At 24.7% G+C, this 115,343-nt stretch carries 107 protein-coding genes, 5 tRNA genes, 1 other RNA gene and 2 pseudogenes (2 of these 115 cut by a window edge); 70 read left to right on the plus strand and 45 right to left on the minus strand.

Annotation, left to right across the window (positions count from 1 at the left end):
• A protein-coding gene (locus H0H59_RS00230; protein ID WP_238785026.1) for a type 1 periplasmic-binding domain-containing protein crosses the window boundary here: on the plus strand, positions 1-689 show its 3' portion. 457 nt of this gene lie to the left of the window's left edge; only the last 689 of its 1,146 coding nucleotides appear in the window; the start codon falls outside the window, past its left edge; the stop codon is at positions 687-689.
• Here the strand turns inward: H0H59_RS00230 and H0H59_RS00235 are convergent.
• From H0H59_RS00235 to H0H59_RS00245, 3 genes are read right to left on the minus strand one after another with little or no spacing between them, the layout of a single operon-like run.
• On the minus strand, positions 684-1,244 hold the full coding sequence (locus tag H0H59_RS00235; RefSeq protein WP_185862173.1) for a hypothetical protein: 561 nt from the start codon (positions 1,242-1,244) through the stop codon (positions 684-686). The genes H0H59_RS00230 and H0H59_RS00235 overlap by 6 nt on opposite strands.
• A gap of 3 nt (positions 1,245-1,247) precedes the next feature.
• Positions 1,248-1,931 (minus strand): alpha/beta hydrolase, encoded by a 684-nt coding sequence (locus tag H0H59_RS00240; RefSeq protein ID WP_185862174.1) that lies wholly within the window; start codon positions 1,929-1,931, stop codon positions 1,248-1,250.
• A gap of 8 nt (positions 1,932-1,939) precedes the next feature.
• The gene (locus H0H59_RS00245) at positions 1,940-2,605 is read right to left on the minus strand and encodes an ABC transporter ATP-binding protein (RefSeq protein WP_185862175.1); all 666 of its coding nucleotides are present in this window, start codon (positions 2,603-2,605) and stop codon (positions 1,940-1,942) included.
• A 115-nt stretch (positions 2,606-2,720) separates the two neighbouring features.
• Here H0H59_RS00245 and sucC point away from each other — a divergent pair, with 115 nt between their 5' ends.
• The 4 genes from sucC (at position 2,721) to H0H59_RS00265 (ending at position 8,298) form a co-directional block, all read left to right on the plus strand.
• The gene (sucC, locus tag H0H59_RS00250; RefSeq protein ID WP_185862176.1) at positions 2,721-3,923 is read left to right on the plus strand and encodes an ADP-forming succinate--CoA ligase subunit beta; all 1,203 of its coding nucleotides are present in this window, start codon (positions 2,721-2,723) and stop codon (positions 3,921-3,923) included.
• A gap of 4 nt (positions 3,924-3,927) precedes the next feature.
• Entirely contained in the window at positions 3,928-5,439 is a 1,512-nt protein-coding gene (locus tag H0H59_RS00255) for an AAA family ATPase (RefSeq protein WP_238785027.1), read from the plus strand.
• Between the two features lie 85 nt (positions 5,440-5,524).
• A complete protein-coding gene (locus tag H0H59_RS00260) occupies positions 5,525-7,639 on the plus strand; it encodes an ATP-dependent Clp protease ATP-binding subunit (RefSeq protein WP_185862405.1) in 2,115 nt (704 codons plus the stop codon).
• Between the two features lie 11 nt (positions 7,640-7,650).
• Entirely contained in the window at positions 7,651-8,298 is a 648-nt protein-coding gene (locus H0H59_RS00265; protein WP_185862177.1) for an endonuclease III domain-containing protein, read from the plus strand.
• Here H0H59_RS00265 and H0H59_RS00270 read toward each other — a convergent pair.
• Genes H0H59_RS00270 through H0H59_RS00290 form a run of 5 tightly spaced genes read right to left on the minus strand, consistent with a single transcriptional unit; the run spans position 8,295 to position 12,670 of the window.
• Complete coding sequence (locus H0H59_RS00270) at positions 8,295-8,642, minus strand: DUF3127 domain-containing protein (protein WP_185862178.1); 348 nt, start codon at positions 8,640-8,642, stop codon at positions 8,295-8,297. The genes H0H59_RS00265 and H0H59_RS00270 overlap by 4 nt on opposite strands.
• A gap of 6 nt (positions 8,643-8,648) precedes the next feature.
• Positions 8,649-9,584 (minus strand): SPFH domain-containing protein, encoded by a 936-nt coding sequence (locus H0H59_RS00275; RefSeq protein WP_185862179.1) that lies wholly within the window; start codon positions 9,582-9,584, stop codon positions 8,649-8,651.
• Between the two features lie 11 nt (positions 9,585-9,595).
• Complete coding sequence (locus H0H59_RS00280) at positions 9,596-9,910, minus strand: iron-sulfur cluster assembly protein (protein ID WP_185862180.1); 315 nt, start codon at positions 9,908-9,910, stop codon at positions 9,596-9,598.
• A gap of 2 nt (positions 9,911-9,912) precedes the next feature.
• On the minus strand, positions 9,913-11,289 hold the full coding sequence (locus H0H59_RS00285) for a M16 family metallopeptidase (protein WP_238785028.1): 1,377 nt from the start codon (positions 11,287-11,289) through the stop codon (positions 9,913-9,915).
• A 52-nt stretch (positions 11,290-11,341) separates the two neighbouring features.
• Positions 11,342-12,670 carry a M16 family metallopeptidase gene (locus H0H59_RS00290; protein ID WP_185862182.1) on the minus strand — a complete coding sequence of 443 codons (1,329 nt, stop codon included), beginning with the start codon at positions 12,668-12,670 and terminating at the stop codon, positions 11,342-11,344.
• 120 nt (positions 12,671-12,790) lie between these two features.
• Here H0H59_RS00290 and H0H59_RS00295 point away from each other — a divergent pair, with 120 nt between their 5' ends.
• Genes H0H59_RS00295 through H0H59_RS00320 form a run of 6 tightly spaced genes read left to right on the plus strand, consistent with a single transcriptional unit; the run spans position 12,791 to position 20,850 of the window.
• Entirely contained in the window at positions 12,791-14,092 is a 1,302-nt protein-coding gene (locus tag H0H59_RS00295) for a c-type cytochrome (RefSeq protein WP_185862183.1), read from the plus strand.
• Between the two features lie 5 nt (positions 14,093-14,097).
• Positions 14,098-17,064, plus strand: a complete 2,967-nt coding sequence (locus H0H59_RS00300; RefSeq protein WP_238785029.1) for a 4Fe-4S dicluster domain-containing protein — start codon at positions 14,098-14,100, stop codon at positions 17,062-17,064.
• A gap of 18 nt (positions 17,065-17,082) precedes the next feature.
• Positions 17,083-18,450, plus strand: coding sequence for an NrfD/PsrC family molybdoenzyme membrane anchor subunit (gene nrfD / locus H0H59_RS00305; RefSeq protein ID WP_185862184.1), 1,368 nt, complete (start codon positions 17,083-17,085; stop codon positions 18,448-18,450).
• A complete protein-coding gene (locus H0H59_RS00310; RefSeq protein ID WP_185862185.1) occupies positions 18,450-18,977 on the plus strand; it encodes a DUF3341 domain-containing protein in 528 nt (175 codons plus the stop codon). The genes nrfD and H0H59_RS00310 overlap by 1 nt, the downstream gene beginning before the upstream one ends.
• Before the next feature lie 22 nt (positions 18,978-18,999).
• Positions 19,000-19,605, plus strand: coding sequence for a c-type cytochrome (locus H0H59_RS00315; protein WP_185862186.1), 606 nt, complete (start codon positions 19,000-19,002; stop codon positions 19,603-19,605).
• 42 nt (positions 19,606-19,647) lie between these two features.
• Positions 19,648-20,850, plus strand: coding sequence for a hypothetical protein (locus H0H59_RS00320; RefSeq protein ID WP_238785030.1), 1,203 nt, complete (start codon positions 19,648-19,650; stop codon positions 20,848-20,850).
• A gap of 120 nt (positions 20,851-20,970) precedes the next feature.
• On the opposite strand, the gene H0H59_RS00325 is transcribed toward H0H59_RS00320, so the two are convergent.
• The 3 genes from H0H59_RS00325 to tsaB all read right to left on the minus strand — a co-directional run bounded on the left by H0H59_RS00325 (position 20,971) and on the right by tsaB (position 24,475).
• The gene (locus H0H59_RS00325; RefSeq protein WP_185862188.1) at positions 20,971-21,663 is read right to left on the minus strand and encodes a potassium channel family protein; all 693 of its coding nucleotides are present in this window, start codon (positions 21,661-21,663) and stop codon (positions 20,971-20,973) included.
• 10 nt (positions 21,664-21,673) lie between these two features.
• Positions 21,674-23,422 carry a TrkH family potassium uptake protein gene (locus tag H0H59_RS00330; RefSeq protein WP_185862189.1) on the minus strand — a complete coding sequence of 583 codons (1,749 nt, stop codon included), beginning with the start codon at positions 23,420-23,422 and terminating at the stop codon, positions 21,674-21,676.
• Positions 23,423-23,836: 414 nt separating this feature from the next.
• Entirely contained in the window at positions 23,837-24,475 is a 639-nt protein-coding gene (tsaB, locus tag H0H59_RS00335) for a tRNA (adenosine(37)-N6)-threonylcarbamoyltransferase complex dimerization subunit type 1 TsaB (protein WP_185862190.1), read from the minus strand.
• A gap of 27 nt (positions 24,476-24,502) precedes the next feature.
• Between tsaB and nadE the strand changes: the two are divergent.
• From nadE to cysS, 3 genes and pseudogenes are all read left to right on the plus strand, one after another.
• Positions 24,503-25,296: pseudogene (nadE, locus tag H0H59_RS00340) on the plus strand (NAD(+) synthase).
• A 78-nt stretch (positions 25,297-25,374) separates the two neighbouring features.
• On the plus strand, positions 25,375-26,046 hold the full coding sequence (gene folE, locus H0H59_RS00345; protein WP_185862191.1) for a GTP cyclohydrolase I FolE: 672 nt from the start codon (positions 25,375-25,377) through the stop codon (positions 26,044-26,046).
• Positions 26,047-27,507: a cysteine--tRNA ligase gene (gene cysS, locus H0H59_RS00350; RefSeq protein ID WP_185862192.1), complete on the plus strand. Its 1,461-nt coding sequence runs from the start codon at positions 26,047-26,049 to the stop codon at positions 27,505-27,507.
• Here the strand turns inward: cysS and H0H59_RS00355 are convergent.
• Positions 27,499-28,644 carry a trans-sulfuration enzyme family protein gene (locus H0H59_RS00355; protein ID WP_185862193.1) on the minus strand — a complete coding sequence of 382 codons (1,146 nt, stop codon included), beginning with the start codon at positions 28,642-28,644 and terminating at the stop codon, positions 27,499-27,501. The genes cysS and H0H59_RS00355 overlap by 9 nt on opposite strands.
• Before the next feature lie 141 nt (positions 28,645-28,785).
• Here H0H59_RS00355 and atpB point away from each other — a divergent pair, with 141 nt between their 5' ends.
• The 15 genes from atpB to ilvA all read left to right on the plus strand — a co-directional run bounded on the left by atpB (position 28,786) and on the right by ilvA (position 44,216).
• Positions 28,786-29,838: a F0F1 ATP synthase subunit A gene (atpB, locus tag H0H59_RS00360; RefSeq protein ID WP_185862194.1), complete on the plus strand. Its 1,053-nt coding sequence runs from the start codon at positions 28,786-28,788 to the stop codon at positions 29,836-29,838.
• Between the two features lie 12 nt (positions 29,839-29,850).
• Positions 29,851-30,078 carry an ATP synthase F0 subunit C gene (atpE, locus tag H0H59_RS00365; RefSeq protein WP_185862195.1) on the plus strand — a complete coding sequence of 76 codons (228 nt, stop codon included), beginning with the start codon at positions 29,851-29,853 and terminating at the stop codon, positions 30,076-30,078.
• 12 nt (positions 30,079-30,090) lie between these two features.
• Positions 30,091-30,579 carry a F0F1 ATP synthase subunit B gene (gene atpF, locus H0H59_RS00370; protein WP_185862196.1) on the plus strand — a complete coding sequence of 163 codons (489 nt, stop codon included), beginning with the start codon at positions 30,091-30,093 and terminating at the stop codon, positions 30,577-30,579.
• Between the two features lie 12 nt (positions 30,580-30,591).
• Positions 30,592-31,140: an ATP synthase F1 subunit delta gene (gene atpH, locus H0H59_RS00375; protein WP_185862197.1), complete on the plus strand. Its 549-nt coding sequence runs from the start codon at positions 30,592-30,594 to the stop codon at positions 31,138-31,140.
• 13 nt (positions 31,141-31,153) lie between these two features.
• A complete protein-coding gene (gene atpA, locus H0H59_RS00380; RefSeq protein ID WP_185862198.1) occupies positions 31,154-32,734 on the plus strand; it encodes a F0F1 ATP synthase subunit alpha in 1,581 nt (526 codons plus the stop codon).
• Positions 32,735-32,744: 10 nt separating this feature from the next.
• Positions 32,745-33,620 carry an ATP synthase F1 subunit gamma gene (gene atpG, locus H0H59_RS00385; protein ID WP_185862199.1) on the plus strand — a complete coding sequence of 292 codons (876 nt, stop codon included), beginning with the start codon at positions 32,745-32,747 and terminating at the stop codon, positions 33,618-33,620.
• A gap of 20 nt (positions 33,621-33,640) precedes the next feature.
• Complete coding sequence (gene trpS / locus H0H59_RS00390; RefSeq protein WP_185862200.1) at positions 33,641-34,627, plus strand: tryptophan--tRNA ligase; 987 nt, start codon at positions 33,641-33,643, stop codon at positions 34,625-34,627.
• Positions 34,628-34,712: 85 nt separating this feature from the next.
• Positions 34,713-35,252, plus strand: coding sequence for a nucleotide exchange factor GrpE (locus H0H59_RS00395; protein ID WP_185862201.1), 540 nt, complete (start codon positions 34,713-34,715; stop codon positions 35,250-35,252).
• A 9-nt stretch (positions 35,253-35,261) separates the two neighbouring features.
• On the plus strand, positions 35,262-36,386 hold the full coding sequence (locus H0H59_RS00400; protein WP_185862202.1) for a DnaJ C-terminal domain-containing protein: 1,125 nt from the start codon (positions 35,262-35,264) through the stop codon (positions 36,384-36,386).
• 212 nt (positions 36,387-36,598) lie between these two features.
• Positions 36,599-37,789 (plus strand): tRNA 2-thiouridine(34) synthase MnmA, encoded by a 1,191-nt coding sequence (mnmA, locus tag H0H59_RS00405; protein ID WP_185862203.1) that lies wholly within the window; start codon positions 36,599-36,601, stop codon positions 37,787-37,789.
• A gap of 340 nt (positions 37,790-38,129) precedes the next feature.
• Complete coding sequence (gene ilvD / locus H0H59_RS00410; protein WP_185862204.1) at positions 38,130-39,815, plus strand: dihydroxy-acid dehydratase; 1,686 nt, start codon at positions 38,130-38,132, stop codon at positions 39,813-39,815.
• 7 nt (positions 39,816-39,822) lie between these two features.
• Positions 39,823-41,517 (plus strand): biosynthetic-type acetolactate synthase large subunit, encoded by a 1,695-nt coding sequence (gene ilvB, locus H0H59_RS00415; protein WP_185862205.1) that lies wholly within the window; start codon positions 39,823-39,825, stop codon positions 41,515-41,517.
• Positions 41,518-41,538: 21 nt separating this feature from the next.
• A complete protein-coding gene (locus tag H0H59_RS00420; RefSeq protein WP_185862206.1) occupies positions 41,539-41,850 on the plus strand; it encodes an acetolactate synthase in 312 nt (103 codons plus the stop codon).
• 14 nt (positions 41,851-41,864) lie between these two features.
• Positions 41,865-42,908: a ketol-acid reductoisomerase gene (gene ilvC / locus H0H59_RS00425; RefSeq protein WP_185862207.1), complete on the plus strand. Its 1,044-nt coding sequence runs from the start codon at positions 41,865-41,867 to the stop codon at positions 42,906-42,908.
• Between the two features lie 42 nt (positions 42,909-42,950).
• Entirely contained in the window at positions 42,951-44,216 is a 1,266-nt protein-coding gene (gene ilvA / locus H0H59_RS00430; RefSeq protein ID WP_185862208.1) for a threonine ammonia-lyase, read from the plus strand.
• A 12-nt stretch (positions 44,217-44,228) separates the two neighbouring features.
• Here ilvA and H0H59_RS00435 read toward each other — a convergent pair.
• A tRNA-Leu gene (locus H0H59_RS00435) sits at positions 44,229-44,313 on the minus strand.
• Between the two features lie 294 nt (positions 44,314-44,607).
• Here H0H59_RS00435 and dapB point away from each other — a divergent pair.
• Positions 44,608-45,312 carry a 4-hydroxy-tetrahydrodipicolinate reductase gene (dapB, locus tag H0H59_RS00440; RefSeq protein ID WP_185862209.1) on the plus strand — a complete coding sequence of 235 codons (705 nt, stop codon included), beginning with the start codon at positions 44,608-44,610 and terminating at the stop codon, positions 45,310-45,312.
• Between the two features lie 6 nt (positions 45,313-45,318).
• Positions 45,319-46,788 carry a signal peptidase I gene (gene lepB / locus H0H59_RS00445; protein WP_185862210.1) on the plus strand — a complete coding sequence of 490 codons (1,470 nt, stop codon included), beginning with the start codon at positions 45,319-45,321 and terminating at the stop codon, positions 46,786-46,788.
• Here lepB and H0H59_RS00450 read toward each other — a convergent pair.
• From H0H59_RS00450 to mutY, 6 genes are all read right to left on the minus strand, one after another.
• The gene (locus H0H59_RS00450; RefSeq protein ID WP_185862211.1) at positions 46,775-47,485 is read right to left on the minus strand and encodes a rhomboid family intramembrane serine protease; all 711 of its coding nucleotides are present in this window, start codon (positions 47,483-47,485) and stop codon (positions 46,775-46,777) included. The genes lepB and H0H59_RS00450 overlap by 14 nt on opposite strands.
• A gap of 4 nt (positions 47,486-47,489) precedes the next feature.
• Entirely contained in the window at positions 47,490-49,223 is a 1,734-nt protein-coding gene (gene mutL / locus H0H59_RS00455; RefSeq protein ID WP_185862212.1) for a DNA mismatch repair endonuclease MutL, read from the minus strand.
• A complete protein-coding gene (gene ribH, locus H0H59_RS00460; protein WP_185862213.1) occupies positions 49,220-49,702 on the minus strand; it encodes a 6,7-dimethyl-8-ribityllumazine synthase in 483 nt (160 codons plus the stop codon). Before ribH ends, mutL begins: the two co-directional genes overlap by 4 nt.
• Before the next feature lie 9 nt (positions 49,703-49,711).
• Positions 49,712-50,335, minus strand: a complete 624-nt coding sequence (locus tag H0H59_RS00465) for a hypothetical protein (protein ID WP_185862214.1) — start codon at positions 50,333-50,335, stop codon at positions 49,712-49,714.
• Positions 50,336-50,397: 62 nt separating this feature from the next.
• Entirely contained in the window at positions 50,398-51,726 is a 1,329-nt protein-coding gene (gene gldE / locus H0H59_RS00470; RefSeq protein ID WP_185862215.1) for a gliding motility-associated protein GldE, read from the minus strand.
• 66 nt (positions 51,727-51,792) lie between these two features.
• Positions 51,793-52,839 (minus strand): A/G-specific adenine glycosylase, encoded by a 1,047-nt coding sequence (mutY, locus tag H0H59_RS00475; RefSeq protein WP_185862216.1) that lies wholly within the window; start codon positions 52,837-52,839, stop codon positions 51,793-51,795.
• Positions 52,840-52,921: 82 nt separating this feature from the next.
• Between mutY and H0H59_RS00480 the strand changes: the two genes are divergently transcribed.
• The 3 genes from H0H59_RS00480 (at position 52,922) to H0H59_RS00490 (ending at position 54,998) form a co-directional block, all read left to right on the plus strand.
• Positions 52,922-53,215 (plus strand): HU family DNA-binding protein, encoded by a 294-nt coding sequence (locus H0H59_RS00480; protein ID WP_185862217.1) that lies wholly within the window; start codon positions 52,922-52,924, stop codon positions 53,213-53,215.
• A 184-nt stretch (positions 53,216-53,399) separates the two neighbouring features.
• Complete coding sequence (locus H0H59_RS00485) at positions 53,400-54,911, plus strand: Rne/Rng family ribonuclease (RefSeq protein ID WP_185862218.1); 1,512 nt, start codon at positions 53,400-53,402, stop codon at positions 54,909-54,911.
• Between the two features lie 4 nt (positions 54,912-54,915).
• A tRNA-Leu gene (locus H0H59_RS00490) sits at positions 54,916-54,998 on the plus strand.
• A gap of 51 nt (positions 54,999-55,049) precedes the next feature.
• Here the strand turns inward: H0H59_RS00490 and H0H59_RS00495 are convergent.
• Positions 55,050-55,970 (minus strand): GYDIA family GHMP kinase, encoded by a 921-nt coding sequence (locus H0H59_RS00495; protein ID WP_185862219.1) that lies wholly within the window; start codon positions 55,968-55,970, stop codon positions 55,050-55,052.
• A 12-nt stretch (positions 55,971-55,982) separates the two neighbouring features.
• Positions 55,983-56,852, minus strand: coding sequence for an ACP S-malonyltransferase (gene fabD / locus H0H59_RS00500; protein ID WP_185862220.1), 870 nt, complete (start codon positions 56,850-56,852; stop codon positions 55,983-55,985).
• A 34-nt stretch (positions 56,853-56,886) separates the two neighbouring features.
• Here fabD and H0H59_RS00505 point away from each other — a divergent pair, with 34 nt between their 5' ends.
• The gene (locus H0H59_RS00505; protein WP_185862221.1) at positions 56,887-57,666 is read left to right on the plus strand and encodes a TatD family hydrolase; all 780 of its coding nucleotides are present in this window, start codon (positions 56,887-56,889) and stop codon (positions 57,664-57,666) included.
• Here the strand turns inward: H0H59_RS00505 and fumC are convergent.
• Entirely contained in the window at positions 57,663-59,048 is a 1,386-nt protein-coding gene (gene fumC / locus H0H59_RS00510) for a class II fumarate hydratase (protein ID WP_185862222.1), read from the minus strand. The genes H0H59_RS00505 and fumC overlap by 4 nt on opposite strands.
• A 190-nt stretch (positions 59,049-59,238) precedes the next feature.
• Here fumC and H0H59_RS00515 point away from each other — a divergent pair, with 190 nt between their 5' ends.
• Positions 59,239-59,559: a septum formation initiator family protein gene (locus H0H59_RS00515; RefSeq protein ID WP_185862223.1), complete on the plus strand. Its 321-nt coding sequence runs from the start codon at positions 59,239-59,241 to the stop codon at positions 59,557-59,559.
• Here the strand turns inward: H0H59_RS00515 and mnmG are convergent.
• Positions 59,534-61,414, minus strand: a complete 1,881-nt coding sequence (gene mnmG / locus H0H59_RS00520; RefSeq protein ID WP_185862224.1) for a tRNA uridine-5-carboxymethylaminomethyl(34) synthesis enzyme MnmG — start codon at positions 61,412-61,414, stop codon at positions 59,534-59,536. The genes H0H59_RS00515 and mnmG overlap by 26 nt on opposite strands.
• 10 nt (positions 61,415-61,424) lie before the next feature.
• Complete coding sequence (gene ybeY, locus H0H59_RS00525; RefSeq protein WP_185862225.1) at positions 61,425-61,841, minus strand: rRNA maturation RNase YbeY; 417 nt, start codon at positions 61,839-61,841, stop codon at positions 61,425-61,427.
• A 44-nt stretch (positions 61,842-61,885) separates the two neighbouring features.
• On the opposite strand from ybeY, the gene H0H59_RS00530 reads away from it, so the two are divergent.
• Together H0H59_RS00530 and H0H59_RS00535 are read left to right on the plus strand one after the other, a co-directional pair.
• Complete coding sequence (locus H0H59_RS00530) at positions 61,886-62,608, plus strand: CDP-alcohol phosphatidyltransferase family protein (RefSeq protein WP_185862226.1); 723 nt, start codon at positions 61,886-61,888, stop codon at positions 62,606-62,608.
• A 3-nt stretch (positions 62,609-62,611) separates the two neighbouring features.
• The gene (locus tag H0H59_RS00535; protein WP_185862227.1) at positions 62,612-63,379 is read left to right on the plus strand and encodes a 3'-5' exonuclease; all 768 of its coding nucleotides are present in this window, start codon (positions 62,612-62,614) and stop codon (positions 63,377-63,379) included.
• Positions 63,380-63,383: 4 nt separating this feature from the next.
• Here the strand turns inward: H0H59_RS00535 and htpG are convergent, their stop codons facing one another.
• From htpG to rpmB, 5 genes are all read right to left on the minus strand, one after another.
• Positions 63,384-65,222 (minus strand): molecular chaperone HtpG, encoded by a 1,839-nt coding sequence (gene htpG / locus H0H59_RS00540; protein ID WP_185862228.1) that lies wholly within the window; start codon positions 65,220-65,222, stop codon positions 63,384-63,386.
• 75 nt (positions 65,223-65,297) lie between these two features.
• Positions 65,298-66,242 carry a signal recognition particle-docking protein FtsY gene (gene ftsY, locus H0H59_RS00545; RefSeq protein WP_185862229.1) on the minus strand — a complete coding sequence of 315 codons (945 nt, stop codon included), beginning with the start codon at positions 66,240-66,242 and terminating at the stop codon, positions 65,298-65,300.
• A gap of 7 nt (positions 66,243-66,249) precedes the next feature.
• Complete coding sequence (locus H0H59_RS00550; protein WP_185862230.1) at positions 66,250-66,405, minus strand: DUF4295 family protein; 156 nt, start codon at positions 66,403-66,405, stop codon at positions 66,250-66,252.
• A 2-nt stretch (positions 66,406-66,407) separates the two neighbouring features.
• Positions 66,408-66,590 carry a 50S ribosomal protein L33 gene (gene rpmG / locus H0H59_RS00555; protein WP_185862231.1) on the minus strand — a complete coding sequence of 61 codons (183 nt, stop codon included), beginning with the start codon at positions 66,588-66,590 and terminating at the stop codon, positions 66,408-66,410.
• The gene (gene rpmB, locus H0H59_RS00560; protein ID WP_185862232.1) at positions 66,583-66,819 is read right to left on the minus strand and encodes a 50S ribosomal protein L28; all 237 of its coding nucleotides are present in this window, start codon (positions 66,817-66,819) and stop codon (positions 66,583-66,585) included. Before rpmB ends, rpmG begins: the two co-directional genes overlap by 8 nt.
• 73 nt (positions 66,820-66,892) lie before the next feature.
• Between rpmB and H0H59_RS00565 the strand changes: the two genes are divergently transcribed.
• The 3 genes from H0H59_RS00565 (at position 66,893) to H0H59_RS00575 (ending at position 67,994) form a co-directional block, all read left to right on the plus strand.
• The gene (locus H0H59_RS00565; RefSeq protein WP_185862233.1) at positions 66,893-67,597 is read left to right on the plus strand and encodes a YebC/PmpR family DNA-binding transcriptional regulator; all 705 of its coding nucleotides are present in this window, start codon (positions 66,893-66,895) and stop codon (positions 67,595-67,597) included.
• Between the two features lie 12 nt (positions 67,598-67,609).
• An RNA gene (gene rnpB, locus H0H59_RS00570) (RNase P RNA component class A) lies at positions 67,610-67,902 on the plus strand.
• A gap of 8 nt (positions 67,903-67,910) precedes the next feature.
• A tRNA-Ser gene (locus tag H0H59_RS00575) sits at positions 67,911-67,994 on the plus strand.
• 3 nt (positions 67,995-67,997) lie between these two features.
• Here the strand turns inward: H0H59_RS00575 and H0H59_RS00580 are convergent.
• The 3 genes from H0H59_RS00580 to rho form a co-directional block, all read right to left on the minus strand.
• Complete coding sequence (locus tag H0H59_RS00580; protein ID WP_185862234.1) at positions 67,998-69,161, minus strand: DNA recombination protein RmuC; 1,164 nt, start codon at positions 69,159-69,161, stop codon at positions 67,998-68,000.
• 19 nt (positions 69,162-69,180) lie between these two features.
• Positions 69,181-69,253 (minus strand) — tRNA-Met (locus H0H59_RS00585).
• 65 nt (positions 69,254-69,318) lie between these two features.
• Entirely contained in the window at positions 69,319-70,851 is a 1,533-nt protein-coding gene (gene rho, locus H0H59_RS00590) for a transcription termination factor Rho (RefSeq protein WP_185862235.1), read from the minus strand.
• A 130-nt stretch (positions 70,852-70,981) separates the two neighbouring features.
• Between rho and H0H59_RS00595 the strand changes: the two genes are divergently transcribed.
• Positions 70,982-71,380 carry a DUF4293 family protein gene (locus H0H59_RS00595; RefSeq protein WP_185862236.1) on the plus strand — a complete coding sequence of 133 codons (399 nt, stop codon included), beginning with the start codon at positions 70,982-70,984 and terminating at the stop codon, positions 71,378-71,380.
• A gap of 63 nt (positions 71,381-71,443) precedes the next feature.
• Positions 71,444-72,541, plus strand: coding sequence for a peptide chain release factor 1 (gene prfA, locus H0H59_RS00600; protein WP_185862237.1), 1,098 nt, complete (start codon positions 71,444-71,446; stop codon positions 72,539-72,541).
• Here the strand turns inward: prfA and accC are convergent.
• The 3 genes from accC to rpmF are packed head-to-tail and all read right to left on the minus strand — an operon-like array spanning position 72,527 to position 74,550.
• Positions 72,527-73,885, minus strand: a complete 1,359-nt coding sequence (gene accC / locus H0H59_RS00605; RefSeq protein WP_185862238.1) for an acetyl-CoA carboxylase biotin carboxylase subunit — start codon at positions 73,883-73,885, stop codon at positions 72,527-72,529. The two genes, prfA and accC, sit on opposite strands and share 15 nt — an antisense overlap.
• Positions 73,886-73,899: 14 nt before the next feature.
• Complete coding sequence (gene accB / locus H0H59_RS00610; RefSeq protein ID WP_185862239.1) at positions 73,900-74,352, minus strand: acetyl-CoA carboxylase biotin carboxyl carrier protein; 453 nt, start codon at positions 74,350-74,352, stop codon at positions 73,900-73,902.
• A gap of 18 nt (positions 74,353-74,370) precedes the next feature.
• Entirely contained in the window at positions 74,371-74,550 is a 180-nt protein-coding gene (gene rpmF / locus H0H59_RS00615; protein WP_185862240.1) for a 50S ribosomal protein L32, read from the minus strand.
• 98 nt (positions 74,551-74,648) lie between these two features.
• Here rpmF and proS point away from each other — a divergent pair, with 98 nt between their 5' ends.
• The gene (gene proS / locus H0H59_RS00620; RefSeq protein ID WP_185862241.1) at positions 74,649-76,115 is read left to right on the plus strand and encodes a proline--tRNA ligase; all 1,467 of its coding nucleotides are present in this window, start codon (positions 74,649-74,651) and stop codon (positions 76,113-76,115) included.
• On the opposite strand, the gene H0H59_RS00625 is transcribed toward proS, so the two are convergent.
• Positions 76,109-77,056, minus strand: coding sequence for a dihydroorotate oxidase (locus H0H59_RS00625; protein WP_185862242.1), 948 nt, complete (start codon positions 77,054-77,056; stop codon positions 76,109-76,111). The genes proS and H0H59_RS00625 overlap by 7 nt on opposite strands.
• Positions 77,057-77,116: 60 nt before the next feature.
• Between H0H59_RS00625 and pyrF the strand changes: the two genes are divergently transcribed.
• Positions 77,117-78,499 carry an orotidine-5'-phosphate decarboxylase gene (pyrF, locus tag H0H59_RS00630; RefSeq protein WP_185862243.1) on the plus strand — a complete coding sequence of 461 codons (1,383 nt, stop codon included), beginning with the start codon at positions 77,117-77,119 and terminating at the stop codon, positions 78,497-78,499.
• Positions 78,500-78,635: 136 nt separating this feature from the next.
• Positions 78,636-79,211 (plus strand): MarC family protein, encoded by a 576-nt coding sequence (locus tag H0H59_RS00635; protein ID WP_185862244.1) that lies wholly within the window; start codon positions 78,636-78,638, stop codon positions 79,209-79,211.
• Here the strand turns inward: H0H59_RS00635 and H0H59_RS03125 are convergent.
• The 3 genes from H0H59_RS03125 to fbp are packed head-to-tail and all read right to left on the minus strand — an operon-like array spanning position 79,202 to position 80,559.
• Entirely contained in the window at positions 79,202-79,372 is a 171-nt protein-coding gene (locus H0H59_RS03125) for a hypothetical protein (protein ID WP_185862407.1), read from the minus strand. The two genes, H0H59_RS00635 and H0H59_RS03125, sit on opposite strands and share 10 nt — an antisense overlap.
• 22 nt (positions 79,373-79,394) lie before the next feature.
• On the minus strand, positions 79,395-79,550 hold the full coding sequence (locus tag H0H59_RS00645; RefSeq protein ID WP_185862245.1) for a hypothetical protein: 156 nt from the start codon (positions 79,548-79,550) through the stop codon (positions 79,395-79,397).
• Between the two features lie 7 nt (positions 79,551-79,557).
• A complete protein-coding gene (gene fbp / locus H0H59_RS00650) occupies positions 79,558-80,559 on the minus strand; it encodes a class 1 fructose-bisphosphatase (RefSeq protein ID WP_185862246.1) in 1,002 nt (333 codons plus the stop codon).
• 109 nt (positions 80,560-80,668) lie between these two features.
• Here fbp and H0H59_RS00655 point away from each other — a divergent pair, with 109 nt between their 5' ends.
• Together H0H59_RS00655 and H0H59_RS00660 are read left to right on the plus strand one after the other, a co-directional pair.
• A complete protein-coding gene (locus H0H59_RS00655; protein WP_185862247.1) occupies positions 80,669-81,430 on the plus strand; it encodes a lysophospholipid acyltransferase family protein in 762 nt (253 codons plus the stop codon).
• A gap of 25 nt (positions 81,431-81,455) precedes the next feature.
• Positions 81,456-81,940 (plus strand): annotated as a pseudogene (locus tag H0H59_RS00660) (RNase H family protein).
• Here the strand turns inward: H0H59_RS00660 and H0H59_RS00665 are convergent.
• On the minus strand, positions 81,933-82,889 hold the full coding sequence (locus tag H0H59_RS00665) for a TrmH family RNA methyltransferase (RefSeq protein WP_317167916.1): 957 nt from the start codon (positions 82,887-82,889) through the stop codon (positions 81,933-81,935). The pseudogene H0H59_RS00660 and the gene H0H59_RS00665 sit on opposite strands and share 8 nt — an antisense overlap.
• On the opposite strand from H0H59_RS00665, the gene H0H59_RS00670 reads away from it, so the two are divergent.
• Positions 82,846-83,151: a deaminase gene (locus tag H0H59_RS00670; protein WP_317167922.1), complete on the plus strand. Its 306-nt coding sequence runs from the start codon at positions 82,846-82,848 to the stop codon at positions 83,149-83,151. The genes H0H59_RS00665 and H0H59_RS00670 overlap by 44 nt on opposite strands.
• Before the next feature lie 3 nt (positions 83,152-83,154).
• Positions 83,155-83,238, plus strand: a tRNA-Leu gene (locus tag H0H59_RS00675).
• Between the two features lie 5 nt (positions 83,239-83,243).
• Here the strand turns inward: H0H59_RS00675 and ureC are convergent.
• Both ureC and H0H59_RS00685 read right to left on the minus strand, forming a co-directional pair.
• Positions 83,244-84,956, minus strand: coding sequence for an urease subunit alpha (gene ureC / locus H0H59_RS00680; protein ID WP_185862250.1), 1,713 nt, complete (start codon positions 84,954-84,956; stop codon positions 83,244-83,246).
• Positions 84,953-85,582, minus strand: coding sequence for an urease subunit gamma (locus H0H59_RS00685; protein WP_185862251.1), 630 nt, complete (start codon positions 85,580-85,582; stop codon positions 84,953-84,955). Before H0H59_RS00685 ends, ureC begins: the two co-directional genes overlap by 4 nt.
• A gap of 182 nt (positions 85,583-85,764) precedes the next feature.
• On the opposite strand from H0H59_RS00685, the gene thrA reads away from it, so the two are divergent.
• The 3 genes from thrA to thrC are packed head-to-tail and all read left to right on the plus strand — an operon-like array spanning position 85,765 to position 90,502.
• On the plus strand, positions 85,765-88,212 hold the full coding sequence (gene thrA, locus H0H59_RS00690; protein WP_185862252.1) for a bifunctional aspartate kinase/homoserine dehydrogenase I: 2,448 nt from the start codon (positions 85,765-85,767) through the stop codon (positions 88,210-88,212).
• Between the two features lie 5 nt (positions 88,213-88,217).
• The gene (locus H0H59_RS00695; protein WP_185862253.1) at positions 88,218-89,165 is read left to right on the plus strand and encodes a homoserine kinase; all 948 of its coding nucleotides are present in this window, start codon (positions 88,218-88,220) and stop codon (positions 89,163-89,165) included.
• Between the two features lie 20 nt (positions 89,166-89,185).
• Complete coding sequence (thrC, locus tag H0H59_RS00700; RefSeq protein WP_185862254.1) at positions 89,186-90,502, plus strand: threonine synthase; 1,317 nt, start codon at positions 89,186-89,188, stop codon at positions 90,500-90,502.
• A 2-nt stretch (positions 90,503-90,504) separates the two neighbouring features.
• Here the strand turns inward: thrC and H0H59_RS00705 are convergent, their stop codons facing one another.
• A complete protein-coding gene (locus tag H0H59_RS00705) occupies positions 90,505-91,299 on the minus strand; it encodes a thymidylate synthase (protein WP_185862255.1) in 795 nt (264 codons plus the stop codon).
• A gap of 61 nt (positions 91,300-91,360) precedes the next feature.
• Between H0H59_RS00705 and H0H59_RS00710 the strand changes: the two genes are divergently transcribed.
• The 3 genes from H0H59_RS00710 to H0H59_RS00720 are packed head-to-tail and all read left to right on the plus strand — an operon-like array spanning position 91,361 to position 93,347.
• Positions 91,361-92,296, plus strand: a complete 936-nt coding sequence (locus tag H0H59_RS00710; RefSeq protein WP_185862256.1) for a ribose-phosphate pyrophosphokinase — start codon at positions 91,361-91,363, stop codon at positions 92,294-92,296.
• Positions 92,293-92,898 carry a 50S ribosomal protein L25 gene (locus H0H59_RS00715; protein ID WP_185862257.1) on the plus strand — a complete coding sequence of 202 codons (606 nt, stop codon included), beginning with the start codon at positions 92,293-92,295 and terminating at the stop codon, positions 92,896-92,898. Before H0H59_RS00710 ends, H0H59_RS00715 begins: the two co-directional genes overlap by 4 nt.
• Positions 92,898-93,347: a nucleoside deaminase gene (locus H0H59_RS00720; RefSeq protein ID WP_185862258.1), complete on the plus strand. Its 450-nt coding sequence runs from the start codon at positions 92,898-92,900 to the stop codon at positions 93,345-93,347. The genes H0H59_RS00715 and H0H59_RS00720 overlap by 1 nt, the downstream gene beginning before the upstream one ends.
• Here H0H59_RS00720 and H0H59_RS00725 read toward each other — a convergent pair.
• A complete protein-coding gene (locus H0H59_RS00725; protein WP_185862408.1) occupies positions 93,339-93,986 on the minus strand; it encodes a DedA family protein in 648 nt (215 codons plus the stop codon). The genes H0H59_RS00720 and H0H59_RS00725 overlap by 9 nt on opposite strands.
• Before the next feature lie 269 nt (positions 93,987-94,255).
• Here H0H59_RS00725 and aroB point away from each other — a divergent pair, with 269 nt between their 5' ends.
• Positions 94,256-95,350: a 3-dehydroquinate synthase gene (aroB, locus tag H0H59_RS00730; RefSeq protein ID WP_185862259.1), complete on the plus strand. Its 1,095-nt coding sequence runs from the start codon at positions 94,256-94,258 to the stop codon at positions 95,348-95,350.
• Between the two features lie 47 nt (positions 95,351-95,397).
• Positions 95,398-97,851: a DNA gyrase subunit A gene (gene gyrA, locus H0H59_RS00735; RefSeq protein ID WP_185862260.1), complete on the plus strand. Its 2,454-nt coding sequence runs from the start codon at positions 95,398-95,400 to the stop codon at positions 97,849-97,851.
• On the opposite strand, the gene H0H59_RS00740 is transcribed toward gyrA, so the two are convergent.
• On the minus strand, positions 97,846-99,957 hold the full coding sequence (locus H0H59_RS00740) for a carboxy terminal-processing peptidase (RefSeq protein ID WP_394798652.1): 2,112 nt from the start codon (positions 99,955-99,957) through the stop codon (positions 97,846-97,848). The two genes, gyrA and H0H59_RS00740, sit on opposite strands and share 6 nt — an antisense overlap.
• A 73-nt stretch (positions 99,958-100,030) precedes the next feature.
• Between H0H59_RS00740 and surE the strand changes: the two genes are divergently transcribed.
• From surE to purD, 12 genes are all read left to right on the plus strand, one after another.
• Entirely contained in the window at positions 100,031-100,843 is an 813-nt protein-coding gene (gene surE, locus H0H59_RS00745) for a 5'/3'-nucleotidase SurE (RefSeq protein WP_185862262.1), read from the plus strand.
• A gap of 10 nt (positions 100,844-100,853) precedes the next feature.
• Positions 100,854-101,816 carry a Holliday junction branch migration DNA helicase RuvB gene (ruvB, locus tag H0H59_RS00750; RefSeq protein WP_185862409.1) on the plus strand — a complete coding sequence of 321 codons (963 nt, stop codon included), beginning with the start codon at positions 100,854-100,856 and terminating at the stop codon, positions 101,814-101,816.
• A 69-nt stretch (positions 101,817-101,885) separates the two neighbouring features.
• Positions 101,886-103,187 carry an adenylosuccinate synthase gene (locus H0H59_RS00755; RefSeq protein ID WP_185862410.1) on the plus strand — a complete coding sequence of 434 codons (1,302 nt, stop codon included), beginning with the start codon at positions 101,886-101,888 and terminating at the stop codon, positions 103,185-103,187.
• 12 nt (positions 103,188-103,199) lie between these two features.
• A complete protein-coding gene (purB, locus tag H0H59_RS00760; protein WP_185862263.1) occupies positions 103,200-104,636 on the plus strand; it encodes an adenylosuccinate lyase in 1,437 nt (478 codons plus the stop codon).
• A 20-nt stretch (positions 104,637-104,656) separates the two neighbouring features.
• A complete protein-coding gene (locus tag H0H59_RS00765) occupies positions 104,657-108,337 on the plus strand; it encodes a phosphoribosylformylglycinamidine synthase (RefSeq protein ID WP_185862264.1) in 3,681 nt (1,226 codons plus the stop codon).
• A gap of 26 nt (positions 108,338-108,363) precedes the next feature.
• Positions 108,364-108,855 carry a 5-(carboxyamino)imidazole ribonucleotide mutase gene (gene purE / locus H0H59_RS00770; RefSeq protein ID WP_185862265.1) on the plus strand — a complete coding sequence of 164 codons (492 nt, stop codon included), beginning with the start codon at positions 108,364-108,366 and terminating at the stop codon, positions 108,853-108,855.
• A complete protein-coding gene (gene purC / locus H0H59_RS00775) occupies positions 108,852-109,583 on the plus strand; it encodes a phosphoribosylaminoimidazolesuccinocarboxamide synthase (RefSeq protein WP_185862266.1) in 732 nt (243 codons plus the stop codon). Before purE ends, purC begins: the two co-directional genes overlap by 4 nt.
• A 17-nt stretch (positions 109,584-109,600) precedes the next feature.
• A complete protein-coding gene (gene purF, locus H0H59_RS00780; RefSeq protein WP_394798650.1) occupies positions 109,601-111,064 on the plus strand; it encodes an amidophosphoribosyltransferase in 1,464 nt (487 codons plus the stop codon).
• Between the two features lie 25 nt (positions 111,065-111,089).
• On the plus strand, positions 111,090-112,073 hold the full coding sequence (gene purM, locus H0H59_RS00785; protein ID WP_185862267.1) for a phosphoribosylformylglycinamidine cyclo-ligase: 984 nt from the start codon (positions 111,090-111,092) through the stop codon (positions 112,071-112,073).
• A 41-nt stretch (positions 112,074-112,114) separates the two neighbouring features.
• Complete coding sequence (locus H0H59_RS00790) at positions 112,115-112,681, plus strand: formyltransferase family protein (RefSeq protein WP_185862268.1); 567 nt, start codon at positions 112,115-112,117, stop codon at positions 112,679-112,681.
• Positions 112,682-112,726: 45 nt separating this feature from the next.
• The gene (gene purH, locus H0H59_RS00795) at positions 112,727-114,253 is read left to right on the plus strand and encodes a bifunctional phosphoribosylaminoimidazolecarboxamide formyltransferase/IMP cyclohydrolase (protein ID WP_185862269.1); all 1,527 of its coding nucleotides are present in this window, start codon (positions 112,727-112,729) and stop codon (positions 114,251-114,253) included.
• A 5-nt stretch (positions 114,254-114,258) separates the two neighbouring features.
• Positions 114,259-115,343 carry the 5' portion of a phosphoribosylamine--glycine ligase gene (gene purD / locus H0H59_RS00800; protein WP_185862270.1) on the plus strand. It continues 166 nt past the right edge of the window, so 1,085 of the gene's 1,251 nt are visible here — the first part of the coding sequence; it begins with the start codon at positions 114,259-114,261; its stop codon lies beyond the right edge, outside the window.

A 115,343-nucleotide genomic window follows, 5' to 3' on the forward strand; every position in this document is an offset into this window, starting at 1 on the left:
CATTTACAGATTCTGACTCTTTAAATTTTTATCCTAATGTAATTCAATCTGAAACAAAAGATATTTATCTTGTAGAACCTATTTTAGAAAAAATAAAAATTATTCATAATAATCAAAAAGAAAAAATAAAAACTTTATATATTTTTGGAGAAGATCCATCCAAAAAAATTACAAATTTTATAAAGAAAAAATTTCTTCAATGGAATCTTAATTTTCAAATTTTACATTTTGTAAAAAATTTTTCTAATACTATAAAAAATATTTCTTTTTTTGCAATTTTTTTAGGAGGAAATACTTTTATAGAAAAGGAATTTATAGACCTTCTTAAAAAAAAGAAAAAAATAATTCCTTTTGGAATAGGTTATCATGATATTTTTTATAAAAATATTTCCTTATTTAAGGAATATCAATTTTTATTTACAACAAAATATTTTTTTAATAAAAATGATGAAAAAAAAATAAAATTTTTTTATTTTTTTAAAAAAAAATTAGGGAATAACTTAAATAAATATCCATTTTATGGATTTGATTTAACTTATGATATATTATATAGACTTTTTGAAAATAAAAATTTATTTCAAACAATAGATCAAAAATCTTTTTCAGGATTAGTAAGCAAATATAAATATCATAAAATTTTTGATAAAGGAGGATACGTTAATAAAGGATTCTGGATAATACGTTTATAATTTTTTTCTAATGTAAGGGTTCTGCCTATTTCTATTTCCAATATTCATTTTTTTTATTTGTATTTTTATTATTTGAATTTGATCGTGTAATAAACCAGAAATATCAGTTTTTTTTGCTTCTGATAACAAAAATTCAGCTTTTTTTTTATCTCCTTTTGATAAGGATGCTATTGCTAAGTTTAATTTCGCAATAGCGATGTTTTGTTTAAATTTTAATCCAAAATCTAAAGCTTTTTGCATATAATTTTCCGATTGAAATATATTTTTTTCTGAATATAAAATTCCATTCAAAAAATAATAATAAGCTATTTGATTTTTAGTAAGTTGTAATTCAGGGTTTTTTACATATCCTAAATATTTTTGTAATCCTTTCATATCCTGTTTTTTTATTTTAAAAAAAGCTAATAATAAAAATTCATTCTTAAAAATTAAAAAAATTGGAATACTACTTAATAAAATTAGAATGCATCCACATAAATAATTTTTTTTAAAAAAGAAAAAAAAAGATCCAAAAATAATAAATAAAAATAATGCGAATTTTGAATATTTACTCATAATTCAAATTTTTTTTTCATCAGTATGTTTTTTTTTTATCCAATTAACAAGATCTTGTAAATTTAAGTTGTTTAAAGTATGTCCAGATTCATATTCTTTATATGAATAAAATATTTTATTCTTTTTAAGAAATTTTAATCCTTGTTTTGCTTTAGTTATAGGAATTATCGTATCATATTTTCCATGAGAAATAAAAAATTCTAAATCAGTGTAAATACTTGAATTTATTTCTTTTGGTAAAAGATTATTTTCCAAATATCCACTTAAAGCTATTACTTTTTTTATTTTTTTAGGTTTTTTAAAGGCTATAGCATAGCTAAGAATAGCACCTTGACTAAATCCACATAACCATACTTTATTTTTTTTTAATTGATAATTTTTAATTGCTTCATCGATGAAAAAAGATATTTTTTGAATAGTATTTTTAGCTTGCAAAATATTAATAAATTTTTTTTCATCAGAAAAATCAATATCATACCAAGAATATTTTTTTTCTCCAATCGTATAAAGTCCTTGAATACTAATTATAAAAAAATTGTTTGGAATATTTTTTTGTAAAAAAAATAGATCGTTTTCATTACTTCCATATCCATGGATCATTAGAAAAAGATCGGGTTCATTTTCATTAATGGAACTAATGGGTTTTTTTATAATGTGTTTAATAGAAAGTTTATTTGTTGAAAACATAAAATATTTTATTTTTTTTTATATATTTTTCCATTTTTTATTTCGAATTTTTCATCCGCTATATCTGCTAATTGTAGATTATGAGTTACAATTAAAAAAGTTTGTTTAAATTTCTTTCTAAGGAAAGAAAAAAAATTATGTAATTTTTCTGCATTTTTAATATCCAAATTTCCAGAAGGCTCATCTGCAAAAATAACTTTAGGTTTATTAATTAAAGCCCTTGCTATAGCTAATCTTTGTTTTTGACCTCCAGATAATTCTTCTGGTTTTGAATTTTCATATTTAGAAAGATTCAATTGTTTTAATAAACTTTTAGCCTTTTTTTTTACATTTTTTTTATTTATAAAACCCGGTAAACAAATATTTTCTAATGCTGTAAATTCAGGAAGTAATTGAGGAGTTTGAAAAATAAAACCTATTACTTGATTTCTTATCAAAGAAAGCTTTTCATCTGAAAGAAATAATACCTCTTCTTTATTTATTTTTAAAATAGTTTTTATATTTTTTTTTATAGTGGGTTTTTCTAATGTTCCTAATATATGCAATAAAGTACTTTTACCTGTTCCAGATTCTCCCAAAATACAAACCATCTTACCTTTTTTTACAAAAATGTTTATTCCCTTTAAAATTTCATTTTTTCCAAAAGATTTGTAAATATTTTTAGCATAAATCATTTTTTTAAAATTTTGAATTCTTCTTATAAAGAAATAAAATCATCCTAAAAAAAACGTTTTAAAAATAAACGAATTTTAGTTTAAATTTACTAGTAAATAAAACTATTTTAGTTCAATGAATTTACATGAATATCAAGGTAGAGAAATATTGAATTCTTTTTCTATTCCAATTCCTTATGGCATGCTAGCAACTTCTACAGAAGAAGCTGTGAAAATAGCAAAAATTATTTTTAATAAAACTAAAAAAAAATCTTTAGTAATTAAAGCACAAATACATGCAGGGGGACGAGGGAAAGCTGGTGGGATTCAAATAGCAAAAACTATCAATGAAGTTTATGAAAAATCAAAAAAACTTTTAGGAAAATTCCTTGTAACTACACAAACTTCTAAAAAAGGAAAATTAGTTAGAAAAATTTTATTATCTGAAGATGTTTATTTTTCCGAAAAAATACTTCCTTCAGAATATTATTTATCCATATTACTCAATCGTGATATAGAAAAAAATATAATAATCTATTCCAAAGAAGGAGGTGTGAATATAGAAAAACTATCGATAAATAGTCCGTATAAAATATATACAGAAGAAATAGATCCAATATTGGGATTGCAATTATTTCAAACTAGAAAAATAGGTTTTAATCTAGGTATGGATGATAAAGAATCCTTAAAAAATTTTAGTTATTTTTTAATTACTCTTTATAAAGCTTATAAAATTTGTGATGCTTTATTATTAGAAATAAATCCTTTAATAAAAACATTTAATAATAGAATTCTACCGGTAGATATAAAAATTGTATTAGATGATAATGCTTTATTTCGTCATAAAAAATATGCTATGATGCATGATCAAGATGATATCGATTTTATTGAAAAAAAAGCTTTTGAAGCTAAATTAAATTTTTTAAAATTAGAAGGAAATGTAGGATGTATGGTAAATGGAGCTGGGTTAGCTATGGCTACTATGGATATGATTAAATCTTGTGGGGGGGAGCCGGCTAATTTTCTAGATATAGGAGGGTCTGCGGATAAAAAACGTGTAGAAGAAGCTTTTTATATTATATTAAAAGACCAATCTGTGAAAGCAATATTGATAAATATATTTGGAGGGATCGTACGTTGTGATACGGTAGCAGAAGGAATAATTAATTCATATTCTAAAATAGATCATGATATTGATATTCCAGTTGTTGTTCGTTTACAAGGAACAAACGAAAAAATAGCAAAAAAAATGCTTAAAAATAGTTTATTGCCTATTTATTCTACTGATACATTGAAAGAAGCAGCTGATAAAATTAAAGAAATTTTTAGTCTAAGATAGATGTATGTTGATTTTGAATCAAAGTTTTTTTAAAAACTTAATTGATAAATATAGACCCATAAAATGGAATGAAGTGGTAGGTCAAACAGATATTACTATCACTTTAAAAAAAGCAATACAAGAAAATAGATTATCTCAATTTTTATTTTTTTTTGGACCAAAAGGAGTAGGAAAAAATACATGTGCTCGTATTTTAGCAAATGAATTAAACTCATTTTCAAAATTTGAAATTATTCAAAATATATTTGAAATTAATGGAAATTTTAATAATTCATTAGAATATATTTATAATATTACTAATAAATCTATTTTTTTATCTAAAAAAGGGAAATATAATATTCTTATTATTAGGGAAATACATATGTTTTCTAAAAATTTTTTCAATTTTTTTTTAAAATTTATAGAAGAGAAACATCCGCATATTTTATTTATTTTTTGTGAAACAGAAGAAAAAAAAATTCCAGAATTGATTTTATTGCGTTGTAAAGTTTATGAATTTAAAAGAATTTCTATAAAAGAAATTTTTTTTCATTTAAAAATGATCGCTGAAAAAGAAAATATAGAAATAGAAAATGAGGCCTTATTTGTTCTTTCTAAATATGCGGAAGGATCTATTGGAAAGGCTATTTATATATTTGATAAATTAAATAATTATGATATAAATGGTAAAAAAATATCTAAGGAGTTTATCATGAAAAAATTGGGGATAATTGATGTTAAATATTATTTTAAAATAATAGATCATCTTTTAAATGAAAAAATGCATAAAATATTCATTTTATTGGATAAAATATACCAATATGAAATTGATTCTTATAATTTTATAATTGGGTTAATAAAACATTTCAAAAATTTATTTTTATCTAAAAATACAGAAACAATTTCTATCTTAAAATTTGAAAAAAAAATAATAGAATCTTATATTGAACAATCAAAAAAAATATCTTATTTACTTTTAATAAACGCTTTGAATATTTGTATTTCTTTGGAAAAAGAATACAAATTGAATTCAAATTCAAAATTAACAATAGAAATATATTTAATTCAATTAGTACATTTTTTTTATTTTAAAAAAAATCATTATAATAAATTAAAATTGGTAGAAAATAATCAAGAATTTCTTTTTTATGCAAAAAATGAAAAAATTCATTTTTTGCATAAAAATTGGATAAATTTTATACAAAAATTTTCAGATAAAATAAATACTATTTATTTAGATTTTTTAAAAAACGAAATACAATTTAAAATCATAAAAAATAAAATATTTTTTATGATACCCTACAGATTAGTAAATAGCGATTTTTTATTAATTCAAACACATTTTATAAAATACTTCAAAAAAAAATTAAATAATCCATATTTAGAATTTAAAATTATAAAAATTAAATCAAAGGGAACTCCAATAGAACAATATAATTTTTTATATAAAAAAAATAAATTAGTAGAAACATTAATAGAACGATTAAATTTAAAAATATCTTATTCTGCAAGACAAGAAGAAAAAAAATCATTATAATTACAAAATAATGACAAAGGTCATTTGTAGAAATGAATGATATATTTTATCTTTTTATTTAACATTTTTAATGATTTTAAATTATATGATTCATCATTATTCGTCAAATAGTATAAAAAAAATTTTTTTCTCTTCTGCTTATTCAGATTCAGATGAAGATATTGAAAATGATAGTTCTACTTCTTCTTCTTATGGATCTGAAGGAAAGAGTTCTGGTTATTATGGAGGAGCTTCAATAAAAAGCAATACCCCTGTATTAGATAATTTTGGAAGAGATTTAAATGCTATAGCTATGGAAGGAAAATTAGATCCTGTAGTAGGGAGAGATCAGGAAGTAGAACGTGTATCTCAAATATTGAGTAGAAGAAAAAAAAATAATCCTTTACTTATAGGCGAACCTGGAGTTGGTAAATCAGCTATTGCTGAAGGATTAGCATTACGTATTGTACAAAAAAAAGTTTCTAGAGTATTATATAATAAAAGAGTCGTCATATTAGATTTAGCTAGTTTAGTTGCAGGAACTAAATATAGAGGTCAATTTGAAGAAAGAATGAAAGCTATTATAAATGAATCAGAAAAAAATACAGAATTAATACTTTTTATAGATGAAATTCATACCATGATTGGAGCAGGTGGAACTACAGGTTCATTAGATGCTTCCAATATGTTTAAACCTGCTTTAGCAAGAGGATATATTCAATGTATTGGTGCAACTACATTAAATGAATATAGACAATACATAGAAAAAGATGGTGCTTTAGAACGAAGATTTCAAAAAATTATAGTACAACCTTCTTCTGAAGAAGAAACTATAGAAATTTTAAAAAAAATAAAGGGAAAATATGAAACTCATCATAATGTTCTTTATACAGAAAAAGCTATTAAAGCTTGTGTAAATCTTACGGGACGATATATTATTGATCGTTATTTGCCAGATAAAGCTATTGATGCCTTAGATGAATCAGGAGCTCGCGTACATATAAAAAATATTAAAGTTCCACAAGAAATAGTTTTTCTAGAAAAAGAATTAGAAAGTCTTCGTAAAGAAAAATCTAAAGTAGTTAAAAGTCAAAAATATGAAGAAGCAGCGCGTTTACGTGATACAGAAAAACGTATAGAAAAAAAATTAATAAAAGCACAAAAAGAGTGGGAAGAATCTTCTAAAGAAAATAAAGAAATTGTATCCGAAGAAAATGTTGAAGAAGTGGTATCCATGATGAGTGGAGTTCCAGTTAACAGAATAGCTCAAGCTGAAATGAAAAAATTGAATAATATGATCAATCTTTTAAAAGATAAAATAGTAGGACAAGATGAAGCCGTAGAAAAAATAGTAAAAGCTGTTCAAAGAAATAGAACTGGATTAAAAGATCCTAATTCTATTATAGGATCTTTTATTTTTTTAGGTCAAACAGGAGTTGGAAAAACCTATTTAGCAAAAATTTTTGCGAAAGAATTATTTGATTCAGAAGAATCATTAATACGAATAGATATGAGTGAATATATGGAAAAATTTTCTGTTACTAGATTAATAGGAGCTCCTCCTGGTTATGTAGGATATGAAGAAGGAGGACAATTAACAGAAATTATACGTCGTAGACCTTATTCTGTTATATTGTTGGATGAAATAGAAAAAGCTCATTATGAAGTATTCAATATTTTGTTACAAATATTGGATTATGGATGTGTTACAGATAGTATTGGAAAAAAAATAAATTTTAAAAATACCGTAATTATTTTTACTTCAAATACAGGAACACAGCAATTAAAAGAATTTGGTCAGGGTATAGGATTTTATACTAAAGCAAGACAATCAAATAATTATATTAAAAATATTCTAGAACAAGCGTTAAAAAAAACTTTTTCTCCTGAATTTTTAAATAGAATAGACGATATTATCGTTTTTAATTCTTTAACTAAAAAAGATATATCTAAAATAACTAACATAGAATTGGAAAAAATAATTTTACATGTATCTAATTTAGGTTATAAATTAACTTTACTTCAGGAAGTAAAAGATTTTATTAAAAAAAAAGGATTTGACAATGAATATGGGGCTCGTCCTTTAAAAAGAGTAATAGAAAAATTCATAAAAAATCCTATATCAGAATGTATAATTAGTGAAAAATTAAAAAAAGGAGATCAAATTTTATTAAAAATAAATAATAAAAATAACGATATAGAAGTTATTATTAATAATTAATTTTTAAAAAAATGAATTATTTATCTAAAAAAGTAAAAATTATTGAAAAAATATTAAATTTTTTATATCCTAATCCAATTAATTCTTTATATTATATTAATGAATATACTTTACTTATAGCTATAATACTTACTTCTAAAAGTAAAGAAAAAAAAGTAAATGAAATAACAAAACATTTGTTTCAAAAAATTAAAACTCCTAAAGATGCGGCTAAAATTTCTATAAAAAATATAAAAAATATTATAAAAAGTATAGGCCTTTATAATAAAAAATCGAAAAATATTTATGAACTATCTATTATTTTAATAAAAAAATACAATGAAATTGTTCCTAAAAATATTTTAAAACTAAAATCTTTACCTGGAGTAGGACATAAAACAGCATCTGTTTTTCTATCTAATGTCTCAAATTATCCTGTATTTCCTGTAGATACTCATATTCATAGAATGATGTATCGTTGGGAATTAAGCAATGGAAAAAATGTGAAAAAAACAGAAGAAGATGCTAAACGTATTTTTAGAAAAAGTAATTGGAAAAAATTGCATCTTCAAATTATTTTTTACGCTAAAAAATATTCTCCTTCCAAAAAATGGGATTGTAAAAAAGATATAATTTATCAAGAATTTTTAAAAAATAATTTATTTAAAAGATTAGATTAGAAAGGTAAATCATCAAAATCATCAGAAGACAAAGATGGAGAGATCGCAGAAGTTTTTTTTGAAGTTTCTGTATATGTATCCTCTATTTTCCATCCTTGTATAGAATTAAAATATTTAGTTATCCCTTCGGGATTTGTCCATTCTCTTCCCCTAATGTTAATAAAAACTTTTATTTTATCTTTTGTTTTTACATTTTCCAATAAATCCACTTTATCTTGAATAAATTCAATTAATATATTTTGAGAATATGGTTCTTCAGTCGTTAAAACTATTTCTCTTTTTCTAAATCCACTGCCAAATTTTTGAATTTCAAATAGTTTTTTAATTCTTCCTATAATTTCCATGAAATTTTATGATTTATTTTTATTGTTCTTTTTTTTAATAGTTTCTCCAATTTGATTAGAAATATTAAATGAAGCAATCATATTATTTAACATTTCACTAGCTGCACCTGGTGAATTAGGTAATAAAATTAAATTGGTATTACTGTTTTCTCCCATAGATTGAAGAGTATCATAATGTTGTGTTACTACAATCAAAGCAGAAGCTTCTTGTGAATTAATTCCTACATTATTTAACACTTCAACAGATTCTAAAATACCTCTAGCTATCTCTCTACGTTGATCTGCTGTCCCTTTTCCTTGTAATTTTTTACTTTCAGCTTCTGCTTTAGCTTTGGCTATAATTTTAATTTTTTCAGCTTCCGCTTTATATTCAGCTGCTACTTTTTCTCTTTCAGCAGTATTAATACGATTCATAGCTAGTTTAACTTGTTCATCTGGTTCAAGATCTGTAACTAATGCTTTAATTATGGAATATCCATAATCCAACATAGCTTCTTCTAATTCCCCTTTTACTGCAATAGCAATGTTATCTTTTCTCTCAAAAACATCATCTAAACGCATTTTTGGAACTTCCGCTCTGACAACATCAAATATATAAGAAGTTATTTGAGTATGAGAATTGTCCAATTTATAAAAAGCTTCATATACTTTATCTTTAATTACTTGAAATTGAACTGATATTTTTACTTTTACAAAAACATTATCTTTAGTTTTTGTATCTATTAAAATATCCAATTGTTGAATTTTCAATGAAAGTTTTCCTATTATATTATCTATAATAGGAATTTTAAAATTTAATCCAGCATAACGAATACTATGAAATTTTCCCATTCTTTCAACGATAGCTGCTGTTTTTTGATTAATTATAAATATAAAACTAGAAAATAAAGACAATATTAAAATAATTAATATTCCATAAAATAGTAAACTAAAAATACTCATATTTAAAAAATTTATAACAATCCTAATTCTAAACGAGCTTCTTCGCTCATTAATTCTTTCCCCCAAGGAGGATCAAATGTTAAAATTACATCAACCTTGTTTATTTCTTTTATAGATTTTACTTTTTTTCTTACTTCCATAGGTAAACTTTCTGCTACTGGACAATTCGGCGTTGTTAATGTCATCACTATTTTAACCTCTTTTTTACTAGAAATTTGAATATCATAAATAAGACCAAGTTCATAAATATCTACTGAAATCTCTGGATCATATATACTTTTTAATATAAAAATAATACGATCTTCCAAAGAACAATCTCTACTCATTTTTATTTTTTATTTATTAAAGATCCAAACTGATCAAAATAACGAATAGGATAACCCAATTTTTTTATATTAGGCAATATTTCACTCGCTTTTCCAATAATTAAAATTCTTCCATTTTTAATGGAAAAAAATTTTTTACATGATTTATGTATATCATCAATAGTAACTGATTGTATTTTTTTTAAATAATTTTTATAAAATCCACTTGGTAGATTATTTTTTAATTCACAAATAAAAAGATCACTAATTCTATTTGGATCTTCTAGATCAAGAATAAATTGACCACTTATTTCTTTTTTTTTAATTTTTAATTCTTCCAAAGAAATTTTATTTTTTGAAATATTCACAATTTCTTTCAATATATCTTTTATTGCCATTTCTGTTACTTCATTTCTAACTTGAGTAAAAACTGAAAAATAACCGATATTTCTATCTGATTTTAATACAGAATAAGCTCCATATGTATAAGCTTTTTTTTCTCTAAGATTTAAAAATAAACGACTTTGAGGTCCCCCACCTAAAATTCCATTTGCTAATATAGAAGAAAAGTATGTAGGATCAACTTTTTTGAAACAAACAGGTCCCCCGAAACAAATAGTAGATTGTGTAAGAGAAGGAAGATCTACTATATCTATTTCTATTTTAGATGGAATAACATATTCTTCTATAACAGGTTCATCAACAAATGATTTTTTTTTCCATTTAGAAAAATAAAGATAACATAATTTTTCTGCTTCTTTTTTAGAAATATCTCCTACAAAAGAGAGATAAAAAATATTTGGAATACAATATTTTTCATATAAATTTTTCAAATCTTTAAGAGTAATATTTTTAATAGTATGATGAGTTTCATATTCTCCATACGGATGATTTTTTCCAAAATATAAAACATTTCGAACACGTTGCAAAATAGCGTTAGGATCTTTTTCTGAAAGATTTATATCTATAATTCTTTGTTTAATAATTTTTTCCAATTCTTTGTTATTGTCAAATTTACTATTCATCAAAATATCACTTATGATAGAAACAGATTTATTCAAATGTTTTTTTAACGTTGAAATAGATATTTCAGAAAAAGAAGTATACAAATTAGCTCCTATATAATCAATAATATCATCTAATTCTTCTTTAGAGTGAGTTTTTGTTCCAGAACGAAGCATTTGACCAAAAATTTTTCTTATTCCAGCTTTATCTTTTTCCAAAAAAGGCTTACAATCTAATTCTAACCCAACTCTAACTAAAGGTAGTTTATGATTTTCTACTATTAAAACCTTTAATCCATTTTTCATTTTGAAAAATTTAGGTTTTTCAATATTTATAGAAATTTTTCGTTTTATAGGTTTAGGGGGAATACTACGATTAACTGTATGAGCAAACATAATTATTGTATAAAAAAAAATTGTTATAATGAAAATAATTTTTTTAAAAAATTTAAATTTTTGTATGTTCTGGAACATTGTATAAACGAACTCTATTGTTTTTATTCAAATATTTATTAGCAACCCTTTTAATATCTTCTACAGTTATTTTTCTATATTTTTCTATATCGGTATTTATCAAATTAGCATTGTGATAATATAAATAATAATAAGATAATTTTGCAGAAATTCCACCCATAGAATAATTATCATAAATAAATTTTTTTTCAAAAAAATTTATTTGTTTTTCTAATTCATATTGAGTAATCCCCCTTTCTTTCAAAAGATCAATTTCTTCATCTATTATTTTTATTAATTGATCTAAGGATACTCCAGGATTGATTAATCCATATATAATAAAAATTCCATAATCTTCCATTGTATCTAAAAAAGAACCTGCATAAGAAGCCATTTGTTTTGTATTTACAACATTTTTCATAATACGAGAACTTTCCCCAGAAGAAAGAACGTGATCTATTATTTTTAATATATAAGAATCTCTATCTGTAATCTTTGTAACTCTATATGATAAAAAAACTCCAGGAACCTTCGTATTTTTATCTACATATGTAGAACATATTTCTTTTTTTATAGGTTCTTCTTCTATTTTTTTCATTCTAAAATCCATTTTTCCTTTAGGAATGGAAGAAAAATATTTTTTAATTAATTTTCTAGCTTCATTCATTTCAAAATCCCCTGCTAGAACTAAAACAGCATTATTTGGAACATAATAAGTTTTATAAAATTTCTTATAATCATTTTCTGTAGCAAGATCTAAATCTTTATCAAATCCAATAACAGGATATTTATATGGATGTTTTTTAAATAACAAAGAAGGGATTTTTTCTGAAATAGCTGTAACATATGGTTGATTTTCAATACGCATTTTTTTTTCTTCTTTTACTACTTTTCTTTGTATATTAATACTTTCTTCATCCACTTTAGCATGAAGCATTCTTTCTGATTCCAACCATAAAGCTAATGGTAGACGATCAGAAGGCAATACTTCGTAATAACAAGTTTCATCATGATTTGTATAAGCATTATTTTGACCACCATTAGATGCTATATATTTGAAATATTCACCTTTTTTAATATTTTTAGACCCTTCAAACATAAGATGTTCAAAAAAATGAGCAAATCCTGATCTTCCAGGTGTTTCATTTTTACTTCCTACATGATATGAAACTGAAATTGTGACCAAAGGATTGGTATTATCTTGATGTAAAATAACATGCAATCCATTCAACAATTTTTCTTCAAAAAATTTTATTTTGTATAACTCTTTAGAGTTTGAATGACTAAACATCATAGCTGTTAACAAAAAAAAAATCCTATTCATAAGTATGAAAGTTAAAAATTAACAAAAGAAATTTACGAATTTTTTTTTCCAAAAAAGTAGATTTTTTTCTTTTATTCTATTTTTGTTAAATAAAACTATTATGAATTTGGTTATCTAGTTATGAAAAAAATTCTATTTTTTATTTTCTTTTTATTTTTTTATTCGGTAAAATCTTCAGATATAAAAAATATAAAAGGAGATGCAGAAAAAGGAGCAGTTCTTTTTAAAAAAAATTGCACAGCATGTCATTCTATGAATTTAGAAAAAAAAATGATAGGACCTGCTTTGTATGGTGTAACTGAAAGAAGAAATAGAGAATGGTTACATAAATGGATTATAAACAATAAATCTTTAAGAAAAAGTGGAGATAAAGACGCCATAGCTATTTACAAAGAATATGATAATGTAGAAATGAATATATTTCCTCAATTATCAGAAAAAGAAGTAGATGATATTTTATTTTTTATTCAAAATCCAATAAAAAAAAAAGAAGAAAATCATAAATATGAAGAAATAAATAATGAAAAAGAATTATCAGAAAAACAATTTTTAATTAAATTAATAGTTTTTTGTTTTAGTATTTTTTCTGTAATTCTAATTTGGATTTTATATAGAATTCAAATTTTAACCAAGTTATTAAATGAAAATAAAGATCCCATTTTTGATAAAAAAGATTTTTTAATTAGTATTTTATACAATAAAATTTTAGGTAAAAAAAAGAAAAAATGGTATTTATTATCTTGTTTTATTGGTTTTATTTTATTATTAGGAATATATGAAACTTGGAATTTTTTAATGAAAATAGATATAAATAGGGGATATAAACCTGAACAACCTATTTATTTTTCTCATAAAATTCATTCTGATATTAACGAAATTGATTGTCAATATTGTCATTCTTCCGCAAAATATGGAAAAGTATCCAGTATTCCTTCAGCCAATGTTTGTATGAATTGTCACATTACCATTAATGAATATAATGGTGATTATTTAGAAAAAGGAAAAAGTAGAAATGAATACAACAAAGAAATACAAAAAATATATCATGCTGTGGGATGGGATACAGAAACAAGAAAATATTCAAAAAAAATTCATCCTATTCAATGGATCCGTATACATAATATGCCCGATTTTGTTTACTTCGATCATTCTCAACATATCATAACTGGAGAAAAAACGATAAAAAAATTTAAAAAAGTAAATTTAGTTTGTAATGCTTGTCATGGAGAAGTTAAAAAAATGGATCAAGTAGAAATGGCTAATGATTTTTCCATGGAATGGTGCATTTCTTGCCATAAGAATGTTGAAATAAATACGAATAATCAATATTATAAAAAGTATTTTTCTAATAAAATAAAAAAAGAAAATAAAATAACCGTAGATATGGTTGGTGGTACAGAATGTGCAAAATGTCATTATTAATATAAATGGATAAGCCTAATAATATTATTTTATTTATGAAATCAAATAAAAAAGAAAAAATAATTACAACTTCTTATAAAAATACCATAAAAAATCTTTTAAAAGAAAAAACTTCTAGACGTGATTTTTTAAAATGGGTTGGATTTAGTACTGCTTCAGTAAGCTTAGCAGCTTGTAAAGGGCCAGTAATTAAGTCTATACCTTATGTGGTAAAACCAGATGTAATAACTCCTGGAATTCCTAATTATTATGCTTCTACTATGATTGATTCTTTTGATATAGGAAGTGTTTTAGTAAAAACAAGAGAAGGGAGACCTATTAAAATAGAACCAAATTCAACTTCAAAATATTTTAATACAACTTCAGCTAGAATACAATCTTCTTTATTGTCTCTTTACGATGAAGAAAGATTGAAAAATCCTTTTTTAAAAGGAAAAAAAAGTTCTTGGAAAAAAATAGATGATTATATCATTAAATATTTAGAACATATATATAAAACAAAAAAAAATATTATTTTTCTTTCTTCTTCATTCCCAAGTTTTTCAACAAAAAAATTGATTAAAGATTTTAAAAAAATATACCCTAATATAAAGTGGATTACTTATGATGCTATTTCATATTCTAAAGTATTGGATGCTTCAAAAGAAATATTTGGAATTCGTGCTTTTCCTATTTTTGATTTAAAAAAATCAAAATTAATAGTTTCATTTGATGCAGATTTTTTAGGAGATTGGAGTCCGGAAAATATGGGTAAATCTTATGTTGAAAATAGAACTCCTAATAAAGATATGATGCAACATATTCAAATAGAAAGCAATATGTCAATATCTGGAGCAAATGCAGATATTCGCATATCCAAAAAACCTTCTGAGATAAAAAAAATGTTATTTGAAATTTTTCAAAAAATTTTTTTTGGTAAAGAGCCTAAGGATTTATATGTAAAAAAAATAGCATTTTTAATTGAAAAAATAGGATCTAAAAGTGTTATTTTTGCAGATGGAGATCAAGAATCTTATGAACTTTCTTTTTTAATAAATAAAAAAATTAATAGTCAAGCATTACAAAAAAATAAATATTTCTTTTCAAAAGAAAGCAATGATGAAGAATTAAAAAAATTTATAAAAAATTTAGAATATAAAAATATTGGAGGTTTATTTATTCATAATGTGAATCCAATTTATAGTCTTCCATTAGATTTTTCCAATAAATTAAAAAAAATTATAAAAAAAATCCCATTAACTGTCTCTTTTTCTATGAAAAAAGATGAGACCAACGAAATAATGGACGTATTAGCGCCTATTCCTCATTGGCTTGAATGTTGGGGAGATACTCATCCTGTTACTAATGTTTATACGCTTATTCAACCTACTATTCAATGCATTTTTAATACAAGACAATTACAGGATTCTTTAATAATTTGGGGAAAAATTGAAGAAAAAAATTATTATGAATATTTAAAAAAAAATTGGGAAAAAAATATTATACATAAATCAAATGTTATTTCTTTTAATGAAGCATTATTTCATGGAGTTGTACAAAAAATAGATGATCCATTTCCTAAAAATTTTATGAATGAAAAAAAAATACAAAAATATAGAAAAAAATTAATAGTTAAATATTCAGAAAAAAAATATTTTGAACTTAGATTGTACACAAAAATAAGTATGGGAGATGGACATCAACACAACAATCCTTGGTTACAAGAATTACCAGATCCTATTACACGTACTACTTGGGATAATTATTTGACAATATCTTATTTTGATGCAAATAAAATAGGATTAAAAAATTGGAACAGTGGAGATGGATCTTTGAATGGAAATTGTGTAGACTTAATTAAAAATAAAAAAATAATTATCAGAGATATCCCGATTTTTATTCAACCTGGACAAGCTATAGGATCTCTTGGCTTAGCTTTTGGTTATGGGCAAAAAAAAGGAAAATTATCTAAATTATGTAACGGTATTAACGCTTATAAAATTTATGAAAATTTTAATATTGTACAATACAATATACAAATAAAAAAAGTAGATAAAATTCATAAATTTGCTTGTATTCAATTGGAAAACACTACAGTAGATAGAAAAAATATAGTTAAAGAAACTAATTTAAATACTTTTTTACGATTTCCTAAAGAAATTTGGAATGAAGAAGAAAAAATTGTTACTAACAAAGGAATGCTTTCTCCACAAGAAATTTCTATTTGGGATCAAAAAAAAATAGAAAAAAATGGACATCATTTTAATTTATCTATAGATTTAAATGCTTGTATTGGTTGTGGAGCCTGCATTATTGCATGTAATTCAGAAAATAATGTTCCTGTTGTTGGAAAAGAAGAAATAACAAAGTCTAGAGATATGCATTGGATTCGTGTAGATAGGTATTATTTTGCTAATAATAATGAAAAATCAATTCATAATAATCCAAAAGTATCTTTTCAACCTGTTATGTGCCAACATTGTGATTATGCTCCTTGTGAAACGGTATGTCCTGTTGGAGCAACTACTCATGGGGAACAAGGTCAAAATATGATGGTTTACAATCGTTGTGTAGGAACCCGTTATTGTGCCAATAACTGCCCTTATAAAGTAAGACGTTTTAATTGGTTTAATTATGCAAATAATAATAATTTTGATTATAATATGAATAATACTCTAGGAAAAATGGTTATTAATCCAGATGTTGTTGTTAGAACTAGAGGGGTTATGGAAAAATGCTCTTTATGCATACAAAGAACACAGTATACTATAAATATAGCAAAAAAAGAAAATAGAAAAATAAAAGACAAAGAATTCGAAACAGCTTGTAGTATTTCTTGTCCTACAAAAGCTATTACTTTTGGAGACATTAATGATAAAAATAGTATTATTTCAGAAAAAATAAAAAATACAAGATATTATAAACTTCTTGATTTTATAGGAGTACGACCTAATGTATCTTATCAATTGAAGATAAGAAATGATAAAAAATAAAAATGAAATAGAAAAATTATGTTAGACCACTATGAATCTTCTATAAGAGAACCATTAATATTAGGAAAAAAAACACTTAAAAATATTAGTGATGATATATTAAATCCTATAAAAAATAAAGCTGGTAATCTATGGTGGATAGCATTATCTCTTTCTATTTTAGCTTTTTTATGGGGGGTAGTATGCATATGTTACACTATAGGGACAGGTATTGGAGTTTGGGGATTAAATAGAACAATAAATTGGGCTTGGGATATTACTAATTTTGTTTGGTGGGTGGGGATAGGTCATGCTGGAACTTTAATTTCTGCTGTTTTATTGTTATTTCGTCAAAAATGGCGTTTATCTATCAATCGTTCAGCAGAAGCAATGACTATTTTTGCGGTTATTCAAGCTGGTTTATTTCCTATTATTCATATGGGAAGACCATGGAATGCTCATTGGGTATTACCCATTCCTAATCAATTTGGTACTTTATGGCCTAATTTTAATTCTCCTCTCTTATGGGATGTATTTGCTATTAGCACTTATTTTTCTGTTTCTGCCGTTTTTTGGTTTATGGGATTAATACCTGATTTTGCAATGATTCGAGACAGAATATCAGATCCTTTTCAAAAAAAAATTTATAGTATTCTTAGTTTTGGATGGGGAGGAACATCTAAAGATTGGCAAAGATTTGAAGAAATATCCTTAATTTTAGCTGGATTATGTACTCCATTGGTTTTTTCTGTACATACTATAGTTTCTTTTGATTTTTCTACTTCTGTAATTAAAGGTTGGCATAGCACTATATTTCCACCTTATTTTGTAGCAGGAGCTATATTTTCTGGTTTTGCTATGGTACAAACTTTATTAGGGGTTGCAAGAAAAGTTCTTTCTTTAGAAAGTTATATTACTAGAAATCATATTGAATATATGAATATAATTATTCTTTTAACAGGAGGTATAGTTTTATTAGCATATATTACAGAATTTATTCTTGCGTGGTATTCAGGAAATCCTTTTGAAAAATTTATTTATTTCTCTTCAGAAGCTGCTAAAGGACCATTTTGGTGGGCTTTTTGGGCATTAATTATTTGTAATATTATTATTCCACAATTTTTGTGGATTCAATCTATACGAAGAAGTTTTTTTTGTTCTTATGTTATAGCTATAATTATAAATATAGGTATGTGGTTTGAAAGATTCGATATTATCGTTTTAAATTTAAGTCATGATTATCTTCCTTCATCTTGGACTGGTTTTATTCCATCATTTGTGGATGTTGGAATATTTATAGGAACTATTGGATTATTTTTTGTTCTTTATTTATTATATATACGAGCTTTCCCTGTTATTTCACAATCAGAATTAAAAACAATATTGAAATCTGAAAATAAAAAATAATGAATAAGTATATACATGTTCATGCATTATATGATAATGACCATACACTAATAAATAGTATTCAAATTGTTCAAAATCATAATTTTAGTATATATGAAATATATTCTCCTTTTCCCATTCATAATTTGAACAATATACTTAAATTAAAAAAAACTAATTTGTCTTTTTTATCTTTTATATATGGATTATTAGGTTTTTGTATAGCTAGTATATTAACTTGGTATACTATGATTTTCGATTGGCCACAAAATATTGGAGGAAAGCCCTCTTTTTCTTGGATAAAAAATATTCCTTCTTTCATTCCTGTCATATTTGAATTATCCATTTTTTTTTCTGCACATTTTATGTGTATAACTTATTTAATTCAATGTAAATTATTTCCTGGATCATCCCCAAAAAATCCAGATCCAAGAACTACTGATAATATGTTTTTAATGGAAATTCATATAAAAAAAAATACTGATAAATTAGTTAATTTATTGAAAAAAAATGGAGCAATGGAAATTTTTATAAAAAATAGTAATTGAATTCACACAAAATTAATCAATTATGAATAAATACTTTTATGAAGGATTTATTATTTTAAATGTTTTTTTATTAGGTTCTTGTTGGTTTAATAAAAAAAAACCAAATTTTGTATATATGCCTGATATGTATTATTCCGATGCATATGAACCCTATTCAGATCCTTATTTTAGTTATAATAAAAAAATTAAAAAAATTGAAATTCCTTTTTTTTTGAAAGAAAAAACTTCTTCTTTTTTACCAGTAAAAGGTACTGTTTCTAGATCATATTTTTATAATCATATTTCTGATGATATTGCAAATAAAGGATTTTTTTTTTCTAAAAAAATAACCATGTATCCTTTTCATAAAAAGATGGAAGAAGAAGAAATTATACTTAAAAAAGGAGAAAAATTATATAAAATTAATTGCTCTATATGTCATGGTAATGATGGAGATGGACAAGGTAAATTGGTAAAAAATGAAAAAATTTTAGGAATTCCTAATTATAAAGATAGAGATCTCACTATTGGCAGTGTTTATTATGTTATTACATACGGTAAAAATAATATGAATTCTTACGCTTCTCAATTAAATGAAATAGACAGATGGAAAATAGCAAAATATGTTATGTTTTTAAAAAAAAAATAAATAAACATGTATAGATTTTCGAGTAAAAAAATTATCATTTTTATGATAATTATAGGTTTTGTTTTTATAACCTTGGATAAAATATTTTTCAATAAAAAAAAAAATTTTTTTCTTTTTACTGAAACAGTAGAAAAAATAAAAGAAGAAGAAAAAAATAATCAACCTTGGACTGGTTTATATATTTCCATTTTTTATTTTACCTCTATATCTTTAGGATCTTTATTTTTTTTGGGAATGCAAAATATTTCAAAATCAGGATGGTCTATCATTATTCATCCTATTATGGAGGATGTCGCTTCTTTTATTCCATATGGAGGTTTTATGATTCTTATTATTTTATTATTAAATGCGATGGATTTCATTCATCTATTTCATTGGATGGATTCTGATTTATATAACCCTGCTTCTTTAAAATATGATAAAATTATTGCAAGTAAAAAACTATTTTTAAATATTCCTTTTTTTTTAATAAGAAGCATTATTTATGTATTAGGATGTAGTTTTTTTTATTTAAAAATTAAAAAAATATCTCATATGCTAGATATAACGCGGTCTTTAACCTATTATAAAAAATTATATTTTATATCTATTATTTTTATTGTATTCTTTTCTTTTGTTTCTATATTCATGTCATGGGACTGGATAATGTCCTTAAATCCACATTGGTTTAGCACTTTATTTGGATGGTATGTATTTAGTAGTTATATAGTAACAGGAATAGCAACTATCACTATTCTATCTCTTTTTCTAAAAAAAAGAGGATATTTAACCTTTTTCAATAAAAATCATTTGCATGATTTAAGTAAATATTTATTTTCTAGTAGTTTATTATGGACTTATTTTTGGTTTTCACAATTTTTACTTTATTGGTACGGAAATATTCCAGAAGAAGTTTATTATTTCTTAAAAAGAGAAGAAATATATAATTATATTCATTTTTGGATGCTTATTCCAAATTTTATAATTCCTTTTTTCGGATTAATAAATAGTAAAAATAAAACTAATCCTAAAATAGTTTTTACAATATCTTTTATTTTACTTATTGGACATTATATAGAAATATATAATTTAATAGCACCTGATGTAGGAACTAAATTTGGTATATCGGAAATAGGTTCTTTATTATTAATAGGAGGAATTTTTAATTATATTTTATTTTTTAACATAAATAAAAGAAAACAAAATTCTTATACAGGAAATCCTTTTTTTCAAGAAAGTAAAAATTACAAATATCCTTATATGTAAAATTTTTTTTTCTAACTAAATACTAAAAAAAATAATTTCATGTTTATAATATTTAACATGATAATTTGTTTTTGATATGTTGAATATTTTTTTTATAAAAAAAAAGTAATAAAAATTTTTCTATTTATTTTTATCTTTCAAAAAATTCATTATAGATTTATTAGAACCAAAAAGAGTTAATATATCTCCTTTTTGTAAAACGGTATCTCCTGTAACTAAACCAATCACTTTTCTTGTAGAATTTCCTTTAGAAGACATAGAACTTTTTATATCTCGTATTACGGTAATTAAAGAAACAGAGTATTTTTGTGTTAATTTTATACTTCTAACAGATTTTCCACTAAAAGAAGATGGAGAAAAAACTTCTGCGATAGAATGTTTATTATCCACTCTAAAATAATCTAAGGCGTAATTAAAAGATATTTGTTTAGTTAATCTAAACGCGGCATCCTGTTCTGGATGGACTACATCATTAATTCCCATAGCTTCTAATATAGTATCATGTATTTTAGATAAAGATCTGCTTACTATTCTAAGATGCTTATATTTTTTCTTTAGTATAGCTGTAGTTACTATTGATGATCCTTCATTTTCTCCAATAGCTACAATTCCTAAATCTGCTTGTTGAATAGGCAATACTTTATAAGCGGCTTCATTATTAGCATCCATACATACTACATTTGCTATATGATCTTTTAATAAATCTACTTTTTCCATTTTATGATCTATACCAAAAACCTCATGTCCATTATCTGTTAAATGAAGTGCTAAAGATCTTCCAAAATTTCCTAAACCAATAATTATTATCTTCATGTTTATAAAGTTAGTTTATCAGAATATTTGCTTTAGGATATCTATAATAATAATGATAACCAATTTTATTTTTCCTTAATAATCCAATCATTACGTTGAAAACTCCTATTCTTCCTAATAACATTAAAAATATTAAAACCAATTTACTTCCATTCGATAAATTAGAAGTAATCCCTAAGGATAATCCAGTTGTTGAAAAAGCAGAAAATACTTCAAAAAAAATAGATAAAATATCCTCTTTAGGATCAAAAAAAACAATGATCAAAATACTTATATATATTACAATTAAAGATAACATAATAATTGAAAAAGCTAATTGAATAGATTCTGAAGATATTTCTTTTTTTTGTATTTCTAATCTATTTTTTCCTCTAGATAAAGAAATAATTTTCATAAAAGCTAACGCAAAAGTACTTGTTTTTATTCCTCCACCAGTAGAAGCTGGAGAAGCTCCTATCCACATTAAAAAAATAGTAAAAAAAATAGTTGTAGGAGATAAAAGACACATATTCAATACATGAAATCCTGCTGTTCTAGATGTTGCTGAGGAAAAAAATGAAGCACTCCATTTTCCATAAAAAGAAGAATGTTCTAAAAGAGAACAATTATATTCACTAATATAATAAAAAATAGTTCCAAAAAATAGTAAAAAAAAAGTTGTTAGTACAACAATTTTTGTATTTAAAGTTACTATGTGTACAGGATATCTAAAATTCTCTTCTTTAAAAATTCTATAAAAATATTTTTTAATAGTCACCCATATATATGTAAAAAAATTAAATAAAATATTAAATCCTATTCCTCCTAATATTAATAAACAAGCAATAATAAATTGTAATAAATAATTAAATCTTACGGATTCTGAATATAAACCTTGACTAAGAGTAGAAAATCCACTATTACAAAAAGCGGATACTGAATGAAAAATAGAAAAAAATAAAGGACTATCAGATTCTATTGTATTTTTATCTCTAATGGAAAAATAAATTAATAAAGTTCCTATCAATTCTACTGTTAAAGTAAACATAACAACTTTTACTGCTAAACTAAGAACATTACTTGTAGTTTTTGTATTTAAAAAATTGCTAACAAAAATAGCTTCTTTAAAAGAAAATCCATCTCTAAAAAAATAACTAAAAAAAGAAGTTATAGTTAAAATTCCTAAACCTCCTAGTTCTATTAAAATAAGTATCATTACTTTTCCTAAATAAGTAAAATCTTTAGCTGTGTCTAACACTACCAGTCCAGTAACACATACAGCGCTAGTAGAAGTAAATAAGGCATCTATAAATGATATTTGTTTTACTGTTGATGATGGAAGCATTAACAAAAGAGATCCAAAAAAAGATAAAAATACAAAACTAGTAATAAATATGAAAGCAGGATTATGTATTTTAACATATATTATTCGCATAAAATAAGTAACACGAATTAGTATATATAATATTAAACTAACAAGTAATGATATTTTTATATCCGTAGTTATTTTTTCTTGCTTAAAAAATAAAATTTTTACAAAAGTAAAAATAAGAGAAATTATTAATATAAAAAAAGATAAAAAAATCATAGATTTATAATCCTTTTTAATATTTTTATTCAGAAGAATAAATAAGTGTATTATACTTATAATGGAGACTATTCCTATAAGAATCTTTGCATTAAAAAAATGAAAATTTTTCCATCCTAAAGATATAATAATATAAAAAAATATGAATGGAGTTGCAATTTCTAAAATATTTCTAAATTTAATTGGAATCATGATTTGAAATATTTTTTTATTTTTTCTAATATTTCTTTTACTCCTTTTTTTAAAAATTTTTTAGTACATTTAAAACCATTATAATAAGTTTTTATTTTGGTTTTTTTTATCTTATGCATACCATATAAACTTAGAAAAATTCCAGTAAAATAAATAATTTTATTTTTAATATTTTCACTACGGTATGAGCAACTTATATAGGGGGGCTATAAACCCAATATTCACACATAAAATTAAGTAGACATACAATATTATATCAAACTTTATAAGTTTAACATTTAAAATTATCATTTTTAACCTTCTTTAGCAAGAAGAGCCACTTTAAATAAATTATTTATTTTATCATATTTTTAAAAAAAAACTAACGTTTCCCGTTTTATTTATTATTACAATTTTAATAATTATTGAATTTTTTTATAAATAAAATGGAATAAATTTTTCAATATTATTGAATTTTTTTTTACAAAATTTTTTATATGAAATTAAAGACATATCCATTGCAGATGGAAAAATTTTAGAAAAAAATCTATTTTTTTTTCTAAAAAAAAATAATTTTTTTTCTAAAAAATCAATATTACTAAAAAAAAATACTTCTTTATTTTTAATTTTGAAAAAATTATCATTAATTTTTTTTATAAAAATAGAACTCAATCTTTCTTTTGATTCATTAAATAATGAAGTATAAAATAAATCAGATTTAGCATGTATCATTGGAATTAAAAATCCATTTTTTATATTTATTTTTTGAACCATAACAGTTAAAGAATCTACCGACAATAAAGGAATATCTAAAGAATAACATAACCCTTTAGCAGCAGCTACTCCTATTCTTAAAGAAGTATACGATCCCGGACCTTTACTGACACAAATAGATTTTAAATCATGAAGACTAATTTTAGCTATTTTTGTAGCATATTGTATAAACATATGTAACTTTTCTGAATGAAAATATTGTTCAGAACATTCTTCTATAGAAGTTAAACATATTCCATTTTTAGCAATACTTATTGAACAATTTTTTGTAGAAGTTTCTAAATTTAAAATTAAAGACATATACAATTAATTTAATTAAAAATAAAAATGTATCATAAAACGATAAAAGCAGAAAAAATAATTCAACATATTGTTTTTTGGTTAAGAAAATATATTAAAAAATCTAAATCAAATGGTTTTATTATTGGAATATCTGGAGGAATTGATTCTTCTGTCACATCTTTTTTAACAGCTATGACAAAATTATCTACTATAATATTAGAAATGCCAATTTTAGAAAAAAAAAAAATTTTTTATCTGTTAAACATGCAAAATTTTTAACCAAAAAATTTTCTAATGTTCATTATTTAAAAAAAGATTTATCCACCTTATTTACTTCTTTTTGTAATGCAATGAATATTAATAAAAAAAATAAAAAAAAACCTTTAGCATTGGTGAATGTGAAATCTCGTCTTCGAATGTTAACTTTATATTATTACGCTAATATAAAAAATTATCTTGTTGTTGGAACTGGAAACAAAGTAGAAGATTTTGGAGTAGGTTTTTTTACAAAATATGGAGATGGAGGAGTTGATTTACATCCTATAGCAGATTTAACTAAAAGTGAAATTCGTTTTATAGCTAAAAAATTAAATATTATAAATGAAATACAAAAAGCAAAACCAACAGATGGTCTTTGGGAAGATCAAAGAACGGATGAAGATCAATTAGGAGCAACTTATGAAGAATTAGAATGGGCTATGAAAATTACAAAAATAAAAGATTTTAATTATAAAGAAAAAGAATATCAAATTTTAAAAAAATATCAAACATTACATAAAAAAAATAAGCACAAAATAATACAGATACCTGTCTGTAAAATTCCAAAAACTTTTAAATAATCATCCTATGATGTAATAGAACTAACCATATAAAATCGTTTCGTAACTTTACTTTTCATGGATTAAGATTATTTTATGATGGAAGAAAAACAAAAAAAAAAAATCCCTAATAAAAATTATATTTTGAATTACTCAATGAATCATAAAACTCCTTTACGAGAGGATGCTTTTTTTATGAGTGATGAAGAAAAAATTGAAAAAATAGAAAAACATTTTTTTCATATTATGAAAATATTAGGACTAGATATGAATGATGATAGTTTACGTAGAACCCCAAAACGTGTTGCAAAAATGTTTATACAAGAAATATTTAGTGGTCTTAATCCAAAAACAACTCCTAGACCTTCTATTTTTGAAAATAAATATAAGTATAATCAAATGTTAATAGAAAAAAATATAACAGTTTATTCTACTTGCGAACATCATTTTCTTCCTATTGTAGGAAAAGCTCATGTTGGTTATATTTCTAATGGAAAAGTTGTTGGTCTTTCTAAGATAAACAGAATTGTAAATTTTTATGCAAAAAGACCACAAGTTCAAGAACGTTTAACAATGCAAATTGTAGAATCTTTACAAAAGATGTTAGAGACACAAGACGTAGCTTGTGTCATAGAAGCAAAACATTTATGCGTAAATTCTCGTGGTATTAGAGATATAGATAGCAGTACTATTACAACTGAATTTATAGGATCTTTTAAAAAAAATTCAAAAATTAGAAGAGAATTTTTACATCATATTGGAATTGCATAAATGAATAAAAAAAATAATTTAAAAATATATAATTCTTTAACAGCAAAAAAAGAATTATTTCAACCTATTCACAAAAAATATGTAGGAATTTATGTTTGTGGACCTACAGTTTACAATCATTTGCATTTGGGAAATTGTCGTACTTTTATCTCATTTGATATTGTTTTTCGCTATTTAAAACATTTAGGTTATAAAGTTCGTTATGTTAGAAATATTACTGATGTGGGACATTTAGAAAATGAAGAAAAGGATGTAGAAGATAAAATATCAAAAAAATCTCGTATAGAAGGACTAGAACCTATGGAAATAGTTCAAAAATATACCCTATCTTTTCATAATTTATTAAATATGTTAAATGTTACACCTCCAAGTATAGAACCTACAGCTACGGGACATATTATAGAACAAATAGATATGATTCAAAAATTGATTAAAAAAAATTTAGCATATGAAATAAATGGTTCTGTTTATTTCAATTTAAAAAAATATAGTGAATTATATCCTTACGGAATTCTTAGTAAAAATAAAATTGATAAACTTTTCAATAAAAAATTAAATTTTTCAGTAGAAAAACGTTCTTTACAAGACTTTTCTCTTTGGAAAAAAGCTCATTCTAGTCATATTATGAGTTGGAATTCCCCATGGGGAAAAGGATTTCCTGGATGGCATATAGAATGTACTGTAATGAGTACAAAATATTTAGGAAAAAATTTTGATATACATGGAGGAGGAATAGATTTAAAATTTCCTCATCATGAATGTGAATTAGCACAAGCTACAGGTCTTTATAAAAAAAATGATCTTGCACATTATTGGATGCATACGAATATGCTAACTTTAAATGGGAAAAAAATGAGCAAATCAACAGGAAATTTTTTGGAATTAAAAGACATCATTTATAAAAAATTTAGTAAAAAAAACTTTTCTCCTAGTATTCTTAGATTTTTCATTTTACTATCTCATTATAGAAGTGTAATAAATTTTTCAAATAAAGGACTCATCAATGCAGAAAAAGGATATTTTCGTATTATGAAAGCTTTAAATATATTGAAAAATTTTAATGCAAAAACATTAAAAAACCATATAATTTTTGATGTAGATAATTGGATAAATAATTGTTATAAAGCGCTTAATGATGATTTTAACATACCTTTATTGATCGCACATTTATTTGACGCTTCCCATCTAATTAATGATTCTATTGAAAAAATGGACAAAAATCATGTCTATTTACTGAAAAAATATATGATTTATTTTGTTTTTGATATTATGGGTCTTCAAGAACAAAAAATAGAAAAAAATACTTTTAATGAAGATTCAAAAAAATTAGAAATACTTATTGAAAGATTAATAAAATTCCGTACAGAAGCAAGAAAACAAAAAAATTGGACATTATCGGATAGAATTCGTAAAGAACTATTCCATATAGGAATTTCATTTCATGATAAAAAATCATTTTAAAACTTTATCTATATCCTCTATCAAATCTTCTACATTTTCTATTCCCATAGATAAACGAATAAGAGAATCTTGTATTCCAGCATTCATTCTTATATTTAAAGGAGTAGATTTATGTGTCATAGTAGCAGGATGGCAAATCAAACTTTTTGTTCCTCCTAAACTTTCTGCTAACTTAAAAAACTTAGTTGATGTAACAATTTTTTTTGCAGATTCTATTGTATCATTTTTCATACTAAAAGAAACAATTCCTCCAAAATATCGTTGTTGTTTTACTGCTATCAAATGATTTTTATGATGTGATAATCCAGGATAATAAACCTGATCAACACAGTTATTTTTTTTCTTTTCTAAAAAAGAAGCAATTTGAAATGCATTTTTAGATTGTTTTTTAACACGTAAATATAAAGTTTGGCTTCCTCTTATAGTTAACCAACAATCAATAGGAGATAAAACCCCTCCAGTCGCATTTTGAATATATTTTAGTTTTTCATATAAATATGGACTTTTCACTGTAATTAATCCAGCTAATACATCTGAATGTCCTGCTAAATATTTTGTAGCACTATGTATCACTATGTCTGCTCCTAATATAAGAGGATTTTGAATAGCAGGAGAAGCAAAAGTATTATCTACTACAACTAAAATTTTTGAATTTTTACTTTTGGATTTTTTACTTATAGATTCTATATCAGATATTTTTAAAGTAGGATTGGTAGGAGTTTCTAACCAAACCAATTTAGTTTTATCAGAAATAACGGAAATGACTTCTTCCACATTAGTAGAATCTACAAACTTAGTACTAATACCTAATTTTTTATACAAATTCAATATACGAAACGTGCCTCCATAAATATCATCTACAGCTACTATTTTATCTCCACATTTTAATAGTTTTAAAATAGCATCTACAGATGCTAATCCTGAAGAAAACGCTAAACTAGCATATCCATATTCTAAACTAGTAATTAAATCTTCCAAAATTTTTCTTGTAGGATTATTTGTTCTCGTATAATCAAATCCTTTATGAACTCCAGGAGCTTCCTGTACATAAGTTGAAGTTTGATATATGGGTGTAGAAATCGCACCTGTTAGAGGATCTGATAAAATGTTTTGAATAAGTTTGGTTTCTTCCTTCATCGAAAATAAAATTTCATAACTGGATACAAATGTACTCTTCAAAAAATGAAAATGCAATTTTGAAAAAAAATTATTTTATAATAATGTTATTTTTTTTTGAAAAAAATATAAATTTGTTTCCTATTTTTCTATTTTTAATAAATGATTTTAAAAAATTTAAAAAAAATAATACATTTATTATTCTTTTTTTTATCCTTTTTTTTATGTGCAAATGAAACAGAAAAGAATAAAAAAATGAATGTAGCCAATACAATAATTGATCATATAAGTGATTCTCATGAATGGCATATTGCAGGTACTCATAAAAATGGAATTATTTTTTCATTGCCTATTTTTTTATGGAATGATGGTTTGGAAATTTTTTTTTCTTCTAAATTTTCATGTGGAAATGTGGTAAAAGGAAAACATGGTTTTTATAAAATGTTTCATGAAAAAATATATAAAACGAATTCTAATGGAATATTATATTTAGATTCGAAAGGATTTCCAAAAAATGAAAAACCTTGGGATTTTTCTATTACAAAAAATGTAATATCTCTTTGGATATCTTTTTTTTTATTGTGTTATTTATTGATACGTATGAAATATAGTTATAATAAAAATTATGAAACTAAATGGAATTTAGGAATTATTTTAGAATTTTTAATTTTATTTATACGTGATGAAATTGCTATTCCTAATATTGGAAATAAAAAATATAAAATTTTTCTTCCTTTTTTATTGACATCTTTTTTTTTTATATTAATTAATAATTTAATAGGTCTTATTCCAGGATTTCCAAATGTTACAGGAAATATAAATATAACGTTTGTATTGGCTTTAATTACATTTATTATCACCAACATAAATGCCAATAAAAGTTATTGGAAACATACTTTTTGTATGCCAGGAGTTCCAATAGGAATTAGATTTTTGTTAGCTCCTATAGAGTTTATTGGAATTTTTATTCGTCCATTAACTTTATGTATTCGATTATTTGCTAATATTACTGCTGGTCACATAATTATTTTAAGCTTTATTTGTCTCATTTTTATTTTCAAAAATTTTTTTATAGCTGTATTTTCCATTATTTTTGGTTTTTTAATTTCTATATTGGAAATTATGGTAGCTTTTTTACAAGCTTTTATTTTTACCACTTTATCTGCTTTGCTTATAGGAATGTCTGTCAAAAATTATGAAAGTGAAACGCATTAAAATTAAAATTATATGGATATAGATTTAACTTATTCAGGTTTAGCCGCTTTAGGAGCTGGTATTGCGGTTATAGGAGCTGGATTAGGAATTGGAAAAATTGGAAGTTCTGCAATGGATGCTATTGCTAGACAACCTGAAGCTTCAAGTAAAATACAGAATGCAATGATTATTGCATCTGCACTTATTGAAGGAGCCGCACTTTTTGGAATAGTAACTGCTTTGTTAGCTGTATTTAAATAACTTAAATAAATAATGGATTTAGTTACTCCTTCTATTGGATTGATTGTTTGGCATACTATCATATTTGTAATACTTATATTATTTCTTTCCAAATATGCTTGGAAACCAATAATAAATTTTATTGATCAAAGAGAAGAGAAAATTAGAATGTCTATTGAAAAAGCAGAAAAAATTAAAGAAGAATTGAAAAATGTAGAAAATAAAAAAAATAAAATTTTAAAAGAAACTAGAATAAAAAGAGATCTAATTTTGAAAGAAGCTATTCAAATTAGAGAAAAAATAAAATTTAAGGCGAAAGAAGAAAGTATAATAGAAAATAAAAAAATTATAGAAGAAACAAAAAGGGATATTCAAATTAAAAAAAAAGCAGCTATACACAAGTTAAAAAATCAAATAGGAGATATTTCTATTAAAATAGCTGAAAAAATATTAAAAAAAGAGTTAGATAAAACACATAAACAAGATAAATTTATCAAAGAATTAGTAGATAAATTATACTAATTTGAAAAAAAAATGTTTTCAAACAAAAAAATAGTTAGACATTACGCTAAAATTTTTTTTGAATATTCTAATGGAAATGATTTATTTTACGAAAAAGTAAAAAAAGTATCTTCTTTATTGTATAATAACGTATATATAAACAGAATTCTTTATACCTCATTGTTAAATTCTGAAAAAAAAATAAAAATTTTTAAAAAAATTTTTTATCCTTTCGATATTTTACTATATAAATTTATACAATTATTAATTATACGAAAAAGAGAATTTTTTTTTAAAGAAATTTTATTGGAATATAAAAAAATATATAAAAAAGAAAAAAAAGGACTTATAAAATGCATTGTTATTTCTGCTTTTCCTTTAAGTATGGATATGCAAAAATTAATTATACATCAAATTAAAATCATGACTAAATATGATAAAAAATTTAACATAATTAATAAAACGGATCCATCTATTATTGGAGGTTTTTTATTTCGTATAGAATATGAATATAAAGAATGGAATTTTAGCATTCGGGAACAATTATTTTGTATCAAAAAAATATTTAAAAATTCAATTTAAATAAATCTTTTTCATGTCAGATTTAAAATATTCTGAAATTTCATCTATTCTGAAAGAAGAATTATCTAATTTTAACTTTGAATCAAAGTTATCTGAATATGGTATTATTATTCAAATAGGAGATGGAATTGCGAGATCTGTAGGTCTAAATTCCGCTTTTTATGGAGAATTAGTAGAATTTCAATATGGAGTTAAAGGTATCGTTTTTAATCTTGAAGCAGATCATGTTAGTATTGTCCTATTACATTCATCAAAAAATATAAAAGAAGGAGATAAAGTTAAAAGAACAGGGAAAATTTTTTCTATTAAGGTAGGAGAAGGAATGCTAGGTCGTGTTGTAGATGTATTAGGAAATCCTATTGATGGTAAAGGTCCTATAGAAGGAAAATTATTTGAAATGCCTTTGGAAAGAAAGGCTCCAGGTGTTATTTTTAGAGAACCTGTCAAAGAACCTCTTCAAACTGGAATTAAATTTATAGATTCGATGATCCCCATAGGAAGAGGACAAAGAGAATTAATTATTGGTGATAGACAAACTGGAAAAACAACTATAGCTATTGATACAATTATCAATCAAAAAAGATTTTTTGAGGATAATAAACCTGTTTATTGCATTTACGTTGCGATAAGCCAAAAAGGATCTACAATAGCAAGAATTACTAAAATATTACAAGAAAAAGGAGCTTTACCTTATACAGTGATAGTATCTTCAAAATCTTCTGATCCGGCTTCTATGCAAGTTTTTTCTCCTTTTTCTGGTACTGCTATTGGAGAATATTTTAGAGATACAGGTCGTTCTTCTTTAGTTATATATGATGATCTTTCAAAACAAGCTGTTTCTTATAGAGAAATATCTTTGTTATTACGACGTCCTCCTGGAAGAGAGGCTTATCCAGGAGATGTTTTTTATTTACATTCACGTCTTCTAGAACGTTCAGCTAAAATTATAAAAGATCAAAAAATGGCTGAAAAAATGAATGATATTCCAGAATCTATTAGAAAGGATATAAAAGGAGGTGGTTCTTTAACTGCTATGCCAATTATTGAGACTCAATCTGGAGATATTTCTTCTTATATACCTACTAATGTTATTTCCATTACAGATGGGCAAATTTTTTTAGAAAAAGATTTATTCCATTCTGGAGTTCTTCCTGCAATTAATGAAAGTATATCTGTTTCTCGTGTCGGAGGATCTGCTCAAATTCCATCTATGAGAAAAATATCCGGTACTCTAAAAATAGATCAAGCTCAATTTAGAGAATTAGAATCGTTTTCTAAATTTGGTTCTGAGTTAGATCCGTCTACTATGGAAATTTTAAAAAAAGGAAAAATTAATATAGAAATATTAAAACAACCTGCTCATTCTCCATATGATATAGCAGATCAAATAGCCATTATTTATGCTGGAACTAAAAATCTTCTAAAAAATATTCCTATTAATAAAATTTCAGATTTTGAAAAAGAATATCTTTTTTATTTAAAAGAAAAACACGAAGATATTTTAAATTCTTTAAGAAATGGAATACTTGATGATAAAATATCGAAAATTTTAGAAAAAATAGTATTGGAATTAAGCAATCAATACATTTATTAAATTTTTTGTAATGTCCAATCCAAAAGAAATTAAAAGAAGAATATTATCGATAGAATCGGTTATCAAAACTACGGAAGCTATGAGAATGATCTCTATCGTTAAATTACAAAAATCCAAAGATTTTCTCATGCATGTAAAAACTTATTTTGATCATATAGAATTACTTTTTTTAAACGTTTTATCAACAGAAAAAAGAAATAATTTTTATCATAGTAAATATTTTTTAGAAAAAGGAAATAAAAAATTATTTATTGTCTTTACTTCTAATCGTGGATTATGTGGTTCTTTTAATTCCTTAATTTTTTCTAAAATTGATCATTTTATTCAAAAAAAAAGTTTATTGCATAATAAATACATTTTTTTTTCAATTGGAAAAAAAGGATTTGATTTCTTAAATAAGAAATACAACATATATATGTATAAAAAAAATAATAATTGGATAGATTATGATAATTTTACCAAAAAAATACAAATTTTTACAAAAAAATTAATTATAGATTTTTTTAATAAAAAATTTTCATCAATTTATTTGATGTATAATAATCTAAAAAAATCCTTATTTCAAGAAATAATTATAGAAAAATTTCTTCCAATCTCTGTTGATCTAAATAATTTAAATACAACAGGAGGTAACTATATTCTAGAACCTTCTCAAAAGGAAATTATAGATCATTTAATTCCAAAATTTTTAAATACAAAATTATTAAAAATTTTTTTAAAATCTATTACAGCAGAACATACAGCACGTATGATATCTATGCATCAAGCTACAGAAAATGCATCCAATATTAAAAATGATTTAATATTAAATTACAATAAAGAAAGACAAACTACAATTACCAAAGAAATACTTGAAATTATCAGTGGGTTAGAATCTTTGAATTAATTACATTACAAAAAAAAATTATGAAAAAGATATTAACAGGAATTAGAAGTACAGGTACTCCCCATTTAGGTAACATTTTAGGTGTTATAATTCCATCTGTATATATTGCTAATAAAAATACAAAAGATTATTCATTTATATTTATAGCAGATTTACATTCTATGATTCAAATAGATAATATAAAAACAATAAAAGACAACACTTATAAAATTGCAGCTGCATGGTTAGCTTTTGGATTAAATGCGGAAAATTGTCTATTTTATAGACAATCTGATATTTCAGCAGTAACTGAGTTAGCTTGGTATTTTAGTTGTTTTTTTCCTTATAAACGATTGACATTAACTCATTCCTTTAAAAAGGAAATGAAAAATAAAGGAAAAGTTAGTGTAGGGTTATTTACTTATCCTATTTTAATGGCTGCTGATATTTTGCTTTTTAATGCAAAAATTGTTCCTGTAGGAAAAGATCAATTACAACATATAGAAATTACTCGTCGCATTGCCAATTATTTAAATAAAAAAATAGGAAAAAAATTATTTGTATTACCTCATGCTTATTTACAAAAAGAAACTATGTATGTCCCTGGAACAGATGGGGAAAAAATGAGTAAATCCAAAAAAAATTGGATTAATATTTTTTCTTCAGATGATATTTTGAAAAAACAAATTATGAATATACGTACAGATAGCAAATCTTTAAAAGAAGAAAAAAATCCTGAAACAGATTATATAATGTATTTATACAGATTAATAGCTCCTTCAGATAAAATAGATAAAATGCAAAAAAAATATATAAAAGGAGGATATGGATATTCAGAAGCTAAAATAGCGTTATATGAACATATCATTAATAAATTTTCAGAAGAAAGGAAAAAATATTTTTATTTCATAAAAAACAAATCTTTATTAGATCATATTCTTTATTCAGGTGCTAAAAAAGCAAAAAATATAGCGAATGTAAGATTGAATTATATTAGAAAGTGTTTATATTTCAATCATATAAATTAATTTTAATTAATGACATTATGTCATTAAATAAAATTTTGGCAAATATTTTGCTCTTAGTCCATAGGATTATGTAGAAAATATTATTATGGATATAGACCAAAAAAAAACTGAAAAACAAGCATCATCATCTAATGATGTTTCTGATGCAGAATCTTCTTCTTGTATTAAAGAAATAAAAGAAATAGAGCTTCTTCAAGAAGAATTAGAAAAAGATAAAAATAAATTTTTGCGTCTTTTTGCAGAATTTGAAAATTATAAAAAACGTATTAAAAAGGAAAGATATGATATTTTTAGGGCTATTCATGAAAAAATTCTTATAGATTTAATTCCAATTTTAGATGATTTTGAACGAGGACTTAAAGAATTGAAAAAGTCTAAAGATGAATTTCTCGTTAGAGGAATAGCCTTAATACAGGAAAAATTTATTAAAATTTTAAAAGAAAAAGGATTAAACAAAATAAAAATAAAAAAAGGAGATGATTTTAATACAGATTTTCATGAGGCAATTACACAAATTCCAGCTATAACAGAAGACTTAAAAGGAAAGATTATTGAAATCATAGAAGCTGGATATATTTTACAGGAAAAAGTTATACGACATGCTAAAGTTATTACCGGAAAATAATTATTTTTAATGGTGAAAAAAGATTACTACGAAGTTTTAGGAGTTTCTAAAAACGCTTCTACAGAAGAAATTAAAAAAGCTTATCGAAAATTAGCAATAAAATATCATCCAGATAAAAATTTAGATAATAAAAAAAATGCAGAAGAAAAATTTAAAGAAGCAGCTGAAGCTTATGAAGTTTTAAGCAACTCAGAAAAAAGACAACGTTATGATAAATTTGGACATTCTGGAATAAAAGGGAGTAGTTCAGGTTCAGGAATGAATATGGAAGATATATTTGCAAATTTTGGAGATATTTTTGCTGATGCCTTTGGAGTTGGAGAAAGTTTTTCTAGTTTTGGATTTGGACGATCATCTAGACATAAAACTATTAAAGGAAGTGATTTAAGAATTAGAGTTAAACTTTCATTAGAAGAAATAGCTCATGGAATAGAAAAAAAAGTGAAAGTTAAGAGACTAAAAGTATCTAAGGGAATAAAATTTAAAAATTGTAGATCTTGTAATGGTACTGGTCAAATAATACGTATTACCAATACCATTTTAGGAAGAATGCAAACAACATCTCAATGTCATGTATGTTCTGGAACTGGAAAAAAAATAGATAATATTCCTTATGGAGCGAATAAATATGGATTGATTAAAGAAGAAGAATTAGTAAATATAAAAATACCTGCAGGACTTACAGAAGGAATTCAACTTAAAGTTTCTGAAAAAGGAAATGAAGCTCCATTTGGAGGAATTCCTGGAGATTTAATTGTATTAATTGAGGAAATTCCTCATTATCAATTAAAAAGAGAAGGTAATAATCTACATTATGATTTATATATATCGTTTCCAGATGCAATATTAGGCGCTTCTAAAGAAGTTCCTACCATTAATGGAAAAGCAAGAATAAAAATTGATCCAGGAACACAATCAGGAAAAACTCTTAGATTAAAAAATAAAGGGTTGCCTAATATAGAAGGATATGGGTATGGAAGTCTTTTAATTCATGTTAATGTTTGGACTCCAAAAAAAATTAATGAAGAACAAAGAAAATTTTTTGAAAAAATGAGAAAAAATGAAAATTTTCTTCCTCATCCCGGAAATTTAGAAAAATCATTTTTTGATCGTGTAAGAGAAATGTTTTCTTAAAATAAGTTTAATGCTATTATGTATTTTTTTTTATGCTTTTAAAGCATCTTTTTTTTTATAAATTTATTATTACGTTTTTTTTTATTCCTTTCTTTTTCATTTTAAGGAAAATATTTAACGAATATCGTATATACTTTTTTTTATACGAACGAGTATATCAAAAAAAAAAAATTCTAATTTTAGATATATAAAATCAATAATTTTACTATTCTATGCAAAAGGTAATAGTAGGACTTTCAGGAGGGGTAGATTCAAGTGTTTCTGCATTAATTCTTAAAAAAAAAGGTTATGAAGTTATTGGTTTATTTATGCATAATTGGGAAGATAAAGATACCGTTTTGAATCAATGTACTTGGAAAGAAGATTGTATTGATGCTATGTTAGTAGCTAAACAATTAAATATTCCTTTTCAAGTAATTGAAATGAAAAAAGAATATAAAAAATACGTAATTGATTACATGTTTAACGAGTATAGATCAGGAAAAACTCCTAATCCAGATATATTGTGTAATAAAGAAATTAAGTTTAATATTTTTTTGAAAATAGCTCTTAATTTGGGTGCAGATTTTATTGCAACAGGACATTATGTTAATAAAAAAAAAATTTTAAAAAATAAAAAAATAATTTATCGTCTTTTGATGGGAAAAGATTTGAATAAAGATCAATCATATTTTTTATGTCAATTAACGCAATATCAATTAGAAAAATCCTTATTTCCATTAGGGGTGTTAACTAAAAATCAAGTACGAAAAATAGCGGAAATAAATGGATTACGAAATGCTCATAAAAAAGAGTCTCAAGGATTATGTTTTGTTGGAAAAATTCAATTATATAAATTTCTTAAAAAAAGAATTCTTCCAAAAAAAGGAGAAGTGGTATATATCAATTCTAACGATTTAATATATCAAAAAAAACAAGAAAAAAAAATTTTTTTTTCTAAAGAAGAAGAGCTATTTTTTTTATCTAAAAAAAAAAAATATAAAAAATCAGATGGAAAGATAATTGGATTTCATAAAGGAGCTCATTATTTTACTAAAGGACAGCGGAAAGGAATAGCTTTAGGAGGTTGCCAAGAACCTCTTTTTGTTATTGATACCAATGTTAAAGAAAACATTGTTTATACAGGAATGGGGAAAAAACATCCAGGATTATATCGAAAATATTTATTTATTCAGGAAAAAAATATTCATTGGATTAGGGATGATTTAACTCTTTTTGAAGGAGAAAAAATGGATGTATTTTGTAGAATTCGTTATAGACAACCATTACAAAAATCAAAATTATACAAAATAAAAAAAGGAATGTTCATAGAATTTGAAACTTTACAATGTGCTATAACGGAAGGACAATTTGCCGTTTGGTATATTGGAAAAGAATTGATAGGATCAGGAGTTATTTATTAAATATTTTACATTTTATATTTTTTAAAAAAAAATTGAATTTTTATATAAAAATATAAAATTTATTAAAAATTAAGCTTTTTTTTTAATTTTTAATAAAAATGCGTTATTAAATAATTTATTTTTATAAATATTTTGAAATATTATCATTAATATATAGAAAAAATAATATTTATTTTAAAATAAAACCCTAAAAATATCTTTTATATAATCTATTTTTTTCATATTTTTGCATATTATATAATTTATAATTTTTGAATATTTTTTTTATCAAAAATCTATTAAAATTAAGTTTTATTTTTAATCCCTACTAATAAGTAGGGCTTTTGATTTATAATATCTTATGGAAAAAAGAATTAATAAATTTAGCAAAAAAATAACAAAAGAGCCTAATTTACCAGCAGCACATGCTATGTTATATGCTACAGGAATGAAAGAATTTGATTTTTGTAAAGCTCAAATTGGAATAGTAAGTAATTGGTATGAAGGTAATCCTTGTAACATGCATTTAGATAAATTGGCAAAAAAAATAAAATCATCGGTTATTGCTAAAAATTTAGTAGGATTTCAATTTACTACTATTGGAGTAAGTGATGGAATAACTATGGGAACATCAGGAATGAGATATTCTCTTCCTTCTAGAGAATTAATAGCGGATAGCATAGAAACGGTTGTAGATTCACATCATTATGATGGAGTAATAGCAATACCTGGATGCGACAAAAACATACCAGGGGTTATGATTGCTTTACTTAGATTAAATAGATCATCTATTATTGTATATGGAGGAAGCATTTCCTCTGGTTTCTATGATGGAAAAAAATTAGATATAATTTCTTCTTTTGAGGCTCTAGGAAAAAAAAACACCTCCAAAATAACTGAAAAAGAGTATAAAAATATTGTAAAAAATTCTTGTCCAGGACCTGGTGCTTGTGGAGGAATGTATACAGCAAATACCATGGCTTCTGCTTTAGAAGCTATGGGCATGATGTTACCTTATTCTTCTTCTTCTCCTTCAACAAGTGAAAATAAAAAAATAGAATGTGAAGAAGTTAGTACATATATTAAAAAACTTTTAGAAAGAGAAATAAAAACAAAAGACATAGTAACAAAAAATTCTATAGAAAATGGAGTAAAATTAGCTATGTGTTTAGGAGGTTCTACTAATTTAGTTTTACATTTTTTAGCTATTGCTAAATCAGCAAATATTGATTTTTCTTTAAAAGATTTTCAAAGAATTAGTAATAAAGTTCCTCTTATTGGAAATCTAAAACCAAGTGGAATTTTTTTAATGGAGGATATTCACATGTATATAGGGGGAATGCCTGTTATTATAAAATATCTATTAAATGAAGGGATCCTATTAGGAGATTGTTTAACCGTCACTGGAAAAACATTGTCTGAAAATATGAAAAATGTACCAAATATAACTTTTAATCAAAAAATTATTCATTCTTTAAATAATCCCATAAAAAAAAGCGGACATATAAGAATTTTATATGGCAATCTGGCTTTGGAAGGCTCTATAGCTAAAATTACTGGAAAAGAAGGAACTATATTTCGTGGACCAGCTAATGTTTTTAATTCAGAAGAAGAAGCAAATCAAGCTATATTGAACAATACAATTTTACCTGGGGTTGTCATTGTTATTAGATATGTAGGACCAATGGGAGGCCCTGGAATGCCAGAAATGTTAAAACCTACGTCTTATATAATGGGATCAGGATTAGGTAAAAAAGTAGCTCTTATTACGGATGGACGATTTTCAGGAGGATCACATGGTTTTGTAGTTGGACATATCACTCCAGAAGCACAATCTGGAGGATTGATAGCTTTGGTTAAAAATAAAGATTTTATAAAAATAGATGCAGAAAATAATACCATTACTCTTGAAATAGAAAATGAGGAAATACAAAGAAGAAAAAAATTATGGATTCCTCCTTCATTGAAGGTTAGAAAAGGATATTTATATAAGTATACAAAAGTAGTTTCCTCCGCTTCTGAAGGGTGTATTACAGATAAATTTTAATTATGGTATGGAAAAAAAATTATTTTCTGGTTCAGAAATAGTAATCAAAGCACTTTTACATGAAGAGGTAAAATACATATTTGGTTATCCAGGTGGAGCTATAATGCCTATATATGATTCTTTACTAGATTATTTAAATTTTATTTCGCATATTTTAATGCGTCACGAACAAGGATCTATTCATGCAGCACAAGGATATGCTAGAGCAACTGGTAAAATAGGTGTATGTTTTACTACTTCAGGACCAGGCGCTACTAATTTAATTACTGGATTAGCAGATGCTTTAATAGATAGTACTCCTATTGTTTGCATTACTGGACAAGTATCTTCTCATCTATTAGGAACTGATGCTTTTCAAGAAACAAATATTATAGATATTTCTATTCCTGTTACAAAATGGAACACTCAAGTATTAAAAGCTAAAGATATTTGTGAATCCATACAAAAAGGATTTTTTATAGCAAAAAAAGGAAGACCAGGACCTGTATTAATAGATATTACTAAAGACGCTCAATTTCAAAAATCTGTATTTTATTATAAACGTTGTCAATATATAAAAAATTTTAATCCATATCCTTCTATAGAGGAAAAAAGAATAATAGAAGCGGCAAATTTAATAAATGTGGCTAAAAAACCTATTATTCTTGTAGGACAAGGAGTCCTTTTAGCTGAAGCAGAAGATGAATTTAAAAAATTTGTTGAAAAAACAGGAATTCCAGTAGCTAGTACACTATTAGGATTGGGAGCTTTGTATACTCATCATCATTTATATGTAGGTATGTTAGGAATGCATGGTAATTATGCTCCAAATATTTTAACTAATCAATGTGATATTATCATTGCAGTAGGTATGCGTTTTGATGATCGTGTTACTGGAGATGTAAAAAAATATGCACAACAAGCTAAAATAATTCATTTAGATATTGATTCTTCAGAAATTAACAAAAATATATTATGTGATATTCCAATTTTAGGAGATTGTAAAACATCTTTAAAAAAATTAATTTTTTATGTTAATGAATCTACTCATAAACAATGGATAAAAAAATTTTTTGATCTAAAAGAAAAAGAACAAATAGCGGTGATACAAGACGATATAAATCCCATAAAAAAAGGGATGACGATGGGAGAAGTAATTAAGTGGATAAATCAATATAAACAAAAAAATGCCATACTTGTCACTGATGTTGGTCAACATCAAATGATCGCTTCACGATATTTCAATTTTACTTATAAAAAAAGTCAAATAACTTCTGGAGGATTGGGAACTATGGGATTTGCTTTACCTGCTTCTATAGGAGCTAAATTAGGAGCAAATGAAAGACAAGTTATTTGCATTGTTGGAGATGGAGGTATTCAAATGACAATCCAAGAGATGGGTACCATTTTACAAAACAATATTCCAGTAAAAATTATACTATTGAATAATAATTTTTTGGGCATGGTCCGTCAATGGCAACAGCTTTTTTTTGATAAACGTTATTCGTGTACAGAATTAGTTAATCCAGATTTTATAAAGTTAGCTAATGCTTATAATATAAAAGCGAAAAAAGTAAGCAAAAGAGAAGAATTAAAAGAATCTGTAAGAAAAGCATTGAATTATGAAAAAGCTTTTTTATTAGAAGTTATGATAGAAAAAGAAAATAATGTTTTTCCTATGATTCCTGCAGGAGCAGCTGTAGATGAAATTCGTTTAACATAATTAAATATTATATTATATACTATGAAGCATCAATTCAGGATAATAATTTTAGGCGAAAAAGAAACAAGATTATTAAGTAGAATACTTGTTATATTAAATAGAAGAAATTTGAAAACTTGTCATATCAATGTATCTAATAATAACAAAAATGAAACTATTGGTCATATTCAATATATTTTAGATTTAGAATGTAAAGAAGAACAATTAATTAAAGTTAAAAAATTAATTGAAAAACTAATTGGAATTATTCATGTTTACTATTCTAAAATAGGAGAAAAAAATTCTATAAAAAATTCATGGAAAAAAATAAATTTTCCACTAGCAACATCTTAAATTAAATAAAAATCATGAAAATTAAATTTGGATCTGTAGAAGAAACTATTATTACAAGAGAAGAATTTCCATTATCAAATGCTATAAAAATATTAAAAAAAGAAACTATTTCTGTATTAGGATATGGAGTTCAAGGTCCTGGACAATCTCTAAACTTAAAAGATAATGGATTTAAAGTGATAGTAGGACAAAGAAAAAATTCTTTTTCTTGGGAAAAAGCTTTAAAAGATGGATGGATAGAAGGAAAAAATCTTTTTTCTTTGGAAGAAGCTGCTGAAAAAGGAACTATTATCATGTATCTACTATCAGATGCCGGTCAAATATCTTTTTGGCCTATTCTTCGTAAATATCTCACTAAAGGGAAATCTTTATATTTTTCTCATGGATTTGGATTAACTTTTTGTAAAAAAACACAAATATACCCTTCTAAAGATATAGATATTTTTTTAGTAGCTCCTAAAGGATCAGGAATAAGTTTAAGAAGATTTTTTAAGAAAGGAAAAGGAATTAATTCTAGTTATGCTATTTATCAGGATTATAGTGGAAAAAGTTTAGAAAAAACTTTATCTATTGGAATAGGAATAGGATCTGGATATTTATTTAAAACAAGTTTCAAAAATGAAGTATACTCTGATTTAGTGGGGGAAAGAGGGACTTTAATGGGAGCTATACAAGGAATTTTTGCTGCACAATATCAAGTTTTAAGAGAAAAAGGGCATTCTCCTTCTGAATCTTTTAATGAAACAGTGGAAGAATTAACTCAAAGTCTAATGCCATTAGTATCAGAAAAAGGAATGGATTGGATGTATGCTAATTGTTCTACAACAGCACAAAGAGGTGCTTTAGATTGGTGGAAAAAATTTAGAGACGCTACATTTCCAATATTTAAAGAATTATATCATGAAGTTTACTCTGAAAAAGAAGCTCAAAGAATTATAGAAGCTAATAGTGATGTAAATTATAGAATAAAATTAAAAAAAGAATTGCAAAATCTTAAAAAAAGTGAATTGTGGGAGGTTGGATCTATTATTCGTGATCTTAGACCAGAAAAAAAATAAAAAAAAATAATTAATTATTCATAATAAAGTATTTTTAAAAGATTGAAAAATAAATTAAAAGGATATTTTCCTTCTTATAAAGAAATAATTAAAGCTAAAAATATACTAAAAGATATCATTTGTGAAACTCCGTTACAGAAAAATTATCTTTTGTCAGAAAAATATAAAGCTAATGTTTTTTTAAAAAGAGAAGACTTACAAATTATACGTTCATATAAAATTAGAGGAGCCTATAATAAAATAAAAAATTTATCCAAAATAGAATTAAAAAAGGGAATTATTTGTGCTAGTGCTGGAAATCATGCACAAGGAGTAGCTTATTCTTGTCATAGATTAAAAATATCAGGAAAAATTTATATGCCAAGTACTACTCCTAAACAAAAAGTAGAAAGAGTAAAAATGTTTGGAAAAGAATATATTGAAATTATTCTTATTGGAGATACTTTTGATTCGGTTAATTACGAAGCAATGAAGGATTGTAAAAAAAATAAAAAAATTTTTATTCATCCCTTTGACGACATTAAAATTATTGAAGGACAAGCTACTGTAGGATTAGAAATTTTACAACAATCTATTTCAGAGATCGATTATATTTTTATTCCTATTGGAGGTGGGGGGTTAGCTTCCGGTGTAGGAAGTCATTTTAAAGAATTTAGTAAAAAGACTAAAATTATAGGAGTAGAACCTCTAGGAGCCCCATCGATGAGTAATTCTTTAAAAAAAGGAAAAATTGTAGAGTTAGAAAAAATAGATAGATTTATAGATGGAGCTTCCGTAAAAAAAGTAGGAAAATTAAATTTTAATATATGTAATCAAATATTATATGATATTCAAACAGTTCCAGAAGGAAAAGTTTGCACTACTATTTTAGATTTATACAATTTAGAAGCTATTGTTGCAGAACCTGCTGGAGCTCTTTCTATAGCTGCTTTAGATTTTTATTCTGAAAAAATAAAAGGAAAAACTATTGTTTGTATTTTAAGTGGAGGAAATAACGATATTACTAGAACGGAAGAAATAAGAGAAAGATCTCTTTTGTATGAAGAAAAAAAACATTATTTTATCGTAAAATTTCCACAAAGAGCTGGAGCTTTAAAAGAATTTGTTAATAATATTTTAGGTCCAAAAGACGATATTGCTTATTTTGAATATTCTAAAAAAACTTCTAAAGAAAAGGGTCCAGCTGTAATAGGAATAGAATTAGCAGATAAAAATGAATTTTCTATTTTATTAGGAAGAATGAAAAAACATAAAGTTCATTTTCAATATTTGAATCAAAACCCTGATTTATTTCGTGTTCTTATATAAATAATTTTTTTGTACCCACGACTGGATTTGAACCAGCACATCCTCATCGGATACCACCCCCTCAAGGTGGCGTGTCTACCATTTTCACCACGTGGGCATTAACTGATCGATTAAAACATAAAACGTATAAATAACAGATTCTTTAAAAAAATAAATTTACTTATTAATCCATAAAATTATTTTTTAAAGACTCCCATTATTAAAATAATTTTTTTTTCTTATGTATATTTCTATATATAATATTTTATGCTATATTATATATATTCCTATTTTTTTTATATTCATTCATACATATACCAATCCTTTTACAGGATCATTACTTTTTTTTCCGTATTCAAATATATAATAAAAAAAAATATGACCTATCTTTGAATTTAAAAAAAATAAATATATGAATATAGCAATAATAGGTTATGGAAAAATGGGTAAAACCATAGAAAAAATGGCTAAAATTAGAAATCATAAAATATCATTATGTTATGATGATACCCCACCTCCATTTTTATTAAAAAATTCAGATGTAGCAATAGAATTTAGTCAACCTAATTCTGCTTTTAATAACATAAAAATTTGTTTAGAAAATAACATTCCCATAGTATGTGGAACTACAGGTTGGTTAACCCAATTCAATCTTGTAAAAAAAATATGTATAGAAAAAAATGGCTGTTTTTTGTATTCTTCAAATTTTAGTATTGGAATGAATATTTTTTTCGAAATTAATAAAAAATTATCAAAATTATTATTTCCATATTCTAAAAATTATGAAGTAAAAATAGAAGAAATTCATCACAAAGAAAAAAAAGATAAACCTAGTGGAACCGCTATTTCTTTAGCTGAACAAATCATAAATAACAAAATGAAAAAAACATGGATTTTAAATGAAAAAAAAACAAAGAATAAGGTCTTAATTGTCTCAAAAAGATTTGAAAATGTACCAGGAACACATATTGTTAGATATGAATCTAAAATAGAGGATATAAAAATACAACATAAAGCTCATAGTAGAGAAGGTCTTGCTTTTGGTGCGATTATTGCTTCAGAATGGATTCAAAATAAAAAAGGTATTTTTTCTATGAAAGAAGTATTAGGAATATAAAATTTTATGTACCAATATATTATTTATAGTATATTTTTTTTATTTTTTGAAAATATCATTCATGTTTTAGGAACATGGAAATTTTATCAAAAGTCTGAAATAGGATTATGGAAAATATTTATTCCTGTATACAATATTTTCATTCTTTTAAAAACTTATAATAGACCTATATGGTGGATTTTTTTCTTATTTATTCCATTAACAAGTATCATTCTACTTTTTATTTTGTGGATGGATTTAATGCGTTCTTTTGGAAAAAAAACAAAAAAGGATATGATTTTGTTTTTTTTATCTGCAGGTATATATATTTACTACATAAATTTTTTTGAAAAAATTAAATTTTCAAAAATAGAAAAAGAAAAAAAAAAAGAAGATAATATAGGAATATTATTGGCGATTATTTTTTCTTTTATTACACATACTTATATAATTCAACCTTTTGTTATTCCAACTTCTTCTATGGAAGGAACTTTATTAGTAGGAGATTTTATATTAGTAAGTAAAATTCATTATGGATTACGTATGCCTATATCTCCTATTTCTCTTCCTTTTACACATAACAATATTATTGGTTTTATTAAATCTTATATTTCTATTCTTAAATGGCCTTATTTTCGTTTTCCTTCCATGCAATCTATACAAAGAAATGATATAGTAGTTTTTAATTTTCCTAAAGATTCTAATCATAAAATTATAGATAGAAAAGATAATTATATTAAACGTTGCGTAGGGGTGCCAGGAGATTTAATTTATATTAAAAAAGGTGTTTTATTTGTTAACCATAAAAAAGAAAGTTTTTTTTTAAAAAAACAACAAGCTTATTTAATTAAAACAGAAAATATTCCTTTGAACATAGAATATATTAAAGATAAAATGGATATTGAAGATGTTCAATTTATAGGAGAAAAAAATGATGAATTCTTTTATCAAATTATGTTAACCGAAAAAAAAGCAATTCAAATAAAAAATTTATTCGATAATATCATTTTTATAAAAAAATATATTCTTCCAATTTCCTTTCAAGAAAATTATATATTTCCAAATAATTATGGTTGGAATAGGGATTTTTTTGGTCCATTACACATTCCTAAAAAAGGAGAATTAATTCGATTAAACTTAAAAAATATTCATATTTATAATGAAATTATTTCTTATGAAAAAGGGGTAAAAATTAATAATCCATTAAAAAAATATTATAAAATAAAAAATAATTATTATTTTATGATGGGAGATAATAGACACAATTCATATGATTCTCGTTATTGGGGTTTTGTTCCAGAAGATCATATAGTAGGAAAACCTATATTTATATGGATGAGTATAGATTGGAATAGAAAAAAACCTTTTAATTTTCTTAGTTGGAAATTACGTTGGAAACGAATCATGACAACAATAGATGGAAAACATTCTTATTTATATCTATTTTTTTTATTTTCATTTATATATTCTATATATTTTTTTTTTATAAAAAAGTGATTTTTTCATTTCGTTTTTTTAAAAAAAAACTTCCTATAAAATAACCAGATAAAATTCCTCCAATATGTGCAAAATGTGCTACTCCAGGTGCTAAATTTAAAATAGACGAAATAAAACTTCCCAAAATAAAAATAATAAGAGCTTTTCTTACAGCAATTGGAAAAGGAAAAGGAAGAATAAAAATTTTATGTTCTGGAAAAAATTTAGCAAAAGCTCCTACGATTCCACTTACGGCACCAGAGGCCCCCATCATAGGAGAATACATTGAACTATAAAGATTCATTCGTTGTTCTTCATTTAAATAATCTAATATTTTCTTAGTTTGTGAAAAATCTAAAGTTTGAAGAAAATAATACATGACACTTGTATTGAAAATTATTTGAAAAAATGCGGCTAAAATACCTGATAAAAAATATATTACCATAAATTTTTTTATTCCCAATCTAGTTTCTATTTGTCCTCCAAACATAAATAAAGCTAACATATTGAAAATAATATGTAAAAAAAGACGTTTAGAGTGTACAAACATATGAGTTATAATTTGATATAATTCAAATCTTTCATCTATAGGGTGATATAAAGAAAGTATACTTTCTATTTTATATTGTGAAAAAACAAAAGTAGCTGTATATACAAGTATATTAATACTAATTAAATGTTTGACAGCATCTGAGTTAAAATTCGTATAAAAATTCACTTTTTTAAAAAAAATTTTTGCTTAAAACAAAAAATATAGGATCTCCTGAATATGTATAATTTGGATTATGACAAGAAAATAAATCTCGAATTAAACATTCCATGTTATTAGAATCTAACTTAGATCCGTATTTTATGGATGCAGATGTAGATATGGATTGAATAAGTATTTTTTTGTTATTTTTTTCTCCTTTAATGAAATTATATTTTAGAATATTTTGAAAAACTTTAGGCAATATATTTTGATGTATATTTTCAGGAATTGAATGAAAATAAACTGATTCATTAAAAAAATATAAATGAAAACCAAAATGGATCAAATCATCTTTAATATTATTTAAAGAAATGAATTCTTTTTTTAAAAGTTTTACTTTTATGGGAAAAAGAAATTGTTGACTAACTAAATTTTTTTTTCTTAAAAAAAATTCAAACAATATATTTTTATGTGCTCTGTGTTGATCTACTAATATCATATACTCATGATTCAATTTTTTTAATATAAAAATTATATATTTTCTATTTATTTGAATAGTTTTTATTTTTTTTTCATTAGAAACATAACGAGATAATTCATTTTTTAAATAAAAAGCATTATTAAAAATAGAAGGATCTGATTGATTTATTTTTTTAGGAAAAAAATTATCTAATTGAACGATTTTTTCTTTAAGTTCATCTAAACAAAAAAAAGAATTTTTTTTAATTGAATGACAAGAAAACAAAATATCAAATTTTTTAAATTCTTTATTTTTAACTTTATATTGATAAAATAAAATATTTTTTATTTCCTGTAGAATCATACTACCGATAATTTCTTCTTTTTCTAATTTTACTTCTTTTTTTGCAGGGTGAATATTCCAATTTACTAAACTTGAATCTATATTAATAAAAATAAAATAAGAAACTGTTTTAAAATTTTTTAAAAACCCATCATAAGCATAAATAATTTTTTTATGTAGAAGGGAGTGTGTAACATTACGTTTATTAACCAATATGAATTGATTTCCTCTTTTTATAGAAGGATTTGGAACACTAACAAATCCTTCTATAAAAATTTTATTTTTTTTTATTAAAATAGGGGTAAAAATTTTATTATCATTTTTAAAAATTTCTTTTATTCTTTCTTTTAAAGAAGTTTTTTTTAAGAAAAAAATCACTTTATCATTATGATAAAAACGATATAGAATATTTCTATGTGCTAAAACTATTTTATAAAATTCATGAATAATATGTTGAAATTCTATTCTAGATGATTTTAAAAATTGTCTTCTAGCAGGCTGTTTATAAAAAATATTTTTTACAGAAATTCTTGTTCCTTTAAGCATATTGATAGGAATTTCTTCTTTTACTTTACCTTCTTCAACAAAAAGATGAATTCCTACTGCATCCTCTACATTTTTAGTTTGTATTTCAAGTTGAGAAATAAGAGCGATGGAAGCTAAAGCTTCCCCTCTAAATCCTTTTGTACTTATTTTAAAAATATCATCAGTTTTTTTTATTTTTGAAGTTGCATATCTTTGAATACTCATTTTAGCATCATTGATACTCATTCCATCTCCATCATCTATTAATTGAATTAAGCTTTTTCCTGAGTCTTTTATAAAAATATCAATCATTTTAGCGTTTGCATCTATTGCATTTTCCAAAAGTTCTCTTAAAACAGAAGAAGGTCGTTCTATTACTTCTCCTGCCGCTATTTGATTTACTACATTTGCAGGCAAAAATTGAATGATATCTTTCATTTTATATTTTTATTGAATAAAGACATATATATAGCAGTTTTAGCACATTCTATCCCCTTATTCCCATTTTTTCCACCTGATCTTTCAAAAGATTGTTGTTGGTTTTTATCAGTAAGGACACAAAATATAACAGGAATATCATATTTAATGTTTATATCCTTTATTCCTTGTGAAATTGATTGACATAAATATTCAAAATGATAAGTTTCTCCTTGTATTATAGATCCTATTGTTATAATGGAATCAAAATCGTAATTATGAGCTATTTTTTTGGAAGCATAAATTAATTCGTAACTTCCAGGAACTCTCCAAGTTTGTATTTTTTCTTTTAAAATTCCTGATTGTATTAAAGTTTCATAAGCCCCTTTATATAATCTATTAGTAATTTCTATATTCCATTGAGAAACGATAATTGCAAATTTTAAATTTGCATTTTTTATTTCTTTTTTATTTAATGAATAAACAGTATATGCTTCCATAAACATAATTTATAATTTATTTTCAATAAACATTAAATATTTTTCTACGTTTTCTATATACAAAAAAAAAGGATATTTATTTTTTATTTTTTTGAAAAAAAATTTAGAATCTTTATATCTTTTTATATAAAAATTTAATAATGCAGCTTTATAATAATAAAGAGGAGTTGTAATTTCATTATCTTTAATACTGGCCGCTATTATATAATTATTTAAGGCTTCTTTTTTATTTTTTATTTGTACATAAGCATCACCAATCATTCCGTATCTTATAACAGATAACATTTCATCGTTTGCAGAAAATTTTTTCATCATATTGATGGATTCTTTATAAAAACCTAATTTATAAAAACAAACTCCAGCATAAAATTTAGAAATATTTCCTGCTTTGGTAAAAGGATATTTAGAAGCTATTCCATAAAATCCCAAATAGTTTATTTTATTTTTTTTCCTATTTAAAGCTTTTTCAATAAAACCTTTATAAAGATATTGTTGAGCGTAATTTAACTCTTCTAAAGCTTTTTTTTCTGAAGGGTTAAAAAAAATTTTTTTTAAAAAAAAACATATACTTCCAACTATTATTAAAAATATGATAGAAAAAAAAATAGCATTTTTTTTTTGTTTTTTTATCATAATAGTGGATCTATATTTTTATATAAATATTTTATAAATTTAATTTATTTAATTATAATTAACTAATTAGTTTTTTTTCTTATTACTTCTATGGTTTTTATTCTTTTATTATCTATACTTCTTATAATAAAGGAATAGTTTAAAAAATTTATTTTCTGTTTCTTTTTTGGAAATTCTTTGTTTATTTCCATGATAAACCCACCTAAAGTATCTGCTTCTCCTTTTTTTTTTTCAAAAAAAATTTCCTCTTTTATTTCCATAATACGATAAAAATTAATTAAAGAAGTTTTTCCATCAAATAAATAATTATCTTGATTTAATTTAGAATAAGACATATCTTCTTCATCAAATTCATCAATAATATCTCCTACAATTTCCTCAATTACATCTTCAAGAGTAACTAATCCACAAGTTCCTCCATATTCATCTACTACAATAGCTAAATGAATCTTTCTTTTTTTAAAATCATTTAAAAGATCATCTATCTTTTTTTTTTCTGGAACAAAAAAAGGTGGATGAATTAATCTAGTCCAAATAAAATTTTTATTATAAATAAATGGAAGAAGATCTTTAGCAAAAAGAACTCCTTCTATATCATCAATACTATCTTTATAAATAGGAATTCTAGAATATCCTTGATGACTAACTAATTCTAAAATATCAGAAAAAATGATATTTCTATTTAAAGCAAACATATCTATTCTTGGAGTCATAATTTGATGAGTTTCTGTATTCCCAAAATCAACAATTCTTTGTAAGAATTGACATTCTTGAACATTTTTTTTATTGTAAGATGTCATTTTTAATGCTTTTGAAAGTTGTTCTACAGAAATGATATTCTTTTTTTTTTTTATTTTTTTTTCTATTAATTTTGAAATAAAAATTATTATACTACTAATAGGATTTAATATTTTACTAAGACATATCAAAGTATTTGACATAAAAATAGCAAAACGAAAATTATTTTTACTTGCATATATTTTAGGAATAATTTCTCCAAATACAAGCAAAATAAAAGTAAGAAGGCCTACTTCTAAAATAAAATTAATAGGTACATTAAACTGATTATAAATAATCAAATATTTTTTTTCTAAAAATTCTGTTATTAAATAGGAACTTAATATTACAATTCCAATATTAGAAAAATTATTAGATATTAATATTGTTGCTAAGAGTTTTTTTTTATCTTTCAGAATTTTTAACACAATATTTCCTTTATAAGAGTTTTTTTTTCTCTCTCTATCAATAGTTTTCTTTTCAATACAAAAAAAAGCAGTTTCTGATCCAGATATAAGTGCAGAAAATAATAGCAACATTACTATTAATGCAAGATAAAAAACTAAATATAAACTACTTTCTAAAAAAACATTCGTAGAAGATTCTTTTTCCAATAGATTAAATTTTGATGATAATTTTTAGAAAAAAAATAAAAATTGTATAATTCATTTTAAGATCCATCAAATCATTTTTTCATGTTTTAAAAATAATATAATAGGACGAGGAAAAGGAAATTCTCCTATTTTATTATGTTGTATAAGAAAAAAATTATCAAAAAATATCTTTTTTTTTAAATTTTGTAAAATTTCACAATTCAAAAATTGAATAAATAAAATTTGATGAGTTAGTTTATGTTTTATTTTAAAAATAATCATTATATTAGAAACAATTAATCTAAATTTTTTACAAATTTTTTCTATTATTTCATGAATAGTCAATTTATTTTTTGATTCAATCAAAGGAAAGTCATAAAGACCTTTCCATATATCTTTTTTTGATCTTTTATTTAAATAAATATTTTTATCACTATCACATATAAAAATATAATAAAAGAATCTATGTTTTATAGATTTTATTCTTCTTTTTATAGGTAACTTATCCACAGTTCCATTTTTTATAGAAAAACAAGAATCTTTCACTGGACATAATAAACATTTAGTTTTTTTTGGAGTGCATAAAATAGAACCTATATCCATAATAGCTTGATTAAAAAGACCTGGACTTTCAGAATTCATCATTTTTAAAATGATAATTCTAAACGTATTTTTTGTTTTAGTAGACGTTATATCATTGAAAATTCCTAAATATCTAGAAAAAACTCGTAAAGCATTTCCATCAATAGCAGGAATAACTTCATTAAAACATATAGATGCTATAGCCGCACCTGTGTACGGACCAATTCCTTTATATTTAATCAGTTCTTTATATTTTTTTGGAAAAATATTATTTTTTAATTTTTTAGAAAAAGAATGTAAATTTATTGCTCTGGAATAATAACCTAATCCTTCCCATTCTTTTAATACGTCTTTTTCCTTTGCTCTAGCTAATTTATTTATATTTGGAAATTTTTTTATAAAATTGGAATAATATTTTATACTTTGTGAAACTTTTGTTTGTTGCAACATAAATTCTGAAACAAGAATATAATATGGATTTTTAGTTTTTCTCCAAGGAAGTTTTCTATAATTTTTTTTGTACCAATTTATTATTTTTTTAGAAAAATCCATATCTATTTAATTTTAGAGCAATTTTATAAAAAATTGGTATATTTAAGAAACCTAATTTTGTGATTTGATATAATGATTAAACATGACAAAAGCAGATATAATAACAGAAATCATATCAGAAACTGGATATGAGAGAATTAATACGCAAAAGGTTATAGAAACATTTATGAAAAAAATAAAACAAAGCCTAACATCGGGAGAAAATGTTTATTTAAGAGGATTTGGATCATTTATTATTAAATACAGAGCTAAAAAACTTGGACGTCATATATCCAAAGATGAATCTATTGTAATTCCTGCGCACAATATACCAGCATTTAAACCTGCAAAATCTTTTACCGAATTAGTAAAAAAAAATGTTCCAATAAAAAAATGATTTCATACATAATTGGAAATAAAAACATAATAATAACGATTGATAATTAATTATGCCAAACGGAAAAAAAAGAAAAAGACGTAAAATCGCTACTCATAAAAGAAAAAAAAGAAATAGAAAAAATAGGCATAAAAAAAAATAATAATCTATTGTAGTTACTAAAACTTTTTCCTTGTTTTTGTGTATGATTAAAGAGTTAATTATAAATGCAGAAGAACAAAAAGTAAAAATAGCTCTTTTAGAAGAAGGAAAGTTGTTTGAGCTTCATCAAGAGATTTTTAATAAAAAATTCTCTGTAGGAGATGTATATTTAGGAATAGTAAAAAAAATTTTATATGGATTAAATGCTGCTATTATCGATATAGGTCATTATAAAGGAGCTTTTTTGCATTACAATGATCTTGGTCTTCAAATAAATAAAATGTTAAATTTTATTTCCAATAATCGCATAAAAAAAGAATTTTTTGATGAAAAAAAAATTTTTATAGATAAAATTTTGCATCCTGGACAAAAAATTTTGGTTCAGATTACTAAAGAACCTATTTCTAATAAAGGACCAAAACTTACTGCAAAAATATGTATTCCAGGAAGAAATTTAGTACTTATCCCTTTTTCAGAAAAAATATCTATTTCTCATAAAATAAAAAATACAAAAGAAAAAAATAGGTTACTTTCTTACATAAGAAAAATAACACCCAATGAATTTGGAATTATTATTCGTACAGTTGCTTCTAATAAAATAGAAAAAATTTTAAATGAAGAACTTATTTCTTTAATAAGAAAATGGGAAAAAACATTAGATAATTTAATAAAATTACCTCCAGTTAGAGTTTTTAGTGAAAGTAGAAAAATTTTTTGTTTATTAAGAGATACATTAAACGATGATTTGAAATTTATTTATTGTAATAATAGTCTTCTTTGTAAAGAAATTCATTCATATTTATCTTTAATTGCTCCTAAAAAAACTAGCATCATAAAATATTATAAAGGAAATATTCCCATTTTTAAGAAATATGGAATAGAAAAACAAATGCAAATTTTTTTAGGTAAAAATGTTCCTCTTGAAAATGGAGCTTATATTATTATAGAACATACTGAAGCATTACATGTTATAGATGTAAATAGTGGAATAAGTAATCATATAAAAAAAAATTGTACAGAATCAGAAAGAATTGATCATATATTTAAAGTTAATTTATTAGCAGCTACAGAAATTACAAGACAACTTAGACTAAGAGATATGGGAGGAATAATTGTAGTAGATTTTATAGATATGTCTGAACCAATTCATAGAAAAAAACTATATGAACATTTAAAAAAAAAAATGAAAAATGACAGAGCTAAACATCAAATTTTACCTCCAAATAAATTTGGTTTAGTTCAATTTACTCGTCATAGAGTAAGACCTGAATTAAAAATCAATCATAATAAATATCAATATGCTCCTGCATATTATATTCATTATATAGAATTTATTTTAGAAACTATTATAAAAAATAAAAAAAATAAAGGGATACAATTACATATACATTCTTTTGTTTCAGCTTTTTTAAAAAAAGGATTTCCTTCTATTCAACAAAAATGGTTGTTAAAATATAAAAAATGGATTAAAATCATTCCAAGAGATACTTTTGAATATACAGAATATAAAATAATAAATAAAAATCATGAAATAATATCATCTTTTTTTCATTAATATAGTGGGCGTGGTGGAATTGGTATACACGTCAGACTTAGGATCTGATGCCTATAAGGCATAAGGGTTCAAATCCCTTCGCCCGCACTAAATTAATCGTTTTTTTTATGTATATTATTTAAATAAAAAATATACTTTTTAAAAAATCATTTCATTAAATGAAATAAGAGTATGAAATCCTTTATTAGAAAAATAATTTTTCATTCCTTCTCTAGAAGTTATCAAAACAAAATCTCCCCCCCAAGCTCCTAAACTTTTAATCAGACCAAGATAATCTGGAAAATACATTTCTTTAATGGTAGGAATATCCAGCATTTCTGATATGATCATTTCATGTTTTAGCAATAATTCTTCAAATTCTTTTAATGTTTTGCAAAAAGGAATTTGTAAAGTTATAGAAGATATATATTCAATATTTTTTCTAGAAATATTTTTTTTAATATCTTTAAAAAATCGTATTTCATCACAAGTATTTTGTTTTTTATTGAGATGTAGAAAAAAAAGTTGATCTTTAAATGGAGGATTAAAATCAATAGGAATAATATGAGGTTTTTTTTTATACAATTTATAAATTATTGGTTTTGATCTAGAAACACAAGCTATATCATAACCACTTCCTGTAAAATCATTTCCTAATAGCATATAAGGATCTATATTCGCCCATTTTGCTATGTTATTAATTAAAGTAGAACTACTACCCAACCCCCAATTTATAGGAAATTCTAATTGTGTTTTTACATATATTCCTAATTCATTAGGAAGAAAATTTTTTTGAATTTTTTTAGATTTTAATAATAAATATCTTAATCTTAAAGCTGTTTTTTTTTCTGTTTCATAACAAATATCTAAAGAAGGAAGTTTAAAAATTACTTCAAACCAAGGTGTATTAATTTCATCATAACTCTTCCAATGTAAAACAGAAGACACATTTTTTTTTATAATTAATGATTGTCCTTTAATTGTAGGCAAAGCTAAACCATAAGCCCCACATAAAAGAAAATATTCTCCCGTTAATAACAGTTTTCCATGACTATAAAAAAAACGTTTATATTGATGCATTATTACATAGATTTATATTTTTTTTGTAAAATTTTTTGATATTTTTTTCATCAACCCTTGCAATATATTTCCTGGACCTATTTCCGTAAATGAAATCGCTCCATGATCAATCATATTTTTTATAGATTGTTTCCATTTTACTGGAGAAGTTAATTGTTCTACAATATTTTTTTTTATATCATTAGATTTTGTAAAGGATTGAGCAGTCACATTTTGATATATTGGACATTTAGAATCTTTAAAAAAAAATTTTTGTATAAATTTTTTTAGTTTTTTTTGAGCAGGCTCCATAATGGGAGAATGAAATGCTCCATGAACAGGAAGAATGAATATTCTTTTAGCACCTATTTTTTTTAAAGAAAAACAAACTCTTTTCAAAGCTGTATATTCTCCAGAAATAACTAACTGTTCAGGACTATTATAGTTAGATGGAACAATAATCCCCTTATCTTTTTTACAAATATCTTCTATAATGGAATCTTCCAATCCAAATATTACAGCCATTCCTCCATGAATAGATTCACAAATTTTTTGCATCATTGATGCTCTTTTATTCACTAATATTAACCCATCTTCAAAAGAAAAAACATCAATTGCTGCTAAAGCAGAAAATTCTCCAAGAGAATGTCCAGCAACCATATCAGGATTAAAATTTTTTGATATTTTTGCTTTTATAACTGAATATATGTAAATTGCTAGTTGTGTATTTTTTGTCTTTTTTAATATATTTATAGACCCTTCAAACATTATAGATGTTATTCCGAATCCTAAAACGTCATCAGCTAATCGAAATAATTTTTTTGCATCATCAGAATTTTTGTATAAATTTTTTCCCATTCCCATGAATTGAGATCCTTGTCCAGGAAATAGATAAGCTTTCATAAATAAAATATTTTCTTTAAAAATTAAAAATTACATGAAAATTACTGATACACACACACATTTGTATATGAAAGAATTTCGTGAAGATATTGATGATGTAATAAAAAAAGCATTTAATCAAAAAATTAACAGATTTTTACTTCCTTCTATAGATAGATCAACGATTCCTAGTATATTAAAATTAGAAAAAAAATATCCTAATGTATGTTTTTCTATGATAGGACTTCATCCTAGTAGAGTTTTTACAGATAGTTTAGAAAAAGAATTAAATTACATTGAAAAATGGTTATATAAACATTCTTTTATTTCTATAGGAGAAATAGGTATGGATTTTAATTTAGAAAAAAAATTTATTTCAGAACAAGAATATGCCTTTCAAACTCAAATAAAATGGGCAAAAAAAATAAAACTCCCCATAGTAATACACTGTAGAAAAGCTTTTGATCAAGTTTATAATATTTTATTAAAAGAAAAAAACTCTTATTTAAAAGGTGTTTTTCATTGTTTTTCTGGAACTTTAGAACAAGCTAAAAAAATTATTGATTTAGGAATAAAACTGGGAATAGGAGGAATGATTACTTTTAAAAAAAATCATATGATAGAATTTTTACATAAGATAAATTTGAATAATATCGTATTAGAAACCGATTCTCCCTTTCTTTCTCCACATCCTTTTAGAGGAAAAAGAAATGATCCTACAAATTTAAGAATAGTTTTAAAAAGACTATCTCAAATTTATTCCACATCAGAAGAAAAAATTGCCGATATTATTCATATGAATGTAGAAAATTTATTTTTTTCTAAAAAAATTTAAACCATTTTAGATGGATTGATTAATTTTTCAAATTTTTCAACAGTTAAATATCCTAATCTAATTGCTTCTTCTTTTAAAGTAGTATTATTTGCATAAGCATATTTTGCTATTTCTGCTGATTTATCGTATCCAATATGAGTATTAAGTGCTGTCACCAACATCAATGATTTATCTAAAAATTCTTTAATTCTTTGATAGTTTGGTTTGATTCCTTTTACACAAAAAGAAGAAAAAGAGGTACAAGCATCTGCAATAAGTTGAGAGGATTGTAAAAAATTATGTATTATTAATGGTTTAGTAACATTTAATTCATAATTTCCTGAAGATCCTGCTATAGAAATTGCCATATCGTTTCCTATAATTTGTATACAAACCATAATCATAGCTTCACATTGAGTAGGATTTATTTTTCCAGGCATAATAGAAGATCCAGGTTCATTTTCAGGAATAAAAATTTCTCCAATTCCTGAACGTGGTCCAGAAGCTAAAAAACGAATATCATTTGATATTTTTATTAAAGAAACAGCTATTTGTTTAATAGCTCCATGAGATTCCACTATTGCATCATGAGATGATAAAGCTTCAAATTTATTTTTTGCAATTTTAAAAGGAATACCAACATATTTACTGATGTAATCAGTAACTTTTATATCAAATCCTTTAGGAGCATTTAATCCTGTTCCAACAGCAGTTCCTCCTATAGCTAATTCAGAAAGATGATCTAAAGTTTTTTGAATAGAATTTAATCCATGATCTATTTGGGAAACATAACCAGAAAATTCTTGTCCTAAAGTAATGGGAGTAGCATCCATAAGATGAGTTCTTCCTATTTTAATAATATTATGAAATAATTTCGATTTTTTTTTCAAAATTTTTCTTAATTCTTTAATAGAAGGAATAGTTTTTTCTATTAATTTTTTATAAGAAGCAATATGCATTACGGTAGAAAAAGTATCATTAGATGATTGAGACATATTTACATCATCATTTGGATGTATACAAGATTTATTATAACCAAGTTTCCCCCCTGTCAAAACATGAGCTCTATTGGAAATAACTTCATTTACATTCATATTGGTATGGGTTCCAGATCCTGTTTGCCATACAACTAAAGGAAATTGATCATTTAGTTTTCCTTCTATAATTTCATCACAAACCAAGGATATAATATCTCTTTTTTTTTTAGATAAAATGCCAAATTCAAAATTTGCATGAGCTGCAGCTTTCTTTAAAAAGCCAAAAGAATGAATAATTTCTATAGGCATAGAAGCTTCTGAACCTATTCTAAAATTTTTTCTAGATCTTTCTGTTTGTGCCCCCCAATATTTATCTAAAGGAACTTTTACTACACCTAAAGTATCTTTCTCTGTTCTATAAATCATTTTATTATTTTTTTGCGAAATTATAGAAAAATTAAAACATTTATGATAATTAAATTTATAGGATTTTTATTTTTTCTATTTATAACTATCTCTGGATTTTGGTGTATAATTTTTTTATTTTTTTTTAGTTTTTATTGGATTATTAGTATATTATTTTACATATTAAGGAATTTTATAATACGTTTAAAACATGAAAAAAAAATATAGAATATTTAAAAATAAATACTTTTGGATAAGTTTTTTCTTTTTTATCTGGATGTCTTTTTTTGATTCAAATTCTTTAATTTTACACTATAAATTTAATAAAAGTATTCAAAATATGATCTACGATAGAGATTATTTAAAAAATAAAATTTTATTAGAAGGAAATTATTTAAATAAATTGACAAATAATTCTATATATCTTGAAAAATTAGCAAGAGAAAAATTTTTTATGAAAAAAGAAGATGAAGATTTATTTGTTTGTAAACAAAAAATAAAACCTATTAATATGAACGATTCATGTAAATGAGCAATACGCTTAAATCTGAAGGAGTAATTCCACTAATTCTTGATGCTTGTGCTAAGGATATTGGACGATAATAATCCAATTTTTCTCTAGCTTCTAAGGAAAGAGATTTAATTGTTTTGTAATTAAAATCATTTGGAATTTTCAATTTTTCTAATTTTAATAATTTTTTTGCATTTTCTTTTTCCCTATCTATGTATCCTTTATATTTTATTTGAATAGAAACTTGTTCTAATACTTCTTGATTAAAATCATTTTTTTTGATTTCTTCCATCACAAAGGGAATGGACGTAATATCTTTTATTTCTATATCAGAACGAGATAAAATTGTTTCTATTTTTTTATCATGATATATGATAGAAGATTTTTTGTCATATAAAATAGGATTTATAATTTTTGGATCTAAATTTTTATTTTTAAATAGATACATACATTTTTTTATTTTATATTTTTTACGATCTAAAATTTTCATTTTATCTTCTGATATTAACCCTATATGGTATCCCATAGGAGTAAGTCTTTCATCTGCATTATCTTGTCGTAATAACATTCTATATTCTGCTCTTGAAGTAAACATTCTATAAGGTTCTTCTGTTCCTTTTGTAATTAAATCATCTATCAAAACTCCAATATAAGCTTGATTTCTTTTAAGAATAAATGGTTTAATTTTCCGAATTTTTAAATGAGCATTAATTCCTGCAATTAATCCTTGTGCTGCAGCTTCTTCATATCCAGTTGTCCCATTTATTTGTCCTGCAAAAAAAAGATTTTCTATAATCTTGCTTTCCAAAGTAGGTTTTAATTGTTCTGGTGGAAAATAATCATATTCTATAGCGTATCCGGGTCTTAATACTTTTACTTTTTCAAAACCTGAAATTTTTTTTAAAGACTGATATTGTAAATTTTCCGGAAAAGAAGTTGAAAATCCATTCACATATACTTCCACCGTGTTCCAACCTTCTGGTTCTACAAAAATAGGATGAGATTCTTTATCCGAAAATCTAAAAATTTTTTCTTCTATAGAAGGACAATATCTAGGACTTTTTCCTTTAATAGATCCTGTAAAAATTGGAGAATAATTAAAATTTTTACGAATTAAATCATGTACTTTTTGATTTGTATAGGTTATATAACATTTTCTTTGTTTTTTTAATCTTTTTGTATTATAAGAAAAAGAAAATTTATTTGTAGGTATATCTCCATTTTGAGATTTCATTTTTTCGTAATTTAAAGAACGTCCATCTACTCTTGGAGATGTTCCTGTTTTCATTCTACCATATCGGAATCCAAAATGTTTAGTTAATTGTTCTGTTATTCCTCTAACTTCTTTTTCTGCTATTCTTCCTCCATGAATCCTTTTTTCCCCAATATGTATTTTTCCATTTAAAAAAGTTCCATTCGTTAGTATAACGGCCTTTCCTTTAATTTTTAAACCTAAATAAGTTTTAACCCCTTTAACTTTATTTTTTTTTATGATTAAAGAGGTTACGGTATCTTGATATAGATCTAATTGAGTATTTTTTTCTAAAAAAAATCTCCAATAATAGGAAAATAATTTTCTATCACATTGAGCCCTAGGACTCCACATTGCAGGTCCTTTGGATTTATTTAGCATTCTAAATTGAATCATACTACAATCTGCGATTATTCCAGAATAACCACCCAAAGCATCTATTTCTCTAATCATTTGTCCTTTAGCAATACCTCCTATAGCAGGATTACATGACATTTCACCTATTGTTTGTAAATTAGTAGTAATAAGTAAAGTTTTGGAACCCATATTAGAAGATGCAGAAGCGGCTTCTGCTCCAGCATGTCCTCCTCCAACTATAATAACATCATATATATCTAAAAACATGATTTTTTTTTCAAAATTGAAATAAATTTAAATAAAACTCCTCTTTTTTTTTCATTATTTTTTTATCCATTTTTTTTTTATCATCATATCCTAAAAAATGTAATATAGCATGGATCATAACACGTTTTAATTCTACCAGAAAAAATTGATTCCATTGTGTAGAATTATCTAAAACACGATCTACACTAATAAATATATCTCCAGATATACATTGTTTTATGGAATAATCAAATGCAAGTACATCTGTATAAAAATTTTTTTGTAAATATTTTTTATTCATGTCTAAAATAAAATCATCATTACAAAAAATGTAATTAATATCCCCAATATTCATTCCTTCATTATTTAATATAATACAGATTTCTTTAATAAATAAAGATTCGTTTTTTATGTAGAAATAAGAAATTTTATAAAATAATTTAATCATAAAATAATATTTATTATTTTAGAATAATTTTTATATACTTTATTTTGATAAAAATAAAAAACAAAAAAATAATTCCGAATATTTTTACTTTTTTAAATCTATTTTTTGGATGTATTTCTATCATTTTTTTACAATCTAAAAATTTTTATAATTCCGCTATTGCTACTTTATTTTCAATAATTTTTGATTTTTTAGATGGTTTTTTTTCTAGAATTATAAAAAGTGAAAATCAATTCGGAAAAGAATTAGATTCTCTTGCAGACATGGTTTCTTTCGGTATAGTTCCATCTATAATAGTTTTTCTTTTATTTAAAAAAAATACAATAAATCAAAAAATTCCATGTATTGAATGGTTTTCTTTTTTAATTTGCATTTTTTCCGCATGGCGTTTAGCTAAATTCAATACTACAAATCCAACTTATTACAGAGGGTTAACTACTCCTGTCAATACTTTATTTTTTTCTTCTTTATCTATTATTGTAATGAATAATACTACAACGCCCGTTTTCATAAAAAATATTATTAGACATCCCATTATAATACTTTTTATGATATTTTTTTCTTGTTATTTTTTAATTTCTAAAATATCCATGATCTCTTTTTCTTTCGAAGATTTTTCTTGGAAAAAGAATAAAATACGTTATATTTTTTTATTGATTAGTACATTTCTTTTATTAACTTTACATGTAGTTGCTTTGCCATGCATTATTATTATTTATATAATAACTTCAGTCTATTTTCATAGAAAAAATAAAAAAATTCATTAAAATATGAAATTAAAACTTAATCGTCCTATTTGTTTCTTTGATATAGAAGCAACAGGAATTAATATCGGAAAGGATAGAATTATCGAAATATCCATATTAAAAATATTCCCTAATGGGAATCAAGAAGACAAAACTTGGCTTATTTGTCCTGGAATTCCTATTCCTCCACAATCTACAGCAATTCATGGAATTAAAGATGAAGATGTAGCGGGAAAACTAAAATTTAAAGATGTAGCCATTTCTATTTTTAAAATGATTGAAAATACAGATTTAGCAGGATATAATTCTAATAGATTTGATATACCCATTTTAGCAGAAGAAATGCTTCGTGCAGGAATATCTTTCGATATAAAAAAATACAAAACTATAGATGTACAAGTGATATTTCATAAAATGGAACCTAGAACACTTTCTGCTGCTTATAAATATTATTGTAATAAAGATCTAATAAAAGCCCATAGTTCTAAAGCAGATACCTTTGCTACGTACGAAATATTACTAGCACAATTGGAAAAATATGAAAATTTAAAAAAAGATGTAAAAAGTTTAAATCAATTTTCTCATCAAAAAAATATAGTAGATCTTGCTGGATTTATAAAAATGGATGAAGAAGGAAACGAAATATTTAATTTTGGAAAATACAAAGGTAAAAAAGTTATTGAAATTTTTGAAAAAGATCCTAATTATTATGGATGGATACAAAATTCAGATTTTCCCTTATATACAAAAAAAATATTAACAGCAGTTAAATTAAGAAAATTTAATAAATAATTATTTATTTTTTAGTAAGATTTTCTAATTTTTCTGATATAAACAGAGTAAGATTTTTTCCATGTAACAAATTTTGAGATAAAAGAGTTAAGTTTAAAACTTCTTGAATCATTTTTTCTCTTTTTTTTTCACATGTTTCTTTTAATATTTTTTTCATAAAAATATGATTTGTATTTACTATTAATTGATAATATTTTTCTTTATCTTTTTCAAAAAATTCCTTTCCTATAGAATTCATTTCTTTTATTCTCCTTAAAAATTCTGGAACGATAATTAAAAATGGATAATCTTTTTTGGATAAATTTTCTAATTTAATGGAAAATTTATAATTTTCCATTAAATTAGAACTAATAATATTTTTTAAATTTTTCTTTTCTGTTTCCGAAAGTTCTGAATAACATTTATCCTCTTTTTTATGATTAATTAATTTATCAATATGATCTGAATCCACTCGAACAAAACAAATTTCTTTATAAGAAAATTCCAATTTTTGTATTAAATGAACCGATATAGGGCTATTTAAAATTAAAATTTCATAATTTCTATCTTTTGCTTCTTTAATATAACTATATTGTTTCTCTTTATCTGAAGAATAAAGAAAAACAATTTTACCTTCTTTATTTTTTTGGGTTTCTTTTATTTTTTCTTTAAACTCATCTAAAGTAAAGTAAACATTATTAACAGTGGAAAAAATAAAAAATTTTATAGCTTTAACAAAGAAGTTTTCTGTACTAATCATTCCATATTCTACTATAATCTTTATATTTTCCCATTTATTTTGAAAATCTTTTCTATGATTTCTAAACATAGAATCCAATTTATCTGCTACTTTTCTTGTTATATATTTTGATATATTTTTTACGGATGGATCTGATTGTAAATGAGAACGTGATACATTAAGTGGAATATCCGGAGAATCTATAACTCCTCTTAATAAACTAAGAAAATCTGCTACAATCCCTTCTAAATTATCCGTAATATAAACTTGATTTTGATATAAATGAATTCTTTCTTTTTGTATGTCAATTCTTTTTTCTATTTTCGGAAAAAATAAAATACCTGTCAAATTAAAAGGATGATCTATATTTAAATGTATCCAAAATAAAGGATCATCTAACTGATGAGAATATAATTCATGATAAAAATTTAAATAATTTTTATCACTTAACTGAAGTGGATTTATCTTCCAAGCAGGATTAATATTATTGATTATAGTTTCTTTTTCTTTATCCTCTATTGAGGATAAAGAAATTGTGATAGGCATAAATTTACAATACTTTTGTAATAATTTTAAAATACGATTATATTCCAAAAATTCCTTGCTTTCTTCATTAAGAAACAAAACAATTTTTGTTCCTCTGTTTTTTTTTTCTATTTCTTTTATAATAAAATTTGTAGATCCATCACAAGACCAAAATATAGATGATGCATTTTTTTTATAAGATTTAGTAAATATCTGTACTTGATTTGACACGATAAAAGAAGAATAAAAACCTAATCCAAAATGTCCAATAATATTAGATGTTTTATATTTTTTAATAAATTCCTCTGCTCCAGAAAAAGCTATTTGATTAATATATTTTTTTATTTCTTCTTTTGTCATACCAATCCCATTATCTATAATATGAATACTTTTATTTTTTTTATCTATGATAATTTTAATTTTAAAATCATCAATAAAATCATCAAAATTTCCTAGTTCTACTATCGTTTTTAATTTAAGAACAGCATCTGTTGCATTGGAAACAAGTTCACGCAAAAAAACTTCTTGATCAGAATAAAGAAATTTTTTAATAATAGGAAAAATATTATCTGAAGTAACACTAATTTTATTTTTTTCCATAAAATTATTTGTAATAAAAATTAAAAAACAAAAATTATACCATTTTAAAAAAGGACATAATGTCAGTATTAATGTTTATTTTTTTTCGAAAAAAGAATCAATAAATTTTTTCCCATCGAATTTTTTCAAATTTTGTATTTTTTCCCCTGTACCGATATACTGAATGGGAATTTTAAATTGATCCATAATACCAATCACTACTCCACCTTTAGCCGTACCTTCTATTTTTGTTAAAATAATAGAAGATACTCCAACAAAAGAAGTAAATTTTTTTACCTGTTCAAAAGCATTTTGACCCGTAGTTGCATCTAAAACAAGCATAATTTCATGAGGAGATTCAGGAATAATTTTTTTCATTACTCTACTAATTTTAGAAAGCTCTTCCATAAGACCAATACGATTTTGTAATCTACCGGCTGTATCAATTATTACCGCATCTTTTTTTTTAGATTTAGCAGATTGTAAAGTATCATATGCAACAGATGCTGGATCTGCATGCATATGTTGTTTTATTAAAGGAACTTTAGCTTTATTTGCCCATATTTCAAGCTGATCAATAGCTGCAGCTCTAAATGTATCAGAAGCTCCTATAATTGAACTAAAACCTTTTTTTTTTAAAAAAAAAGCTAATTTTCCAATTGTAGTTGTTTTTCCTACTCCATTAACTCCTACCATCATGATTACATATGGTTTTTTATGATATTTTATTTTATGTTCTAAACTTTCATTTTTAATATTTGTAAAAAGATTTTCTATTTCTTTCTTTAAAAGAATATATATATCTTGTGTATTTCTATATTTTTCTTTTTTAATACTTTTCTCTAAATTATTAATAATTTTTACAGTAGTAAAAATTCCTATATCTGCAGATAACAAAATCTCCTCTATATGATCAATAATATCTGTCTCTATTTTTGATTTTTTCAAAAAAAGATTTTTTATTTTAGAAAAAAAAGATACTCTAGTTTTTTCTAAATCATTATCGAATGTTTTTTTTGTTTCCTTTTTTTGAAAAAACATTTAATAATTACTTTTTTAAGAAAAAATTTTTTACTTCTTCATTCGTTAGTATTTTATTTTCAAAGGTATAAAAACCAGACTTTTTAGATTTCACTATTTTTATAGCCAAAGTCATTTTTTTTAAAACTTTTTTTTTATTATTTTCCACCATTTTTTTAGACATATTTATTTAATTTCTTTATGAATAGTATATTTTCTTAATACTGCATTATATTTTTTTAGTTCAATTCTATTCGGCGTATTTTTTCTATTTTTTGTTGTCACATATCTAGAAGAACCTGAAATACCACTTTTTATTTGTTCAGTACATTCTAATATAATTTGTATTCTATTCCCTTTTTTACCCATTATTTATTTTATATTTAAAACGTTTTAATACATTTTCAATTCCTATTTTATTGATAAGTTTTATTGTAGAAGTGCAAATTTTTAAAGTAATCCATTTTTTTTCTTTGATTAGAAAGAAACGTTTTTTGCATAAGTTTATATTAAAGCGACGTTTTTTTTTATTATTAGCATGAGAAACTTTGTTTCCTACCATTGCTTTTTTTCCTGTCAATTCACAAATTTTTGACATACATAGTTTTTTTTTGCTAAATTGCTGATATAACTTTTCAAGTTATAAATATAATTAAAAATAAAGACATTTTATGTCAGGACATAGCAAATGGTCAAATATACAGCATAGAAAATCTAATCAAGATTTTATAAAATCTAGAAAATTTTCAAAAATAATCAAAGAAATCACTATATCTGTTAAAGAATCAGGGTTAAATAATTTTCGTTTTAAAAATGCGGTAATGAATGCGAAGTCCATTAATATTCCTAAAAATACTATAGAAAAAGCCATAAAAAAAGCTTTACAAATCAAAACAAATGATTACAAAAATTTAAACTTAGAAGGAAAATTACACGGAATTAGTATGATAATAGAATGTATGACAAATAATAGTACTAGAACAATTTCTAATATCAGAACATTTTTTAATAAAAATGGAGGAAGATTATGTCATAATGGAGAATTAACTCATTTGTTTCATAGAATAGGAATTTTTTATATAAAAAAAAAAGACATCCATTATTCAATGGATGATTTTGAACTTATGACAATAGATTTTGGATCTAAGGATTTTGTAAAAGATCATAATATGGTTTATGTTTACACAGATTTTAAGTATTTTGGATATATGAAAAATAATTTAGAAAAATTAGAAATATTACATGAATACAAAGTCAAACGTACTCCAAAACAAATGAAAAATATTTTAGAAGAAAAGAAAAAAAAAGTATTGAATTTTATTGAAAATATTGAAAAAAATGAAGATATAGAAAATATTTATTCTAATTTAGTTTAGTCTAAAATATAAAAAGTAGAATATCCTATCGCATTTTTTTTAAATGAGGAAAGTCCGGACACTATAGAGCAACACAATGGGTAACTCCCATCCATCGTAAGATGAGGAATAGTGCAACAGAAAGAATGTACAGATTAAACTGCTGTAGTGAAATCATGTAAACTCTGTGTGGTGAAATGCCATGTATACCGGAAAATTGGCTCGGTTGATACCGGAGGGTAGGCAGATAGAGATCATGGGTAACCTAGATCCTAGATAAATGATAGGTTTTAATACAGAATCCGGCTTATAATTCTACTTTTTTTTTAGACTAGGAGAGATGGCCGAGAGGATTAAGGCGCACGTCTGGAAAGCGTGTTCACAAAAAGTGTCAAGGGTTCGAATCCCTTTCTCTCCGTTTTTAATAATTATTTTCTATATCCTTTAATTTTTTATCAATTACATTAGTCCTAACACCTAATAATTTATCAATATCTTTTGAAGCTCCTTGCAATTTGTTTTGTGCTTGGTGAAGTAATATCCCAAATTTTTTAAATTCTTGTTTTACTGTTTCTAAAATACTCCAAACTTCAGAACTTCTTTTTTGAATCGCTAAAGTTCGAAATCCTATCTGTAAACTATTTAAAACAGCTGCTAATGTAGATGGTCCTGTTATTACGGTTTTGTATTTTCTTAATAATTCTTCTAATAAACTAGAATTTCTTGCTATTTCAGCATAAATTCCTTCAAAAGGTAAAAAAATAATTGCAAAATCAGTGGTATGTGGAGGATCTATGTATTTTTCTCTAATATCTTTAGACATTTTTTTAAGTACAGATTCCATATTTTTTATAGCTATTTCTATATTTTTTTTTTCTCCTTCACGATAAGCTTTTTGTACTTTTTCATAAGTTTCTTTTGGAAATTTAACATCAATAGGTAACCATATTATATTTCCGTCTCCAAGTCCTGGTAGTTTAATTGCAAATTCTACCACAAAATTTGTATTAGATTTTGTTATTACATTAGAAGCATATTGTTCTGGAGATAAAATTTGTTCTAAAAGCATTGAAAGTTGCATTTCACTAAAACTTCCACATATTTTTACATGATTTAAGGTTCTTTTCAAAGAACTGACATCTTTAGCTAAAATTTTCATTTCACCCAATCCTTCTTGTAAAGAAAATAATTGATTACCAATAATTTCAAATGATTTTCCTAAATGCATATTTAAAGAAGTTTGAAGTTTATCATGAACATTTTCTTTTATTTCTTCAAGTTTTTTTTCAATAAGTTGAATCAACTTTTCTTGTTCTAGATGAATAGAATCTAACTTATTAGATTGGTGATCAATATAAAATTGAATTTTATGGTTTATATCATTTTGATAATATCTTATAGTTTGTATTAATTCATTTTTTAGTTCTATTAAAGAATCACCCAGTTCTTTTCTGTTATATTGAGATAATTTTTGTATCTCATTTTGTTGATCTTTAAATTCTTTTATAAAAAATAATTCCAATTTTTTTATAAAAAAGATGCAAAAAATAAAAAAACAAAGTAAAATAATATAGAAAAAAATCATTTTTTTTATAAGGAAAGAATAGCGGGAATAGGACTCGAACCTATGACCTTCGGGTTATGAGCCCGACGAGCTACCAACTGCTCCATCCCGCACTATAAAATATAATGTTTTTCATACAAAAAATCAAATTTTTAGAAAAAAAAAAAAATTATAAAATTTATCCATTCATCGATATTAAAAATTCTTCATTGTTTTGAGTTCTCGCTATTCTAGATCTTAAAAATTCCATAGCTTCTACTGGATTCATATCAGAAAGATGTTTTCGCAAAATCCACATTCTTTGTAATGTATTTGTATCCAATAAAAGATCATCTTTTCTTGTACTAGATGAAACAAGATCAATAGCTGGATATATTCGTTTATTAGCTATTCTTCTATCTAATTGAAGTTCTTTATTTCCTGTTCCTTTAAATTCTTCAAAAATAACCTCATCCATTTTAGATCCTGTATCAATCATAGCTGTAGCTATAATAGATAAAGAACCTCCATTTTCTATATTTCTAGCAGCTCCAAAAAATCTTTTTGGTCTATGTAATGCATTCGCATCCACACCTCCTGACAAAACTTTTCCAGATGCAGGAGAAACAGTATTATATGCACGTGCTAAACGTGTTATAGAATCCAACAATATAACTACATCATGAGAACATTCCACCATTCTTTTTGCTTTTTGTAAAACAATATTAGCTACTTTTACATGTCTATCTGCTGGTTCATCAAAAGTAGATGCTATAACTTCTCCTTTTACATTTCTTTGCATATCTGTAACTTCCTCTGGTCGTTCATCAATCAATAATATAATCAAATAAACTTCAGGGTGATTGGCAGCAATTGCATTTGCAATTTCTTTTAATAAAGTCGTTTTTCCGGTTTTAGGAGGGGCTACTATCATTCCTCTTTGTCCTTTTCCTATAGGAGTAAAAAGATCTACAATTCTAGTGGAAAGAGTAGCATTTTTTTCAGCTAATTTAAATTTCTCATTTGGAAATAATGGAGTTAAATGTTCAAAAGAATTTCTTTCTCTTACAAAAGCAGGAGGTCTTCCATTAATTTCAAGAATTTTAATTAATGGAAAATATTTTTCTCCATTTTTAGGTGGACGAACTTCTCCTCTTATTGTATCTCCTGTTTTCATACCAAAAAGTCTAATTTGAGATTGAGAAACGTAAATGTCATCAGGAGATGATAAATAATTAAAATCGGAAGATCTTAAAAATCCATAATTTTCTGGCATAATTTCCAATACTCCTTCACTGATTATAATTCCTTCAAATTCATATTCAGGAGTACGATATTTATTTTTTTGTGATATACCTTCTATTCCATGAGATGAAGTATGAGGGTGAGATTCCGATTTTTCATTTTTTTTCCAATTAGAAAAATTTTGATGTTTTTTTTGATATTTTATAGATTCTGATGAAAATTTTGAATTATATATTTTTAAATGTTCTTGAGATTTTTTTTTACCATTATTTATACTTTTACTTTCTGTAAATGAATTATTTTTAGATTCATTATTTTTTCGCATATTAAATCCTTTTTTTAAAGAATTTTTGTTATTAAAAATGGTAATAATTTTTTCTAGGAGTTCGTTTTTTCGTAAATGTGTACATTTTTTTATACCTGAAGAACGAGCAATCTCCTGTAATTCAAAAAGTTTTTTACTTTTTAATTCAGTAATATCAAACATAAAATGATTGGATTAGATTATTTCTTAGTAAATAATATACTTTTTTAGTATAAAAACTTAAAAAACGATAAATACAATTATACAAAAAAATTAATTTGAACTTATAAAATTAATAAATAATTTAATCTTTATGTTATATCGAATACAAACATTCTATTTATTTATTTCTATTTTAATTGATTCTTTTTTTTTATATTTTTTTTATCAAAAAAAATATTTTTTTACTTCTTTCTCTTTGAGAAAAATAATTTTTATTTTTATAATTATATGTTTAATTCTATCTATTTTAAGTTTTATTTTTTTCAAAAATGGAAAATTGCAAATATTTATTAATAAAATAAATATACTTATAAACTGCACTCATCCTATATTAATTTTATTATGCAATAGATCGAATAAATCCATTTTTTTAAAAAAAGAAATGTTCTTTGTCTTATTATGTTTTTTTCATATATGTATTTTGTACATGGCTAATAAAACTATAAAACGAGATTTAAAATTAATTCATTCTATGAATAGAATACGATGATTCGCACTTCTGTAGTATAGATCTATAGTATAAAAGCTTATAAAATAAAATTTAATAAAAAAAATGAAAAAAACTTCATTAATTCAAAAATTAGAAGTATTCAAAAAAGAATTTCATGATATTTCAAAATATATCATGGACCCGGATATTATATCCAATAAAAAAAAATACAAAATTTTACTAAAAAAATATTTTAAACTAAAGAAAATAGTTTTTATTTATGATAAATACAAAAAAAAATTAGCTTTGCTTCAAGAAGCAAACTTTATATTGGAAAACGATTCAGATACGGATCTGAAAGAATTAGCCTATATAGAAAAAACAAAAATTTTAGAAAAATTATCTACTATTGAAAAAAAATCCTATGATCTTATTTTATCCGAAGGAGAACCAACAGAAGATGATAGAAATGCTATTGTAGAACTACGTTCTGGAACAGGAGGGGATGAAGCATGTCTTTTTGTAGAAGATATATTAAGAATGTATACTATGTATTTTAAAAAATCAGGTTGGAAATATAAAATTATACATGCTCAAAAAGGAGGAATAAAAGGATATAAAGAAATTATTTTAGATGTTGTCCATAATAATGGAAAGGAAGGGGTTTATGGAAATTTAAAATTCGAATCAGGAGTACACAGAGTACAAAGAATTCCAAAAACAGAATCTAAAGGAAGAGTACATACATCTGCTATAACAGTTGCTGTATTTCCCCAAGTAAAAAATATAGAGGTAAATATTAATTTATCTGATATAAAAAAAGAAACTTTTAGATCTAGTGGATCTGGAGGACAACACGTAAATAAAACAGAATCTGCTGTACGATTAACTCATATACCAAGTAAAATAACAGTGGAATGCCAAGAAGAACGTTCTCAACACAAAAATTTTGAAAAAGCGATAAATGTTTTACAATCTCGTATTTATCAAATTGAAAAAGAAAAAAGATTAAAAAAAATATCTATAAAGAGAAAATCTTTAGTATCCACTGGGGATCGTTCTGTTAAAATTCGTACCTATAATTATCCAAAAAATAAAGTAATGGATCATAGAATACAAAAATCTATTTATGATCTTACAGGATTTATGAATGGTAATATTCAAGAAATGATTAATTTTTTGAAATTATATGAAAAAAAAATAATACTACAAATTCCCTAAAAAATCTAAATTTATTTTATCTACAAAATTTGTATTATAATTTCCTTTTATAAAATCATCATTTTGCATAAGTTTTCTATGAAAAGGAATAGTAGTGCGTATTCCTTCTATAACAAATTCTTCTAAAGAACGACGCATTTTTTCAATAGTTTCTTTTCTTGTTTTTGCCGTAGTAATAATTTTAGCAATCATAGAATCATAATAATGTGTAATAAAATATCCTGCATAAATATGTGTATCAACACGAACTCCTTTACCTCCTGGTAAATGCATTTGGGTAATTTTTCCGGAAAAAGGACGAAAGTTTTGATACGGTTCTTCTGCATTAATTCTGCATTCTATTGAATACATTTTTGGATAAGAATTTTTTTTTAGAGAAAGTTTTTTCCCATAAGCCAAAAATATTTGCTCTTGAATTAAATCTACCCCTGTTATTTCTTCTGTAATAGGATGCTCTACTTGAATTCTTGGATTCATTTCCATAAAATAAAAATTTTTATTTTTATCTACTAAAAATTCTATAGTTCCTACTCCTTCATAACGAATAAATTCAGCTGCTTTTACTGCTTTATCCCCCATTTTTTTTCTAAGAGATGTAGTTAAAAATGGAGATGGGGCTTCTTCGACTAATTTTTGATTTCTTCTTTGAATAGAACAATCTCTTTCTGATAAATGACATGCTTTTCCATACTGATCTCCTATTATTTGTATTTCTATATGTCTTGGATCTAAAATGAGCTTTTCTACATAAAAATCCTTTTTCCCAAAACAAACCCAAGCTTCTTGTTTAGCTTCTTCCCAAGAATTTTTTAAACTATTTTTATCTAAAACAGATCGTATCCCTTTACCTCCACCTCCAGAAACAGCTTTTATTATGATAGGATATCCTATTTTATCTGCAATTTTTTCTATTTCTTTATAAGATAATTCAGAAAAACAATCAGATCCTGGTAAACAAGAAATTCCAGCTTTTTTCATGGTTTTTTTAGCTGAAATTTTATTTCCCATTTGAATCATATGATTTGGGTTAGCTCCTATAAATTTTATTCCATGTTTAGTGCACATAGACGAAAAATATGCATTCTCAGATAAAAATCCATATCCAGGATGAATAGCATCAGCATTTGTAATTTCTGCTGCAGAAATTAAATTTGGAACGTTTAAATAGGATTTATATGGAGGAGGAGGACCAATACATACAGCTTCATCAGCAAAATAAACATGAAGACTATATTTATCTTCCGTAGAATAAACAGCCACAGTTTTTATTCCCATTTCTTTGGCTGTTCGTATGATTCTTAAAGCTATTTCTCCACGATTAGCTATTAATATTTTTTTAAACATAAAATAAAAGATTATTAGGTAGGATCAACCGTAAATAAAGGTTGATCATAATCAACTGGAGTAGCATCTTCTACAAGAACTTTAATTAGTTTTCCATTTACTTCAGACTCTATATCATTGAATAGTTTCATCGCTTCTATAACACAAACTTTTGTACCTATTTTTATTTTATCTCCTACTTTTACGAAAGGTTTTTGATCTGGATGAGGTTTTCGATAAAACGTTCCTATCATAGGAGATTTTATTGTTAAATATTTATTTCTATTTTCTTTTTCTATTTTTGAAAATCTATCATAGAAATCAGAAATAGGAGAAGATATTTTAGGGTAACTTGTATTCCATGAATCATTTTTCATAAATGTTTTATTTTTTATATGAATTTTAGTATTCCCTATTTTAATCCTTATTTCACTAATATTTGATTTTGAAATCAATTGAATTAATGATTTAATTTTTTTTAAATCCATATTATAAGGATTTTATCTTTATTTGCTATATACAATTTTTCCTCTATAATAGAGTTTATTTTCATGCCAATAAGCATGGTGATATAGATGTTTTTTATTTGTTAAAGGGCATTTAACTAATAAAGGTTCTTTTATTTTAAAATGATTTCTTCTTTTATTTCTTCTAGACTTAGACTGTCTTCTTTTAGGATGTGCCATAAAGCATATAAGTTTAATAAATCACTAATTTAGAATTAAAAATAATTTTTATATCTTTATTTATAAACTGATAATCTTGTTTTTTTTATTCTTTATGTATGAATCCATTAACTAAACGTAGTGAAAATTATTCAAAATGGTATAATGAAATAGTCATAAAATCTGGTTTAGCAGAATTTTCAGGAATACGTGGTTTTATGATCATAAAACCATATGGATACTCTCTGTGGGAAATTATGAAAAAAGAACTGGATAACATGCTAAAAAACACAGGACATCAAAATATTTATTTTCCTTTACTTATTCCTAAATCTTCTTTTTTAAAAGAAAAAAAACATACTGAAATTTGTTCAGAAGGATGTGCTATTGTCACACATTCTAGATTAAAAAAAAATTCAGATAGAGATGAATTGATCATAGATCCAAAATCTAAATTACAAGAAGAATTAATTATTAGACCTACTTCTGAAAGCATCATATGTACAACCTATAAACGCTGGATACAATCTTATAGAGATTTACCCATTCTATTAAATCAATGGGGAAATGCATTAAGATGGGAAATGAGAACCAAGTTATTTATTAGAACTACTGAATTTTTATGGCAAGAAGGACATACGGCACATTCTACGGAAAAAGAAGCTATAGAAGAAACTAAAAAAATATTAAATATTTATACAGATTTTTCTGAAAAATTTATGGCTATTCCTGTATTACAAGGAATAAAACCATATATGGATAAGTTTTTTGGATCAGAAAAAACATATTGTATAGAAGCTATCATGCAAGATGGAAAAGCTTTACAAATTGGGACTTCTCATTTTCTAGGACAGAATTTTTCTAAAGCTTTTGATGTTAAGTTTACTAATTTTTATGGGAAAAAAGAATATGTATGGACTACTTCTTGGGGAGTATCTACTAGATTAATAGGTGGATTAATTATGTCTCATTCGGATGATAAAGGTTTAATTCTTCCTCCAAAAATAGCTCCTATACAAATTATTATTATTCCTATATATAAAAATAAAAAAAATGTAATTGATGAAATGGCAAAAAAAATTATAAATATTTTAGAAAAAAAAAAAATACGAGTAAAGTATGACAATAGAATCATATGTACTCCTGGATCTAAATTTTATGAATATGAAATGAAAGGAATCCCTATACGAATTAATATAGGACCAAATGAAATAAAAAAGAAAAAAGTAGAACTTTTCAGAAGAGATACATATGAAAAAATATCTATTTCTTATAGGGATCTACAAAATTTAATTCCTAAGTTACTTGATGATATACAAAAAAATATTTATCAAAAAGCTTTCAATAGAACTAAAAAAATTATGATAAAATCAGATCATTATGATGATTTTAAAAAAAAAATAAATGATTCAGGTGGTTTTGTTTTCGCTCATTGGGATGGAACAAAAAATACAGGAAAAAAAATTCAAGAAGAAACAGAAGCTACTATACGTTGTATTCCTATATTTTCTGAAAAAGAAAAAGGAATATGTATTTATTCAGGGAATCCTTCTTCTCAAAGAGTTGTTTTTTCTAAATCCTATTGAAAACTTTTTAAGTTACCTTTAAAATTATTTATTGATGTATAATTTTTTTTTTGCAAAAAAATAGTAAATTCTTTTTCTAGTCTTTCAAATACTGAAATTCCTTCTTTCATCAATTGTGTCCCAATTTGAACGGCTGAAGCTCCACATAATATATGTTCAAAAATATCTTTTCCACAAGAAATTCCTCCACACCCTATTATAGAAATATCTTTACGAAGATAAGTATAAAATTTACGAATATTAGCTAATGCAAATGGTTTAATAATTGGCCCCCCTATTCCTCCAAATCCTTTTTTTGGTTTTATTACTGTAGATTCAGTTTTTGTATCAATAAAAATACCATTTGGTAAACTATTAATACAAGTAACAAAAAAAATAGGAAATTGATTTAAAATCAAAGCCATTTTTTTAATATGCTTATCCTTAAAATAAGGAGGAAGTTTAATACCTAAAGGTTTTTTATTGAATTTAAATATGTTTTTTAAAAAATCCGAAATTTTATAAAAATTGTAACCTAATTCTTCTTCATTATCAATGATATTCGGACAAGATAAATTTAATTCTACAGCCGTAATTTTTGAATAAAGATTAGCTTTTTTAATAAGAAAAAAATTTTCTTCTATAGATAATCCAGATATAGAAAGAAATATAGGTTTCTTCGTCTTTTTTTTTTCTAAAAAATTTAAATAAAAATCTATACCAAAATTAGGTAATCCCATAGAATTTATGCTCCCCATATTCCATTCAAAATATCTTGGTTTAAGATTTCCTTTTCTTGGTATACTTGTGCAACTTTTTGTTAAAACTGCACCAGTAGAACTATTCAATAAATTTGATAGTTCTTGATCAGTAGAACAAAGTACCCCTGAAGCATTCATAATACATGATGAAAGTTTTATTCTATTTATAGTAGAAGAAATATCTATTTTTTTCATGATCATATAAATTGTAATAATATCCCAAGTATAAAATTTTTAACTTTACCGAAACAGTTTTTTTTTATGGAAAAAAAAGAACAGTTCTTTTTAAAAATTTATAATTTAGGAATTATAAAATTTGGAAATTTTACTTTAAAAAGCGGAATGAATTCTCCTATATATATAGATTTTAGGCCAATAGCTTCAAGACCAGATTTATTAATAAAATTATCCGATTTACTTTTACATGAAGTTCCATCTACTAATTTTGAATTAATTTGTGGAGTTCCTTACGCTGCTTTGCCTATAGCAACTACTTTATCTTTAAGATCCAATATACCATTAATTATTAAAAGAAAAGAAAATAAAGGTTATGGAACAAAGCGAATGATTGAAGGTATTTACAAAAAAGGACAAAATTGTCTTCTTATAGAAGATGTCATAACAAGTGGAGATAGTTTGTTAAAAACCGTAATAGATCTTGAAAAAGAAGGATTAATTATAAAAGATATAATGTCTATACTTGATAGAGAACAAGGAGGAATAGAAAATATAAAAAAAAGAGGATATAATATTAGAACTTTATTTAGAATAGGGGAAGTTTTAAAAATGTTAGAAAAAAAACATTTTTTAAAAAAAAAAGAAAGACATATGATAAAATTTTTTTTCAAAAAAAAAAATATAAAAAATTTTAAAAAAAAACGTCTTTCTTATGAAGAAAAAAAAGAAAATATTTATCATCCTATAGGAAAAAAACTTCTTGATATTACATTGAAAAAAAAAACTAATTTGATAGTTTCTGCGGATTTAGTATGTTCTAAAAATATTTTAAAATTAGTAAATTTAATTGGAGATCTAATTTGTGGATTAAAACTTCATGTAGATATTATTAATGATTTTTCACTATCATTTATAAATCAACTTAAAAATATTTCTATAGAAAAAAATTTTTTATTATTTGAGGATAGAAAATTATGTGATGTTGGACCCACTAATTATCTTCAATTACATTATGGAATACATAAAATTTCTTCTTGGGCGGATATCATCACTGCGCACGTACTTGCGGGTAGTGATAGTATACAAAATTTGAAAATACCTTCCAGCATGGGTTTAGTTACAATATCGGAAATGTCTTCTTATGGAAGATTATCTGATGATAATTATATAAGAAAAGCATTAAATATTTCTTTAAAAAATACAAAAGTCATTGGGACTGTTGCACAAAGAAAAATAGATGATAAATTATTACTATTCACGCCTGGAATTAATTTTTCTAGTTTAAAAAAAAATCACTTTGGAAATACTTATATTCATCCATTACAAGCTTTTGAAAAAAATGGGAGTGATTTTATCATTGTAGGAAAAGCAATTTATGAATCAAATAATCCAAAAATAGAAGCAGAAAAATATAGAAATGCAGGATGGAAAGCTTATGAAAATGTACTTTTAATGGAGTATAAATAGTTTTTTTAAAAAAAAATATTAATGATACTGATTATATTTTTCTTTAATTTGTATACGCATTATGTAATTTTAAAATTATTGTAAATATTTTTTTGCAAAAAAAACTATAATTCAAAAAAAAATTATTTGAATAAATATGGAATGGATAAATTCTTTAATCAGTTGTTTTATGATACTTTTTAGTATTATAGACATATTGGGAAATGCTCCCATTATTATGGGATTCAAATCCAAAGGAAACATTATAGAGACTAAAAAAGTTATAATAACTTCTCTTGTTATCTTTTTATCATTTCTATTTTTAGGACAACCTCTACTAAAAATAATCGGGGTGGATGTTCATTCTTTTTCTGTAGCAGGATCTATAGTATTATTTTTCATTGGATTAGAAATGATACTAGGAATAGATATTCATAAAGTAACGGAAAATGCTCAAACTTCTATTGTCCCAATAGCATTTCCTCTTATAGCTGGTCCTGGATCTTTAACTACTTTAATTTCATTAAGAACAACTTATGACGTCAATATTATACTTCTATCTTTAATACTAAATATGATAGTTGTTTATTTTGTATTAGATAAATGTGATTTTATAGCTGAAAAAATAGGATCTAACGGTTTAGATATATTAAAAAAAATATTTGGTATTGTTTTATTAGCTTTTGCTGTTAAAATTTTTGGAGCTAATGCTTCTCAATTATTTCAGAATTGATTATTTTTTATATAATTGAATATTTTTTTAATTGATGTCTCTATATTTTTATATTTAGGTAAAAAATAAGCTTTATAAATAAAAATTATATAATAATTTTTATTTTTTTCATATAAAATGTATTTATTTAATGAAAAAGCAGCTCTTAATAATCGTTTTATCCTATTTCTATGAACCGATTTTTTAAAGTTTTTTTTTTACTAAAGTTCCAATTAAGTTTATGGAGGAATCTTTTTTATCATTTATTTTTTCTAATCTAACAGAAGAAATAGGATGTATAAATAAGTATTTTCCATTTTTTATTACTTCTTCAAATATTTTTTTTCCTTTTATTTTCATATAAAATTTATTCACAATTTTCCATAAACTCTTCTAACTTGGATACCATTCCTATAGGTCCACAAACAAATGGAATTCTTTGATGTAATTTTTTAGGGACTATATCTAAAATCCGATTTTTTCCATCAGAAGCTTTTCCTCCAGCTTGTTCTGCTAAAAAAGCCATAGGATTACATTCATAAAGTAATCTTAATTTTCCTTCTGGAGAAGAAGCTGTTTTAGGATAAATATATATTCCTCCTTGTATCATATTTCTATGAAAGTCTCCTACTAAAGATCCTATATATCTTGCCGTATAAGGACGATTTTCTTTTTTTTCTTGACAATATTTTATAAATTTTCTAATTCCTTCAGAAAATTTAGCATAATTACCTTCATTTATCGAATAAATTTTTTCAGTTTTAGGAAAACAAAGATTAGGATGAGATAAATAAAATGTTCCAAATGAAGGATCTAAAGTAAATCCATGCACTCCATTTCCAGTACTATATACTAATATAGTAGAAGATCCATAAATAATATATCCTGCAAGTATTTGTTTTTTTCCTTTTTGTAAAAAATCTTCTATTGTTAAATTCATTTTAATAGGAGATTTTCTCATATATACAGAAAATATTGTTCCTATTGATACATTCACATCTATATTAGAAGATCCGTCAAGTGGATCTATTAAAACAATATATTGATTTCGTATAGGGTTCTCTTTTTTTCCTTTTATAACTATAAAATCTTTACTCTCTTCAGAGGCTATACCACAAACTACATTTCTACTTTTAAAAGATTGTATAAAAGCTCTATGAGCGAAATCATCTAATTTTTGTTGATTTTCTCCTTGAATATTAGTTATTCCAGAACTACCCATAATTTTTTTTGTTAACCCAGCCTTATTGACTTCTTTATGAATAGCCTTCGAAGCTAATTTTATAGAACTAAATAATCGTAACAATTCTTCTATTGAATATGAAAAATGATCTATATTATTTATAACAAATTCTCCTAATGTATACATGTATAATAAAATACCACACTTTTTTTTTATATAAAGATCAGATTTTTTTTCAAAAGAATAATAATGTCTATATTATTTAAAATTATTTTAATTTTTTATATTTTTTTTAATGAAAATTATCCAAATATCATTGATATTATTATGGAGGATGTGGTTTTTTCTTATTAATATATTTTTAATTCCCTTATGGGCAGGAGCTTCTATTCCATTTCTTTTTAAAGATAAATATTATCCCATTGCGTATTGGTTTCACCAAATGTGGGCTAGAAGTAATCTTTTTCTCATGGGTTTTTGGTATATTTTAGAAAAAGATGAAGAAATTTTAGATAAAAATAAACAATACGTGATAATCAGTAATCATAGTTCTATCATGGATATTATGTTGATTTATTCTTTAATGAGAAACCATCCTCTAGTTTTTGTAGGAAAAGCAGAGTTAGCTAAACTTCCATTTTTTGGTTTTGTTTACAAAAACAGTAATATTCTTATTGAAAGAAAAAATTTATTTAGTTGTATACAAGTATTTAAAAAAATACAGGATAAAGTAGATTCTGGAAAAAGTGTTTGTATTTTTCCAGAAGGAGGAGTTCCTAACCCATCTGTTTTTTTGGATCATTTTAAAAGTGGAGCTTTTTTTATAGCTATTATAAAAAAAATCCCCATCATTCCCTTTACTATAGCTGATATAAAAACAAAATTTCCAAGTTATTCTATTTTAAAAGGAATTCCAGGTAAAATAAGAATTAAACAACATCATTCTATATCAACCAAAAACTTATCCTTAAAAGATAAGAATGATTTAAAAGATCAATGTTTTAATTTGATTAAATATCAATTAGAAAAATTTGAAAGTGAAAAAGTAAATAATTAAAAAATTAATAATAATTATTTTTGACGTGAATAAAAAAATTCATATTTATACTGACGGTTCATCAAAAGGTAATCCTGGTCCAGGAGGATATGGAGTTTTTATAGAAGAAATGCTTATTGGGCATTATTATAATAGAAAAATTCTTTATGAAGGATATCGTTATACAACTAATAATCGAATGGAACTATTAGCAGTTATAGTTGGATTAGAAGAAATAGAAAAAAAAAAGCAAAACATTGTTGTTTTTACAGATTCTAAATATATAGTCAGTACAATTCAAAATAACTGGATAAAAAAATGGGAAAAAAATAATTTTTATAAAAAAAAAAATATAGATTTATGGAAAAGATTTTTAGAAATATTCCATAAACATTTTATTATATTTCAATGGATAAAAAGCCATAATAATCATTATATTAATGATTATTGCGATCGATTATCTACAAAAGCTTCTAAAAAAAAAATCTTAAAATAGATTACGTGTATGAAAAAAAAAATAATTTCACATAAAATAATTTTTTTGTCTAATAATTTCATATATGATAACAGACATGGCATTGCTTACATTTAATGAATCTATGTTTCCAAACATAGGAATGTTTATAATTTTGTTCGCTTTTTCAAACCAAATATTGGATACTCCTTTATTTTCAGAACCGAAAACAATAGCTAACTTAGAAAAGTTCAATTTAGTTTGATATAAATTCATAGTATTTTCATGTTTATGAAATCCTGTTACTACAATTTTTATTTTATTTTCTTGCAACCAAGAGAGAATTGATTCTTTTTTTTCTATAAAAATGTTGTTTGTAAAAACACTTCCTAAACTACATCTTATGATGTTAGAATTATAAATATAAGTTTTCATATTACATAATATAATAATTTGAATACCAGCAGCATCCGCTGTTCTTAACATTGAACCAATATTTCCAGGTTTTTCTATACCATCTAATATTAGGATTAAAGAATGATTATTTATTTTAATATTTTTCAGTTTATTCATAGATTTTTCTATGAATAGAGCTAAAATTCCACCAGAATTATCTCTATATGCTAATTTTTTAAAAATTTTTATGCTAATAAAACAAGTAATAGAATGAAATAATTGAATCATATTATATTCATGAAATATTTTTTCACATATAAATATTTTTTTTGGAAAAAAATTTCCTTCTATAGCCATTTCAAATTCTTTTATTCCTTCAACAAGGAACATATTTATGTAATTTTTTTTTTTATAAATTTTTATTAAATTTTTAATTTCTGTATTTTGTAAACTATGTATTTTTTTCATATATGGATAATTAAAATACGATGGATATAACTTATATGAAGTTAGCTGTAGAACAGTCAAAATTATCTTTTTGTAAAAAAAAAAAGTAGGAGCTATTATAGTTAAAAATAATAAAATCATATCTAATGGATATAACCAAACTCCAAATGGATTTGATAACATATGTGAAGAAAAAAATGGAAAAACGAAATGGTATGTAATACATGCAGAAGAAAATGCTATATTAAAAATGACTTATTCTTCTTTATCTTGTGAAGGAGCTTCTATATACATTACACACTTTCCATGTAAAGAATGTTGTAAATTAATTTTTCAATCTAAGATTAAAAGAATTATATATTTATATAAAAAAAAAAAAAATAATGATTGCCTAATTTTTTTAAAAAAACTAAAAATAATAATAAATAAATTATATTATTTTTAATAAACCCAGGTGGCGAAATAGGTAGACGCGCTGGACTCAAAATCCAGTGATTATAATATCATGCGGGTTCGACCCCCGCCTTGGGTATTTTATTAGAATAAAAAATATCTTTGAGAAAGTGGCAACATATCAGAAGGATTAGAAATTATTTTTTCCCCATTTATATAAACATTATAAGTTTTTGGATCTATTTCTATATTTGGGGTCACTCCATTTAATATCATATCTTTTTTAGATAAAAAACGACATCCTTTTACTATTTTTATTTGTTTTTTTATTTCATTTTTTTCAAAAAAACCATAATTTACAGCATGTGTTGAAATAAAAATACTGCTTAATTTTGGTTCAAAAAAACCAAACATTTTACGATACATAAATGGTTGAGGGGTAGGAATGGTAGCGTTTGGATCTCCCATACTAGCATATACAATCATTCCACTTTTTATGACTGATTCTGGTTTTACTCCAAAAAAAGATGGTTTCCATAATACTAAATCGGCCATTTTTCCAACATGAATAGATCCAACATATTCTGATATACCATGAGTAATAGATGGGTTTATCGTATATTTAGAAATATATCTTTTAACTCTAAAATTATCATTATTTGTATTTTTTTCCTCTTCATTAATAGATCCTCTTTGTTTTTTCATTTTATCAGCTGTTTGCCATGTTCGTTTCACTATTTCTCCTATTCTCCCCATTGCTTGAGAATCAGAACTAATCATACTAATAGCTCCCATATCATGCAAAATTCCTTCTGCACTAATTGTTTCAGATCTTATACGTGATTTAGCAAAGGCTATATCTTCTGGTAGGTTAGAATCTAAATGGTGGCAAATCATTAACATATCTAAATGTTCATCTATGGTATTACAAGTATAAGGCATTGTAGGACTTGTAGATGAAGGTAAAATATTGGAAAAAGAAATAACTTTTAATAAATCAGGAGCATGACCTCCTCCTGCCCCTTCTGTATGATAAGTATGAATAGTGCGACCTTTGAATGTTTTTAAAGTATCTTCCACATAACCAGATTCATTTAGTGAATCTGTATGAATATTGACTTGTACATCTAATTTTTCAGAAACACTCAAACATTGGTCTATAACATAAGGTGTACTTCCCCAATCTTCATGTATTTTTAAACCACCTGCCCCAGCTCTTATTTGTTCAATTAAAGCTTCAGGATGAGAACTATTTCCACTTGCAAGAAAAATTAAATTTATAGGAACATGATCGGTACTTTTTAACATTCTTTGAATATTCCATACCCCTGAAGTGCAATTGGTAGCTATTGTTCCAGTAGCAGGGCCAGATCCCCCTCCAATAATAGTAGTAGTTCCATTTTCCAAGGCAACTTCAAATAATTGTGGGCATATGTAGTGAACATGGCTATCTACACTTCCAGCTGTAACAATTTTATTTTCTGAAGAAATAACTTCTGTTCCAGCTCCAATATACATATTTGGCATAACTCCATCCATAAAATATGGATTTCCTGCCTTTCCTATTCCAACAATAATTCCATTTTTTATTCCAATATCCGCTTTTATAATTCCCCAATGGTCAATAATAATTGCATTAGTTAACACTAAATCTAAAATACCTTCATTGCTTGTCGCAAATGGATGTTGCCCCATCCCATCTCTAATAACTTTTCCTCCTCCAAAAACACATTCATCTCCATAAATAGTATAATCTTTTTCAATTTCAATCCATAAAGATGTATCACCCAAACGAATTTTATCTCCTTTAGTAGGTCCATACATACTTGCATAAGATTCTCTATTTATTTTTTTCATATTGTTGTATTTTCTTTTCCTGAAAATCCATAAATTTTTTTGTTTCCTCCTATTTCTACTAAAATAATTTCCTTCGTTTCTCCTGGTTCAAAACGAACAGATCTTCCAGAAGGAATATCTAATCGGTATCCTTTAGTTCCTTCTCTATCAAAAAAAAGTGCAGAATTTGTTTCATAAAAATGAAAATGTGATCCAACTTGAATAGGACGAGTCCCAGTATTGGATACTATTCTTTCTATACGAGATCTACCAGATAATAAAACAATATCTTCTTCAAGAAGATCATATTGTCCTGGAATTATATTAGAATTTTCTTTTTTATTTTTTTTAATAGGATTATGTATTGTTACTAATTTTGTCCCATCGGGAAAAGTTGCTTCTATTTGAACATTATTCAGTAATTCATATACTCCATCCATGACTTGTTCATCGTTCAAAATATTACCAGCTTCATACATAAGTTCTTTTACGGTTTTTCCATCACGTGCTCCTTCCATTACATAATGAGTTATTAAAGCTACAGATTCAGGATAATTTAATTTTAATCCTCTTTTTAAACGTTTTTTAGCTAATTCTCCAGCCATGTGCAGAAGAATTTTTTCCTTTTCATAATAAGTTAAATGCATATTAAGTTATTTTGATTCATAAACATAATATTGTTGCAAACAAAAGTTCTATTTTTTAAAGTTATGAAATATTAGAATAATTTACTACAGTAAAAAAAACAGTCTCTATAAATTATCATTATTTTTGTTATCATCAAATAATGGAAAAATTATTTTAATGTTTAAAAAAAAATAATTAAAAAATGCAAGTTTTAAAATTTGGGGGAAGTTCCGTCGCACATTCTAATGCCATTAAACGTATTTGTTCTTTATTAAGAAATAAACCAAAAGAAAGATACGCTATTGTTGTCTCCGCATTAGGAAATATTACGGACCAGTTAATACAATGTGGTCAATTAGCTTCTGAAAGGAATAATATTTATAAAAATATATTAGAAGAAATAGAAATTCGTCATCTAAATATCATAAGAGAATTGTTCCCAATTAACTATCAAAGTCATTTAATTAGTTGGATTAAAAAAAATATAAACGATTTAGAAAGTTTATGTGATGGTATTTTTCAAGTAGAAGAACTTTCAAAACGTTCTTTAGATAAAATCATGAGTTTTGGAGAACTAAGTTCTTCTTTTCTCATTGCAGAAAAATTAAAACAATCTGGATTAGATGCAATTTGTAAAGATAGTAGAGATTTAATTATTACCGATTCTCAATTTGGATGTGCGCAAGTAGATTTTATTATAAGCAATCATCATATTGCTCAATTTTTTCGTGAAAAAACATATGAATATGTTATTTTACCAGGTTTTATAGGTTCTACTTTGGAAAAAGAGACTACTACTCTAGGAAGAGGAGGTTCTGATTATACTGCTGCTATTTTAGCTGCAGCTATATCTGCCAGTTTACTTGAAATATGGACAGATGTAAGTGGAATGATGACGGCTAATCCAAAAATTGTTAATCAAGCTTTTCCTATTAAAGAAATTTCTTATGAAGAGGCTATGGAATTATCGCATTTTGGAGCAAAAGTAATTTATCCACCTACAATACTACCTGCTATGAAAAAACATATTCCCATACAAATTAAAAATACTTTTTCTCCTTTAGATCCAGGAACTTTAATTTATATTAGTAAAAACACAAATATTAGTCAACCTGTTACAGGAATCTCTGGAATTCAAAATATGGCATTACTTACTCTTGAAGGAAGTGGAATGGTAGGAATTCCAGGATATTCTAAACGTTTATTCGAAGCTTTATCACGTGAAAAAATAAATGTAATATTTATAACTCAAAGTTCTTCAGAACATTCAATAACTACAGGAATTCATGAAATGGATATAATTAAAGCAAAAGTTGTAATAGATAGTGAATTTGCTCAAGAAATACATCAAAGACGTATTGATCCATTAAGAATAGAAAAAAATCTTTGCATTATTGCAGTAGTAGGAGATAATATGAAAAATCTACATGGAACTAGTGGAAAAATGTTTTCTTCTTTAGGAAGAAATAGTATTAATGTTAGAGCCATTGCGCAAGGTTCTACTGAAAAAAATATATCAGCTGTTATTAGAAAAGCAGATTTAAAAAAAGCATTAAATACCTTACATGAAGCTTTTTTTGAAAGTCCACCAAAACAAATTAATCTTTTCATTTGTGGAGTTGGAAAAGTAGGTAGTAAATTGCTAGAACAGATAGATCAACAACAAAATTATTTATTAGAAGAATTAAAGCTTCAAGTTAGAGTCATTGGATTAGCTAATAGCAAAAAAATGTATTTTAATGATCATGGAATAAATTTAGATCATTGGAAAAACCTTCTTAAACAAGAAGGACATAAAATGAACATATATTCTTTTATGGAAAAAGTATGGAAATTTAATTTTCGAAATAGTTTATTTGTTGATAATACAGCTAGTGAAGATATGGCGATGATTTATGATAAATTTTTGAAAAATGGAATTGGAGTCATTACCTGTAATAAAATAGCTTGTTCTTCTGATTATGATCATTATAAAAGATTAAAAACACTTTCTAGGCATTTCAAAGCTCCATTTTTATTTGAAACTAATGTAGGAGCTAGTCTTCCAGTGATTAGTACCCTAAATGATCTTATAAATAGTGGAGATAAAATAAATAAAATAGAAGCTGTATTATCAGGAAGTTTAAATTTTATATTTAATCATTTTATAGGAGAAAAATCCTTTTTAGAAGTAGTAAAAGAAGCTCAATTAAAAGGATATACAGAACCTGATCCTCGCATTGATTTAAGCGGATTAGATGTTATGCGAAAAATACTTATTTTAGCGAGAGAATGTGGATATGCGTTAGAACTTAGTGATATTCATCAGAAATCATTTCTTCCTGAAACTTGTTTAAATTCTACTTCTATAGATAATTTTTATCAAGAATTACATAAATATAGAGATTATTTTTTTAATATAAGAAATAAAGCAGAAAAAGATAAAAAACGTTTACGTTTTATTGCACGTTATGAAAATGGATTTCCTTCTGTTGGATTAGAATCTGTAAAACAAAGTCATCCATTTTTTCAATTAGAAGGAAAGGATAATATGGTTTTGTATAATACATATCGTTATGCAGAACAACCTCTTATTATAAAAGGAGCAGGTGCTGGAGCAGAAGTTACGGCATCTGGAGTTTTTTCAGATATTATTAAAGCTACTAAATAAAAATCATGAAGGGGATAAAAATATTTTCACCAGCTACCGTAGCTAATTTAGCTTGTGGGTTTGATGTTATTGGATTAGCTTTGGATTTTCCAAAAGATGAAATTTTTTTATATAAATCTAATAAACCAGGAATACGGATCAATAAAATACATGGAACATCATTACCTAATGATCCAAAAAAAAATGTAGCTTTTGTAGCCTTACAGTTTTTTTTAAAAAAATTTCAACAAAAGTTTGAAAATGAAAAAAAAATAGGATTTGAAATAGAATTAATTAAAAATATACATCCTGGAAGTGGAATAGGATCTAGTGCAGCTAGTGCAGCTGGAGTAGTTTATGGAGCAAATATTTTATTAGGAAATCCTTTTACTAACATACAGTTAATACGTTTTGCTATGGAAGGAGAACGCGTAGCAAGTGGAACAGCTCATGCGGATAATGTAGCTCCTGCTATTATGGGAGGGGTAACCTTAGTTAGAAGCTACAAACCTTTGGATATTACAAAATTACATACTCCAAATAAATTATGGGTGAGCATAATACATCCACAAATTGAAATAAAAACATCAGATGCTAGAGAAATATTAAAACAAAAAATATTAATGACTGATGCGATTATACAATGGGGAAATATAGGCGCATTAGTAGCAGGTTTATATCAAGAAGATTATGGGTTAATAAGCCGATCTCTAGAAGATGTTATTGTTGAACCTATACGATCAATGCTTATTCCAGCATTTTATGAATTAAAAATGAAATGTAAAGAAATAGGAGCTTTAGGTGGAGGTATATCTGGATCAGGTCCTTCGGTATTTATGTTAAGCAAAGGAACTCATATAGCAAAAAAAGTTACTGAAGTGATGAATCATGTTTATTCTCCATTAAAAGTAGATTATAAAACTTATACTTCTCCTATTAATCAACAAGGAGTTCAGTGGGCTAAAATTCTTTAAAGAATTAAAAATAATTTTTGATGTTGTATCATAGTTTAAAAAATCATAAAAATTTAGTTTCTTTTGAGTATGCTGTTTTAAAAGGGTTAGCACCAGATGGAGAATTATACATACCTGAACATATTCCTAAACTAAAACCTGAATTTTTTCAAAAACTTAAAAAAAGTGATATTTATACAATTGCATTGTCTATTATAAAACCTTATATAGGAAAATCCATTCCAGAAGAATTGATATATAATATCATTCATGAAACTTTGAATTTCCCTTTTCCATTACAAAAAATTCATGATAATATTCACGTATTAGAGCTATTTCATGGACCTACTTTAGCTTTTAAAGATGTAGGAGCTAAATTTATGGCAGGATGTTTAAGTTTTTTTTCCAAAAAAAAAGGAAATGATGTAACAGTTTTAGTAGCTACTTCAGGAGATACTGGAGGTGCTGTAGCTAAAGGATTTCATAAAAAACCTGGAATAGAAGTTATAATTTTATATCCTTATAATGGTATAAGTTCTTTACAAGAAAAACAAATTGCTTCCTTAGGAGATAATATATTCGCTTTAGAAATTCATGGAAGTTTTGATGATTGTCAAAATATGGTTAAAAACGCCTTTTTAGATAAAGAAATACAAAAAAAATATATATTAACTTCTGCTAATTCTATTAATATAGCTAGATGGCTACCTCAAATGTTTTATTATTTTTTAGCTTATAGACAAATAATAGAAGATTCTATAGAATTAATTTTTTCAGTTCCTAGTGGAAATTTTGGAAACATTTGTGCAGGAATGATGGCTGATAAAATGGGTTTACCCATAAAATTTTTTATTGCTTCCACAAATATTAATGACACCATTCCTAGATTTTTAAAATATGAAAAATATAATCCTATTTCAGTAAAAAAAACGATATCAAATGCTATGGATATATCTAATCCAAGTAATTTTTCTAGAATATGGGATTTTTTATATAAAAAAAATATACATCAATTAAGAAAAAAACTATATTCCTATAAATTTACGGATGAAGAAACATTAGCTATTATAGAAATGGTATGGAAAGAGCATAAATATATGCTAGATCCTCATGGAGCTATTGGTTATTTGGGACTAAGACAATACTTACATAAAAGTAAAAATACTTCAAATACAGCTATTTTTTTAGAAACGGCACACCCTATTAAATTTTTAGATCATATGCCGTATTTTTTACGAAAAAAAATTTTTTTTCCTAAAAAATTGAAAGTTTTTTTAAAAAAAAAGAAAAAAATAAAAAAAACATCCCTATCCAATGATTTTAATGTTTTTAAAAATTGGTTATTAAAAAGGAAGTAAAATTAAATAGCTACGTCTCCTTTAATATGAGGAAAAGGATTATAATTTTTTAATTTAAAATCTTCAAACCCAAATTCAAAAATGTTTTGGACATCAGAATTCAATATAATTTTTGGAAGGGGCTTTGGAGTTCTTTTCAATTGCATTTTTACTTGTTCTATATGATTATTATAAATATGAGCATCCCCTATAGTGTGTATAAATTCTTTCTCTTTTAAATTTAGAATTTTAGCAAGCATAGTAAGTAATAATGCGTAAGAAGCTATATTAAAAGGTAATCCAAGAAAAATATCTGCACTTCTCTGATATAAAAGTAATGATAATTTTTTTTTAAATACATATAATTGAAATAACAAATGACAGGGTGGTAATGCCATATTTTTAATCATTCCTACATTCCAAGAAGAAACAACTAAACGCCTAGAATTTGGATTAAATTTTATTTTTTTTATAAGATTAACTATTTGATCAATAAAATGTCCATCATAGGTTGGCCATTTTCTCCATTGTAATCCATAAATTGGACCCAATTCCCCTTGTTCATTAGCCCATTCATCCCAAATAGTTACTTTATTATTTTTTAAATATTGGATGTTAGTATCTCCTTTTAAAAACCATAATAATTCATAAATAATTGATCGTACATTTAATTTTTTAGTAGTTAAAAGAGGAAAGCCTTTTTCCAAATCAAATCTCATTTGAGATCCAAATATACTTATTGTACCTATACCAGTACGATCTTTTTTTTTAATTCCGTTTTTTAATACATTTTTTAATAGATTTAAGTATTGTTTCATAATGAGTAGTTTATTTTTTAATTTAATTTAAAGAGTATTTTTGCATAAAAAAAACAGAACTATGAATCAAAAGTTTCTCTTCTTTTCTACAAGAAGCGGGTTCAAATTATCTAATAATATAGCTTATTATTATGGGACTTTTCTTGGTAAAGTAAGATTTTTAGAATTCAGTGATGGGGAATATACTCCATGTTTTGAACAATCTGTTCGTGGATCTCAAGTATTTTTGATTGGTTCTACTTTTCCTCCAGTAGACAATTTAATGGAATTATTATTGATGTGCGATGCTGCACGTAGAGCTTCTGCTCATAATATAACACTTGTTATTCCATACTTTGGATGGGCTAGACAAGATCATAAAGATAAACCTAGAACTCCTATTGCTGCAAAACTTGTAGCAAATTTAATGGTCGCTTCAGGAGCGACTAGAGTCATGACTATGGATTTACATGCAGATCAAATTCAGGGATTTTTTGATATACCTGTAGATCATTTGTATGCATCTAGGATATTTATTGATTACATTAAAAAATTAAAGATTGATCAATTAACTATTGCTTCTCCAGATATGGGAGGAGCTAAAAGAGCTAGAAGTTATGCTGGTTATTTAGGTACAGATGTAGTTATTTGTTATAAAGAAAGAAAGAAAGCAAACGAAATAGAATTTATGAATCTTATAGGAGATGTTAAAGAAAAAAATATTATACTCATAGATGATATGGTAGATACCGCAGGTACTTTAACAGAAGCTGCAAACTTAATAAAAAAAAAAGGGGCTAAAAGTGTACGTGCCATAGCGACTCATCCAGTTTTATCAGGAAATTCATATGAAAAAATTAATCAATCGGTACTTGAAGAATTAGTGGTAACAGATACTATTCCTATAAAGAAAATAAATAATAATAAGATTAAAGTTTTATCTTGTGCTCCACTTTTTGCGGAAGTAATGCAATCAGTACATAACGATGAATCCATTAGTAATAAATTTATTATATGAAATATATAAATATATACGGTGAGAAAAGGAATGTTGGAAAAAAATCTGTTCGTTCCATTCGACTTTCTGGAAAAGTTCCATGTATTTTATATGGAAAAAATATAAATATACCATTTTCTACTTCATTAGAAAGTTTTAAAAAAATAGTATACACAACAAAAGTATATGGAGTAATTATTAAAATAGAGGGATATGATAAAAACATAAATGCGATACAAAAAGAAATACAATTTGATTCTATTAAAAACGAAATATTGCACGCTGATTTTTGCATAATTGATGAATTACAACCTATTATATTAGAAATTCCTATAAAATTTTTTGGAAGGCCTATTGGAGTAATTAAAGGTGGAGAATATTATTCTACTGTTAGAAAAATAAAAGTAAAAGCCTTTCCATCTAATATTCCAGAATATATAAAATTAGATATTAGTTCTTTAGATATAGGAGATAGAATAACAGTTGAAAATTTATATAATAATCAATATACTATATTACATCCTTCTCACTCACTTATAGCAAGAGTTAAAAATTCTCGTATAACTAAAGTGGATAAAGAAGAAGAAGAAAATAAAGAAGATCAAAAAAAAGAAAAAAAATAATGGTACAAGATCTTTATTTTATGAAAATAGCTTTAAAAGAAGCTTTTATTGCTTTTTATAAAAATGAAGTTCCTATAGGCGCAGCCATGATATATGAAAACACAGTTATAGCAAAAGCTCATAATTTAACTGAAACTTTAAGTAATACTACTGCACATGCTGAAATGTTGGTAATAAACTTAGCTTCTAATTTTCTTGGTAAAAAATACATCAGAGAATGTACTTTATATGTAACTCTAGAACCATGTATTATGTGTGCAGGGGCTTTATTTTGGTCTAAAATAGGTAGAGTAGTTTGTGGAGCTCCTAATCAAAGAGGATTTATGTATTATGGTATTAAATTACATCCAAAAACAAAATTTATATCTGGAATTATGAAAAATAAGTGCATAGCTCTGATACAAAAATTTTTTTTCTTGAAAAGAATTTATCCAAAAAACTTATATTAGTGTTTTTTTCTTTATTCTTAGTTTCAGAAAAATAGGGATAGTTGTAGTACATATAATCAATAAAATAATCCATTCTAGATGATTTTTTAATTCAGGAAAATTTTTATCTAGATAATGTCCAGCCAGCATTATAGAAAATGTCCAAGAAAGTGCTCCAATAATATTATATATCATAAATTTTTTAAAATCCATACGTATAGCTCCGGCTATAATAGGAGCAAAAGAACGAAACATGGGAAGAAAACGACTCATGATTAAGGCAGTTTTTTTATATTTATTATAAAATAATTTTGCTAAAATAAGATGTTTTTTTTTAAAAAAAAAGGAATCTTTTTTCTTATACAATAATTTTCCTGATTTATATCCTACCCAGTATCCTTGCATATTTCCAAGAGTCGCTACACCTGCTATAATTAAAATAATAACAAAAAAAGGAACATCATAAAAATTTTTACATAAATCTTCTCCAAAGATCCCTGCAGTAAATAACAAAGAATCTCCTGGCAAAAAAAATCCAATAAAAAACCCCGTTTCTGCAAAAACAATTGCTAAAATAATAAACAAAGCTGTATTTCCAAAATATAAAAATATCCATCTAGGATTGAACAGATGTTGAAAAACATCCCAAAAATATGACATTATACAAACATGATAATGAAATACAAAGTTAAATATTTCCATTTTTTAGAAAAATTCTTAAAAAAGATTTATTTTTAAATTTGAAAAAAAACATATTTTTATGCAGTGTTTATTCAAATTTATTAATATTTTTGGATGGATTCCTAATATATTTTTTTTACTAGTAGGTTTTATGTTTATAATTTTTTGGTTATATAAAATATTTCATTTTATGGATTAATAAAAAAATTGGTTATTTTTGTTTTTCAAAGCCAAGTTTATGCATAAAAATGAAAAATAATGGAGAATTTATGTATTTTTTTAATGAAAAAGCTTATAAAATATTAAAAAATTATCTACTAAATAAAGTAGAGGACATAAAAAATACATTTATTTTAGTAGATGATGTTACCTATAAATATTGTATTCCAATTTTATTTTCTCGCATAAATTTTTTAAAAGAATCTAATATCATTAAAATAAAATCAGGAGAAAAAGAAAAAAATATACATACATGTATTCATATATGCAAATATTTGGATAAATTTAAAGCTACTAGAAAAAGTTTAATTATCAATTTAGGAGGAGGAGTAATAACAGATATTGGAGGATTTGTTGCATCTATATTTAAACGAGGAATTTGTTTTATTAATATACCTACAACTTTGTTAGGAATGGTGGATGCTTCTATAGGATACAAAACTGGTGTAAATTTAGATTACATTAAAAATGAAATTGGATCTTTTTATATTCCAGAATTTTTAATTATCGATATTAATTTTTTAAAAACGCTTCCTAAAAAAGAAATTCTTTCTGGAATGGCGGAAATGTTAAAACATGGATTGATAGCAGATATAAATTTTTGGAATAAAATGAATAAAATTAAAAATGTCACAGAGATAGATATCAATCAATGGAATAATTTAATCCATCAATCTATATTCATTAAACAAAAAATTGTGGATCAAGATCCTAAAGAAAAAGGATTAAGAAAAATTTTGAATTTTGGACATACTATTGGACATGCATTAGAAAGTTATTTTATGGATAAAAAAAAAATATTACATGGAATAGCCGTTATTATGGGAATAATTTGTGAATCTTGGATTTCTTACAAAATTAATGGGTTATCCATGGATGATTATAAAGAAATTAAATCTACACTTTTTGCATTGTATCCAATGCAAAAAAAAATTTATAATTTTTCTGATTTAGAAGTAAACAAAATATTGATGATTATGGATCATGATAAAAAAAATGAAAAAAATAAAATTCAATTTTCTTTACTAAAAAAAATAGGAAAATGTTCCTATAACTGTGTTGTTCCATATTTTTTGATAAAAGAAAGTTTTTTTGAAATAAAACATTTTTTCTTAATTCATTAATATTCTTTATATTAAAATTTTTAAATAAAAAAAATATCATCACATAAATGAGTGAAGAAGAAAAATTGATATCCATAAATATTGAAGATGAAATGAAATCATCTTATATAGATTATTCTATGTCTGTTATTGTATCTAGGGCACTTCCTGATGCTAGAGATGGATTAAAACCTGTACATAGAAGAGTACTTTATGGAATGTTTCAATTAGGAATTTTTTCTAATAGTTCTTATAAAAAATCTGCTCGTATTGTTGGAGAAGTATTAGGAAAATATCATCCACATGGAGATATTTCTGTTTACGATACTATGGTTCGTATGGCTCAAAAATGGATACTTCGTTATCCATTAATAGATGGACAGGGAAATTTTGGATCATTAGATTACGATCCTCCTGCAGCTATGCGTTATACAGAAGTTAGAATGAAAAGAATATCTGAGGAAATGTTGTTAGATATAAAAAAAGAAACGGTAGATATGCAATTAAATTTTGATGATTCTTTAGAAGAACCTACCGTTTTACCAACACGAATTCCTAATCTTCTTATTAATGGATCTTCTGGAATTGCAGTAGGAATGGCTACGAATATTCCACCTCATAATTTAAGAGAAACAATAAACGCTATTTGTGCTTACATAGATAATAACAATGATTTATCTATTGAACAAATTATGAAATATATTAAAGCTCCAGATTTCCCTACAGGAGGAATTATTTACGGTTATGATGGAGTTAAAAATGCTTTTCATACTGGAAGAGGACGTATTGTTTTACGTGCAAAAGTTCATTTAGAAGAAATTCAGGGTAGACAATGTATTATTGTAGATGAAATACCTTATCAAGTAAATAAAGCGGATATGATAGCTAGAACTGTAGAATTAATGAAAGAAGGAAAAATGGAAGGAATTTATCAAATTAGAGATGAATCGGATAGAAATGGATTACGTATTGTCTATATTCTTAAACAAAAAACAAATTCTAATATACTATTGAATAAATTATTTCAATACACATCTTTACAAACTTATTTTAATGTCAATAATATAGCATTAGTAAACGGGAAGCCAGTTCAATTAAATATAAAGGATTTTATTCAACATTTTGTAAATCATAGACATCATGTTATTATTCGTAGAACAAAATATGAATTAAAAAAGTGTCAAGATCGTGTTCATATTTTGATGGGTTTTTTAAAAATATTAAATCATTTAGATATTATGATTCAATTAATCAAAAAATCTCATACCCATTATGAAGCTTCTAATAGATTGATAAAAAAATTTAATATATCAAAAAATCAATCTAAATCTATTTTAGATATGCGATTACAAAGTCTTACTTCTTTAGAGTTAGATAAGCTTAAAAAGGAACATGACGAATTAGTAAAAAAAATAGAATTTTTTCAAAATATTTTAGTACAATATTCTATAAGAACAAAAATTATCAAAGAAGAACTTTTAGATATCAAAAAAAAATATCAAGATCCACGTAGAACACAGATTGATTATTCAGGTAATAAAGTAAATATAGAAGATTTAATTGAAAACGAACAAGTAGTTCTTACTATTACTCATGCTGGTTATATTAAAAGAACATCCTTATCAGAGTATAAACGACAAGGACGAGGTGGAGTAGGAAATAGAGGAGCTACTGCTAGAGAATCAGACTATTTTAAACATTTGCTTATAGCGACCAATCATCAATATATGCTTTTTTTTACAGAAAAAGGAAAATGTTTTTGGTTAAGGGTATATGAAATTCCAGAAGGATCCAAAATTTCTAAAGGAAGGGCTATACAAAACATTATTCATCTTCAACAAAATGATAAAGTAAATGCTTACATATTAACTGGAGATCTTACTAATAAAAAATATGTTAAAGATTATTACGTGATGATGGTTACTAAAAAAGGTTTTATTAAAAAAACTTCTTTAGAAAACTACTCTCGTCCAAGAAAAGATGGAATTAATGCTATCGTGATTCGTAAAGGAGATTCTTTATTAGAAGCTATTTTAACTAAAGGAGATAGTCATGTTTTTATTGCTGTAAAAAGTGGAAGAATAATTCGTTTTTCAGAAAATAAAGTTCGTTCAACTGGAAGAACTTCTTCTGGAGTGATAGGAATTCATTTTACAATAAAGGAGGATATAGTGATTGGAATGATATGTGTAGAAGGAAAAGAAAAAGGACATATATTGGTAGTTTCTAAAAAAGGATTTGGAAAAAGATCTAATATAAAAGATTATCGTATCACTAATCGTGGGGGAAAAGGAATAAAAACAATAAACATTACTCAAAAAACAGGAAATTTAATATCTATAAAATATGTTACAAGTCAAGATGATTTGATGATTATTAAAAAATCAGGAATTATTATACGTATATCTGTATCAGATATACGAGTTATGGGGAGAACGACTCAAGGAGTTAGATTAATAAATTTAAAAAAAAACGATGCAATAGCTGATGTTGCCAAAGTTTATAAACCTATTATATTATGAGGCTTCATTAAAATCACGCAATATATTAACACATTCTGACACAGAATAATCTTTTTTTAAATTTTTTTTCCATTCTAATTGTTCTTTAAATTCCAATTTTTTTGTATTTAAAATAATTTTATAAGAAATAGGAAAAGCTCGTAATCCATATATATTCAAATAATTTATTAATTGATAAAAATTTTCGTTTCTTTTTTTTATTTTTAAATTATCATAATAAAATTCTTTCCAATTTAAAGAAAATTGTTTTCTATTCGAAAATTGTTTTTCTAATGATTGTATGGATTCTATGATTTTATAAATAGTCATTATATTTTTATTTTTTTTTATTCTTTTTATGCTTTTATACTTAATATTTTCTAAATTATTATTACAATAATGAAACGGAATAGGATCTACATAATCCCATTTCATAGAATTTTTTTGATTTTTTTCCATAAAATTTAATAATATATTACTTGTATAATTTGGAATAACAATATCTGAGTTAACTCCTTTTAATTGGGTAGAATTTCCATTTATACGATAAAATTTATTAACGGTAATTTTTAAAGCCCCTAATTCTTCATTGTAAAATAAAAATCTATTTAATGGATAAATAGTTTGTACTGTCCCCTTTCCATATGTTTGACTACTTCCAACAATAATTCCTCTTTTATAATCTGCTATAGCTGCAGCAAAAATTTCAGAAGCAGAAGCTGATAGTTCATTCACAATAACTACAATCGGACCTTTCCATAATATTTGATGATCATTATTTTTTAGTATCTTTTTTTTGTTATTATATCTTCCTATTTGTACTATAGGAACTTTTCCTAAAAAAAAACCAGCAATTTTTATTACAGTCTCCAAAGAGCCCCCTCCATTGTTTCTTAGATCTAGAATAATACCTTTTATTTTTTCTTTTTTTAATTCTTGAATAATATGTTTTATATCCTTAGCAGCATTTCTTCCATTCTTATTTTCAGGATTAAAATAAAATTCTGGTAAACAAATTAAACCATATTTATTTTTATTATCCAATATGATAACACTTTTTGCAAAAATTTCTTTTTTTTCTATGATATCTCTAGTAAGTATTACTTCTTCTATGGATCCATTTTTTTTCTGAATGGTTAATTTTACTTTGCTTCCTTTTTTACCTTTTATCAAACGAATATAATTTTCTAACAACATCCCTACAATATTTTTAGATTCTGAATTTAGATCTTTTGCTACTCGTATAATTTTATCTCCTATTTCTATTTTTTTGCTTTTCCATGCAGGACCACCAACAATAAGTTTTACTACTGTAGCTAATCCTTTATCATCTTGCAATTCAATCCCTATTCCTTCTGTTTCTCCCGATATGTTTAAATAAAAAATTTCTTTATCCTTAGGAGATAAATAACTAGTATGAGGATCATATTGTGAAATTATTGTATTCACATACATAGAAAACCAATGGGATTCTTTTTTTATTTTTAATTTTCTAAAATATTCCTTTATATATTCTTCCACTTTTTTTCTTGATTTTTTTTCTTCATGAAGGAATGCATTTTTCCAAATTTTTTGTTTTAAAATATTTAATTTTTTTTGTTTTATAAAATTTATTATTTCTAATAAAGTCAAATATTTTAAATGTTTTCTCCATTTTTCAATCCATTTTTTTTTATTTTTTGGATAAAATAATTCCTCTTTCCCAAGGACATATATTTCTTTTTTATTAAAATTAAAAGGTATTTTTAATATTTGAGAACATATGGATTCCACTTCTTTTATTCTTTTATAAAAACGTCTAATAATAATATTAAAAAAAGTAGGATCACCATTAATCCAAAAATCATCTATTTTTTCTTTATATAAACAAAAATCTTCTATATCTTTTTGCATAAAAAAACGTTTTTGATTATCTAATTTTTCAAAATATTTATTATATACTTTTTTTGAAAAATTATTATTAATAGGAATGGGTTTCGTATGTAAAAAATCAAGTGTTTTATATATTATTTTTAGTAGAATACGATGTTTTTCTTGTTCTTCTAATGGAGAACAAGAACTCAATAAAAAAATAAAAATGAAACCAATTATTATGTATTTAAGTTTTTTTATTTGTTGATTCACAATGAAGGAATGATATTTGAATTAATAATAGTAAAATTATATATAAATAATAAAAATAGCTTTTTTTTATAAAAAAATGAATAAAAAACCAATTATTTTAGTAACAAATGATGACGGTATTATAGCACCAGGAATTAGAGCGCTAGTTCATACGATGAATTCTTTAGGAGAGGTGTATGTTATAGCACCAAATAAACCTCAATCTGGAGTTGGACATGCAATAACTATGGATACCGTATTGTTTTGTGATTCTATAAAAATTGATAATGGAAATCAAAAAGAATGGGAATGTTCCGGAACACCGGTAGATTGTATAAAATTAGCTATTAATGAAATTCTTCCAAGAAAACCTGATATTTGTGTATCAGGAATTAATCATGGATCAAATTCTTCCATAAATGTCATGTATTCTGGAACAATATCAGCTGTAATAGAGGCTAGTATAGAAGGTATTCCATCTGTTGGATTTTCTCTTTTGGATTTTGATTGGGATGCTGATTTTGAACCTTCAAAAAAATATGTATGTAAAATTGTAAAAAAAATTATTAATAATCCTATTCCAGATAAAATAATTAGTCTAAATGTGAATATTCCAAAATTGAAAAAAGAAAAAATAAAAGGAGTTAAAATATGCAGACAGTCAGAATCTAAATGGAAAGAAAGTTTTTATAAACGATATAATCCAAAAGGAAGAACTTATTATTGGTTAGTAGGAGATTTTGTAAATTTTGATAAAAGGGTAGATACAGATGAATGGGCATTAAAAAATGGATATATATCTATTGTTCCTATTCAATTTGATTTAACTAATTATCCTATATTAAATATTTTAAAATCCTGGAATTTTTTATTATTTATATTTGGATATACATTATTTGAATTTAATTAAATATTATATCGTGTCATTTTTTTTAGAAGGATCTTTGAATCCAAAAAAAATTCAAGATTTTGTTGGTCAAAATGATCTATTGGAAAATTTAAAAATTTTTATTCAAGCTGCTAGAAAAAGAAAAGATGCCTTAGATCATATTTTGTTTCATGGACCTCCTGGGCTTGGAAAAACTACACTAGCTCATATTGTAGCTAATGAATTATGCGTTAATATAACAGTAACTTCCGGATCTGTTTTAGATAAACCAGGAGATTTAGCTGGATTACTTATTCATTTAAAATTAAATGATGTTATTTTTATTGATGAAATTCATCGTCTTTCTCCAATAGTTGAAGAATATTTGTATTCTGCTATGGAAAATTACAAAATAGACATTATTATAAATTCTGGATCTAACGCAAGATCAGTACAAATAGATTTATCTCCTTTTACTTTAATAGGAGCAACTACGAGATCTGGATTACTCACCGCACCTATGCGTTCTAGATTTGGAATCAATCTTCGTCTTAGTTATTATGAAAAAAAATTATTAAAAGATATCGTTCATCGAAGCGCAAAATTACTAAATATTCCAATAACGGAAGATGCTTCCTATGAAATTGCCAATAGAAGTCGTGGCACTCCACGTATAGCTAACGCTTTACTTCGAAGAATTCGTGATTTTGCGCAAATAAAAGGAAATGGAATTATTGATATAAACATATGTGATTTAGGGTTGCAAGCTCTAAATGTAGATCAATATGGATTAGATGAAATGGATCATAGAATACTTTTGTCTATTATAGATAACTTTAAAGGAGGCCCTGTAGGAATTAATACTATAGCAACAGCTATTAGTGAAAATTCAGATACAATAGAAGAAGTTTATGAACCTTTTCTTATACAAGAAGGATACCTAGTTAGAACGCCTAGAGGAAGAAAAGTTACTAATTTAGCTTATAAACATCTAAAACAAAATTTTAAAAAATAAATTAAAATATTTTTTATTATCTATTTATAACAATTAACTTTGTTGAAAGTATCAAAATATATAGATATTATGCCTTCAAATGTGATTGTTGGTCTCCAATGGGGTGACGAGGGAAAAGGGAAAATCACAGATTTGCTTTCTAAAAATTCAGATTATGTAATTCGTTATCAAGGAGGAAATAATTCTGGTCATTCTATTCATATTAATAATCGTTATTTTATTCTTCATTTAATTCCTTCTGGAGTTATTTATCCTTATGTAAAATGTATTGTTGGACCTGGAGTAGTTATTGATCCAAAGTGTTTTATTCAAGAAATAAAAAATTTAGAATCAATGAAAATTAATACTTCTAAAATTTTTTTAGCAAAAAGAGCACACCTTACTATGCCTTATCATCGTTTACTAGATCAATATAAAGAAGAATATTTAGGAAAAAGATCAATTGGTACTACCCATCGTGGAATAGGCCCAACTTATGAAGACAAAATAGCACGTATGGGAATACGTGCATTAGATTTATTGAATCTAAAAAATTTTTACAAAAAATTAAAATGGAATATATTTTTCAAAAATGAGATTATTACAAAAGTTTATAAAAAAAATCCTATTGATTTTGAATCTATATATGAAGAATATATAGAATATGCAAAAATTCTTTTTGATCGTATTATAGACGCAGTCTATGAAATTCATTATGCTTTTTATCATGAAAAAAAAATTTTATTTGAAGGAGCTCAAGCTACATTATTGGATATTAACTATGGAACATATCCATATGTGACAACTTCTTCTGCTTCTACAGGAGGTGTATGTATAGGATCTGGAATTCCTCCTAATTTTTTAAAAAATTTTATAGGAGTAGCAAAAGCATATTGTACACGTGTTGGTTTTGGACCTTTTCCTACAGAAATTAAAAATGGAATATGTGATATTATACGAAAAAAAGGAAATGAGTATGGCTCAACGACAAGACGTCCAAGAAGATGTGGATGGTTAGATTTGATTGCTCTTAAATATTCTTGTATGATTAATGGAATTAATTACTTAATTTTTACAAAATTGGATGTTTTAAGCGAATTAGAAGTTATTAAAGTGTGCATAAAATACGAATTTCGTGGAAAAATTATTAAAAAATTTCCAGCAAATATAGAAGAAAAAGATATTATAAAAGGGATTTATATAGATTTACCTGGTTGGGAACAAGACATATATAACATTAATGAATACGAAAATTTACCAAAAAATTGTAAAAAATATATTAGATTTATTGAAAATTATCTAAAATTAGAAATTTTATTAATTTCTGTAGGTTCTGAAAGGAATCAGAATATCATTAAAAATAAATTTTTATTTAATAATATTTTTTTTTAAAAATATTTTTTTGTGAAAGAATATAAGAATCCTTTAATAGAACGATATAGTAGTAAAGAAATGTTATATAATTTTTCTCCAAAGAAAAAGTTTACGACTTGGAGAAAATTATGGTTCTATTTAGCAGAAATACAAAAGGAATTAGGATTAAATATTAGCGAAGAACAAATTCATGATTTAAAATATCATTTATATGATATTGATTGGAATAGGGTTTCTTTTTATGAAAAAAAATTTCGTCATGATGTAATGGCTCATTTATATGCTTTTGGAGATAAGGCTACTATAGCTAAACCTATCATTCATTTAGGTGCTACAAGTGCTTTTTTAGGAGATAATACTGATATTATTTTGATTCGTGATGGATTAAAAATTTTGCTAAAAAAATTGATCAATGTCATTTTTCGAATTAGAAATTTTACTTTAGAATATCATAATATCCCTACTTTAGCCTTTACACATTATCAGCCTGCTCAATTAACTACTGTAGGAAAACGTTCTGCTTTGTGGATACATAGTTTACTTCTAGATTTAGAAGAACTAGAATTTAGATTAAAAAATATTCATTTTAGAGGAGTAAAAGGAACTGTAGGTTCAGCTGCTAGCTTCAAAGAATTATTTAATGGAGATTTACAAAAAATAAAATATTTAGAAAAAAAATTATCTAATAAATTTGGATTTAAAAATGTTTTTCCTATTACAGGACAAACTTACGATAGAAAAGTTGATTCTCAAATATTAAACTTATTATCCAATATTTCTCAGTCTTCTCATAAATTTAGTAATGATTTGCGTTTATTGCAAAATTTAAAAGAAATGGAAGAACCTTTTGAAGAAGAACAAATTGGATCTAGTGCTATGGCTTATAAACGTAATCCTATCCGTAGTGAACGAATGGCTTCTTTAGCAAAGTATGTCATTTCTTTGTCCAATAGTTCAGCAATGGTTGCAGCTACTCAATGGTTGGAACGTACTTTAGATGATTCTGCCAATAGAAGATTGGTTATAGGACAATCATTTTTATCTACGGATGCAATTTTAATGATTTGGAATAATATATTTGAAAATATAGTTATTTATCCTAAAATAATTGAAAATCATATTAAAGAAGAACTTCCATTTTTAATTACTGAATATCTAATTGTAGAATGTGTAAAAAATGGAGCTGATAGACAAGAAATTCATGAAAGAATACGAATTCATTCTATGAAAACAAATTCAAAGATAAAATTAGAAGGAAAAAAAAATGATTTTATTCAACGTATTTTACAAGATAAAAAAATACCAATTAATGAAAAAAAAATGAGTAAAATTCTCAATCCTAAAAAATTTATAGGTTTTTCTTCAGATCAAACTTTGGAATTTATTGATACAAAAGTTAATCCAATATTAAATAAATTTCATCATTTAATTGATTCTGACATATCTAATATGGATAGACAAGTTTAAATACACATATATAAAAAATAATGAATTTTAGAATTTGTATACAAAAAAAAATTCCTTTTGATATTGATTCTAGAAAATTATATCGTGAATTGAAAAATATGAATATTTCATTATCTGAAGTTATTATTTATTATGTATATGATATTTTTAATATCCAAAAAAAACTTTTTTTAGAAAGTTTATCAACAATTTTTGTTGATCCTGTAACAGATATTTTGCATAAAAAAATACATTTTTATAATCCATATTTTTATATTCCTGTTAAAAATGATGATCGTGCCAATGCTGCTATGCAATGCATTCAAATTTTAGATCCTAAATCTCCTCCTGTTTTTGTAAAAACAGGTATATTTATTGAATTAATTGGAATAAATAAAAAACAAGATTTTGATAAAATTAAAAAATATTATACAGCTTCTCATTTTCATATAAAAAAACGATATAATAGAAAAATAAATGATATTAAAATTGTAGATAATTTTATAAATTTATCTATAAATAAAATAGAAAAAATTCATAAAAAATGGAATTTATCCATAAATATTAATGATTTATTATTTATACAAAAATATTTTTATAAAGAAAAACGAAATCCAACAGAAGCAGAATTACGTATTTTAGATGTTTTTTGGTCCGATCATTGTCGTCATACTACATTTTATACAACACTAGTAAATATATCTTTTTATGGATTGTTAAAAAATACATATAAAAGTATTTTTAGAAAATATTTAAAAGATAGAGATTTCATAGGAAGATCAAAACATCCTATAAATTTTATGGATTTATCTAGTCTTCCATCTAAAATTTTTTATAAAAAGGGAAAATTGAAAAACTATGTTTTATCTAATGAACATAATGCATGTATCATAATGGTAGATGTAGACATGATCGATAATAAAAGAAAAGAGAAATGGTATTTGCTATTTAAGAATGAAACCCATAACCATCCTACGGAAATTGATCCTTTTAGTGGAGCTTTTACTTGTATAGGAGGAGCTATTCGCGATCCATTATCTGGAAGAGCTTTTGTTTATCAAGGAATACGGTTAAGTGGAGCTGCTGATCCTACAAATTTAAAAACTTTTAATGGAAAGTTACCACAACAGAAAATATGTTTTGAATCAGCTCATGGATATAGTTCCTATGGAAATCAAGTAGGATTAGCTACAACTCATGTCAATGAAATTTATCATGAAGGATATAGAGCCAAAAGAATGGAAGTAGGGATGGTAATAGGAGCTGTTCCCGTTGATTTTGTGAAATATAAAAAACCAAAAAAAGGAGATATAATTTTATTAATTGGAGGATTAACAGGAAGAGAAGGAATAGGAGGAGCTACGGATTCTTCTAAAGAAGATGATATAAACTTTCAAAAAAATATACAAAAAAGACAAAAAGGAAATCCAATAATAGAAAGAAAAATTCAAAGATTTTTTAGGAAAAAAGAAGTTATATCTTTAATAAAAAAATGTAATGATTTTGGTGCTGGAGGAGCTGCAGTGGCTATAGGAGAATTAAGCGATAGTTTAGTTCTTCATTTAGATAAAATACCCGTAAAAAATACGGATTTAGAAGCTATAGAAATTGCTATTTCTGAGTCTCAAGAACGTATGGCTGTAGTATTAGATCCAAAAAATGTAAAAAAATTTATTTACTTAGCTAAAAAAGAGAATCTTAGTCCTATTCCTATAGCGGAAGTTACTGATAATAAAAAAATTATTTTTTATTATAAAGGAAAAAAAATATTTAATATAAAAAGTTCTTTTCTTAATACAAGAGGATCTCATAAAAAAAAATCTGTTCGTGTGAATTCCCCTACTTCAGTTTCTCCTTTTAAAAAATCAAAACAATTTTTTTTTAGTAAAAAAACTTTTTTAGATACTCTTTCTCAATTAAATATAGCTTCTCAAAAAAGTTTAGTAGAAATGTTTGATAGTACCGTAGGGGGAACTACAGTATTAATGCCTTTTGGTGGAAAATATCAAATGACTCCATCTGAAGGAAGTGTGCAAAAAATTCCTGTTTTACAAGGAAGCACTAATACAGTAAGTTTAGCTACTTGGGGGTTTCATCCTGAAATTTCTATTTGGAGTCCTCTTCATGGAGGAGCTTATGCTATAGTGGAATGTATTTCTAAAATTGTTTCTATGGGAGGAAATTATAAAAATACTTATTTTAGTTTTCAAGAATATTATCAAAAATTAGGGAATGATCCAGAAAATTGGGGGAAACCCTTTGCGGCTTTGTTAGGGGCTTATCATGCTCAGATGTCCTTAGAATTAGTTTCTATCGGAGGCAAAGATTCTATGTCTGGAACATATAAAAATATGATGCATGTCCCCCCTACATTCATTGCATTTGGAGTAGCAACAGGATCATGTTCAAATATTATTTCTCCTGAATTTAAAAAAATAGGAAATAAGATCTATTTATATGATCATCATCCATTAAAAAATGAAATGCCAGATTTTGATTCTATAAAAAATGCTTATGATCAGGTTTATGAGGGTATTTATTCCGGAAAAATTGTTTCTGCAAAAACAGTAAAAGATGGAGGAATTTCTGTTGCTATTGCCAAAATGGCATTTGGTAATCGTTTAGGAGTAATTATAAACTGTAAAAATAATTTACTAGAAACTAGCATTGGATCCTTGATTATAGAATCTTCATCTCCGATATCAGATAATTTTATTCCAATAGGAGAAATAGTTTCTTCCAAAAATTTAAATTTTAATGGAATATCTATTGATATAAATGAATCTATAAATAATTGGTTCAAAACTTTTATTCCTATTTTTTCTTCTAGCGAAGAAATAAAAAAAAATATTACAATAGTAGAAACCCCTAAACAAAAAAAACAAAAAAAAAATACCATTATATGGAAATGTAGATTGAAAAAAAAAGGGCCCCCACGTGTATTTATTCCTATATTTCCTGGAACAAATAGTGAATTTGAATCCATTCGTGCATTTGAAAAAGAGGGATCTATAGTAAATACTTTTGTATTTAAAAATTTAAATAATAAAGATGTTATCGACTCCATATTTCATATGAAAACGTATATAGAATCTTCACAAATATTCATGCTTTGTGGAGGATTTAGTGCAGGAGACGAACCAGATGGATCTGCTAAATTGATAGTATCTATTTTGCATAATCCATATATTAAGGATGCTATAAAACGTTTTTTGGATAAAGATGGATTAATATTAGGTATTTGTAATGGATTTCAAGGATTGATTAAATCTGGATTATTACCTTATGGAAAAATTTGTTTGAGAACACATAAATCTCCTACATTAGCCTATAATAAAATAGAAAAACATATATCTCAATGCGTACATATAAAAGTTATTTCGGACCAATCTCCATGGTTAAAAGGAATGAAAAATAAAATATATACCCTTCCCATATCTCATAGTGAAGGTCGATTTTATGCTAACGAAGAAATAACAAATAATTTATTCAAAAAAAATCAAATAGCCACACAATATATAAATTTAGAAGGAACCCCAAGTTTAGAAAGATTATATAATCCTAATGGATCTATTGGAGCTGTTGAGGGATTATTAAGTGAAGATGGTAAAATTTATGGAAGAATGACTCATCCAGAACGTTATGATCATGGATTATTAAAAAATATACCTCATGTTCATCAAGATTCTATTTTCAAAAATGCAGTACAATATTTTTTATAAAAAAAATTAAAATTAATCATACATATATGAAAGTAGCTATATTTCTTGGAAGTGTTTCCGATAAATCAACTATGAAAATAGCAGCAGAAATACTAAAAAAATTTAATATAAATTATAAATCTTATGTTATTTCCGCACATAGAATCCCAGATGTTTTATCAAAAACTATAAAAAAAATAGAATCGGAAGGAGTGGATATTATTATTGCAGGAGCTGGGTTATCCGCTCATTTACCTGGAGTAATATCTTCAAAAACTATATTGCCCGTGATTGGAGTCCCAATTTATCATAGCAATAATCATTATGGATTATTAGGAGGAATAGATGCACTTTTTTCTATGGTACAAATGCCAAAAGATGTCCCTATTGCTACAGTAGGAATAAATAATTCCTATAATGCGGCTTTATTAGCTATTCATATTTTGTCTATAAAATATATAGATATAAGAAAATCATTGATAAAATTTAGAATGGAAATAAAAGAAAAATTGGAAACTGAAATAGAGCAATACTTATGAGAAGTCGTATAATTAAAAATAAACTTTTATTAGAAGGAAAAACAAAAAAAATATATACCACAAAGAATACATTTGAAGTGTTGATTCAGTATAAAGATAGTATAACTGCTTTCAATGGATTGAAAAAAAAATTTATTCAGGATAAAGGAATTTTAAATAATGAAATAACTACATTGATATTTAAATTTATCAATTATTGTGGAATAAAAACTCATTTTATACGAAAAATAAACAACAGAGAACAATTATGCCATAAAGTAGATATGATCCCATTAGAATTTGTTGTTCGCAATATTGTTGCTGGTAGTATGTCTAAACGATTAGGTATCAAGGAAGGAATTCAAATATTAAATCCTATTTTTGAAGTTTTTTATAAAAATGATAAATTGAAAGATCCATTAATTAATGATCATCATGCAGTATTTTTGGAAATAATTTCTTATGAAGAATTAAATACAATTTATTCCATATTATCAAATATGAATAATATTCTTAAAAAATATTTTTTAGATAAAAATATTATATTGGTAGATTTTAAAATAGAATTTGGTAAAAATCATAAAAATGAAATTTTACTTTCTGATGAAATAAGTCCTGATACTTGTCGTTTTTGGGATAAAAAAACAATGAAAAAATTGGATAAAGATCCATTTCGAATTGGATTAAAGAAAAAGGAAGAGATACTTGATATTTATATGGAAATATTAAAAAGGTTAAATGTAAGTTAAAGTTAATCCAATAAATAATGGAACAAGGATATTCTTTTTCCAAAAAAAAAATATCTAAATTATCCACTTTTTTTATGAAAAAAAACTATTTTGATAAATTTCATGATGAATGTGGTATTTTTGGGATTTATTCTCCTCATAAAGTAGACACCTTTTCTTTAATTCAATTTGGTTTATTTGCATTGCAACACAGAGGACAAGAAGCTTGTGGTTTTTCTGTTTTGCGAGATGGTTTTATTATATCTCATAAAAGCGAAGGGCTTGTTTTAGATTTTTTTAGAAAAATTTCTAATTCTGAATGTTATCATGGAAATGCCGTTATTGGGCATACACGTTATTCTACAGAAGGAGGACAAAGCAAAAAAAATATTCAACCATTTTTTGGAGAAAATTCCTATGGGAAAAGCACTATATCTATAGTACATAATGGAAATTTAGTAAATGCTACAGATATTCGTAAAAAATTGGAATCTGAGGGAATACATTTTATATCCGAATATTCGGATTCTGAAGTAATACTACGTTTAATACAAAAATATTTATTGAAATATAATAATAGCTTGAAACAAGCTATTAAAAAAACAACTTTATATATTAAAGGAGCTTATTCTGTTATAGTACTCATGGATAATAAAATGGCTGCATTTCGAGATCCAAACGGAATACGTCCTTTATGTTATGGTATGCTAAATGAAAAAACTTATATATTTAGTTCTGAAACTTGTGGAATAGATTCTGTAGGAGGATACTATGTAAGAGATTTATTTCCAGGAGAAGTTGTTATAGTGAATAAAAAATCCATTCGATTTTCTTTGATTACAAAAAAAAAATATACGAAAAAAAGAATATGTTCTTTTGAGTATATTTATTTTTCTCGTCCGGATTCCTTAATTGAAAATATAAATGTTTATGAAATTCGTGAAAAAAGTGGAGAAAAACTTTATGAACAACATCCAGTAGAAGCAGATGTAGTTATTGGAGTTCCTGATTCTGGAGTTCCAGCTGCTATTGGATATTCTAAAGCTTCTGGTATTCCTTTTAAACCAATTTTAGTAAAAAATAAATATATTGGTAGATCCTTTATTCTACCAAAACAGGAAATGCGTGAAAAAATGGTGAATTTAAAACTAAATCCTATATTATATGAAATAAAAGGAAAACGTATTGTTATTATTGATGATTCTATAGTTCGTGGAACTACTAGTCGTAGATTAGTTTATATTTTAAGAAAAGCAGGAGCAAAAGAAATTCATTTTAGAAGTGCCTCTCCACCCATTATAGCTCCATGTTATTTAGGAGTAGATACTCCAAGTAAAAAAGATCTTATTTCAAACAATCATATTGATAAAAAAAGTATAGCAAAAATTCTAAATGTAGATAGTTTAGAATTTTTAAGTATGGCTAATCTAATAGATATTCTTGGTAGTAGTAATTATTGTTTTGGTTGTTTTACGGAAAACTATCCCGTTCAAAAAAAATGATAGTATTTTATTAAAATTTAGAACCATGAAAAAAAGCAATTTCACTATATGCAAAATTAGTAAAATTTTAGAAAAAACTTATAACAATAAAGTTCTTAGTGATTTAGATAATTTTTCTGGATTTTATAATATCTATAAATGTGGATATAAAGAACCTATTTTAGTATCTGGAGTAGATGGTGTAGGAACCAAATTACGTTTAGCTATCAATTACAAAAAATATGATATAATTGGAGTTGATTGTTTTGCAATGTGCGCAAATGACGTATTATGTCATGGAGCTATTCCTTTATTTTTTTTAGATTATTTAGCTTGTGGAAAGATAGATTCTACTATTGTAGAAAAAATAATACAAGGAATAGCTATTTCTTGCAAAAAAACTCATACATGTCTCATTGGAGGAGAAACAGCTGAAATGTCTGGAATTTATCAAGAAAATGATTATGATATTGCTGGATTTTGTGTAGGTATTGTAGAAAAAAAAAATTTGATAGATGGAAAAAAATTTATTCAGGATGGGGATATTTTAATAGGACTTCCTTCATCAGGGGTACATAGCAACGGTTTTTCTTTAATACAAAATATTTTTTCAAAAGAAGATTTTATGAAAAGTTTCCAAAAAAAACCTTTTTATGAAACTCTCTTAATTCCTACTAGGATTTATCATTTTACTATTCATTTTTTATTAAAAAAATTTATGATACATGGATTAGCTCATATTACTGGAGGAGGAATATCAGATAATTTATCTAGAATTCTTCCAGAAAATTTATCAGCTATAGTAGAAAAAAAAAGAATTCCTATTCTACCTATTTTCAATTATATTCAAAAAAAAGGAAATTTATTAGATAAAGAGATGTGGAAGACTTTTAATATGGGAGTAGGAATGATTATTATAGTTTCTTTTCAAGAACAATATACTATTTTAGATAAACTTCGTTTTTTAGGAGAAACCCCTTTTATTTTTGGTAATATTGTAAAAGGAAATAAAAGAGTTTTTTTTAAATAAAAAGAGTATTTTTGAAATGAAAAAATGTACCTATATATCTCATGAAAAAAATAGCTATTTTAGTTTCTGGAAAAGGAACTAATATGCAGCATATTTTACAAGCGATAAAAAACGGAATTCTTTCTAATTTTATAGTAAATTTAGTTATTTCTGATAGATGGTGTAATGCAATTCAATATGCATTAAAAAAAAATATAACAGCCATTTATTTAAAAAAGAAAAATAATAAATTACTTTCTAAAGAAATAGACCAAATTTTCGTAAAAAATGTTCCTAACATGATAGTTCTTTCTGGATTTCTTTCTATACTTGATGCAAAATTTTGTAAAAAATGGTTTGGAAAAATAATAAATATTCATCCTTCTCTCTTACCTAAATATGGAGGAAAAGGAATGTATGGAATAAAAGTGCATCAAGCTGTTCTAAAAAATAAGGAAAAAATATCAGGAGCTACTGTTCACTATGTTACAAAAAATGTGGATGCTGGAGATATAATTTTAAAAAAAACATGTAAAATTCATTCAAAGGAAACTCCAAAATCTTTATCAAAAAAAGTATCTATTATAGAAAGAGAAATATTGATTCAGTCTATTAAAAAAAATTTTTAATAGATTGAATCAATCCACAATAATAATTAATTAGTAGTATATCTTATGAAAAGAGCTTTGATTAGTGTTTATGAAAAAAATAAAAAATTATTCAATTTTGTTTATTTTTTATATAAAAAAGGATATCAAATAGTTTCTACCGGGGGTACTTATAAATATTTAATAAAAAACGGTTTATCTAATGTAATAGAAGTATCTGAGTTAACTTTTTTTCCTGAAATTTTAGATGGAAAAGTAAAAACCATTCATCCTAATATTTATGGAGGAATTTTAGCAAATCGTTCTATTGAAAAAGATATCCAATCTATTCGGCATCATAATATTCATTGTATTGATATAGTGTTAGTTAATTTTTATCCATTTTTAAAAAAAATGCAAGAAAAATCTAATATAAATTCTTTGATTGAATTTATTGATATAGGAGGACCATCTATGCTTCGTGCAGCTGCTAAAAATTTTATGCATGTCACCGCTATTATAGATGATAATGATTATGAATTAATTCAAAATGAAATTGTTCATTATGGATTACCTTCATTAAGTTTAAGAAAAAAATTAGCAGGAAAGGTTTTTAATTTCACTTCTGTTTACGATTCTATTATTTCTCAATATCTTTTAATGGATGAAAAATTTCCTATTTATTTACATTCTTCTTACGAAAAGAAAATGAATCTTCGTTATGGAGAAAATCCTCATCAAAAAGCAGCTTATTATATTAATACGATTAATAAGGGATCTATGCGTAATTTTCATCAATTACATGGAAAAGATTTATCATTTAATAATTTACGCGATATGGATATAGCTTGGAAGGTAGTTTCGCAATTTACAGAACCTGCTTGTTGTACAGTAAAACATTCTACTCCTTGTGGAGTAGCATTAGGTAAAAATATTATTGAAGCATTTCAAAAAACTTATTATTCAGATCCTATTTCATTATTTGGAGGAATTATGGCTGTTAATGTTCCAATAACAAAAGAATTAGCGAAATATATCAATAAAATTTTTTTAGAAGTTATTATCTCTCCAAGTTACCAAATAGACGTATTAGAAATTTTAAAAATTAAAAAAAATATTAGAATTATTAGTATTAATGATCCAATTTCTAACCCACTAGAATATGTTCAAATAGATGGAGGAATGTTAGTACAAGAAGCAGATTATTTTTTTCCTCATGAAGGAAATTATAAAATAGTTACTAAAAAAAAATTTTCGGATAAAGAATTAAAATCTTTATTTTTTGCACAAAAAGTAGTAAAATATGTAAAATCTAATGCGATTGTTGTGGCTAAAGATACGCAAACTTTAGGTATTTCAGGAGGTCAAACCAATCGTATTTGGGCAGCTAATCAAGCAATAGAAAGAGCTTTGGGGAAAAAAAAAGAGGGATTAGTTCTTGTTTCTGATGCTTTTTTTCCTTTTCGTGATGTTGTAGATGAAGTAGCTCGTTCTGGAGTAATACGTGCTATTCTTCAACCAGGAGGATCTATACGAGATGAAGAATCTATAAAAGCTTGTGATTATCATGGAATAGCTATGGCTTTTACTGGAAAAAGACATTTTAAACATTAAAAATAATGAAAATTTTAATTCTTGGAGGAGGTGGACGTGAACATGCTATTGGAAAAAAATTATTAGAAGATTGTTCTTCTATGAATCTTTATTTTTACCCTGGAAATGGAGGAACAGGTATAATTGGAAAAAATATTGGAAATCATTACTCTACATTAGAATTGGTTTTTTTTGCTAAAAAAAATGCAATAGATCTAACTATTGTAGGATCCGAAATTTTTCTATTAGAAGGAATAGTTGATATTTTTAAAAATTTTGGATTAAAAATAATTGGACCACATTATTTAGCGGCTAAACTTGAAGGAGATCGCATTTTTTCTAAATCTTTTATGAAAAAATATGGAATTTCCACTCCTAAATTTGAAATTTTTTCTTGTTATAAAAAAGCTATCAATTTTTTTAAAAAAAAATTTTTTTCTGTAGCTATTAAAACTAATGGAATTGCTGGAGGAAAAGGAGTTATTTTAGCTCATAATAAAAATGAAGCTAAAAAAGCTTTAAAAACTATTATGATAGAAAAAAAGTTTGGTAAATCTGGTGATAAAATTATTATAGAAGAATTTATAGAAGGAAAAGAGGCATCTATTATATCTATTTTCAATGGAAAACACCTTATTCCTTTTTTATCTGCTCAAGATTATAAAAAAATAGAAGAAAATGAAAAAGGGATGAATACAGGAGGAATGGGGTGTGTTGCTCCCAATCCATATATGACCAATTCTATTTGGATGGATTTTAAAAAAAACATATTGGAGCCTACTTTAGAAGGATTGATTTCAGAAAAATTAACTTTTTTTGGATTTCTATATTTTGGATTAATGATTACTTCTAATAAAGTTTACTTATTAGAATACAATACTCGTATTGGAGATCCAGAAGCTCAAGCTTTACTTCCATTAATGAAATGTAATTTTTTAGACATCATTCAATCTTCTTTTTATAATAAAAAAAAATATATTTTTTGGAAAAAATTATGTTCTTGTTGTGTCGTTTTATCTTCTAAAGGATATCCAGAAAAATATGAAAGTGGAAAAATTATAATGGGATTAAATTCTTTACAAGAACCTTTTTATATTGCTGGAGCAAAAAA

It is taken from the genome of Blattabacterium cuenoti (assembly GCF_014251715.1).
Lineage (GTDB): Bacteria > Bacteroidota > Bacteroidia > Flavobacteriales > Blattabacteriaceae > Blattabacterium > Blattabacterium cuenoti_M.

Excerpts from the sequence above, each read along its gene's own strand:
- rpmF (WP_185862240.1), bottom strand. The coding sequence starts at position 74,550 with ATGGCACATCCTAAAAGAAGACAGTCTAAGTCTAGAAGAAATAAAAGA.
- H0H59_RS00275 (WP_185862179.1), bottom strand. The coding sequence starts at position 9,584 with ATGAGTATTTTTAGTTTACTATTTTATGGAATATTAATTATTTTAATA.
- H0H59_RS00485 (WP_185862218.1), top strand. The coding sequence starts at position 53,400 with ATGATTAAAGAGTTAATTATAAATGCAGAAGAACAAAAAGTAAAAATA.
- H0H59_RS00790 (WP_185862268.1), top strand. The coding sequence starts at position 112,115 with ATGAAAAAAATAGCTATTTTAGTTTCTGGAAAAGGAACTAATATGCAG.
- H0H59_RS00315 (WP_185862186.1), top strand. The coding sequence starts at position 19,000 with ATGAATAAATACTTTTATGAAGGATTTATTATTTTAAATGTTTTTTTA.
- purF (WP_394798650.1), top strand. The coding sequence starts at position 109,601 with ATGGAACAAGGATATTCTTTTTCCAAAAAAAAAATATCTAAATTATCC.
- H0H59_RS00665 (WP_317167916.1), bottom strand. The coding sequence starts at position 82,889 with ATGTTATCAAATCCATTTGGAGTTTGGTTATATCCATTAGATATGATT.
- H0H59_RS00290 (WP_185862182.1), bottom strand. The coding sequence starts at position 12,670 with ATGAATAGGATTTTTTTTTTGTTAACAGCTATGATGTTTAGTCATTCA.
- H0H59_RS00355 (WP_185862193.1), bottom strand. The coding sequence starts at position 28,644 with ATGAAGGAAGAAACCAAACTTATTCAAAACATTTTATCAGATCCTCTA.
- H0H59_RS00235 (WP_185862173.1), bottom strand. The coding sequence starts at position 1,244 with ATGAGTAAATATTCAAAATTCGCATTATTTTTATTTATTATTTTTGGA.
- ureC (WP_185862250.1), bottom strand. The coding sequence starts at position 84,956 with ATGAAAAAAATAAATAGAGAATCTTATGCAAGTATGTATGGACCTACT.
- atpE (WP_185862195.1), top strand. The coding sequence starts at position 29,851 with ATGGATATAGATTTAACTTATTCAGGTTTAGCCGCTTTAGGAGCTGGT.
- folE (WP_185862191.1), top strand. The coding sequence starts at position 25,375 with ATGGAAGAAAAACAAAAAAAAAAAATCCCTAATAAAAATTATATTTTG.
- H0H59_RS00685 (WP_185862251.1), bottom strand. The coding sequence starts at position 85,582 with ATGCATTTAACTTATTATGAAAAGGAAAAAATTCTTCTGCACATGGCT.
- atpG (WP_185862199.1), top strand. The coding sequence starts at position 32,745 with ATGTCCAATCCAAAAGAAATTAAAAGAAGAATATTATCGATAGAATCG.
- H0H59_RS00655 (WP_185862247.1), top strand. The coding sequence starts at position 80,669 with ATGAAAATTATCCAAATATCATTGATATTATTATGGAGGATGTGGTTT.
- proS (WP_185862241.1), top strand. The coding sequence starts at position 74,649 with ATGAATCCATTAACTAAACGTAGTGAAAATTATTCAAAATGGTATAAT.
- trpS (WP_185862200.1), top strand. The coding sequence starts at position 33,641 with ATGAAAAAGATATTAACAGGAATTAGAAGTACAGGTACTCCCCATTTA.
- H0H59_RS00320 (WP_238785030.1), top strand. The coding sequence starts at position 19,648 with ATGATAATTATAGGTTTTGTTTTTATAACCTTGGATAAAATATTTTTC.
- purC (WP_185862266.1), top strand. The coding sequence starts at position 108,852 with ATGAGAAGTCGTATAATTAAAAATAAACTTTTATTAGAAGGAAAAACA.
- pyrF (WP_185862243.1), top strand. The coding sequence starts at position 77,117 with ATGGAAAAAAAAGAACAGTTCTTTTTAAAAATTTATAATTTAGGAATT.
- gyrA (WP_185862260.1), top strand. The coding sequence starts at position 95,398 with ATGAGTGAAGAAGAAAAATTGATATCCATAAATATTGAAGATGAAATG.
- ilvC (WP_185862207.1), top strand. The coding sequence starts at position 41,865 with ATGAAAATTAAATTTGGATCTGTAGAAGAAACTATTATTACAAGAGAA.
- lepB (WP_185862210.1), top strand. The coding sequence starts at position 45,319 with ATGTACCAATATATTATTTATAGTATATTTTTTTTATTTTTTGAAAAT.
- H0H59_RS00300 (WP_238785029.1), top strand. The coding sequence starts at position 14,098 with ATGGATAAGCCTAATAATATTATTTTATTTATGAAATCAAATAAAAAA.
- H0H59_RS00260 (WP_185862405.1), top strand. The coding sequence starts at position 5,525 with ATGATTCATCATTATTCGTCAAATAGTATAAAAAAAATTTTTTTCTCT.
- H0H59_RS00480 (WP_185862217.1), top strand. The coding sequence starts at position 52,922 with ATGACAAAAGCAGATATAATAACAGAAATCATATCAGAAACTGGATAT.
- H0H59_RS00565 (WP_185862233.1), top strand. The coding sequence starts at position 66,893 with ATGTCAGGACATAGCAAATGGTCAAATATACAGCATAGAAAATCTAAT.
- rpmG (WP_185862231.1), bottom strand. The coding sequence starts at position 66,590 with ATGGGTAAAAAAGGGAATAGAATACAAATTATATTAGAATGTACTGAA.
- H0H59_RS00645 (WP_185862245.1), bottom strand. The coding sequence starts at position 79,550 with ATGAAAATAAAAGGAAAAAAAATATTTGAAGAAGTAATAAAAAATGGA.
- dapB (WP_185862209.1), top strand. The coding sequence starts at position 44,608 with ATGAATATAGCAATAATAGGTTATGGAAAAATGGGTAAAACCATAGAA.
- mutL (WP_185862212.1), bottom strand. The coding sequence starts at position 49,223 with ATGAAAGATATCATTCAATTTTTGCCTGCAAATGTAGTAAATCAAATA.
- ilvD (WP_185862204.1), top strand. The coding sequence starts at position 38,130 with ATGGAAAAAAGAATTAATAAATTTAGCAAAAAAATAACAAAAGAGCCT.
- ftsY (WP_185862229.1), bottom strand. The coding sequence starts at position 66,242 with ATGTTTTTTCAAAAAAAGGAAACAAAAAAAACATTCGATAATGATTTA.
- purH (WP_185862269.1), top strand. The coding sequence starts at position 112,727 with ATGAAAAGAGCTTTGATTAGTGTTTATGAAAAAAATAAAAAATTATTC.
- H0H59_RS00255 (WP_238785027.1), top strand. The coding sequence starts at position 3,928 with ATGTTGATTTTGAATCAAAGTTTTTTTAAAAACTTAATTGATAAATAT.
- H0H59_RS00310 (WP_185862185.1), top strand. The coding sequence starts at position 18,450 with ATGAATAAGTATATACATGTTCATGCATTATATGATAATGACCATACA.
- tsaB (WP_185862190.1), bottom strand. The coding sequence starts at position 24,475 with ATGTCTTTAATTTTAAATTTAGAAACTTCTACAAAAAATTGTTCAATA.
- H0H59_RS00715 (WP_185862257.1), top strand. The coding sequence starts at position 92,293 with ATGAAATATATAAATATATACGGTGAGAAAAGGAATGTTGGAAAAAAA.
- mutY (WP_185862216.1), bottom strand. The coding sequence starts at position 52,839 with ATGGATTTTTCTAAAAAAATAATAAATTGGTACAAAAAAAATTATAGA.
- H0H59_RS00420 (WP_185862206.1), top strand. The coding sequence starts at position 41,539 with ATGAAGCATCAATTCAGGATAATAATTTTAGGCGAAAAAGAAACAAGA.
- fumC (WP_185862222.1), bottom strand. The coding sequence starts at position 59,048 with ATGATTTATAGAACAGAGAAAGATACTTTAGGTGTAGTAAAAGTTCCT.
- accB (WP_185862239.1), bottom strand. The coding sequence starts at position 74,352 with ATGGATTTAAAAAAAATTAAATCATTAATTCAATTGATTTCAAAATCA.
- H0H59_RS00720 (WP_185862258.1), top strand. The coding sequence starts at position 92,898 with ATGGTACAAGATCTTTATTTTATGAAAATAGCTTTAAAAGAAGCTTTT.
- H0H59_RS00325 (WP_185862188.1), bottom strand. The coding sequence starts at position 21,663 with ATGAAGATAATAATTATTGGTTTAGGAAATTTTGGAAGATCTTTAGCA.
- cysS (WP_185862192.1), top strand. The coding sequence starts at position 26,047 with ATGAATAAAAAAAATAATTTAAAAATATATAATTCTTTAACAGCAAAA.
- H0H59_RS00395 (WP_185862201.1), top strand. The coding sequence starts at position 34,713 with ATGGATATAGACCAAAAAAAAACTGAAAAACAAGCATCATCATCTAAT.
- H0H59_RS00245 (WP_185862175.1), bottom strand. The coding sequence starts at position 2,605 with ATGATTTATGCTAAAAATATTTACAAATCTTTTGGAAAAAATGAAATT.
- purM (WP_185862267.1), top strand. The coding sequence starts at position 111,090 with ATGAAAAAAAGCAATTTCACTATATGCAAAATTAGTAAAATTTTAGAA.
- ribH (WP_185862213.1), bottom strand. The coding sequence starts at position 49,702 with ATGGAAGCATATACTGTTTATTCATTAAATAAAAAAGAAATAAAAAAT.
- surE (WP_185862262.1), top strand. The coding sequence starts at position 100,031 with ATGAATAAAAAACCAATTATTTTAGTAACAAATGATGACGGTATTATA.
- mnmG (WP_185862224.1), bottom strand. The coding sequence starts at position 61,414 with ATGTTTTTAGATATATATGATGTTATTATAGTTGGAGGAGGACATGCT.
- H0H59_RS00465 (WP_185862214.1), bottom strand. The coding sequence starts at position 50,335 with ATGATAAAAAAACAAAAAAAAAATGCTATTTTTTTTTCTATCATATTT.
- H0H59_RS00330 (WP_185862189.1), bottom strand. The coding sequence starts at position 23,422 with ATGATTCCAATTAAATTTAGAAATATTTTAGAAATTGCAACTCCATTC.
- H0H59_RS00595 (WP_185862236.1), top strand. The coding sequence starts at position 70,982 with ATGTTATATCGAATACAAACATTCTATTTATTTATTTCTATTTTAATT.
- atpH (WP_185862197.1), top strand. The coding sequence starts at position 30,592 with ATGTTTTCAAACAAAAAAATAGTTAGACATTACGCTAAAATTTTTTTT.
- H0H59_RS00755 (WP_185862410.1), top strand. The coding sequence starts at position 101,886 with ATGCCTTCAAATGTGATTGTTGGTCTCCAATGGGGTGACGAGGGAAAA.
- purE (WP_185862265.1), top strand. The coding sequence starts at position 108,364 with ATGAAAGTAGCTATATTTCTTGGAAGTGTTTCCGATAAATCAACTATG.
- H0H59_RS00535 (WP_185862227.1), top strand. The coding sequence starts at position 62,612 with ATGAAATTAAAACTTAATCGTCCTATTTGTTTCTTTGATATAGAAGCA.
- H0H59_RS00515 (WP_185862223.1), top strand. The coding sequence starts at position 59,239 with ATGAAAAAAAAATATAGAATATTTAAAAATAAATACTTTTGGATAAGT.
- H0H59_RS00240 (WP_185862174.1), bottom strand. The coding sequence starts at position 1,931 with ATGTTTTCAACAAATAAACTTTCTATTAAACACATTATAAAAAAACCC.
- H0H59_RS00625 (WP_185862242.1), bottom strand. The coding sequence starts at position 77,056 with ATGATCATGAAAAAAATAGATATTTCTTCTACTATAAATAGAATAAAA.
- H0H59_RS00695 (WP_185862253.1), top strand. The coding sequence starts at position 88,218 with ATGAAGGGGATAAAAATATTTTCACCAGCTACCGTAGCTAATTTAGCT.
- ybeY (WP_185862225.1), bottom strand. The coding sequence starts at position 61,841 with ATGATTAAATTATTTTATAAAATTTCTTATTTCTACATAAAAAACGAA.
- H0H59_RS00580 (WP_185862234.1), bottom strand. The coding sequence starts at position 69,161 with ATGATTTTTTTCTATATTATTTTACTTTGTTTTTTTATTTTTTGCATC.
- fbp (WP_185862246.1), bottom strand. The coding sequence starts at position 80,559 with ATGTATACATTAGGAGAATTTGTTATAAATAATATAGATCATTTTTCA.
- H0H59_RS00705 (WP_185862255.1), bottom strand. The coding sequence starts at position 91,299 with ATGAAACAATACTTAAATCTATTAAAAAATGTATTAAAAAACGGAATT.
- H0H59_RS00505 (WP_185862221.1), top strand. The coding sequence starts at position 56,887 with ATGAAAATTACTGATACACACACACATTTGTATATGAAAGAATTTCGT.
- H0H59_RS00635 (WP_185862244.1), top strand. The coding sequence starts at position 78,636 with ATGGAATGGATAAATTCTTTAATCAGTTGTTTTATGATACTTTTTAGT.
- atpB (WP_185862194.1), top strand. The coding sequence starts at position 28,786 with ATGATTTTAAAAAATTTAAAAAAAATAATACATTTATTATTCTTTTTT.
- H0H59_RS00765 (WP_185862264.1), top strand. The coding sequence starts at position 104,657 with ATGAATTTTAGAATTTGTATACAAAAAAAAATTCCTTTTGATATTGAT.
- H0H59_RS00725 (WP_185862408.1), bottom strand. The coding sequence starts at position 93,986 with ATGTCATATTTTTGGGATGTTTTTCAACATCTGTTCAATCCTAGATGG.
- ilvB (WP_185862205.1), top strand. The coding sequence starts at position 39,823 with ATGGAAAAAAAATTATTTTCTGGTTCAGAAATAGTAATCAAAGCACTT.
- aroB (WP_185862259.1), top strand. The coding sequence starts at position 94,256 with ATGAAAAATAATGGAGAATTTATGTATTTTTTTAATGAAAAAGCTTAT.
- mnmA (WP_185862203.1), top strand. The coding sequence starts at position 36,599 with ATGCAAAAGGTAATAGTAGGACTTTCAGGAGGGGTAGATTCAAGTGTT.
- sucC (WP_185862176.1), top strand. The coding sequence starts at position 2,721 with ATGAATTTACATGAATATCAAGGTAGAGAAATATTGAATTCTTTTTCT.
- rpmB (WP_185862232.1), bottom strand. The coding sequence starts at position 66,819 with ATGTCAAAAATTTGTGAATTGACAGGAAAAAAAGCAATGGTAGGAAAC.
- accC (WP_185862238.1), bottom strand. The coding sequence starts at position 73,885 with ATGTTTAAAAAAATATTAATAGCTAATCGTGGAGAAATAGCTTTAAGA.
- H0H59_RS00495 (WP_185862219.1), bottom strand. The coding sequence starts at position 55,970 with ATGCATCAATATAAACGTTTTTTTTATAGTCATGGAAAACTGTTATTA.
- H0H59_RS00400 (WP_185862202.1), top strand. The coding sequence starts at position 35,262 with ATGGTGAAAAAAGATTACTACGAAGTTTTAGGAGTTTCTAAAAACGCT.
- H0H59_RS00550 (WP_185862230.1), bottom strand. The coding sequence starts at position 66,405 with ATGTCTAAAAAAATGGTGGAAAATAATAAAAAAAAAGTTTTAAAAAAA.
- thrA (WP_185862252.1), top strand. The coding sequence starts at position 85,765 with ATGCAAGTTTTAAAATTTGGGGGAAGTTCCGTCGCACATTCTAATGCC.
- H0H59_RS00280 (WP_185862180.1), bottom strand. The coding sequence starts at position 9,910 with ATGAGTAGAGATTGTTCTTTGGAAGATCGTATTATTTTTATATTAAAA.
- H0H59_RS00285 (WP_238785028.1), bottom strand. The coding sequence starts at position 11,289 with ATGTTTGCTCATACAGTTAATCGTAGTATTCCCCCTAAACCTATAAAA.
- atpA (WP_185862198.1), top strand. The coding sequence starts at position 31,154 with ATGTCAGATTTAAAATATTCTGAAATTTCATCTATTCTGAAAGAAGAA.
- prfA (WP_185862237.1), top strand. The coding sequence starts at position 71,444 with ATGAAAAAAACTTCATTAATTCAAAAATTAGAAGTATTCAAAAAAGAA.
- H0H59_RS00270 (WP_185862178.1), bottom strand. The coding sequence starts at position 8,642 with ATGGAAATTATAGGAAGAATTAAAAAACTATTTGAAATTCAAAAATTT.
- thrC (WP_185862254.1), top strand. The coding sequence starts at position 89,186 with ATGTTGTATCATAGTTTAAAAAATCATAAAAATTTAGTTTCTTTTGAG.
- fabD (WP_185862220.1), bottom strand. The coding sequence starts at position 56,852 with ATGAAAGCTTATCTATTTCCTGGACAAGGATCTCAATTCATGGGAATG.
- H0H59_RS00265 (WP_185862177.1), top strand. The coding sequence starts at position 7,651 with ATGAATTATTTATCTAAAAAAGTAAAAATTATTGAAAAAATATTAAAT.
- htpG (WP_185862228.1), bottom strand. The coding sequence starts at position 65,222 with ATGGAAAAAAATAAAATTAGTGTTACTTCAGATAATATTTTTCCTATT.
- H0H59_RS00295 (WP_185862183.1), top strand. The coding sequence starts at position 12,791 with ATGAAAAAAATTCTATTTTTTATTTTCTTTTTATTTTTTTATTCGGTA.
- rho (WP_185862235.1), bottom strand. The coding sequence starts at position 70,851 with ATGTTTGATATTACTGAATTAAAAAGTAAAAAACTTTTTGAATTACAG.
- nrfD (WP_185862184.1), top strand. The coding sequence starts at position 17,083 with ATGTTAGACCACTATGAATCTTCTATAAGAGAACCATTAATATTAGGA.
- atpF (WP_185862196.1), top strand. The coding sequence starts at position 30,091 with ATGGATTTAGTTACTCCTTCTATTGGATTGATTGTTTGGCATACTATC.
- H0H59_RS00710 (WP_185862256.1), top strand. The coding sequence starts at position 91,361 with ATGAATCAAAAGTTTCTCTTCTTTTCTACAAGAAGCGGGTTCAAATTA.